This is a genomic window from Bradyrhizobium sp. CCBAU 53415 (assembly GCF_028128735.1).
Taxonomy (GTDB): domain Bacteria; phylum Pseudomonadota; class Alphaproteobacteria; order Rhizobiales; family Xanthobacteraceae; genus Bradyrhizobium.
In genome coordinates this window covers 57,672-143,737 of sequence record NZ_LBJF01000016.1, presented here as the reverse complement: position 1 = coordinate 143,737, position 86,066 = coordinate 57,672, and the positions used below count along the sequence as shown (strand labels likewise).

Below are 86,066 nucleotides of genomic sequence, written 5' to 3'. Positions count from 1 at the left end.
TAATCTCCAGCGTCCCCACTCGTCGCTGAAATACCTAATCCCCGCGGCCTACGCCGCCCACCTCACCGCAACGGACGATCGGCTGCGCAACCCCGACCAGCTCCGCCGATCGTCCGTTGCTCCACCCGCGCCACTTGGCGTACAAAACCCCGAGACTCTAACTGCCGCTGGATGAAAATGCAGTGGCAGGTCAGGTACACCCGGGCGACTTCGTCGGAATCCGCAGACCAAATACCTCGGCCGCCGCTTCCTGAAGCTGGGATTTCCACTGCGTGATCTGGTTCGGGTGCACGTCGAATGCTCAGCCAGCTGGGCCAGCGTCATCTCGCCCTTGATCGCGGCCAGCGCCACCTTGGCTTTGAATGCCGGCGCGTGGTGCCGGCGGGTTCGTCTGCTCATCGTCTCTCTTGATTCGCGGGACAATCTTGCTCGCCGTCAGGCAGAAACTCCACTTATCGCCCTGTCCAGATTTCCGAAGCCGGCTCTGTATGCAGCCGGACGCCGTCGAAACGTCTACCTGACACAGTGGCGCGCGTACTATCGCCATGTCGCAGCGCGCTACGTTGCGGGCGCGATGTCATGGACCGAAGCGCACAATGCACATGGTCTCGTGTTACCGAGACCATGCGCTCAAGATCGAAATGCTCGGACTGGACAAGGCCCGCGACCGGCACGGACATGGCTGGTAATCCGTGCTCGATGCTCGCGCCATTTCTTAGCGTCGAAGAGGCCCGGCGCTTGGCTTGAGGTGTGATCTCTTCAATCAAACTTATAGGAGGCCTGAAAGAACGTACCCCACCGTTCCATGCTGAACCTTGCAAACGCAGGTGGCGCTCCGGCGCAGTCACTGTCGCTACCCTTGCAGATTACCTCGCCACGCTTCTTAGTCCATATTGCCCAATAGCGGCCGCCGACGCCGACGCTGAAGTTCTTGGTGAAGAAGTAGGACAGCACGCCTTCAACCTGGACGCCGCCGCCACCATTGCCCCGCTGTTCAGCGAAGGTGGTCTCGTCGCGCAAAAGATGATTGTCGCGCCCTTTGAAATCGGTCCAGGGCAGGTAGGCGACATCGGTGTTTAAGCGCCAGTGCTCAGAGAGCATGGTTTCGGCGCTTAGGCCGACACGAGGTGCATTCCACTGAGTATTCTGGCTGCCGATGATAGTGTCTGGGCTCGCCGGACAAGTGTAGCGGGGGTTGGCAATCTGCGTGCATCCGATCGTGTCGGAATTCTGTTCGTAGTAGGTCCAGCCGATAAATCCACCGAGCTTGTAGTTGGCGCTGCGCAGGAGATCGTAACCTACGTCTGCGGTAAAATAGGTGAACCTTCCGTTTCGTTGCCTTGATGCGTTGTTGATATAGGAGAGTCCCCGATCGGCGAGCCAATCTTCATTGTTTATGTTTCCCTTGTCAAAGCGCCCAAGGCCGATGTTGCCCTTCAGGAATACTCCCCATGGGCTGTCGACACGGCCAAATAGCTCTCCGGAAAGTCCGTCGAGTCCGTGATAGGTGAGCCTCGATACAAGAATGCTGGGGTCTAGAGGCCAGCCATAGGGCACTGCGCTGTTGTCCCATTGAAAACGTCCGCGGCTGAGCCAGAGCCGCGATCCGCCTTCGAAGGACCAACCCGTGTAAGCAATCGGCGGCGCGCCGGCGGGTGCTTTCGCGTATAGCGGCGCACCGGACCATTGCGCCGTCCACGGGTCGGCGCCAAAATGGTAGTTCAATCCAATCTTTCCGATGTGATAGTTGCTGGACAGGCTGGTTGTGTTCGCCGGAAGAATCGCCAAAGGCGGATCTTGCAGGGTGGCAGGAGTCGCGACACTCGGCCCGCCGAAATGCAGATAGTCGTACTCAGCTGTAACCGACCATGCGGGCGTAAGCGCTTGCTCGACGCCCAGCCCGATGATGCTGCCGATGCGACCGTAGCCGAAATGGGTTTTCTCCTGTGGCAATAGGCCCCACTCGTAGTTATTGACGACGTCACCCTGATTGTTTTGCCAAGCCACGCCTCCCTTGAGATAGGCCAGTGTGCCACCCGACGCGCCAAACGTGTAACCGACACGACCGGTCGCGGTGGCAAAGACGTTCGGACCTGCCTTGCAGCTTGCGCTCACGACAAACCCGGAGGCGGCGAGGCAGGTATTTGTGCCGTCGGAGCCAGCACTGCTGGCCTCGAATTCGACGCCAAAGATCCAGTCGTTCTTCTGCCAATTATAGCCGATCTGGCCACCTGCAAGGAACGCCGGCGTATCGACGATGCCGCCATAGATTGACGGACCGTACGGATTGCTGAAGGAGGTTCGGCCGTACCCGCCGCCGACGTGCCCCCCAATATAACCTCCGGACCAGTTCCACACCGCCGCGGGCAGTTTCACTTTTGGCTCAAGGTCTGCAGCATTGGCTGCACCGGTTGCGACAAGCGCAATTGTCGTGGCTCCCAAAAGACGAACTCCAGATCGCATTCAACACTTCCCTGCATTTTCTCGGTCCACAACCGGGTGCCCTTAAGTTACCGCCGCAGTAAACCTCGGGGCGGACCAGATGCTAACAGCGACACGCGCCGAGTCCGTCCCGAAGATCATCGCACTGCGATTGGTGATGATGCCGCAAAGAGAGCAAGTCGCGTGCCGAAGTAAATTCGCAGGCTTTGCAGGCACTTCGTCGCGGCGTGTATCGTCAAGTTGCTGACATTGTCTCAATACCGACAGCCGCGCGGCCAATGCCCAGCAATACTTGGCTAGCGCGGTGTCATGGGCCGAAGCGCACGATGCGCCGGTCTCGCTTTGGCTACCGGAAGCCTTGCTGCCTCGACAGATGGAAAGACAGTGCGCAAGGGGCTGCGTCGCTTCGAAGATATTTGAGATAGATCTGCGCTCCTGAGCGCTCTAATCGAGAGCGCTCTTCATTTGAAGCCGCTCTAGTCTTCAGACGATATCCTTGCCCCTGCAGGTTGGGATCGAGGCTCTCACGGGTCGCTCGGGCGATCACACGTTCTGGGTCACTCCACAGAGTATCGGCGCTGGCGTGTTTTCGGGGATAGATTGCGGCCCCTCTATACCAGCTCATCGGCTGCATCATTTATTGCGGTGTAGATTTCGTCGAGGTCTGCCGCCGTGACGCAAGACGGGGCAGGACGTAGATCGTATTCCCAAGCGGGCGCAGCAGTAAATTTCGAAAAGCCTCGGACCGATATTGGCGAGATATCCTTCGTCAGCGACTAAGTGCTGTGATTCCAGGTCAACCGCGCGGCCTGTTTGCTGACGCGGAGAACGCTTTGCGCGGCCGTGGTCTCGTAGAACGCGTATCGTTGGGCGAACGCAGCGCCGGTCAGGTCGTGGAGATCCGGCGCCTCCTCCGGCGAGAAAAGCGTCAACGGGCCGTCTTGTTCGACGCGCTGCTGAACAAGTGGGGCACTCAGTTCGCGGTGTTCATGTCGTGGGTCCGCCGGCGGTCGTCGCTGGTGTTCTTGCGCAGGTCGAGCAACTCCTCGATGTCAATGTGCAACGTCTTAAAATAGGCGCATGTCGCAGCAGCGCGTTCGTCAGCGTGGTCTTGCCGGTTGAGGTGCCGCCGGCGACCAGAATGTTCTTGCGGGCGGCGACGGCTTCGCGGAGCACGCCTGGCTGCCCGCCGTCATGATGCCGGCCCCGGCGTAGTCATCCAAAGTGAAGACAGCGACGGCGGGCTTGCGGATCGCAAAGGCCGGCGCCGCAACGATGGGCGGAGGAAGCCCCTCGAACCTCTCCCCCGTCTCGGGAAGCTCGGCCGAGACGGGGGCCTTTCGGCATGCACCTCGGCACCGACGTGGTGTGCGACCAGGCGCACGATCCGTTCGCCATCGGCGGCGGACATCGTGCGGCCGCTATCCTGCAGGCCGCCGGACAGGCGATCGATCCAGAGCCGACCGTCGGGGTTGAGCATCACCTCGACGATCGCGGTCCTCAAGGAAAGTCGCGATTGCCGGACCAAGCGCGGTGCGCAGCATGCGCGCGCCACGCGAGAACGCTTCCGAATGGAGTGAAGTGTCCGCCACGATCGTCCCCCGGAAAGCCAATCGCGGCAAGCGTTTAGCGACGGGAATGGATAGAAAAGCCAGGAAATAGGTTAGTTCAACAAGTATTCAGCCGTCGTAGGGACCGGGCGTAGAGCAGAGGCTCTCGTGATCCAACCGGAACTACCCACGCTGACATCGTTCTCTCGCGGTCGAGGCGCATTGGGTCACGCGGTGCGATTGCTCCCGGGAACGTCGTCCTTCAAGGTTCATCCAGATTTTCACCTTGCCTCTTGCTGGGGTGTTCTTTCGATCAAGATTTCAACATTGCCGCCGGCGCCTGATAGATGCCGCGCCTTGACGAGCAAGGCCTAGATGATGCGCGCAATCTTGTTGGCGAGTGCCACGGATGCCACCATGATCGGTCGTGTTTGTAGGCCGAATCCAGAGCGGGCATTCAAGCCTCGTCAAGCAACTTGATGATCAAGGTCGCACCAACGATCAGCAACGTCAGAAGTCGCCGATTCCCGCCCTTTGATATCGTCCCAAGCCGCTGTGTTTGGATACCGACAACGAAAACCTCGTCCCGCGTAGTGGGCCGATTGTCAGTTCGGCAACAAAATGTCACCAAGTGGACGATACGTAAGTTCAGAAAAAGCGAAAAATCAGCGGTCTTCAATTCGGCACGCCGCTTGCCTTGTTCACGGCGTCGGCACCGATCGCTAGTGAGTCCGTGATGGATGATTTGGCGACATTGAGCAAAGGCACGGAGACTCGCTGTGTCGCGAACTGACGTAGAGCGATTCATCAACGATCTGGGGAACGAGGGTAGTCTGCTTGAACGCGTAAAACCAAGTGCTACCGGCCTTGCATCGATTGTCGCGATCGGAAAGAACCTCGGCTACAGCTTCACACTTGATGAAGCTAAAAGTTGCATCCGAGCTCGACAGAAGTTGACGACTAAACGGCTCGCCGGTGGCACTTTTTATTCGAGTGATACGATCTCGACCGGCGCTGTGCAGGCCGTTGCGGAGGTGGCCACGAGCGGCGCGCAACCCGCGCAAGCGGCCTCTGACCGCGCCACGGCAGTTGAGCCCATTGCAGTTGTTGTGGTTGTTATTGTTGCGGTCGCGGCCGAGATCTGACATGCCTTCGCCATGACCGCATCGGCTGGTTGCTCAAGGAGGCGATGAAGTGCGATGAGAACATGAAGTAAGCTTCGTCAAATGACACACGCTGCCGCCGAGCACTACCGACAGATTTTTGACCGGCGCACTCCGGAGCAACTGCGCACGCTGTCGCACGTCAAGCGCTTCATGGAGCGGTTAGTCGGTGACGTGGAGTTCCGCAGGGCGCTTGCGGAGGCAATCGCCACCCCTCGAGCGGTAACAGAGCGCTACGGCATCAAAGTGGATCCAATGGAGGTGCTGCCGCTCTGGCGCGGTGGCTACCAACAATACCGCTTCAAGCCGGAGTCTGCGCCGTGGCCACTGGCTGTGATGTGGGATGAGTATCTCCGCGAGATGATGCGTCATCGCGACCTCTTGCGCGACGAAGGCGAGATGTCAACGATCAATCCTCGCTTTCATGCTTGGCGCGAGCGGCAAATCCGGCGCTGCAATGACCAATTGGGCGTGTCGGCGGCGTCGCTCACGCACCCCATCATCGCTTTCGAGCTAAGCGAAGGCTGCACCGTCGGTTGTTGGTTCTGTGGCCTCTCGGCCGATCGCTTCAAAGGCTATTACGACTATAGCAAAGAGCATGCGGCGCTTTGGCGGGGCGTGCTTGGTGTCGCGAGCGAAATGTTTGGTTCGGCAGTCCGCACGGGCTTCTGCTACTGGGCCACAGATCCTATGGACAACCCACACTACGACCGCTTTCTGTTCGACTACTATCAGATTACGGGCGCGTTACCGCAAACAACAACGGCAGCCCCACTCAAGGATCAGGCACTCACCGGGCGCGTGCTCGGGCTCTTCAATCTATATCGCACGACGACGAATCGGTTCTCCGTGCTGAGCACGGCACATCTCAACCAGATTCACGCGGCGTTTTCGCCTGAGGAGTTGCTAGGAGTCGAACTCATCCTGCAGGGCAATGAGGCGCTGACGGCAAAGGCCATGGCCGGGCGCGCACGCGAGCGGAAGGAGAAGCTCAAGGGCGCTAACAAGGACGGTGCAATCGCCTTTCTGGAACGCAATCACACGACGATCGCCTGTGTTTCCGGCTTCCTCGTAAATATGCGGCAGGGGCGTTTACTACTGGTGACGCCGGTGCCGGGTAGCGACCGCTGGCCCCTCGGGTACCGCATCCTTGGCGAACGCTTCTTCAGCACGCCCGACGGGTTCCGGGGCGGGCTGCAGAGCATGATCGAACAGCATATGCTCGAGAGCCCAGCCCATGATCTGCCACTCCGCTTCCGCAGGGACCTAAAATACAAGGCAGGGAGCCGGTACTTTCATCTTCGCTCACGCAACATGGAACACCGCGTGCTCGACGACATCGCCCCGATTTCCGTTGGCCGTTTGATCGCGGACGGCAACTGCACAATGTCGGAGCTGGTTATTCAGGTCGCAGCTGACGGAACAACCCTCCTTGGGGTCGCCGACTTGCTCGATCAGTTGTACATGGCCGGGCTGATCGAAGAAGACCTCGACGACCGCTTCATCTGCCAGACCGGTGACTGAACGACGAGCCGCATCGAAGGAGTCAAACACGCGGGCTCCGGCACGGGCGCAGATGGTGCCGATTCGCATTGAGGTACTACTTAGCCTCAAGCAACGGCAGCATCCCACCATCCAGCAGTGCTGAGCGCGGTGACAAGCCGCTCCGCATCCACGGTCCGTGGCTTCGCGGCGTGCACAACCGACATTACCACAGAAGCCCAGCGGGCTTCCGCGCTTGCGGCTTCGAGCGAAGCCCTCATTTGCGTGCGTCAGCGGTGCACGACTGGGACGCACGCTGTTAAGTCAAGAATGGCTTGCCCCGCCCAGTGGTCAATCAAATGGTTCTGCCAGACGACAATGCCGCTGGTTCCGGAGAGGTCGTGGCTTTTCGTGGCGCGCCACTGCAACTTGCACTGGCGGTGATCCCTGGTATCGGACCACGACGCACCTGAAACTTTGATAGGTCCATGTGAATGACGACGTTAATCCGTTCATCGATGATGAAATACAGCGAGTCGCACTCGAGCGTGGCGCCGCTCAATATCAAGAGCGGAGCCGCGTGTAGGCAATTATTCACCGCTCGGCTCCAGCACTCTCTGCTTGTTCATGCCGTCCAGTCGTCGGGCAACGAAGTGACGCGGAAATCGTGGCTCAAAGCGGGCTGCTCACTGGCCGAATTAGCCGACTTCGTGTTCACGGCTCCAGTCAGGAGTCGCGCAGGAGTTCACTTTGCCGTCCGGCGCATGAGACTATGGCAGGGCGAACGCACCTGTGCGCACATCATGAATAACGTGGTATGATTATGAGTATCGATGTGCCAATCGTCCTAGTCAACATGCCTGTGTCGGCAGTCGAAAGGCCGTCGCTGGCGCTTGGTCTGCTGAAATCAGCGCTGACCCAGGCTGGACTGCAATCCACCATAGCATATGCCAACATCTGGTTTTTAGAATACATAGGCATCGCCGACTATGGACCTCTTGAGAATTGCCCTCCAGAGGAGGCACTGGTTGATTGGCTGTTCGCGGGCATTGCATTTCCCGACTTCGAACCCGAACAAAACGCCTTCCTCGACCTCTATTTCGAGCGCAACCCGATACCCGCAGGCAAAGATATGGCTGAGCGTCGCGCGAATTTCCTCAGGCTGCGCTCGCTTATCGGCGGCTTTATCGACTGGACGGCTGACAAGATACTGGAGAAGCGGCCGGCTATGGTCGGGTGCAGCTCGACCTTCACCCAGCATGTCCCCTCGCTCGCGTTGCTGCGCCGGCTGAGCGAGCGCTCACCTGATCTTGTCACCCTCATGGGTGGAGCAAACTGCGAGTCGGTAATGGGGCGGAGCACTCACGCGCGTTTCCCATGGGTCAACTATGTCGTGTCGGGCGAGGCCGACGCACTGATAGGCCCGCTGTGTTGGGACATCCTCAATCGCGGCAGAGACATTCCGCCTGCTGACCTGCCATTTGGCGTTTTCGGTCCGACGCATCGCGAGGCCGGCTATCCCGCGGCGTCGACGCGCGACTTAGTGCCGCGCGCAGTGATCGAGAACATGCGTGACCTGCCGCTGCCCGATTTCTCGGACTATTTTGCGGAGGTCGAGGCATCGCTCTACGCCGATCGCATCCATGCCGGGCTGCCGATGGAGTTCTCTCGCGGCTGCTGGTGGGGAGAGCGCAGTCATTGCATGTTTTGCGGGCTGAACGGCGGATCGATGACCTACCGCCAGAAATCCGCGGGGCAGGCTACAGCGGAGATGATTGAGATGTCGGCGCGCTACGGCTCGTCGCGCATCGAAGCTGTAGACAATATTATGGCCATTGACTACCTTGAAAAGGCGCTGCCTTACCTCACCGCGCTACCCGAGAAGCTCGCGATCTTCTTTGAGGTCAAAGCCAACCTGAGGCGCCACGAAGTGGAGAAGCTGGCTGCTGCCGGCGTCCGCTGGATTCAACCGGGTATTGAGAGCCTGGATACTCGTGTTTTGAAGCTGATGCGCAAAGGAACGACCTCAGCGCACAATGTTCAGCTCTTGAAGTGGTGCCGTCAGTACGGCGTGCGGGTCAGTTGGAGCTTATTGTGGGGCTTTCCCGGCGAGAGTGATGCATGGTATGCGGAAATGGCCTCTTGGTTGCCGTTGCTGCATCATCTGCAGCCGGGACCTGCGGTACGCTTGCGATACCAGCGCTACAGCCCCTATCATTACACAGCCGAGAAACATGGACTGAAGCTGCTCCCGGCCGCCCCCTATCGCTACGTGTATCCGCTGTCGGAGCGCGATCTCTCGGATCAGGTATACTACTTCGAAGACAGCGAAGACGACGATGTCGGCGGCCATTTCACAGCGCGCGACGCCAACCGCCGCCCGGGGCTAAATGCCGTCGCCAAGGGCATCGATGCCTGGCTGAAAGCCTGGTGCGGGCCGACTTTCTCTATGCTGTCGATGCAGGACAACGGCGACGAAATCATAGTCGAGGACACGCGAGCCATAGCAGTCGAGCGCGTACACCGCGTCAGAGGCCTCGAGCGAGAAATTCTTCTGGCCGCGGACGAAGGCTCGCCTGAAGCCCGCCTGCGCGAACGGCCGGGCGTGGCGAATGTAATACAGGGCGAGATTGAGGCGGCGATAGCTGACATGATCGCCCGCAAGCTGATCGTTCGGCTTGATGCGCGGCTGGTTGGACTCGCGTTATGGCATCCATACACGCCAATCCTTCCCCCGACTGCGTTCCCCGGTGGCTATCTCGACCGACGCTCCACGCCAGTGGACCCCCCGCGCGAATAAGGAAAACTGCGGTGTGCACTTCGCAGGGCCACACCCGTCGCCTGTCTCCTTTGCTTGGCGCTCGCGCCAGTCTTGTCGCATTGTTCGCCCGCGTCGTTGAGCACAATCAACGGCGCCGAGCCCCAAGCTCCAACATATATGGTTTGAGATATTTGGCCGAAGCGGCGGCGATAATCGCGCCAACCTAGTGGAGCCGATGAAGTTAATGCGGCGTACGGTGGGATGGTCAACGATCGCCCCAACGACGGGGCCAGCGTCGGCGCGTGCGTTCGCGAGAAATGACCACTCCGGCGGGACGGCCCGCCGCCACTTTGATGCAAGCAGGTGACAATCAGATTTCCGAGTGGTCGTTCCAACATCGTCGAATTCCGCGCCGCGTTCGACAGCTATGCGCTGCGAACTGCATCGCTCGATCCTCGTAGACTACTTCATTGGGCGAAAACGAGAAATCGCAACGAACCTCAAATCTTTGACACAGGTTGCAGCTGCCAAAGCGTCGTGTAGTTTATCGGTCGCTCGAACGTTGCGCCTTTGGCGACATATGGCTTGCCCGCGTCCAGCATCGGCTGGAATCGATCCAACTGCTTCGCCGCGTCCAGATCGACCCATAGACTTACATTTGGGAGCGACGATGTCGTCTCGACTGCACCGATATAAAATGCAGGCAACCCGAGCATCGTTTCGATGCCGGGGCGAAGCACCTTCTCGTCCTCGATCGTCATTTGCCGGATTTCCAAATCTATCCGGCGGACATCGAAGAATAGAGACCCTTACGATTCACTGCATTGGGAATTTCCCTCCCTTAAGCTGTAAAAGGATATGATGAACGGTCCACGATTGCTATGCCGACGCGTAGCTTCAGTGTGGTCGGATTTGGGTCACGGGCTGCCTTCCTGAATGCAGTAGCTCCAGGGCCGCTGTATCCCAGGTAGCTGCCGGATCTTGAACGATCGTGGGGCTCGTGATTGTGCTGCACGCTGCGTAAGACCCTTTCGATCCCGGCGCTATGTCCCCAATGCTAGGCGCTGCCGTACGAGGCGACGTGTGCCCAATGTCCAAGAGCTGCGATCGACACTCTTCCACCCATTTTACCCCCTTTTGCGTAAGCGGTTTAGATGGCTCAAAGCTTTGCGGCTTCTACAGCATGAGAGCATCGATCGTAGACGTCGTCCGCCTGTGCAATCCGTTCGAGAGTTTGTGAGCCATGCATGCGGATTGACAAAATTCATCTTCACCTGTCTGCAGAAGCGTGACGATGGCCGCCTAGGGTCCGGACGCCCCGATGGCTGTGCGCACGTGCATTTTGATCCCGGAGGAGTCGTTTAACATTTTGGTGTAAACCGTTAGACCGTCAGATTTAGTTGCCTGGTCGCCCGAGAAATGGATGGTGGCCAGCGAGCAATTTCGACTATCACCTTTCTTTTTGTTGTTTGCTCCGTCGCCTGCGCTTTGACGCTCTCGGAAACCCGTCTTGCGGAGTTGCACAAAGAGTCCCATTGCAAGCCTTCTCACCCTTGTAGTTGGCCAGCGCTTCGACCAACAGCGACATGATGTGCTGTTTCAGTTCGTCGGGGATAGGCTCAGGACCGCCTAGCGAGTTCAACGCCACCTCGACCAATTCGATTGCGCGATCCTTGTTGCCGCTCTCGTAATAATACTGAGCGACCGCCCCATAGGACAGGTACTTGAAGTTACCGTCCCGTTGCGGAGGATTCAGCGCCAGAATGTGTTCGGATAAGTCTTTGCCCATCGCAAGGCGCTCGGCAGACGGGAAGTGGGAGTTGTCATTCGCCGGATTGAAGAGTTGGCGCAGCGCCCCTTCCATCCACAGCTCATCGTTCTTGTCGATCGCGTCGCGAGCGAATTGCCTCATAACCGGCAAGCCGGTCTGCAAGTTGCGCAGTTTGTGAAGCAACAGATCCGCATGGAGCACGCGGTAGTTGAGCTCGTCCGGCATCACCGCGACGGCCTCTTCGACCGCCGAAACCGCCTTTGCCCAATCCTCCGCCTTCATCGCCGGTGAAAGCTTAGCGAGAATCGGCTCAGTCAACGCCCGCTTGCGCTTCATTTCGCGCATTTCGCGTCGTCCGCTGTCGATCCGCTCTGTATCGGCGGCTTTAGCTTCATCGCTGGTCCGCCAGCTGCCGTTAAGAACTTTCGGCAAGACGTCATCGAGCTGCATCGGAGAACCGATAAAGGCGATGCGGCCGTCACGGTCAACGACGAACGAGGTGGGAATCCCGACAGAAAAGCTGGAGTCCATCCAAAGCTTGCTCATTTCGCCTGTGGAGTCGAACCCGATCCGATAGTTCAAGTTCGAGAACTTGTCGGTCAACCACGCGTCCAACGTTGTTCGGGCCTCGTCCGCCGTTGGAGCTTGTTCGTAAGCTGCGACGCCGAGCAGCTCAAGTCCGCTGTCTTTGTATTTCTCTTGCAGCTGTACTAGATGAGGCATCACTGCCGCACATGGTCCGCACCAAGTTGCCCAAAATTCGACGATGTACACGTTCCCGGGCTGGAAGCTCGTGAGGGGCTCCCCGCGCAGCCAGTTCTCCACCTTGATCGGAGGAACTGGGGACTCCATGCACAGCACCATGTTGCTCTCCAAAACTATTGCCACTCGTTGCGCGACTTTGTGCGCTATCCTGTCTCTCTCAGACACGGAGCACACGGGTTCAACAGAAGGAGAGCATCACTCGTTTTGCGCATCTGGCGTGCGCTCAGCCCTCACCGTGTTTCTGCATCCCAATAGCAACAGGCGTGCCAGATCGGTCAGCACGCATCAAGCGCCTGGCTACGCTTTGAAAACTCCAAGGCGCCCCAAACGCAGCCGGTGTTTTGAACCTGACGGACTGTGCCCCCTGTCGGAACTTGGACACGAATCGCGCGCTTCGCGCCACCAGAAAAGCTAGTTTGTGAGCCACCGAATGGAGCCTGCTGACCCTTTTCCCCGCCAGGCAGGATGAGAGGAGAGCTCAATGCAGATCCGAATCGAAATAACCAAGGCAGAGGACCCGCGACGGGTTCGCGGTCGATGACGGCGGAATCATTCGCGAGGCACTGGAGCGCGAGCCGCGGATCGGTGCGCCTCAAAAACGCCAGTGCTCGCCATTGCGTCAAGCGTTTCCTGCACCACAAACTGGTACTCCGATCAAGTTTGCTGTTCAGCCGCGTGGATCGCGGCAGTTTTCGCGGATGTTCGAACAAGGGTGCCCCCTGAAGCGAGCGGCCCGCTGGTCGTAGACATGCCAGAGAACAACGGTGTGCTGAGCGGTTGGAGGTGGCGTTTGATTCGAAACTGGACCACCGAGAATCAAGAAAATCGTGCTGGGCACGGCAGCCCTCATCGCGCAAGGACGGACTAAGCTAACTTGCTCGAACTTGACTGCGAATGCTTGCAGACCGTTTGGGAAGCGCCCGACCGCCAAGCCCGCTAATGTTCATCAAAGTCCATCTCCGATGCAGGCGACAATGTGTTCGCTATGGTGGTGAAATCTGCTGTCCCGTTTTTCTGAATACGCACAAGCATCTATTCTGCGCCCGGACAGATCAGCGAGGGCGAATAGGTTCGGTTCTTGGGTCAGGACCTCCCTCGTCCGCGAAGCTTTCGAGCGCTGATGGCACGGTCGTTGCTATTGAGATGCAACGATATCTTGTGAAGTCGCGTGCATCAGACTCCCAGGCCAAACCATGCTTTTGTTGGTTTAGACCGATGTGCTCTTTGCAGAGCATCGAGCGGGCGGCAGCTGCCGTACTCGCTTCATAGGGCATTCCATTGATCGGATGGGACGACGATGAGGCAAGCCAGCTGCCGAGCGCGGTATCGAACGCGAGACTGGAAATGAGTGGCCCCCTAGCCATAACGGCGCGACGCCAAACGACCGACGTGGACGCAACGATCGCTGATCTGCGGTCATGCGAACACCCGCACGATATGGAAGCTTGCGATATGCTCTTGCACATTCCCCTGGCGTGCTGTCGCTACGCCTAAGTCACGCTCCTGGACACGCCTCATCGTAGGCTCTGTCGCTTCCGCCGTCAGCGCCGATAGCATCGGACAGACGACGTCCGGTTACGCTTTTCCTGCAGCCTCCAGAATGATTGATGACGTGCTTTCTAGAGCACGCGCACGCCACGTGGAATTTCTGGACGAGATCGAGTGGTGCGGGTGAACAAGATCGGCCAACCGTTCTTGATCAGAGCAAAACCAATCGCTGCCGCCATGTGGCCGGCAATGAGGGGCGGCTCGATCGTGACACACAGAGCCGCACCATTTCGCGGCGTGGTGACGACGCTCAAGCGCAAGATGTGCACAGTGAGTCCGGACACGGCCAAACCCGCCTATCGGAGCGGCTGCACATTCCGTGCTGTCGTTCCCGACACGTCCGGCGCTACCGTGCCTGCTCCATCTTCTCCGTTGCTCTTGTTGAGCGGGGCGGAGGTAGCGTAGTTGGCAAGAGGAATGGCGGCGCGATCGCCATTACTCGTGATGACAGACCGATTGTCAAGCAAGTCGAGCGGATCGTTCACCATGACTGCCAGGTTGTTTCTGGTCGAGCAGCCAAGCGTCGAGTCGAATGAATTGTCGTTCACGGCAGGTCCCACGATCAAAAGCGACGGACAGATCGGAATATGGGCTTCAAAGGTAATCGCCTCGATCCTCACGCCGGAACGGGGCGGTAAATCGACGGGGGAAGCGGACAGGCGGATGTTATAAGGAGCAACGCCCATGGCGCGGGCCTCGTGCGCCACCTGGGCAATGAGCCTGGGTGAGCCCGCGACATCCACATGGAGTGCATCCCGCCGGCCGCCACTGACGTTCGCGATAAAGCTCCGCAGCTGATGCTTTTCGGAGCCACGAAGGCCCTGCAGGAACAAGACACGTTTTTTTTGCTCGATCTGTATTGCTTGTTCAGCCGGCCCGTGATGGATTGAGGCACTATTTGCACAGCCACCCAATGTTGCCCCAATAACGATCAAGTGACACAAATATCGCAAGGTCATTTGACGATCCTCATTCGATGATAAAGCCGGCGCTGCCGGTCAGTCCTGGTGCGCTGGCACGAGGCAAATCGCGGTCTCGCGGCGGCCGGGCCACCGTGTTTGTCAAAATCCGCCCCGCATCTGAGGGCGGTGCGATGCGGTCCGTTGGCGCACTCATCTTGTTCGGGTTCGATCCGGGGCGCACGATGTAGGGCGTGACAATAATGACCAGCTCGGTTTCACGTTTTTGAAATGATGAGGAACGAAAAAGCGCACCCAGAATCGGCACATCGCCGAGCCAGGGAAACTCGCCGATATCAGTGTTGAAGTTGCGCCTGATAAGGCCGCCGATTGCAAAGCTCTGACCGCTGGCGAGTTCGACCACTGTGCTCGCCCGCCGAGTCGAGAGGGCAGGAACCGCCATGCCGTTGATTTTGACTTCGCCTTCGCTCGACAATTCGCTGACTTCGGGCTTCACACGGACATTGATTTGATTGTTGCTGAGCACGGTCGGGACGAATTCCAGGCTCACGCCGAACTGCCGGAATTGGACCGAAACCTGTCGATTATCCTGCATGACCGGAATCGGAAATTCGCCGCCGGCGAGAAAGCTTGCGGCTTCGCCGGACATCGCCGTCAGATTCGGCTCAGCCAGGATTGAGGCGAGGTGCTCGCTCGCGAGAGCGTCCAGAACAGCGCTGAGGTTGGCATTGCCGGCGCTAAACCCGATCCCGATCGTGCCGCCGCCGCCAGCCGCGCCGGATCCGCCCCCTTTGCCGGTGACAAGGAAAGCGCCGTTTGGGCTGGAGGCGGTGAAGTTGATATTGAGGTCCTTTACGGCGCTGCGGGAGACTTCAGCCACCCGTACGCTGAGATTCACCTGCAATGAGCCGGCGACCTGGATCTTGTTGACAACCAGCGCGCCCGCCCCAAGAAACTGCTCAGTGACCTTCCTGGCGGTCTCGACGACATCGGCATTGGGCGCCGTACCGCTAAGGATCGCGCCGCGTGGGGTATAGCTGACTTGAATCGGATAATCGCCGACCTCGGCCTTCAGCGCCGCCCGCAGATCCTCGATCGGTTGGGTAACGATAACACGCAGCTCAGCGAGAGCCTCTCCATTGTCGTTCAGGGCGAACAGGCTCGTCCGTCCGGACTTTTTGCCAAACACGAAAATCGTGGTATTCGACGGCGCCTGATAGTCGGCAATCGCCGGGTCGGCAATAAAAATGCTCGCAGCCGGCCCGGTCAGATGAACTGTCTTGCCCTGTGAGGAGGTAAGGTTGAGCGTGCCGGTGGTGCTGCCTGGCGCCGCACGTGGCGCTTCTCCTTTGCCATCCCGCTTTGTCTGAGCTGTGGCAGCAAGCGGAAATAGCAGAGCGACTGCGCACAGGACGTAGCAGAGGCGGGGAAAAGCGGCATAATGCGAGCCGCTGGCAACCATCGACGGCTCATCAGCGCCGGCGGCATTGTTAACGACGTTCAAGGGAGTGTTGCTTTCAAGTTCGATCGGCTAGGCAGCCGATGCTGCGCCAATGAGTTCAAGGGTGTAACCGACACCGCGCGCGGTCTTGATCCTGAGCGTTGCACCCGCCTGGCTCAAATGCGTGCGTAAGCGATAAATCCCGACTTCCAGCGCATTGGTCGAGACCTCGTCGTCAAATGCATACAAGCTGTCTTCGAGCGATGCGCGGGGCACCGTACGGCCGGCGCGGTTGAGCAGATGTTCAAGAATGCACACTTCGCGGCGCGCAATTCTGAGGATTCGACCACCGACCGAGACTTGTCGCGCGATCGGATCGAAATGCAGATTCCCGAATGTCACGACCGGCGCCGTCATTTGCGTTGACCGTCGCAAAATAGCCCGCATGCGAGCAATGAGTTCGTCGATAGACACGGGCTTGGGCAGAAAATCATCCGCGCCCGCATTGAAAATCGCAATCCGCCGTCTGAGATCATTGAGACTGCTCATCATCACGGCCGGCATTGACCGTCCCTCGCGCCGAAGCTGCTTCAGCCAGTCCAATCCGTCTCCATCGGGCAAATCCGATTCGAGCAGGACCATGTGGTAGTTCGCGCAATCGAGCGCGGCCGCCGCCTCATCCAGCGTGCGTGTCACGTCGACGGCGAAGCCGCAACTTAAGAGCGCTTCCTTCACGTCGCGGGCAAAGTCCGCATGATGATCAACCAGGAGAATTCGCATTTCATCGCCTCTCGTCCATCCACGCCAACACCTGAGCGCGTCACGATTGACCATGGGGCTCGATGGAACTGAGAGGCGGCTGGATTGGTGTGAATTTAAACAGCCCGCAACGAAAGGGCAGAACATGTTGACACACGATCAATATCTGCGGGTCCATTGTCATCGGATGGACTGCGGACGGCTTACGGCGTCGGCGCCGCTCAACGTGCGCCGCATGCCAGCAAGAGATCTGATTTTGTTTAAAAGGCCGAAGGCCGCCCCAGCCCGCTGACGCGTCTGCGGGCCGATCACACCCGTTCCTGCATGCTCTGAGCCGACGCCTGCGGTGCGAATTGCGCCAAGCCGCGCAATCGAAACCAAAGCGCGAGAGACGATCGGATTTGTGGCTGAACAGATGAGCGAAACCGACATTTGGAAACTTCCCAATTGGTCTTGGTCTGCGGTCAGTCTTGCTGGGCTGTTGAGCCTGTCGTGTCGTGAAGTCACGACAATGCAAGTCTTTCCGCATTCGAAGACACATCACGCGAGCATCCGGCCAATGGCTTCACAGACCGAGATGCACGACGAAACGATCAATGCCCCTTTCGGCTGGAAGAACATCCTCTCGTTCGCCAATCGTTCGCACGCAAGGTGTCAACCTTTTGAGGCTCCGTCGCGCCCGAGGTCGCCTCGTCCGCCGCAGCCCAGCGAAAGCTTTGAACGATGCAATCGAGATCCACGGTGTGGTCATCGCGCATGGATCCAGGTAGCTACACCAGCAACATTTCGTCTCACTTGGTGCACGGCACCAGAATGATCGGATCTCGACCTTGGAGCTGGCGTGTGCCCAGCAAAAACCAGATAGCGACCACCAGCGTTCTGCTCGAGCGCCGTATCTTGATTCACTTGCGAGGGGATCGGCGCTGCGTCCTTCGATCTGCACATAGGCGATGTAGGACGTTCGCCCCAAAGAGGAGCAGTCCAGGAGCGTGACGGGGCGGAGCGGCTGAGCATTGTGCTTTTGAGACGTTCGCAATTCTTGCTACCTGTCAGGAAGTGTTCACGCGAGCGGGTTCTGTGTCGCGGGGTTGTCGGAAATCCTACAATCTGACGCTAGGTGAGATTCAAGTGCTTTTGAGCGCTGGGCGTAGCAGTGCCCTCGAACTCGCAAGCATTCTGAAGCGATGACGACACGTCCGAAAGCAGACTATCGACCTGCGCGTAACGCTCGTCCCTTTTGTCAGTGTCATGAGCGCTTCGTCGGTCCAATCAGGGCGTAGCGTGAGCCAAAGCCGATGGCAGTGTGTGAAGGCAGTCGTCTTTGCGAGGCCTTAAGGTGTGACCTCACGGTCGTCCGATCGACCTCATGCGTGCCAATTTAGCAAGGAGACGGTGGCGAGCCGCGTGATGCCTCTATGTGAGCCGCGGGAGCTAACCTCTGGGATACAGACGCCCGAGCGCACGAGCCGATTTGACCGGCAAGGGACTGAACAAGGAATCGGTTGCCAAACGACATTCTTGAATGCTGCCTCCATAGATCACGATCGACTATGGGGCTTTTAGGCAAGGTCGGCAAAATCGATTGTTTTGATGGAACGCATCCAGGTCGCGAATAGGCCATTGTGCGACGGTGCGGCTTGCCGCTGAACGAGGCTCCATTGACTTGATCCTTGATGCGATCGCACCCGAGCTCTTTTGTTTGATCGCGCGGTAGCAGGTCGAGCTGCCGAAGGGATCGATGCTCCGCCTCAGTGGCTCACGTCATCCGAGTTTCCCACCAAATATGTCGGCGGCGATCGGATCGATGCGGGCGAGGCCGCAGCACTCCAGTGAGAGCCGTGGAAGAGCGAACAATGGTGCGAGTGTGTCCTCCTCCACAGCGTCGGATACGTCTTGGGATGTGGGGGCGCCTTCGTCTCTTGCGCAGGTCAGGAATGGGTTGATCTGAACATTATTCGCGGAACCCTTATCGTTGTTCGTGAAGCGGCGCCGCTGAGACGGACCGTTCCTTAGGGTGTCGTCCTGGCTAACATCAAGGAACCTGCGAGAATGGCGCGGTCGCCCGTTGTCTAATTCGAAAAGCGGTGGCAAACGCTCTCGTCAGCATCACTCAATCACCGAGGCAGATGCTTGAGACGGATCGCAAGTCACTGCTCGGCAACTATTCCTTAGTGGCAGCTTTACTTTCAACAGCCCCTGCCTTTTCCAGCTCAACTTCCTTCTGGATGGCGGCCAGGGAATTGCCGATCTTGCTGACAATTCTGGCCAGGTCAGCTTCTGCGACGCCGAGCCGCCTCCTAACGGATCTCACCTGCTGTGCGTCCGCTAGATCGAGCGTCGTGCGGATCGGATGTCTCGGTTTGGAACGCAGCACTATGAAACTCCCACGCCCTCCATCGGGGCCAATGTTCTAGCTCAATCAAAAACGCGTAGAAGGCACAGGCAGAATATGACACCATATCAGGATCTGAAGATCGCGATGCCAGCCGTCAAGGAGGCGAGCGCAATCGCCCCAAAGGCTGCGCTCGTTGAAGAAAGGCCGCTGTTGAGCGGCCAAATGGACGTCCGCTTACCAGCGAAGGTGGTTCCTCCAGCCATAGTGGTGGCCGCGGCCTCTGCTCCAACCGTAGTGATGCCCACGGCCGCCGCGGTGCCCCCACCCGTGGCCGCCGCCATGACCGTGTCCACCTTTGACTTCGATCGCAGTTGAGGCAGACCCGCCAATTGCATCCGGAGTCGCAACAGGCATCGCCGAGACCGACGTCGTACAAGCTATGGCGACAGCGCACGTCAGATGGCTAAGCCCGCAAATCCATTTCATGTAAGTGTGCCTCCGTGTAGGCCATCGCGTCCGTCGCGACCGGCGCTAAGCCAAACAGTCCAATTGGGAAAAGGTTGCAACGCTGTCGCGACGGTGTTGACGCGGGGCTGCTTCAAGGCGGGGCTTGGCGCAGGATGCCAAGTCATCCGCTGCGAAGGAGCGGTTCGAAAACCCTCTTGCTAAGAGCGCCGAGCGACGCATCCACGAGCAATCCGTCGGGCGGGGATTGCACGACGAGACCGTAGAAACTGTCGACACCCGGATTTGTCGCCCTTCTAGGGCTGAAGATACCGTCCTATTACGACTCTAGACTGGTCAGCGCCGCGCTGGACATCGCTCGGATCTCATCGACAACAAACAACGGTTATTAGGATCGTCCCCGCATCCGATCGACGCTGAAGGAGCGCGCCGACCGCATCCGCAGCAAAATCCAAATAGGGCGCATCAAAACGCTGGTCCTCGTTCGTCTCGCCGTAACCCATGACGAAAGTACCGACAGGCTCGTCTACTCGACCGAAAACGGGTCGCGAGTACAAGGATTTTATGCCGTGGGACAAGCAGGTCCTGATGAAAAGATCGCTAAAGCGATTTTCCTTCGCCACGTCATGAATGGTGATGATCTGTTTTTCATTCATGGCTGCCGTACAGCAACCCACGTATGGTGGCCCCATTTGAAGATCCCTTATGGCTTCCTGAAACGTAGGTAGCAGATTGGGGAGAACGGAGCGCTCAAGCTTCGAATGACCCGCGCTCGCGTTGCAAACGCCGGTTCTACATCCGGGGACTAATGCCTCCGCTCGGCCGTCTCGCGGAAGGAAACGTAGCGGCGTGCTGATCGAAGGGGCTACTATTCGAGCTGTGAACCATGTTGGCAGGCAGGCACACCCACCACAGAACGCGACGTCAGCGGCCCGTGAAAGGCACCACGCGTTGCAGGATCAGCGGTCTACGTTGGGGACCCATTCCTCCGCGGTTGCGTCCCAGTAATGGGTGTCGTCGAATTGCTTCCAGATTGGCTGCCTTTTCTTCCTTTCGACGTCCTGCCGGTTGGCCTTTGTGTGGACGACAAGCGCCACAGCCATCATTACCCATTCGCGAAGGCTATGTCGGGGGTTCCATTTGACAGATGCGAGCATTGTGAGTCTCCGTCAAGTAAGAACTGTTGTTCACACTAGCCCCCGCCAAGAACGAAGAAACGTAATCTACTTCGCAGGCAGATCGCGTCTTCAACTTAGGCGCCGGTGATCATGGCGCAGCGAACGCAAGCAAAGCGTCGGCTTGCCCTTCGTGTTCATCCTCAAGGGCAGCGGGGGCCCTGGGTTGGGATTCATGGTAAGGGAGCCGCAGGCGGCTCGAAAAGCCAGGCCACCTTCCATTGCAAAGGAGCAGATCGAGGCCGACAACCCGTTGGCGCGCGGGCGAGCTGCGATTTGCTCGGCAGCGCACCTGCAAGTGTCTTTTCCGTCGCTAGATGGAATGGGCCGGGAATAGAAGCAGAAATGGCCGCAACAATAGGCTCTCTCACCGACGTCGCCGCAATCGTGATCGTTACCACAGATATGACAATTACAAGCAGATGGTTCACAACGCGTTTTGAAAAATGCTTCGTCATGAGTTGAGCCCTCACAACCGAAATGACGTACTTAGGGCAGTTCGCTTCAATTCAGCGCGCCGCAACCAATCTCGTGCTGTCTATCTGTCCTGCCAACTCTATCCTGATCAGCCGATCGTAAATCGGCTTCTAGGCCTTCAGGAGTTTGTCGGACAATCAGAAGCTGGTTCCGCATTTCAGTGAGGCGGGCGCGGCAGTATTCGCGATAAAGCAGGTCGAATATGGCGGGCATGGTTGCCCCCGTCGTTTTGAATATGGCTGTAGAATTTTCGCCACGAGTGTTCGGACGATATTGGCCCGTTGATCGCTCCCCGACCGCCTGTTCGCACCTAAAGCGTGATGGCATTAGGTTCGATAGCCTGAATTTTTGAGGTAGTTGGCGCACTCCTCGGAGGTGAAGGCATCGAGTGCATGGCCGATTGCGGCGCAGACCGCGTCGACGGTTCGTGCGGCAGCTTTGCGGAGCAGGTGCTTGAGCTTGGCAAAGACCTGTTCGATCGGGTTCAGATCGGGCGAGTATTTTGGCAGGAAGAAGAGTTTGGCGCCGACCGAACGGATGAGCTGGCGAACTGCTTTGCTCCTGTGGCTGCCGAGGTTATCCAAGATGACGATGTCGCCGGGGCGAAGGACGGGCAGAAGAACCTTCTCGACGTAGGTGCGAAAGCTCACGCCATCGATCGGCCCCTCGATGAACCATGGCGCATCGATCCGGTCATGGCGCAGGGCCGCCAGGAAGGTCATGGTCTTCCAGCGTCCGTTGGGGACCTTGGCGTGAAGTCTGTGTCCGCGCGGCGCCCATCCCCGCAAGGGCGCCATATCGGTCCTGGTCCAGGTCTCGTCGATGAAGACCAGCCGCTCAGCTTCGACGCGACCTTGATACTTTGTCCACTGGGCTCGCCGCCGCGCCACCTCGGGTCGATCGCGTTCGCCAGCCGCCACGCTTTTTTTTGAAGCTGAGCTTCTCGGCATGCACGAAGTCCCACACCGAGTGGTAGTCGACCTTCAGGCCGCGACCGGCAAGCTCGGCAACGAGACCGCGTATGGTGAAATCGCCGTCCCTGATCCGCTGCGACAGCCAGACCGCATGCTCTCCCGAAACCGCCTTCGGCTTGTGACCGCCCATCTGGCCAGGCTCAACGCTGCCGGTCTCCTCGACCCGCTGCATCCAGCCGATGGCAGTGCTGATCGCCACCCCAAACTGCTTGGCGGCCCGATTGCGCGACATCCCGCCCTCGATCGCGGACACCACACGCTTACGAAGATCCAGAGAATAAGGCTTCCCCATCCATGCTGGCCTCCTATCCAGCCAGCATGGTGAATCAGAAATACACTGATTTGGGAATCCCAAATCGATTCAACCTAACCCCATCCCGCTTTAGCGTTCGAATTGACGATTCGCTGACTTGGTTGTCGGCACAAAAACAACACAGCCAGTGATACTTATATCACCCTTCTGTTTCGGCAATACTTCGTCAAACAACTCAAGATCGCTGCTGCGCGAATAAAAATCCAACTACAGCGTGAAATGACTTACCACTAGCTGCGAGCATGGTTGGATGCAACGCCGACCGAGACGTCGTGCCAAAGCAGAAGCTGCCAACGCTGCCAGTCCCTTAATGGCCGCAGGACGCAATCTGTCAACCACCGGACCGCATCAAGAACGGATCCACGGAGATAGCTAATCGGTCCGCAAGCTGCATTTCAACCCGTGAACGGCTTCTTCATGTGCAAGTAATCCGGATTAAACTCACCAAGCCGTTGGAGCTCGCGCCAGTTCAGAACGATCAACTCGCCCTCGCGGAAATCCATGCTGCCGGATGAACGCAATTGTTGAAGAGAGCGGTTGATCGATGCGATTGCCATGGCAAGCGTCTCTCCAAGCTGGGGCAACGTCAATGGGATCGAGCACCTGTTTCCCTTGTTGAGCTGGGAGAGGCGTGCCCGATAGAATACTTCGCAGAACAAGTGCGCCATTCGGGTCGGCCTTGGTCTCGCGCTGTTGTTCGTGATTGCTTCCCGGAAGATCGCGGCGTCCAGCAGAGTTTCTCTCCAGATGGCGATACCCAGCGAGGGGCGTCGTTCGAACGCACCCAATATTTGTTTGTGCGGTATGAAGGCCACGCGCGCAGGACCAATTGAGCAAAGCGCATGGTCCATTCTTTCGATGAACAATCCCTGTGCATCGGGCAGATCGCCCGACATGTGAAAGGACAAGTATTGTCGACGGCCGCCTTTCAGGAGGTGATAGCGGCCGACCATTCCCGACACCACCAGAACCGCGTGCTTCGGATGGTCTCCCTGACGAATAAAGTCCTCATCGGGCGAGAGCTCTTTGGTCATCAACGAGAAATTGCAGATCTCCGCAATATCGTCACTCCGGAGCCGGGAGTGCTCTTTCAAGTTCCGTATTAGTGTCTCATGGGAAGGGTCCATAGCTTTCCAGATTATCTTCGAGACCCGTATCACCTGGTACGACCGTGCGCTCCTCGCCGGTTAAACTCCAAATGTCTCTCGAAGTTTCAATGGTTGAGCCGTCAACCAGGAGGGTCATCTACGGGGATGAGGTCGCCAGTTGCGCTCCCCCAGCATTAAGACAGGGAGCAGCACCTTGGCCATCAACTCGCTCATTTCCGCGAATATCAACTTGACCCCAGAGCAGCGGCACGTTCTTGAACTCGCCTTCAACCGCACGCTACGCAAGCTTAACCTGGTGGATCGCAACGATCCGATTTGCGAGATAGTCGCCCGCAAAGTCATTGAGATTGAAGCTACCGGCGTTACCAACGCGGTCGCGATCTCCGAGATCGCCTTTAGGCAGCTTCACCCTTCATAATCGGGCCCGCTCTGGGGCACAAGCAGTGATACTCTGGACGTCAGAAGAGTTCCGGTCGGCCCTCAGGAGCCGACATTCGCCTTATGAGTACACGTCCTAACACTACTTTGGCAGATTTTCGCTTTTACCGCGTTTTTTAGGATTCCCGAATCGGTTTTTCAATGATTCATGGGTGGTCGGCTCTCGGAGGGCTGACCATGGCGGAGTGGGAAGACGAACTCGAACGCTGGCTGAAGCCGTTCCTGGATCGGTTGGGTCATAGGACCCGGCGGCGGATGTGTCCATTGTACGTTGCGGGATTGATCGGTCCCGGCGACCGCAAAAGCGTTCAGCCAATGGCGGAGCGCCTTGCCGCGGGCAACTACGATCAGTTGCACCATTTCATTGCCGACGGTGTCTGGGACGCGACTCCGCTGGAATCTGAACTGTTAAATCAGGCCGACCGGCTTGTCGGCGGCATGACGCGGTGCTCGTTATTGACGACACGGCAATGCCGAAGAAGGGCGAACGCTCGGTTGGCGTCGCGCCTCAATATGCGTCCTCTCTTGGCAAAACGGCAAATTGCCAAACGCTGGTGTCGCTGACCCTTGCGCGCGGCGAAGTGCCGGTAATGGTCGCGCTGCGTCTCTTTCTGCCCGAAAGCTGGACGAGCAATGTGTCTCGTTTGAAGCGTGCTCGCGTGCCGATCGAACACCGAACGGCACGATCCAAGCCGGAAATTGCTTTGGCCGAGGTTGACCGAGCGATGGCAGCCAACGTGCGCTTTGGATGCGTGCTGGCGGATGCAGGATACGGGCTTAGCGCACCGTTTCGACAAGGGCTAACAGAACGCGGCCTGGCCTGGGCCGTCGGCATCCCTCGGCATCTCAAGGTGTATCCGGTTGATGTACAGCTCATTTGGCCGATTACCAAAGTCCGCGGGAAGCCACGAAAGCACCACGTACCAGATGTCTTATCGATTGCGGCAGAACAAATGCTGGCCAGCGCCAAATGGAAAACCGTGAGTTGGCGCAGCGGAACAAAAGGTCGTCTGACAGCCCGATTTGCTGCTGTCCGTGTCCGCACCGCCGACGGCCCTCCGCAGCGGATTTGGGATAAAGGTCAGCAGCATCTCCCGGGCGACGAAGCTTGGCTGATTGGCGAGCAACGTGCCTCAGGGGAGAAGAAATACTATCTCGCCAACCTCCCAGCGGCGACGGATCTGCGCACACTGGCCGCCACCATCAAGGCGCGATGGATTTGTGAGCAGGCGCATCAGCAGTTGAAGGAGGAGCTTGGACTTGATCACTTCGAAGGGCGATCATGGCAAGGTCTTCATCGCCACGCCCTGATGACCATGATTGCCTACGCCTTCCTGCAACATCGTCGCCTCGCACACGCGGGGCGGAAAAAAAAGAATCAACGGGCCTCCGCCTCAGCCAACCATGCCCGCCGTACGTCACGCCATCGTCGATCTCATTCTTCGACCGCCGTCTCAGCACTGCCCATATTGCCGGAAACAAATCCCTGAAAAACAGCGGCCCAAATACAATCTGCCAAAGTAGTGCTAACTAAATCGTCAGTCTCCAATCTCCCCCTTGTAAGGATTGTCTTCGCTGGCGATTCGGTAATTCTCCAAATCGCCGCCCAGGAACAAGCGCTCGGTCTCGGCGGTTGGCGTTCTGCCCAGTGAGCACATCAAATCCACGTCCGCATCGATGTTGTCCTGATCCTCCACATTCATTCCAAGGCCAATACTGCTCAGTACGTCGTCGGGCGTCCAGATCGCGGACTTCGGTACGGCGTAGGTGTGCAGCGTGTTCGCATTGTTGGCGATCGCTCTCGCCCAGTGGTCACGCGAAATGGTGAGTTTTGAAGGGTCTTCGACCAATGACACGAATGGAGAAGCCGTCTTACCGCGCATATGCCATCCAGCCTGGCGCGCTCGGTCCAAGGGATATCGCTCCAAAGGATCTCCAATGGAAGAATGATCCCGCGCCGTGTTACGGACATGTGATATTGCACATGTGCTGGCTTCAGCGCGCGGTTTGCAATCGCTGTCCTGGTTCTGCAAACGATGCAGCTTGAGATATGCCGATCCCGCTACATTGTCGAAAATCCGGTCCCGGTCGACACTGTCGTCTCCCGCTGGCGCCCATCGTGCTGATTGCCGTTCGGCCAGTGCTATTTCGTTCTTGAGCGCTTCAAGCGTGGCGCCCGTTAGCGTTGCGGCAAGCTGGGCGCGCGCGCTGACAAATGATGCGGCTGGATAGTGACTGATTTCCGGCACCGCCTCATTCGGCGCACTGGATGACTCAGCAGGATCCGGTGTTTGGTGAACCGAATGCAGGCCATGTAGCTGGTCCTCAAATTCTACTTGGTCGGCCGACAGCCGCACCGGTGAGCCGGCTTGTTCTAACTGGTGCGGCTGCGACAGCGCATCGTGACCGTCAGCTGAGGCCCCTGCGGCATTCCGTGGATCGATGTTCATCCGTTTCCCCTCGCAAAGTAAGTTGTTGGTGTCCCTTTCTATGCAAAGACAGCTTTCGAGAAGCTGACGGGGGCGGAAAGGATGCTGTTTGTTTTAGATGGGGATTGGCGGATCTAATGAGCCGAGCTCAGCCGGACCCAAGCCGCAAGTTGGCGCTGCATTGCGCCATCTAAAAGTGTATTTCGAGGGAGTCTTAAGCTCAGCTGCCTTGACTGCACGGACTTGTTACTGCGACGCAAGGTTCGTGCCAGCCTAAGTCCGGACCTGTCGTTCAGGCGGCAGTATCGGCGCCGTTATAGCTTCTAATGGCTCTGCTCGATGAATCATTTCGCACGATGACGCTCGCGAGGAGGCGGCTTCAGCAAACCTGACCTACGATGTTGTGACGTCGGAATAGCCATCACAGCCACTTGCGTCTGATTGTGACTGATTGTCTTTGTTCGAAGTGCGACGGCGTTTGATGTCTGTAATCCGCCAAGCGGCTTGCGACAACCGGTCTTGTGACGCTGCGCTTACGCGACCTGTGGTTCCTATAGAGGAAGAAGAGCATATGAACTTAACTGGCAGAACCCTGTTGATCCTGTTGTACGTTCTTTCTGCGACAACCGTGAGCACGGTGGCTAGAGCCGATGAGACCTCGCCGAAATACGCCGAGGTGCTCAATGCCCTGCAGACGGGCAAGAACGTGAAACTCATGTTGGATATGAACCGCTGTACCACCACCGAGGGCGGCAAGCCCGGGCCTGCGACCCAGGCCGGGTTGGTCATCAATGCCTTCAGGGTGACCGCCCAGAACGGTATCAGCTTTGCCAATGCGCACCAAACGGTGGATAGCTCTGGACATGCCGTGACCGAATACATTCGTCACAGCCTCAGCCGCGAAGGCAAGCTTACCGTACGGGCCTCGAAGCTTGTCGTCGGGACCACCGAACTCGTGAACCAGGGCGAATTCGTCTGCGAAGTGCCTGATGGTGCCAGATTCATCTGGTAGACGAAAAGCACCCCGGGAATGCGCGTTGGCCTTGATCCTCTAAGGGGGTGGACGACATCGCAAGCCATCACGCGATAGTCTCGATAGTGACGACGGCCAGATCGTTTCTGGCCGTCTTTTCGTCGGGGATGGCCAGGTTGCACAAGCTTGCGTCCAGTTCGCTCGCTGCACCCCTGAGGGGCTGGCGATGCGCATGGGATCGTATAAATGGCCCCGGTATGCTCGTATGGCCAGGAGCCAGGTCCTCACAGTCAATCACAGCGCAGATAGACGTCGACAAGGTATCTTCGCATTTTCATCTGCGCCTCCTGTGAGGACATATTGTTCCAACTCATTCAATCTGCTGGCCGCGATGACTAGGATTGATCCTCAGCCAAGCCAGCGTGTGGGCAACGCGCCTCGTATTTTATAACCAGATTTCCCGGAGCTTGTCGCCTGAAACGGCGTCCCGCCGATGTGGGCCTAACAGGGTGGCCCGGGAGCAGCCATCGCTATCAGAGCCCGGTGGCTCGCTGACTTGCCACACAGTCCCTGACCTACTTTGAGATCCTACACTATGACGCTGCGTACGATTCAATCGCGTTGGAGGCTATATATATGACGAGCTTGGAAGTCCTTGTCTCGTTGCGAACGCCGGTAGCTATAATTTTGAAGGATGTGCTGCGTGACGACATTGGTCGTCGTGTTCCTGCGATAGTCTAGCAACAGCAAGTGGAGTAGCGTTCACTTTCCAGCGGTCTCCGTTTGCAGGCGCAGGCCAGTCCACTCACCGTATTGCAGGCAAGTTACGCTTTCAGGTTTTCCTCGGTGTATCACTGGCGCCGCGGTCCCCCGGCTAATTCACTACCACTTCCATTCCTGACCATGAAGTCTCGTCACCACCTCCTCGAAGTTGACACTCCTTAACGTGCACGCAGAGATCCGGGCAACTGCTCCGTTCTGCGACCTACATAGTCGCCCAGCAAATGCTGGCCGAGCCCTCGAGCATCGCGAATCTCGAGAGTTTCATCGCATTATTAGATGGTTTCCGAGCGCAAGCTTGTCGGCTGCTCTTATTTGCCAAAGTCGGCACGTAAACTGCTGATCAACACTGTCGCGCCGAATGTCTGATGTGTTCTCGAACGCATCAATTCATGGTCGCTCGGTTTCGAGCTCGTCCTGCAAATTGAAGCCGGTGCGATCGTACGCATCGGTGTTATCCGTGAGCCTGATCGGCGTCCAGCCTCTTGAACGAACAGGATAGAGACATCGCGAGAGAAGAGGATGCCAACTGAGGCGAGTAGAATGGAATACTCAACTATTGCGTTTGGATGCGTTCAACCTCTACACATCCTTTCGTGACTGGCCCTCGCGTCGGCGGCGGGAGTCCAGGCGTTCGTGATTGCGAAGAGGCGTTCAAAACGCCTTAGAGAAAGTGGCGGGCATCTTGATGAGCTGTGGAGAACCAATATGAAGGCGCCCGCTTTGAAACAGCTCAGCGTTGGAATCGAGTTGGACGCACCTGGGCGCCACTGGCCATGTGTCGTGGTAGAAAGCCTTCTGCGCCTCGTCCGCTGCGAGAGGGTGTCAAGAGGTTGCCAGGGCGTGTTTGGTGATATCCCTCTCACACCAATGAGCGGCTTATTATTAGCCTCCTCAATATGGCTGTTCGCGGGCATCTAGGGCGGACCTTCGAGAAAGCGCAGACTGGTCGCCGAGACCGCTGGCGAAGGTCCGATTGTCAAGACGTATCGAGCGGCTAAGAGGCCGCTGCATTCGGGGGTGTGATGTCTTCGGTCGACCCTATGCTCCATATCGGCTTAAATCTCCATGGTGCTGGCGGTCACTCTGCCGCGTGGCGCTGGCCGGGCACAAATCCAAGCGCGTTTTTCGATATCGAGCACTACGTCCGGGCTGCGAAGCTTGCGGAGCACGGTCTGCTGGATGCCGTATTTCTCGCCGATACCCCCGCGATAAGTGCCGACATTACGCACCAGCCGCCGCTCAATGGGCTCGAACCTACGCTGGTTCTCGCTGTGATTGCCCGCGAAACGAAGCGGATTGGGCTGATCGCCACCGCATCGACGACCTACAATGAGCCATACAATCTCGCCCGGCGTTTTCAATCGCTCGATGTCATCAGCGGTGGCCGCGCCGCCTGGAACGCGGTCACCACGTCGAGCTCCGCGACGGTGGCGAACTTTGGCGGTCAAGAGCTCGCACGAGCGGATCGCTACAGACGCGCCGAGGACTTTGTTGAAACCGTCCGTGCTCTCTGGCTGAGCTGGGGCGGCGAGATGATCATCGCCGACCAGGCTGCGGGAGTTTACGCAGATCAGAGTCAATTCCGGCTGCTCGACCCTGATATGAATAGTTTTGGCATCCGAGGCCCGCTTACACATCCCGCTTCGCCTCAAGGTCAGCCAGTCATCGTGCAAGCGGGCGGTTCGGATCCCGGATTACGGCTTGGCGCGCGCAGTGCAGATGTCGTGTTTGCGGCAGCCGGGGACTTGACAACTGCGCTGCAGGAGGCCGAGCGCCTGCGTGCTCTCTCTCGTCAATTCGGCCGTCCTGCGGCTCCGCTCATCCTCCCAGGTCTTGTCACCTGCATCGGTGGAACAGAAGAAGAGGCGGCTCGTCGCAAAGGGCAATTGGACGAGTTGCTCGATCTGGAGCGCGCCATCGCCGCTCTTGCACGAAGCATGGGCCTGGAAGTCGAGAAGCTCAGCCTCGAAAGCCCCATCCCTGAAGAGATTTTGCCCCATGCGGATAACGTTCCGTTTTCTGTCGGTCACCATCGCACGATCGAAACTCTGGCGCGTCAAGGCCGGACCGTTCGCGAGATCATCAGCAGCGTTCAAGCTTTTGGCCACCGCTTGCTCGTGGGCGCGCCCGAGCAGATCGCTGATTCGATTGAGGCCTGGTTTCGCGCTGGCGCGGTCGATGGTTTCAACATCATTCCGGACGTGCTGGCCGACGGCACTGCGGCCTTTGTCGACCATGTCGTGCCCCTCCTCCAGAAGCGCGGTCTGTTTCGCACAGAATATCGGGGGGAGACATTGCGCGAGCATTTGGGGATTCCCCTCCACATCGAACCGGCAAAAAGGGCGGGTACGTCGGCGGTCTGACGCTGCATTCTCCCGTCTGCATTCATTGCCCTGGAGCTTGGATATGTCTGTATCGAATACGCAATCATCGAGGCGTTTCACCCGCCAGTCGAACCATCGCGGAAGAAAAGTGGCGGCTAGCCTGTTCGTGCTCCAAAGCCTGGCACAGTTCGCGCCCAGCGGCCATGCCCAAGAGGCGCCGGCCGGCAACGTCAAGCGGGGCGGCGTTATTCGTTACGGGCATTTTCAAGAGCCGGCGTGCCTGTTCGGAGGTTGGGTGCAGCAATGGTATCTGCAACGCCAGTACAGCGATAATCTGGTTGCCCGCAGCGAGGATGGCAAGATTGTGCCATGGCTGGCCGAGTCATGGACAATCTCCGACGACAAAAAAGTATACACGTTCGAGATAAAGCCGAACGTGAAGTTCACGGATGGGACTCCTCTCGATGCGCAGGCCGTCGCTGATAATATCAACGGATGGCTCAGCAACGACCCTGATCTTCGTAATCCGACTGCCGCTCCTTATCTTAGTGATAGCTTCGAATCGGCAAGGGCAATCGCTCCTCTGAGGTTGCAGGTAACCTTGAAAGCGCCGTTCCAACCCTTGCTGAACGTGTTCGCCCAATCCTCACAAGGCATTCTCTCACCATCCGCGCTCAAACGTGGACTTGCCGTGAATTGCGAGAACCCTGTCGGCTCAGGTCCATTCATTGTCGACAAGTGGCGCCATGGACGGGAAGTCACCTTCCGCCGCAATCCCGAGTACAATTCGGCGCCGGCCACCGCGAAACATCAAGGGCCGGCTTACGTTGACGGGATCAGCTGGAAGTTTCTGCCAGATCAGACTGTCCGATACGGCTCGCTGATCACGGGGGAGACCGATGCTATTTACGATGTCCCGGCTATCGCATGGAAGGACGCCAATTCCCGCTTTCCAGTATTGCGGCACCTAACCGGCGGCACCCCTCTGCGCCTGGCGTTGTATACGGCCCGGCCCCCATTTGACGACGTGCTTGTCCGCAAGGCCTTTGCCTATTCTACTGACCGGAAGGCCGCGGTCGACACATCCTTCCTCGGCTCTTTGCCATTTGAAGGCAACGGTGCGCTAAGTCAGAGCTCGCCGGAATACCTGCGTGAGCTCGGGCAGTCCTATGCGTACGATATTCGGAAAGCCAATCAGCTGCTTGATCAGGCGGGTTGGACTGAGCGTAACCCTAACGGCGTTCGTGTCAAGAACGGCAATCCGCTCATCGTGCGCATTTCCTATTCGTACGCTTTTCTGAAGCCCGATGGCGAGCAAGCCTTACAAGTCATTCAGCAGCAGGCAAGGGCGGCCGGTTTTGACGTACGTCTTCAACCCACCAATCCGGCTGATTTCTTCGCCGGAAAAAACCTCGGGCCCAACGATTATGAGATCGTGCTTCTTTATTGGGTTGCACCCGGCGCTGAGATATTCCGAATTTCGTGGAAGCCGGACCAGAAAGGCGAGCCCAATCGCTTCAATCCATCGCGCTTCCAAGATCCGGCACTTTGGGAGCTGATCCAAAAGGCAGAGCAGGATTTCAATAGCGCTGAACGTACGGGCCTCTATCAGCAGGCGGAACGGAAGATCGTGGATGAGGCTCCTGTGATTGGCCTTACGGTGCTGGATGTGACATTGGCCACCACCCCGCGCCTGAAAGACGTGTGGCTGGACCACGGATCAGTGGGCGAGCCCGTCTTCTATGATGCTCATTTCGACGAGAAGAAATGACACCGTGAAGGTCGTATCCCACAATCCGCTTGTTTGGTTCGCGCGCCGTATTTTATCCGGTGTGGCCGTCGTGTGGGCTGCAGCAACGTTTACGTTCCTAGTTCAGTGTTTGATGCCCGGCGATCGCGCGCAGATCGTCATCAATGTGAGGAGTGGCGACGTCGGGCCGGCACCTGCGGCCGAGCTCGCAACCATCAATGCGAAATATGGCTTTGATCAACCGCTCGCCGTTCAATACGGCAGATACATATTGCGAATCCTGCACGGAGATCTTGGTGAATCATACCAGCAGCATCGATCCGTCACGGCGATCATCGCAGAACAGATTGGCCCCACCATTGTTTTGGCGATCGCCGCGCTGCTGATGGCTTGGGTTATTGCGATCTTGACCACCCTGTTGATCGCCGGCAGAGACAACATATGGTCGAAGCTGCTCAGCGGCGCGCAAATCTTCCTGGCAACCGCGCCGCCTTATTGGCTAGCTACAATTCTGCTCGTCGTCTTCGCGGTAAACTTGCGCATTTTTCCAGTTGTCGGAGAAAGCTCGCCGATGGGGCTCGTTCTCCCAACACTTGCTCTGGCTCTCGAACTGTCCGGCTTTTTCGGACAAGTCGTTCTAAACGAGTTCACGCGCGTGCTCGAGCAGCCCTTCGTTACGTCCGCGCGGACCCGAGGTATGAGTGATTTCGGCGTCAGGCTTCACCATGTCCTGCGCCATGCTGCATTGCCCGCCGTAACCTTATCAGGCTGGGCGCTCGGCAAGCTTCTTTCGGGGGCGATTTTGATCGAGATCGTTTTCGCCCGTCAAGGGCTGGGTGGAGTTCTTGTTGCCGCAACGTCCTCGCGAGACGTTCCGATTGTCTCGGGAGCTGTTTTGATCTCTGCGGGCCTATTCGTCACTGTTAGTGTGATTGTCGATCTAACTTATCGGATGCTCGACCCGAGAATTAAGTTGACATGAGCATGCTCGCAGAAGTCACCGTGTCTCGGCCACTCAGAGAACTCCTGGCATTCGTCCGCCATGTTCCCGTCCGAGTTGCTGCCTCGCTTATTATCATTGGTTTGTTTGCCCTCGCGGCCATGATGCCAAAAGTGCTACAGACGCACGACCCGTTTGCTATTGATTTGAGATCGTCGTTGCAGTCGCCTTCGATCGCCCATTGGTTGGGGACAGATCAATTGGGCCGGGATCTTTACTCCCGATTACTCGAGGGGGCAGGCCAATCGCTTGCCATCGGACTTGGCGCGACCGCGCTGAGCATGTCCATTGCACTCGTTCTCGGCGTCGCCGCCGCACTTTCTGGTGGCGTATTCGACAGCATCCTCAGCCGGATTGTCGACGTGCTCTTCGCAATCCCCACGCTGTTGCTCGCCCTTGTGTTCGTGACCGTCTTTGGGCCGTCGGTATTGACTGAAGTCATAGCTGTCGGAATCGGCACAGCGCCAGGCTATGCGCGCATGATCAGGGGCCAGATGCTTTCCATCAAAGGGACAGGATACGTGGAGGCCGCCAAGGCGCTGGGCCATCCATTTCCCCGTATCGTCTGGAGGCATATTCTTCCCAACGCCATGAACCCGCTGACAGCAATGATGACGATCGGCGTGGGTCAGGCCATTATCTGGGCCTCCGGCCTTGCCTTTCTAGGTCTTGGCGTCGCTCCGCCGGCCCCTGAATGGGGCGCGCTGCTCAATGCCGGGCGGAATTATGTGATCTACGCCTGGTGGCTGGAGATCATACCCGGTCTGGCCGTGACGGCATTTGCCCTCAGCGTCACCATCGTCGGGCGCCATATACAGGACCGTCTGGAAGGGAAAAGCTGAATGTCGCAGGTTCGTCCCAAGCCTGTCTCGCAGCAGGCAGACCTCCTCACGGTCGATTCGCTGCGTGTTTCCTTCGGGCGCGACATCGCGGAGAAAGCGGTTGTGCGCAGTGTGTCCTTCTCCCTCCGACCGGGACGGTGCCTTGCGATCGTCGGTGAGTCTGGCTCGGGCAAGAGCGTAACTGCCCGGGCTCTCGTAGGCCTCGCTGGTCGCCACGCCGATGTTCATGCACGCCAGCTGAGCTTCGACGGGACGGACCTGATCGGCCTTAACGATCGTGGCTGGCGGCGCATCCGCGGCAACGAGATTGGCTTTGTATTACAGGATGCACTCGTCTCGCTTGACCCGCTTCGCCGGATCGGCAAAGAGATTGGTGAAGGCTTGCTCCTCCATGGTGCGGTATCCTCACGCGAGGAGCTCGCGCAGCGTGTCATTGCTCTCCTTGAGCTCGTCGGTGTCCCTGAGCCCGAGACCAAAGCCCAGCAACTGCCGCATCAATTATCCGGCGGCCAGCGTCAACGGGCTCTCATCGCTGCAGCACTTGCGCTCGATCCACGCATCCTTATCGCCGACGAGCCGACTACCGCTCTCGACGTGACGGCGCAAGCTCATGTGCTGGCACTGCTCGAGGAGACCAAAACGCGGGGCAAGGCTCTGATCCTGGTCAGTCACGATCTGGCAGTGGTCTCCCGCGTGGCGGATGAGATCCTCGTCATGCATCGAGGCGAGGTTGTCGAGCGCGGCACCGCCGCCCAGATATTTAACGATCCGCGACACCCCTATACTCGTCAGCTGCTGGACGCCGTGCCATCAGGCCGGCCGCGCGGCTCACGACTGTCACCATCGACTGTTGTGCGTTCGCCTAGCCGGCAAACGCAGCCACCCGTGCAATCGCTGCCGAAATCTCGTCCCATCCTGCTCGAAGCGACAAGTCTGGTGAAGCGCTTCAAGGGCCCGGATGGCACTTTACGGGCGGCTGTGGACGGCGTCTCCTTCGAACTGCGATCCGGCGAGACTTTGGGCATCGTCGGTGAATCTGGATCAGGAAAGTCAACGATGGCGCGCATGATCCTGGCGCTCGACGAGCCTGACGAGGGAGACGTTCAGTTTTCAGGCCGGCCTTGGACCACGCTCGCTGAACGCGAACGCCGGGCTCGGCGGCGGTCGATATCGATCATTTACCAGGATCCTCTTGGCTCGTTTGATCCACGTTGGACGGTCGGACGCATCATATCCGACAGCCTTTCGAGCGACGTTGAGACACGGCGCAAGCGGCAGGAGCGCGTTATCGAGCTGCTCGATATGGTCGGACTCTCCCAGGCCTTGCTGGACCGACGGCCGCTCGAACTCTCGGGCGGTCAGCGCCAGCGCGTTGCGATCGCCCGCGCGATCGCACCAAATCCTGCCGTAATCGTCTGCGATGAACCGGTTTCGGCGCTCGACGTCTCGATCCAGGCCCAGGTCTTGGACCTGCTCGGCTATTTGAAGGACCACCTCGGCATAAGTTATCTCTTCATCTCGCATGATCTCAGTGTTGTTCGTCATATCAGCGATCGCGTCATAGTTATGCGCCGGGGGAGAATCGTCGATAGTGGCGCCACTGAAGAGATATTTCGTAATCCACTGTCTGAATATACCAAGAGCCTTATCGCCGCCATGCCGCGTCTTGTGCGCGACCAAGAGATAAGTCAATCAGCTACGATCCTCGAAGAAGGCATCGCATGAATGCCTTCGAATTCGACTTGCTTTATCATAAAATTGTCGATCTCCGATCTCGGGGGCATTCTGGGGGCACCGGATCGACGGCGAATAAGTCCATTTCGTTCGAGGTGACAATCATCTGGTGGACCGAAGGCGGGCTGACGCAGAAGTGGCGCTGCATGTCGGTTTCGGCAAGTGGGCGTCCGAACATGTTCGAGTAGGTATAGGTGAAAGCCAGGTAGTGGCCCTGCTTCTCGGTAAAGCGCGCGCCCTGATTTTGACTCATCGAACCGGACCAAGCGCCCGCCGGCCGGAGGCGCGGGAGGCTGACCGCGCTGCCGGCCGACGGGATAGTCAAGCTCTCTGATCATGACGGCTAATGGGGCGCGACCGTACGCCGCCGGCTTGCCGAGAATGACCTCAGCCGTGGCGCAGGGATATGTGGTGCATTCTCCATGTCGATGGCGAATGCGTCGCCCGCATGAAAGATGTACTTGATCTCTATGCTGAAGCCGCCTGATTCCGAGCGACCGCTGCTCTGCTTCGACGAAACCCCCGTCCAGCTCATCGGCGAGGTGCGTCAACCGATTCCGCCCGAACCGGAAAGGCGCGAGCGCTACAAACCCTCGTATAGCTCGTTCCCTCTTTCTTTATACCGATCACCCGCCTCCATATAATTGAACATTGGTGGCCAGCCAGCTATCGGAGCGTAGCCTCTAGATGGCAACTACCTCCACGATGATCGGTCGGATCGATCTTGATGGAGCAAGCTGCAGCAGCGAATGATTGAACGAAATTTAACCGGATCGACTGCGCTTGGTGCGCCACAGGCGAACGATCGCGATCTAGCTTTGGATTTCGCCAAAGGAGTGCTGATCATTTTGGTGATCGTCGGTCACCTCATCCAGTATATCCTCTACCGAGATGAAGGCTTCTGGGATTTGCCATGCTTCAAATGGATCTACATGTTCCACATGCCTCTCTTTATGGCGATAAGTGGATACCTTGCTTGCCGTGCGCTGTTGCGAAAGTCGTTGGCGCAAGCTGTCGGCGATCGGGCGATGCAGCTCTTGCTGCCCATGCTGTTTTGGTGCGCTCTCCTGGAGACAGCAAAGTTGGCTGTGCTTCCCCGCGCGCCTGACGCATCGGGCGACATTTTGCCATTTCTATCCGATGTCGCCGGCGCGTACTGGTTCATCTGGGCAGCGTTCGTTTGTTTTCTTCTCGTTAAAATTCTTTCGATCTTCGATAATTACTCGCCCTGGATCTTGTTCGTGTCAGTCGTAGTGGTCGCGCTTGCGCCCCTGACATTCTCCATATTTCCTCTTATAAAGTATACTTACCCGTTTTTCTGCCTGGGCTTCTCATTTGCCCAGTCGAGAGACCGCTGGACGAGCATAACACGTCGTTACAAGCTGCTCTTGATCGCGTCTCTCTGCATAGCGGCACTGGTGTGTTTTCTAGCCTGGCAGAAGGAAACGTACGTCTACAACAATCTCGCCCTGGTTCAAGATATGTTGTCGGCGAAGAACGTGCTTCTGATGCTTTTTGGCTCTGCGGCAGCCTCAGCGATCATGATTGAGCTCTTCTTGCAATGCTGGAGATTTGGCCGCTCAAATCGAATGGTCCGCTTTATCGCCATGGAAATTGGACAGAGCACGCTGGTGCTGTACTTGATTCAGGGTACGGTATTTCGCCTCATGGATTCGATACAGTACGCAGAGCACTCGGATCTCACAACCAGGTGGGCCGCGGCGGGAATTCTAGGGGGAGCGATTGTTCTCGTCACGCTGATGCTGCGCCGAACCGTGCGCGACATTCCCTATCTGTCTCAGCTCATTCTAGGAGCTTCACCCCGCGCCCTTCGTCCAGCGGGTCAGCCCGCGCACAAGTAGAGCTTAGCCCAAATCCGGTCAGAAGGCCACTAGGTGTCCTTGGCTCCCTTCTGATGAGGCCGGCTCGTTCCAATGTCAGCACCATTTGGTGAACCGAAGGCGGGCTGACGCGGGAATATTCCTGCATGTCGGTTTCCGCCAGGGGTCTGCGGTGCAGCCGCGTATAAAGGTGGAGGAAGGCGAGGTACTGCCCCTGTTTAGGCGTGAAGGTTTTTGCCGAAGGACTCACGTCGGCCATCCGATTCAGTTGTTCGTGCCTGCCTCTCAGGGAGGTAAGCATGAACGTACGCTATCGGGTCGAACTCAGCCAAGTCGAGCGCGACGAACTCAGGGCGCTGCCCAGCGGCAGCAAGCATGCGTCTCGCAAGCTCAAGCGCGCCCAGATTTTGCTGGCTGCCGATGCGGGGGCAGGCGACGAGGAGATCGCCAGGAGCGTCGGCGCAAGCGGCTCGACCGTGTACCGGACCAAGCGCCGTTTCATGGAGGGCAATCTGGAACGGGCGCCGAGTGCGGAGCCGCGACCCGGGGCGGACCGCAAGCTCACGGGCAAGCAAGAAGCCCTACTGGTGGCAACCGGTCGTTCAGGACAATCTATCGACCCACTCAGCCGGCGCCCTGTATCAGACGTTCCCGCCCGCTGAAGCACGGCGTATCCGGCGGCGGATCGAGTTCCACTACACCCCCCAAGCACGCAAGCTGGCTCAATATGGTCGAGATCGAGATCGGCGTCTTGCGGGGACAGTGCCTCGACGCAGGATCGAGGACCCAAAGCGGCTGCGCCACGAAATCTCCGCCTGGGAACGGCACAGAAACGCAGCACGCGCTCGCATCAAATGGATGTTCACAACAGAAAAGGCTCGCGCTAAAGGGACGCGCCTACCCAATACTGCCAAAGAGTCATAATCTCCGTGCAGAGGTACTAGTCGAGTTTGAACACTCGCTGACCGTGATGTCGGCGATCCGCGCGTGTCGAATTTCAAGGCATCGATTGCGTGCCCGCAAGGACTTCCGGCTCTCGCTATCCTGCAAACGAGCTCGGAATTGTCGCTTTTACGATAACCCTGCGATCATGGTGCGGTCCCCGACAACGAGACCGTGTTTGTCAGGTTCAAAACATTCGGCGTCAATATCGATTTCATGACGCCTATTCAGCCCTTAATTGCGACTGACGCGCCTGGCACGGTCATTGCTATCGAAAAGGAGGTAACGCCGAGTGAGGGCTGAGTGCAGCCTTAGATGAACGATCACTTTTCCGCCGCAAGCCGTGGGTCCATTCTGAAAACGGATGCAAGACTTTGAGGTTTTCGCATTCGGTATGGAGAGCGATGGTGGATTTGCCGATAAGAGCCGACGAGACAAGTTGCAACTTCTGGACATCGGCACTGTCAAACGACCGTTGCGTTGTCCGCGTTGCCGGGCTCGGTGGGCAATCGCAGCGAACGGCAGTGGGGGCCCATGACTAGAATTCGGCTGACGTGCTCAAGTCTGCCGGATGCGCAGGCCACCGACACAATAGGTTGCTTCATCGACGCATCGTGTTGCCATTTCGCCGACGAGTTCGCCACAAATCGCATATCGTACCTCAAAGGCCGAGCAAAAAGAGGTCAATAACAGGCACCCTCGTAATCCGGGCAATACGGAATCGTCGACATGTCGCAAACGATCGGCGCTGATAGCGAGTGCACCGCGAATGACGGAGCAGAGCACGGGTCAGAGTCGAAAAGCAACATTTCATCAGATGGCGAGTTTGTTCGGTACTGGAGCCGAGCTGCCGATCGGCTGCGTGCGGTGGCTGCTGTCGGGAGGCGAACCGAGGAGGCGATCAGAAGGACTGGAATTGGTTTGCAGCTATCCTCCGAGAACTTTAACGGTCACGACCTGTCAGATTTCCCGTTGCGGCGCTGTACCCTCAATCGTGCGCAGCTCTACGGAGCAAAGTTGGATCGGGCAGACCTTTCTGAGGCGAACCTTATCTGTCCAGGGCTAGAGAGGGCAAGTTTCCGCGGGGCCAAGCTCGATTTTGCGTATATGCACGCGATTGCAGCGCAGGTCTGCAATTTCGATGATGCCAGTCTTCGCAGTGTAATTGATGCAACGGGCAGTCTGTTTCACGGTTGCAGCATGAAAAGGACACGCTTTGACAACGCGATGCTCAGCGGGCTTCTCGTTTACCAGTGCGACGCGAGTGATGCTGTATTTGATGGCGCGGAATTACAGGGCTCGACCATCAATGAATGCTTCCTTCCTTCCGCTTCCTTCCGCTTTGCCAAGCTGAGCCAAGTCACGATCACGAAGGCGCATCTGGCGGCTTGCTCGTTCTTCCAGTCAAAGGGGGACTGTTTATCGATCGTGCGTCCCACCTCGGTCGACGGTCTTGCCCTAGAAGGCGCTCATCTTCCGTATCTGAGACTCTCAAAGGTGAGCGGCCGCATTACGGCGAGAGCCCTGAGTGCTCCATTCGCTGATGTTCACCTGTCAAACCTTTCAAGTGCGGAGCTTGAGCAGGCAGACTTGACCGAGGCACGGCTTCTGTCCGTAAGCTTGTCCGACGCGAACCTCGTCGGTGCTGTGTTGAACGGTGCATCTATTCATTCCTGTCAGCTCGATGGAGCGGACCTGTCTCGGGCATCAGGCGAAAGCATTTCGATAACAGAGAGCACAATGCGAGCCGCCAAATTCACGGGCTTTCGTGGTCGCTGTGCCTTCGTGCGCGACTGCGATCTTGAACATGCAGACCTATCCCAGGCTTATCTCTACAGGTCGATGATGACCGGTGACCCCCCGCAATCAATGGCATTGGATCACGCAAATCTCGAAGGATCCAATCTCGTTCAGGCATATCTCGCCGCAGGAATGACCGACAGCAACCTGGAGGCAACGCGCGTCGCATACGTTCGCATGAACCAATCGTCCTTGCGGGACGCGAACCTGAGTGGGATATCGCCGTTCCAGGCCAGCTTCGTAAAGGTCGACTTTTCGGGTGCTAAGATAACCACATTCGAGCCACCGTTTTTTGCCGACCGATGTCCGGGACTGCAGTCCGCTTTGAAGGGTGATCAGCCGCGCGAGCCATCGAGCTATCTGGCTGAATTCTCATCGTTGATCAGAAGTGGCCGAGAAGGGTCAACCTGACTGCTTTGGAAAGCGCAAAATAGAAGGGACTACAATGTCCGTGAGCTTAGAGCAGGTTGGTGCGGTGGTCCGAGCTGTGAGCGGGCGTTAAAGCTCTTTGGGGCTCGTTGGCGTGCGCGGCCAATACGACACCCAGGGCCGACCTTCTGCGATCCGGCCGATCAAACCACTCTTTCGGCGTGCAAAAAAACCGGAGTAAGAAAATGCATCTGGGATGTCTTTCCGCAGGCAAAGCGTTCATCCGGGAGGTAGCGAGAACAGGGCAGACTATTGGGACGGTACACACCCTAGGCGCCCTGCATCTTGGGCATGCAGAACTGATCAGAAGAGCGGCGTCGGAGAATGACGTCGCAATTGTCACAGTCTACCCGAACAAGACCCAGCTTAGACCAGGTGGGAGCTACGAGTTCGATTTGGACGCTGATATTGGACTTGCCCTACGTGCCGGAGCAACTGCCGTGATTTCCTCGAACGACACCGAAATGTTCCCGCCTGGCTATCGAACGTTCGTGTCGCAAGGCGACTATCATTTGCGTTTAGATGGGCCTGAGGCGTACTTGAAGGAAGCCGTTACCGGGGCAATCCGCTGGATTTGTTATGCGCGACCAACTCGCAGCTACTTCGGCCTCAAGGATATCGGCCAGGCGATCTTGGTGAAGCGCGCGGTCGCAGACCTCCTTCTCGATTGCGAGATACGGTTTGTGCCGACCGTGAGATACAAGAATGGAGTGCCCATCTCGTCGCGCTTGCGGCGGTTTACCCGCTCCGAGCTTGATGAGCTGTCGTGTCTCTTCAAGGCACTCAACCATTCGAGGAAAGAGATCGCCCAAGGAGCATCGAGCGTTAAGGATCTTGTCGCCTCGGCTACATCTCAAATAACGTTCCGACAGTTTAAACTCGATTTTGTTCGTATTGTTGGCACTGATAGCTTCGAAGACCTGGAGCAGGTCCGGCTCCCTTTCATAATTGTTGCAGCGGCAACGGCTCATGGTCTCAGGGTCTTCGATAGTATCTACGTTCCGGATCGGGATACACTCCTGAATGGTCCTGCCGATGTCTGGATCGATCTGCCTGAAAAGTCGTAGCCAGACGATTATGCATATCGTGATTTTGACAAGACTAGCCGTTCCGGTCGTGCCTGAACGCAGCGGCTACCTTATGACTGTGCATTAGGCTTTACGCTGCCTCCAGCGCACAGCCATGGTCCAACCAGCGGTGAAGCTCTCACGATCCACTGAGTAGATCGACTTGAAAAGTCAATCCGATCCGTACTGCCGGATATGGTAGGGTCGGCTAGCCGCACTTTGAGATAGTCTGCTCAAGTGGCCCGTCGCAGCCAAATGCCACGGCAGCTCGAAACGGTGGATCGCGACCTTTGGATCCGTAAGCTCTCGAGAGCAACATCTGCGGAAGACGATCATGAAAAGGCGATTGGAAGATTATGGAGCTGACGACGGGTGTGTTATCCCGCTAAGCAAGCTGGATGTAAGCGAGGCCAAGCGCTTTCAGGACGACAGCATATGGGGTTGCTTCGAGCGGTTGCGAAGGGAAGATCCCGTTCACTACTGTCAAGACAGCCCTCATGGTCCATATTGGTCCCTGACGAAGTACCGGGATATCGTAGCGGTAGACACAAACCACAAAGCATTCTCGTCAGCGCAAGGTGTCACTATTGTCGACGTGCCTGACAAGAACTGGACCCAGAGTTTCATCAAGATGGGGCCTCCCCAGCACGCCGAGCAGCGCAATACCGTCAGTCCGATAGTCGGACCGGAAAACCTGACGAAGCTCGAAAGCTTGATCCGCTCTCGCGTCAGGGCGATTCTAGACAGTTTGCCGCGCAATGATGTCTTCAATTGGGTGGACATGGTGTCCATAGAGTTGACGACGCAAATGCTCGCCACGCTGTTCGACTTTCCATTTGAGGATCGGCGACTCCTGACCTATTGGTCAGACGTAGCTGTTGCAGCTCCGAAGGCAGGCCACGCAATCGACAGCTGGGACAAGCGAAGCACAATCTTGTCCGAGTGCCTGGACTATTTCACCGGACTTTGGAACGAGCGCATCAATGCCGAGCCGCGCCTAGACCTGATTTCCTTGATGGCGCACTCGCCCGCCACACGCCATATGGGGCCGAGCGAGTTTCTCGGGAATCTGATTCTGCTGATCGTTGGGGGGAATGACACCACGCGCAACTCGATTACCGGCGGCCTCCTGTTCATGAGTCAGTACCCCTCCGAACTGCGAAAGCTAACCGACAATCCCAAGCTGATCTCGAGCGCCGTGTCCGAGATTATTCGATACCAGACGCCGATCGCACATATGCGCCGCACCGCTGCGATCGATAGCATCGTAGGCGGGAAACAGATCAGGAAGGGCGACAAGGTCGTCATGTGGTACATCTCCGGTAACCGGGACAAAGAGATCATTGAGAACGCCGACAGTTTCGTCATCGACCGCAAGAATGTGCGGCAGCATCTCTCGTTCGGATTCGGCATCCATCGCTGTCTTGGTCGACATCTTGCGCAACTGCAGTTGAGAGTCCTCTGGGAAGAGATTTTGGATGCGGGGCTGGAGGTTAAGGTTGTCGGCGAACCCGAGCGAATTGCGTCCAACTTCGTGCACGGCTATTCCGCTCTCCCCGTGCGGATTGCAGCCTAGGCCCCGATCGCTCCGGTCCGGAAGCCGGCACTCGGTCGGATTCGGCTCGTCCTGAACCATCTTCGCTTCTGCAAGCAGCGAAGATGATTTGATCGACGCGAAACAATCGCTGCATGTCGGGATCTCGTCATCAACCGGGCAGATGTTTGGAGTCCGCGTGAGGAGCGATAGTGTAGCGCGCGGAGGACTTGGAAGCGCCTGGCAGGCTGAAAAGGCAACCGCCACGGTAACTCCGATGCTGCGTCTCCGGGCTGCCTTGGATGGCCGGCACCGTAGAGGCCGATGAATTTGATATTGAAGATTGTAGCAGTGGCAGCGATTTTCCTTGGAGAAGCGCTTTCGATAATCGCCGAGCTGATTGCCTCACGGCGATTTGGGAAGGCCGGCGGTGATCTGGCAATGCTGTTGCCGATGTTTTTCCTGATATCCTTCGGTGGCATGCTCCTCGTTTTCGGATACGCGCTGGGCTACATGCATCTGAAGAATATATGGATCATTGTCGCGATATCGGTGGGAGCTATTCTGGTAGTGGAACCGATACTCACCCTTCTGCTCTTTAGAGACGTGCCGACAGCCGGTTCGTTGATCGGGCTGATGTTCGGCGCGATTGGTACGCTCGCTGCCATCTTTCTATGAAGTTGATCCGACGGCCAGGGTGGGGCTCGGCTTTGGCGAGATGTAGTTTACGTCAATTCTGCTCGGACAGGGCAAAATGTTTGTTCATGATGGTCTTCAGCGTCTCGTCACAATCCGTGTACTGGTGGCTTGGTAAGTTCTTTGGTCGAAGTCTCTTTACCGGAGAGCGGGACGCCTGTTGCGACCGCAGGTCTGCCAATCGACATAGCCTGGCCATTTCTGCTTGACCACAATTCACCGGTAAGAGGCGAGCGCTCTCCTGGCTGCTCTCCAGCGTCTGGGATGACATGGCCCAGTCCACGTGCACAGAGCCACGAGATTGAGGTGGGACGACCTCGCCCCCAAAGGCACGTCGGCCCCGGTGATATCTCAGCTGATCATACTTGGAACCGATGCGGTTACTTCAGCAACATAGGAGCTGCGATGGAAGTGGAACACAAAGGCGACGTGTGCATCCGGATGAACGCTCTTGGTCAGCTAGTCGTCAGCCAAGGTGTCTAGTCAGACAGGCTGCGCATTCTCGACTTGATTGGAGGTTGAACATGGCGGGCATTGGCCAAACTGGCACGTCGCACGTTGAGCCTGGAGAAGCCGATAGCATATGGGGATCGGGCGGGGAGCCTGGGCCAACCTCCGGAGAGGCCAGGCAATCTTTCGATTCCGCGGTGGAGCGGATGCGCTCCGGGTCTCAAGATAGAATGGCGCCGCTCGTTGGCGACCCACCAGCTTCGGATGTGGCAGTCCCAACGAAAGACGAGATCAAGGCAGCCAGGCGACAAATGCGCAGCCTGCTCGAAGCCTTTCATGCTTCTCAAAATGAGGCGGCCCAACCCCTGAACCGGTCGGAAGCGCAGGACGTGATTGATCAAGTCGTCAAGACAGGCTCGGAAGTTCTGGACTATTATGCAAGCCTCCCCCCCGACCTGGCACGCAGGCTTCTTCCCGACGATCAGGCTCGCCGAGTTCGCCAAAAGACTCTTTCTGCGGGGGACCAATGCAACGCCGTGGCCACTTTGATTGCCCATGAGCTGGAGGCGAGCAGAAAGAAAGCGGCAACAGTGCTCGAGCGGCTGCGCGAAGCCAACGCTTCGCCCGCCCAGCTGAGCCGAGCGGTATCGACCGTGGCGCAGCGCTACATGGCCTGCATGGAGTGGTGGGGAAAGAAGGTATTACGCTCGGAACGGATGCGCTCCGTCTGCGCGGCCACCGCCAACTTGCCGGATACCACGCCCGAGATGCTACGCCTGCATACGGGCTGGGCACTTTTTACGAAGTGCATGTATCTGCAATCGCGGGTCGCTCTCGCGCAGCTCCTGATCGAATCGCAGGCGAGCACGTTCGAACCAGACTTGAATGACGCCCTCATCGGTGAGGACGGGCGGGTGCGTCTGCTCGGAACCTTCGTCGAGGATGTTTTTCCAGCATTCCTGTCGACGGTCCAAGCCGTTCTGTACAGCGACGGAGCGGCGCTCGACGCAGAGCACTGCACGGTTCTGGAAGGTGTCATGGAGCGGCTTTCGGAATTTGCGTCAGGAGTGCACGGCATCGTTGCCGGGCTAAGGGATGACGGAATGGGGGCGGACGTTCCATTGGATCTGTTGGACCAGATCGTAGAAGGTGCCTGGGTCACTGCAAACGAAGTCACGCGGCTTTTGGCTGTGCAGCCAAAGACGCCCGCCGTGATTCAACCGCTGGCCAGCTGGATACCGGAAAATGCCGGCGTAGTGGCTGAGGGCCAGGCCGCGCGCAGGAAGGGAAGAGGCAAGCGCGCACCGGGGCCAGGCGAGGGGAGTTCGACGGCCGCGCAGCGCGACCCGCAGCTCGCCAGGCCCGACGCTGCCTCGGCTCCGACAGGTAAGGTCATCGTCCTCTCGGACCTCGGCACCAAAAAGCTTGCGACCGCGGAGGAGGCGGCACGCGCACAGGAATCATCATCAGCGGACGGCCACCTGGAGATGTGGCAGGCTCCGCCATCCAGGAAAGCGCTGAGCGGATTGCTCAATCGATTGGACGAGCTGCTGCAGTTCAATCTGCCGGGGCAGCAAAGCGCCGTCTCGCAAGCGCGCCAGATGAAGCCCGAGGACGCTGACCACGTCGTGGGTCTCGTCGTTAAGCGCCTGCAGACGCAAGCCACCGAGATCGAGGCCTGCGTAGCGGCGCTGGAGGAGCCTCGCCGACGTGGCCTGCTTACGCCTGCGCAGGTGCCCGAAGTGCACGAAAAAATAGTCCGGCTCAAGGCGATGTGGTCCGAGGTGCAGGGACAGGCAAATTATTTGAATGCGCGGAAGGCAGCGATCACGATGGATTGCATGAAAACCTACGCCTTCCCGTCGCAGAATTACCTTGAACATTTGCGGGCGGCCGGGGAATTGGCGCCTGCAGATCCACCGCGCGCTCTGAATGGCGAGCCGGGGACGCTGTTCGAGATCAGGCTTCAGCCCAAGGCGCTGAGCAATGGTAAGATGCCGAGTCCGGTGTGGGTGCACATCCATACCAAGCGGCCGGTACATGCCTGGCAATTGGCAACGCTCGGCGATCGCGAATTCGCCGCTTGCCACGTGAAGTCCGACGAACAGCGGGGGTACAATCAGCACTGGCAGAGCGCTCGAGCCGCCGAGGGGCACGAGAACGTCGTGATCCACCGCGGCAAGCTCGCCCCTGCGTTCTGTAGGTCCTTGTTGAGCGCCGCCGCTGGCGGCTATCCGTGGCACTCTCCTACCGATCCGGAGCACGTGTCGGCGCAGATGGCTCGACTAGGGATCTAGTGGGCTGATTTGTCTTGCGGCAGTGTGCCGCGGTGGCAGCTTTCATGCCTACAGACCTCCTCGGCGGATTGCCTGGGCAGCACCGAGCCCGTCAGGCTCCATCTCGCAAAGCGATGCAGCTTGGGGAACCCTTGGCGGAGCTTGAGCGGCTTGTGGATCGTCCGGATGCACGGGAGCTGAGCATCCCGGGCCGCTTTGACGAATCGAATCGGGTGGTGCACAACACCGCCGCCTGTTTGCTACTCTTGCATAAGGCGACGACGGCCCCAGCATCCCGCCTCCATGGCCCCCGGAAGATGCTGGGGCTTGTCGTTTCTTCGGTGCCTCAAGCCGAGTGACATCGGAGCTGCTTCTCTTCAACTGACAATGGCAGCGAGCGCTGCCGAAACAATTCCAGCATATGGGCGTATGATCAGTCATGTCCTTGCTGTTTTCAGTCACCGACGTTGGGATCGCCGGAACGGTAGGCGATGCTTCCGCAACCCGATAAGCTCGGTCGCGCTGCCATTGAGCGGTTGGTGACAACAATCGGTATCGAGAGCGTGACAACGTTTACGGCTCGATGCCGTGTGTCCCAAGCACCCATTGCATGACCTCGGTTTTGATCTCGCGGGCAATCATTTGAGATCCGAGCGCCCGCTCGACATCGGCATAGCCCGTTAGGCCCCCTTTGGTGAGCCGTTGGTTCAGGCGAGTTTGAAACTCCTCGCCCATCTCATCGGCGAGCCGCTGCTCCATTTCTGCATGGTTTTCGGGGACAATGCGTGTCAGCATCGTCTCCCAAGCTTGCCAACACTTCGCCAGTAGTTCGCAAAGCCGCTACCCTCCTGGTCCCGCACTGTCGCCACGTGCTCGGGGCCTTGCGGTTTGACCTAGAGCTCAGCCGAACAAAGACGCCGTAGTCCTTCTCGGCCACCTAGAACTCGCTTGCCCAGCTCGTCCGAAAGTGCCGCAGGGGCCATTAGGAGCGCACTTCGGGTCTCGAACCGGTGCAATTCACTGCGTCCCAGTCCACAAGCCAAGTCCGGGTACAATACGCGGAAATGCGAGTCCTCTGAGAAATGCGCGGACCACTTTGAGGCGGGGAGAGGGCGACCACAAACGGATTCGCTTGTTCTTCGCGGCTCAATCAAGCCCGCGGAGATGTCCAAACTTATTCATTCCGTAGATAGAACCAATCACGAAAATCAATTTTACCATCGCGGGGTCGTCATATAGGACCGTAGTGGACGGCTGGGCCTATACAAGGGAAGGACTCTCGAATGAAAAAATTGCTGTTGGTAGCTGCGAGCGTCGTCGCGCTTGCAACGGCGGCGGTGCCGACTTTTGTCGCTGAGGTCGCCGCGCAACCGGTCGACGCCAAGGTGCAGGTAGCCGATACATCATATCCTGAATGCGAGGAGGACCCGTTGGAGGGTATCTGCGATCTCTTCTTTTGCTTGACCGACCCCGCGTGCGTGAAGCCCTAACAACGCAAAGCAGACCAAGAAGAGAATGAGGATAGTGGCCTCCTACACCGACCGCTCGTGGAGACAGCGGTCGCGTCCTCTTCGCGCCCTGCAGACGATGCAAGGCGCGCCATTTTCGGTGTTCTCTTAGGTGACAATTCCGCCCGAGCAGGGCCACACATCGAGGTAAGACTATTCAGGCAAGCACTGCTGGCGCAGCTCTTGCCGAATAATTGGCTAACTCGGTTGGGAGAGCACCGGGAAAACAATCAGCGCCAAAGCCGCTGGTGCCAGGCTCATAGTTCAGTCTAAAAAAATACTTGGCCGGGCAATGGGTGTTCGGTTTTACCGCTAACAATGAGAATTGCTGAAGTTGATATCTGAGTGTTCTGTTGAAGCTGGCGCCGTTACCATCGATCTGGCACGCCTTCGTGTGCGGGGCGTACCATGCTGCTCTTCCAGCCGATGGCTCCAACCCATCTTTCGTAATGGGCCCTTCACGCCTTTCGATGTCAACGTCTGAGAACCTCGACAAATGGACCGCGCGCCACGATCTGATGGCGGACTGCGGAAAGAGTACGCGCGCGGGGTGAACGACGCGAAGTCCGGATGACGAGGTGTCCTGCTTGGCGCACGCCTGTAGGCGATAGAGCCGGGACGCCCTTAAGAAGGGGTGCTTACTTGCTCTCTTCACTTACCAGCTAACGCGCCGAGGCAGTTTGGGAGAATCCGGTGAGCAAGGCTCGCGAGTTTATCGAGTTGGCGTAAGCTGTGTCCACGCGGTCGAGCAGTATCGAACGGCTGGCGCATCACAGGATGTGGATGAACTCACCTGGGGCATTGTCGAGCCGGCAAAGGGGCATGGTATTTCGGAAGCTGACTTGCACGCTGTGATATGTCCCGCTACATCGCAGACGGAGTCAAATCAGTGAACAAAGCTGACAGCGAAACCCAGCTATAGCGGACCATTCTTCAGGAGAAAACAAAAAGCTTGAGAGCCAACGAAGTTCAACAGGAAGGGCGCGGTTGGACACGGGCTTCGTGCAAGCGAATGTTTCACACTGTTCCCCATCTCTCAGGCCGATCTACATCAGTGCCAACGGTGTGAGGCGGCCGCGATATAGCTGGAAGCGACCCGTGATTACATCGTCCAGCGCTATCACGGGCTTCACTTGTTCGCAACGCTCTGAAGTTTCGGCGGTGCGGTCTCGGGCATCATAAGCATGGCACAGAGCCCGGCCGCGCTAGCGGCAAGCATGTACCAGGCCGGAGCCAGCGCGTTCCCGGTTACATGGATCAGCCAGGCGACGACGGGTTGAGCGGTGCCCCCGAAGATCGCTATCGCAAAAGCGTAAATCGTCGCGAACGCGCTACCGCGAATGTTCTTGGGCAAACCTTCGGTCATACTCACATAGAAGGCACTATACGGAATCGTTCCGATGAGGGTGAGGGCGCCGAGGCCTCCAAGAAGTGCGAGGGCACTACGGCTCTCTGCGATCCACAAAAACACCGGATAGGTCATCACCAACGCAGTGATCTGCGGCCATATCATGATGTGACGGCGTCCGGCCCGGTCCGCGAGCCAACCGCCCAGCAGTGCAGCAGCAATTCCTACCGTATTGCTGACGAGCGGGGTCGCAAAGGCGAGAGGTGCGGAAACTTGCAGGGTGTTCAGTGCATAGGTGGTCATATATCCCGTGACGTAGGTGATAATCGTGCAGCTGGCCAAGATGACAAATCCCAGGCTCATGATGCGGCGAGCGGCAGGCGATCTCCTTACAGGCTGGTCGACGGGAGGTGGAACTTCGGGGCGGTGCAACGTTTCGGGCAAGGCGCTCCGCAACCAAAGTCCGAAGGGCAGCGTACCGGCGCCGAGCAAAAGCGCGATCCGCCATCCGTACGCATTGAGTGCCTCGCTTGTCATGGTGAGGGAGAGTATTTCCCCAACCAACGCTCCGGCCGTCGCAGCTATCTGTTGGCTCGCAGGCTGAAACGAGACAGCAAAACCGCGGGCTTGCGCCGGGGCCGCTTCCATCAAGTAGGCAGTAGTCGGACCGACTTCACCTCCGAGAGCGAAGCCCTGCAGCAAACGTGCAAAAATGGCCAATGACGGAGCTGCAATCCCTATTGTCTCATACGAAGGGGTCACAGCCAATACAAGTATCGCCGCGCTCATCATGGCAAAGCTGGCGGTCATCGCGGGCCGGCGCCCGACCCGATCCGAGTACGAGCCGAGCACGATGGCCCCGATCGGTCTGGTCACAAAACCCGCGCCAAACGTCGCGAGCGACAGCATAAGGCTGGCGAACGGGTCCGTCGCCGGGAAGAACGCCCGACCGATCTGGATCGCGAAAAAGCTATAGGTCCCGAAGTCGTAGAATTCGAGAATATTGCCGATCGTTGCGCCCAACACCGCGCGGCTTGTCAAGCGTTCCTCAGCCGGAACGAGGGCGGGCTCCAACCTCTCTCGAGTAAATTGCCTGGCCATCCTCGACCTGTCTGGAACGCGATCCCCGGCACGAACATTCGACACTCAGGTCGCGCGCGTTGCAATTCGCTTGCCGGACACGTCTCTACGTTGATGATCGAGCACGGCCACCACTGCCCCAGTCCACCTGTAGCTGAAGCGTGTCACGACGAAGCTCATGATAACGTGTGCAATAAAAATGCCTGCCTCTTCCGGCTCCCATTCAACCCTTGAACTGATCGCGCCCCTTGCCAGCAACGACAATTAAGTGAACCCGCTGCAGTTGTCGGGCGGCCGCAGACATTCCGCTGCTGTGCAGTGGCGAGTTTGCGACAAAATCGGCGGGTGCCGAACAGATGGCGCCAGCTCTGATCTGGCGATCGCCGCCCTGAGGAAGCGATCGGCGGCGATTCCAGCCAGGATATCGTTCGCTCGTCGGTTGGGTCATGGGGCAGCGATGCGCTTAGAGGGCGCGGGCGCCGACGCGAACTCAGGCTTGGCTCGGCGTGCCGGCATAGGAATAAAGCTAACCCGGACGCCAACGAGAACGCCGGGTTCCAGCGTCTAACCCACTCCGTCGTGGCAGGCTCGACAGTGCGGTCTAATGTTCGGAGCAATCGGGGCAGGTGTCGCCGATCGAAGCCTAAACGTCACGCAGCTCGGCGAGAGCCTCCTCGGGCGAGAATCTCTGCGGGATATCGAAGCGGGTTAGATCGAAGGCGCGCTCGCGCTCATATGGATCGGCGCGATCCTGCATCCAGCCGTGGCCTCCTTCAGCAAGCAGATCGCCCACCCACGGAGCGTGCGGATTACGGGCCGTTTCGTGCAGCACGATCGCGTCGCATTGATAGCTTGATCTGCGTTTTGAAGCCCTCGCGAGGCACGCGAACACTGGCACCACTTTTGCTCGCTTCTGGGCGCTGACGGGCAGATCTCAGTTGGAGATTTAGAATGTCTGAGTTGTCGAAGCGGAACGTTCTTGCGCTGCCCTTTGTGGCCATGATTGGGTTATTCCCGGCATCCGCGAAAGCGCCGATCTGGAGTTCGAGTGATCGATACGGCACCTATTCGCTTGATGGCTATTCCTGGAATAACGACGTATATGGCCAACGTGCTGGCCCTCAGACGATCTCTGCACATGCGGTCGATCGATGGAGTGGGTGGTCGAACCATACTGATACCGGCGGCATCAAGAGCTATCCCCACGAGGCGTTCAATGTTGGTAAACGGCTGAGCGCGATCAAGACCTTGACTTCGAGCTTCGATCAGAGCGTCCCGGCTCGCGGCCGTTGGAACTTCGCGTACGACATTTGGGACAGCTCGAATGCCTATGAGATAATGCTCTGGACCAATTACACCGGGAATCCCGATGGAAGTGACGATGTCAAGCCCATTTCTTACAACTACACTTCCACAGGGGGAGCCGCGATTCCAGTCTACACAGGCGTCGACGTGGGAGAGACGACTTGGAATGTGTTTGAAGGCTGGAACAACCACAAGGTCATCTCGTTCCTGCGCACGTCCAAGGCCAACGCAGAGACCGTAGACATCAAGAGTATCCTGCTATGGATAAGGTCGAAAGGGTATTTCGGCGATATAGTCGTCGGCAGCGTCCAATATGGTGTTGAGATAACCTCAGCCCCAGGCGGCCTAAACTTCGACGTCAACCATTGGGCCGTGACCTCGAAGTAACTGCTTTGCGGCCATAGAACCCGAGCGCCGTAGCTCCGCGCTGCATATAGTTCGCCGCTTCGGCAGTGTGACTGACTCGCAATGCCTTTCCCAAGCAGCTTGGTGTTGCGGCCCTTAGCACAAACCCACTGCTGCGGTTCGATCGAGCAGTTCGTGTGTAGGATTGCCTACATTGAGGTCTCGAAAAGGCTCCGAGTGGAGGGAAGGCAACCATATGAGGACGTCAGTCATTACCGCACACCCGCGGCACACTCGCTTCAACCCCGGCGGCCGCGGTGTCCTGCTCGGTGCCTACATGTATGGAGGTGCCAATCCCTTCGGGTTCACCGCGATGACGCCGGCCGAGCAGGTCGCCAGCGCGGTCGAATTCAGTGCCGTGATCGATCCGCAATACAAAAGCCAATTCGAGAAAGGCGTCGCGGTGGTGCGGCATAGTGTGCCGTTCACGCTCGGCTGCGCCGCCGAATGGACCGAGGCCGGAGCCGCGCAGCACTCCCGCAATCTCTGCCTGATCGACGGCCGCATCGCGCTGGCGGGCGAGAACGCCTCGCAACTGGCCTGGTAGGAGCGCGCGATCCTGTCCGCGCTCGACGTCATTACCGGATTGCCCGAACGCGTGGTGAAGATGTGACGATGCGGGCAGGAACAGCTGTCATCGTTGCGCTGGCGTTGCTTTCGGTGACCGCGGCCCTTGGAGAGGACAACGCCGCGGGCAAGCGCGCCTTCTCCGCGGACTGTGGTCTTTCGGCAAGCAGTGAAGCTGTCGCTCGCTGTGTGGACCTGCATACGCGCCGATCGGCGATGGCTAGGGCCGGACGTCCGCCAGGAAGCCTTGCTTGTCAATTTGAAGGTGACGTCGACAGCTTCGTCTTCTCGACAGGCAACTGTGCTCGACGAGATGAAGATCGGCCATTTCTAATTTTGGATTCGTGGCATTTATACCGTTCGCGTGGTCTTAGTATCTAATCCGGCGATTTATGGAAGCGCTTTGGCGGCATCAGTGTGCGCGCGCGTCTTGCTTCCGGCAAAGAGTCGTTCGGTGGATCACCGTTAGGCGTACCGCCGAAGCTGGCAGAGATGATGCTGCGGGTAGGTGAGGATGATCTGCTGATCTCGCTTGACTACAAGAACCGGAGTGACTGCTCCGCGATCGGGGACGGCGATCGCACCAGCAACAAAACTGAGGGCGGCACTTGCCCGGACTGAGCGGATCGTTGAAATTGCTCCGTAAAGGAAAGGGGAGCCTACGGCGGCCTGGGCCTGACCGGGAAGCGATCTCCGAAGGCGTCTTCAAGAACCCGCTGGTCGCGTCTTCCTCCGCGTTGCGCAACAGTCGTATCGGGAATCTGCGTCGCACTGCTTAGTTTTTTCAAGTAGTGGGTCGTGAACTGGACCTTCTGGTAAGGGTTCAGCTTGATGGCGTGCCTCTCTCGCGCGTTCTGCGTTTTGCTTGCCAGTTCCTCCGTCTCGCGAACCATCTGAACTGGCGGCACCTTCGGCAAATTTGTCGATTGCTCGGCCATAGCTTTCTGTGTCTCTGCGTGCCAAGTCAGGGCGCCCGCATCTTGATGCAGCCGAGGGTATTGGCAGCTTCATTTCCCCGCTTGAAAATGAGCGCCTTCTGGGTGTCGCAAAATTTTGAGGCCTTCATCGTCTGTCGCTCCTCCCAGCCGAGAGGATTCGGTGGCGAAAACTCTAGCCAAAAATGGTCCAGTTTGACGGCCTCAGATCCCTTGAATCGCACGTAGCGTCAAGTTGTATCTCAGATGGGTGGGGACGGCCCCCGACCACGCCAAGGCTATCCAACGAGCGACAAGGATTGCGAATGTTTCAACTCTTAGACTCACGCCGCAGGACTTCTGTGATCAGCGAAAAGCAGGGCGGTTTGAACGGCCTCAACGCTCTTCATTAGCGATGGTGGCGGTGTTGGTCACCCGATGCAAGCCCGTTCCCCCTTCGGATGCACCTGGGAGCACCAATACGCCATTGCGCAGGTGGCGGCTTACGAATCGCCGATGCTGATCTCGTTACGAGCGCGGCTGCGGCGTCAGACGCGGTTATGAGCGATCGCCTTTAAGGCGGGATAGCTTCGATCTCACAAGCAGTGAAATCCTTCCCTGACCTCGACGCCAGCGTGCCAAGCGATGCTCTTGTCGACAAGTGGAGCTGGAGCTCTCCACCGATCCAACAAGCGACTAACATTTTGATCAACGAAATGGGAGCCATGATGACCGGCGGATCTATCGTGATTTTGGGCGGCGGGTCGGCACCTCGGACTCGGCAGCAGAGCTTCGTGGCCCTGGCAGACGGCCTGCCATGGCGGCCTATCCTAGCAGCCATTTCGCCGCGAACCGGACCGCGCATGGCTTCCGCGGCGGCATGAGCTATGCCAAGAGGTGAGGCTCCCTTGGCCGCCTCGGTCAGGACGGTTGAACGGGCGAGTAATCATGGCTTTTGAGACACAGCATCCAGTATTCCAGGCGTTGCGCGAGCGTCTATTACTGGGCCATTGGCTACCCGGCACAGCCTTGAAGCCTGCCGACATTGCCGATGAGCTTCGCGTCGGAATTTCACCCGTACGAGAGGCTTTGATACGGCTGACTGAGCGCGATGTGGTGCAAAATGTCGACCACAAGGGGTTCAACGCCAGGCCGATCGACCCACATCAAGCCATCCTGTTCTGCAATATGCTGTCGCAAATGTATGTCGATAGCATCAGCGATTTCACCAAGGCGAAGCTGATTGATGAAGTGACGGCAAGCTTCTGCGGTGAAATCAAGCCCATCTACGCAAGCAATGAGGATCCCGCCAAACTCTTCTTGAAAGCAGGCGAGTGCTATCGGCGCGCATTGCTGGTCAAACAGCATCGCCACATTGCGGATCATGTCGCGGACGTCGTTTATGTCTACCTTTCACGCGCAATGGGAACACGTACGTACTACAGCGATTTGCTCGCCGAAAGCCAAAGCATTAGTGCGTTGATGGTCGAAGGGCAGCACAAAGGCGCAGTCCGTGCCATCCAGGACTTTTTCAGGCGCCGGGTCACGGAAGTCATGCGAGCACAGGCGAGGCTCTCGCGGATGCCGACCACGACAAATCTAGCACGTAGTCATGTGGACTTATCACGCCCCGGCGGTGCGTGATTGCTATGATCGTCGTGTCCGACGCGAGTTGCCGAAGTTCGTCGAAGATTCCGCGCTCGGTCTGCTCGTCCAACCCGGAACTGGCCTCGTCGAGGAGCAACAGCCGGGGGCTTGCGATGAGTGCACGGGCGATCGCAAGGCGCTGCCTCTCGCCGCCGCTTAGCAATTGGCCCCGCTCGCCGACGCGGTAGTCCAAACCGTCCCGCAAGGAGATCACCTTATCAGCCAGATGGACGCATTCTAGGGCGTGGAACACGTCCGCATCGGAAAACGGGCGGCCCAGCAGAACGTTTTCGCGGATACTCAGATTCATCATCATAGGCTCTTGGGGCACGTAACCTACGTGCGCCAAGTAATCTTCCGGATCGATCGTGGCCAGGTCCAGAGAGCCAACGCGTACCAGGCCGCTGTAGCCTTGATGCATTTTTAGCAGGAGTTGTATAAGCGTCGATTTGCCAGCGCCCGACCGTCCGATGATGAAGTTGATGACGCCGGGCTTGAACTCGCCCGTTATCCCAGAGAGAAGCGGCGAGGCGGCTCGCTCATAACCAAACGAAAGCGCGCTGATGGAAATGGTGAGTGAGCCCGATATCGGCATAGTACGCTTGAGCATAGCGGGTCGTGCCGCTGGGGCATGGGCATCAAGCAGCGCCTGCAGCGGCCGGGCCATGCCACGCGCAACGATAATGTCCCGAATTGACATGCCGATAAGCTCGAAGGGCCGGTTCAGTTGAACCAGGATCATGCTCACCATGACGAGCCCACCTATCTCGCCTGACCGGTCATAGAGCCACAGCGAAAGCCCCAAGATCGAGGCATACTGAACGAACAAGAGGGTCGCTTGCAAAGCGCCATAGCGCAACCGGACGCCATAGAACATGAGCCAGGCTCGGCGCGTGGCGGCGGCCTGGCGGTCATACAACTCAGCTATCCAGGGTTGAGCGCGGAACACCCTGATCGAAATGATGTTTTCGATTGCATTTCCTAGAACGTTCGAGCCCTCGTTACTTGAGGCCTGCGCCTCAGCCTGATGCACCTTCGTAACTCTATTGCTCTTCCACGTTATCAACACGAGGACGGCGCCGTAGGCTAGAACGAACAGCGCCACAAACCAATTTTCTGCTCCACCGACGGCAAGGAACGAGAACGCAACATCGGCGAGCCCGCCCATCAGCACCATCAAATAGAGCTGGATGTAGATCTTATTGGACTGGTGCCAACTCTCTACCATTGCCGAAATCTTGCTCGGATTGTTTTGAGCAAACAGCGATCCCTCGGCGCTCACCAGAGCGGCCATGATCTTCTTGCTGGAGAGACTACGAACGTCCTGTTCCAGCCTGTTCGACAGAACCGCCTTGACCTCCTGCAAGCACCGAGCAAGCGCGGCTGTAAGGGCAAACAGCAATAACAAACTGAGCGTAAGAAGCGGCGGGGCGCTGGCCAGCCGGGCGACGGCCCGTGAGAACAAGAGCGGCCCGGCGACTGTGCAGCCAGACGCTGCAATGGTCGCAAGCAAGAAGCCGGCGACAAGAAGGCGGGAAGATTGAAGGCTCGTCTTGATGATGTCCCATTGGAGCGGGGGCAAGAGCGGCTTACCCCAGTTCATGAAGGTCCATCCAATCGGCAACAGCGCAGAGACGAACGAGTACAAACGCTGAGTCGTAAGACAAATTGTCGACAGCAGAACGGAGGAGATCGCGGGAGATCAAGCCTTGCCGATACAATGCACTACGCTCGACACGTGAAACCAAGGCACCATATTCGTACCGCATTAGCATGTCGCGCCCGACACCTTTGCCAACCCGATAGTAGATCACGTCGGGCAAGTGTTCCCGGAAGGCCTCGCGCTCAAGTGCACGATCAATTCCATTTGAATGATGATGTCGGCGAGCCGTGACGAGACCTGCCTTGATGAGCGGCCAAAACACAAACGCCTTTCGCTCTTCTACCGCAATGTCTCGTAGTGCGATGCGATTGAGCTCCGCATTACGCATGCCGAAGAACTGAAACAGTCGCGTCGTCGGCAGGTGGCGTAGGGACCTCGCGCCTGGTACGAGCTCTGCACCGAAATCCGGCCGCACTGACGCGACAGGCGACTGCGGCCGATGCTCACCGAGCATATGCCGGCGTAAGTCCCGGCCGCTCCGACCGGTGATCACCTCGCGAAGAACACGCCAGACAGACGCTCGAGCCTGAATCGCAAGGCCGGCGAGCTCGCGCAATGCCTCTTGTGGCGATCGGGATTCGGCAAGCAGCTCTCTGGCCATCGTCAAGCGGCGCATTCTGAGAAATAGTTGATCGCCTCCATCTCCTGTGAGCACCAGGCGCGATCCTGCGGCCTGCGCAGCCTCGTGAAGTTGAGCCGTTGTGGCGATCGTGGCCGCTAGCTTACAAGGTCGCGGCGTTGGAGCCAGCAATTCTGACGATAGGTGGGTCATCGACGAGCGAGCATTCGTTTCGACATAGGTTGGCGCGCCGCCCACCTGCTCGGCTAGCGCGGCAAAAAAGAAGCGTTCGTCACCATTGACGTCCGTCTCTGAGTAGCTGTTCAGGAGGGAAAGGGGCCTGCCTCGATGGAGGTCGGCCGCAGCCAGCGCCACTACCGACGAATCAAGGCCCCCGGAACATTCAATACTGAAAGCACCGCCATAGCGGCGCGTTTTGTGAGCGACGCTTGCCGAGATCAATTGGCGAAAGCTGGCCACGTCATCCTTGAAAGAAACCGCCGAGGTGTTGAGCCTGGCCACGGCGCCCGCCAGAAAATCGACTTGCCGAAAAGTCCCCCTTGAGACGATGAGCGCCGCGCCACTCAGTAGCTCAAAAATCCCACACAACCCTGTTTCGGGGGTCAACCAGGACGCGTTGCATATCAGGCCAGTCAAATAGCCAAAGTTGATGGCGTGGCGTTGCGCCAAGGCGGCATCTGGCAGCGTCAGTCCTGCCCAGCACTCAATCTCGTCATTTCTGACCTGGTAGAAGATGGATATCTCCGAAAAATGGGGGCGTACGATCGCGATGCCACTTGGCGCGCGAACAATGAAAGCCGCATCGCCAGCGTACCGCTCCTGCAGCAAAGCGACAATCTCCGGCAGAGACGTGCCTTTGAAGTGTGTCGGTTCCAATTCAGTCGGCATGCCGGTCTCGGCGTCAACAATATCGTTGAGCACCGTGATTTCCACGCGGCCGTTTACAATGATGGTGGCAAGCTCCTTGGCTGAATCCAAGAGCCCGTCTACATTGAGTCTCATTTCGCGAATCTCAAGATGACGCTGTAGTCCTCAACAACACGCTTCGCGTCGTTCAAAATGAGGTCGCCAGATTGTAGCCAGGCGTGGGCTCCGAAAGGTGGCTGCTTCACACCCACGAGGAGCTCGAGCGATGCGATGTAGGGATAGAAAAACAGGTAGCCCCCTACGGAATCCTCAAGACAGAGCGGGCGGCGGAACCGAAGATTGCGCAGATGTTGGAATACGCTGGCGTAGTAATGGATTGTTTCGACTCCCATGGACACAGGTGCCGTATCCCGACGCGAGGCACGTAAAAAGTCGAGTTGACGAGCGATGGTCTGGCTGCGAATGAAGCGAGCAGCATGAGCCGCACGCGCATAGTGCCACACCAAATGGAGGGGTGGGAGAAAGGCTGGCGGTGAACTCAGGCAATCGCGCAACTTTGCCGTCGTCTCGGTTAGCCGTTCACGCTCCTCCGGACAAGCCGCAGATGTGCTCGCCATGCTGTAACGATTGGATTGCAGGTCGAGGCTGATCCAACGCCCGTTAGACCACGCATGAAATATGTCGTTCACAGCAGCGATCCCTTGCCCACTGCCTCAAACTGATGGGATGGGCCGAAGCCCATCCCATCAAGACGGTCCGCGTCAATCGGAATCATCCACGTAATAATAATCGCCGGTCGTGTGTTCTGCGCGCCACGAGCCCCCAAAGCCTTTTGTGAGCTCGGTGGCGTCCCCGAGGTCCTGCACCGTGTCATCGATAGCGGTGTCATTGATAGCGGTTGTATTCATCCACTTTCTCCAGAGTGACCGGCATATCGCCAGCGCGCAAAAGCTAGCATCGCGATATAAAATAGGGCTTTTATTTTTTGAGTATGATGTCGAGCGATTCGAAAAATAGTTTGACGTTGCGGATGATGCGGGATTTGGGCGACGAGGCAATTAGGTGGCGCGTTTGCGGCCGGCGGCCGAAGGGACAATGATTCAATTACCTATGATCATACGTACCCCGAGCCTTCCAGGAATAGTCCGAGGGGAAGGTTTCATCGCCAGGTTTCATCAACAGTCGCGTTTCCCAAATTCCAACGGCCGCAAGATCGACGCGGCACTGAAGGCAAAGATCGCGCTGGAAGCGGTGCGGGAGCAGGCGACGGATCTGGTCCAGCGCTATGAGGTTCACCCCGAACCAAATCTATGCCTGGAAGAAGTAACTGCTGGACCAGGCGGCCCAGGCCTTTGGCGCGAATGTCGGGCGGCAGAGCCAGGACGCGCGAACGCGAGATCGAGAAGCTACACGCCAAGATTGGACAACTGACAGTCGAGCGCATTTTTTAGCGCAGAGGTCCAGAAGATGAGCACGCCGGACCGTCGAGGAATGCTCGATCGCGCCGACATGGCGCTGTCGATTCGCCGGGGCATCGCGCGCTCTGGGGTCTACCGGCCAGCACGGCCGGTCAACGACAACGACCTTGCCCTGATGCGGCGAATCGAGAGTTGTTCACCGCCTGGCCATTCCTAGGCTCGCGGCGAATAGCCGCGATGCTGAAGGCTGAGGGGCTTCAGGTCAATCGCAAGCGCGTGCAGGGTTGATGCGCAAGATGGGCATCGCGGCGCTGGGACCAAGGTCGAACACGACGAGGCCGGCACCGGGCCACAAGATCTATCCCTATCGGTTGCGCAACTTGACGATCGACCGGGCCAAACCAGGTATGGGCGGCAGACATCACGTATCCGCCCATCGACCGCGGCTTTCTTTATCTCGTCGCCATCATCGACTGGGCGAGCCGTGCGGTTCTGGCGTGGCGGTTGTCGAACACAATGGACGTCTCGTTCTGCGTGGCGGCTCTGGAAGAGGCGCTGGCAAAGTACGGCACGCCGGAGATTTTCAACACCGGCCAGGGCAGCCAGTTCACCAGTGCGGCCTTCACCGGCGCGTTTGGCGGGCGCAGAGATCAAGATCTCCATGGATGGCCGCGGTCGTTGGATGGATAACGTCTTCATCGAGCGGCTGTGGCGGTCGCTCAAGCATGAGGACATCTGCCGCGAGGCCAAGGCGGGGGTCGCGAGCTGGATCGCCTTCTACAACGATCGTCGCCGTCATCAGGCGTACGGCTATATCGCACGCCGATGGCGGTCTGGCGCGAACGGATGCAGGCCGCGAAGGCTGTGGACATGGTAGACAACGCTGACGCGTTGACGCATGCCCATAGCGGCTACAGCAGAGAGTCTCTGGCAGCGTGATAGAAAGGGATCAGGAGCGGTCAGTTTCCAACTAACAAACCGGTTCAAGCGGTCCCGCTCCGCGGGTCCATTTCATTGCCCCTGTCCGGCACCGGGTTGCTCAAGTGCATATTGATTTATGGGCCCTCCATCAGGAGAGCGTTTGACCTGACACCGAGAAGAACCGCCGATCCTATAGGACCGGCGGCCAAGTCAAGGGAGGAAACGCCCGCTAGGGCGGCGGTAGCGAGACTACCGCAACGTACCGCCAATTTTGGCGGATCTCAAAAAAACAATCGTGCGATAGGCTAGATGATGATCCGCCTACTCATCGAATGGAGTGATGCGAAGAGGGCTACGCATTGCTGGCTTCAAGTAATTCAGTTGAGCCTGCATTAAAAGAAAAAGTTGCGTACGCATCGTACAAATTGAGCTCTTTCGCGCTCTCTTTAAAGCTTCAACAGGTCAGAGCCGTTTTGCACGCGGTGCCGAATTAAGCCGTGAACTGTGCAGCTTGCCATTTCCTTCTATGGATCAGGCTGGCAGGTGTGGGACGAAGTCGCCGATCTCACGCTCCGAAGCTCTCTGCCAATCGCAAGAAGTTCATGAGCAACACGTGACCTTGTTGAGTGAGTACTGATTCCGGGTGGAACTGTAGGCCATAGGTCGGTTGATGCCGATGTGCCAAAGCCATGATCTCGCCTTCGTTTGAACGGGCTGTCACCACGAGATGCTGCGCGTCTGTTTCCTCGAGTTCGACCGCCAGAGAATGATAGCGTCCAACAGAAAGTGGAGACGGCAGTTGCTTGAACAATCCTCGGCCGTTATGCGTTATGTGTGAGGCTCGGCCGTGCATGGGACAACGCGCGCGCGCCACGCGACCGCCGAAAACGCTTCCAATACACTGGTGCCCAAGACAGATGCCAAGAATTGGAACGCGACCCGAGAGTTCGCGGACAACGGCAGTGGATATGCCAGCCTCCGTTGGAGTGCACGGGCCGGGAGAGATCACGATTGCACGCGCCCGGAGCGCGACGAGATCGGTGAAGCTGATCGCGTCATTCCGGACGATTTGCGTCTGTTCACCGAGCTTGCGGAAATAGCGCGCAATATTGAACACGAACGAGTCGTAATTGTCGATGATCAAAATCAAAATACACCAGATAGATCGGCACCAAAGGCATCGAAGAGTCGCTGTGCCTTGGCAAGCGTCTCCTCATACTCGGCTTCAGGATCCGACATCGCCGTTATTCCACCCCCTGCATGAAACACAGCTAGGTCGTCGTCGATCGTCACGGTGCGGATCGCAATGTTCGTGTCCATCTGTCCATTGAAACCAATGAAACCGATCGCCCCGCAATAGACCTCTCGCGCTACTCCCTCGATCTCCGCAATGATCTCCATTGCTCGCACCTTCGGAACGCCGGTAACGGAGCCGCCCGGAAAGCAGGCGCGAAGCAGACCGACGGCGTCTTTATCTGCAGCAAGTGCGCCCCTGACAATCGAGACGAGATGGTGCACTGATGCATAGGATTCCAGGTTGCACAGTGCGGTAACCTCGACCGAATCGTCGGTACAAACGCGTGACAGATCGTTGCGCAGCAGGTCGACAATCATAATGTTCTCGGCACGATCCTTCTCGGACGCAAGAAGGAGTTCGGCACGGCGCCGATCTTCCGCGGAATCGGCGGAACGCGCGAATGTGCCCTTGATCGGGCGCGTTTCGACTTGCCCTCCGTCAAGTTTCAGAAATCGCTCAGGAGAGCTCGATGCGATCGTCAGCTTATCGTAGCGCAAGAGAGCTGCAAACGGTGCCGGGTTCAATGACCGGAGCTGGCAATAAAAGGAGAGCGGATCGAACAGGGGCGAAACCCTGGCGCTGAAGCGTTGCGCGATGTTCGCCTGGAATATATCTCCAGCCAGGATCAAGCCGACGACGCGCTGGACCGCTGCGATGAAGCGTTCACGGCTATAGTTCGAATGCCAAGCGCCCGCCGTGCTGGGGATTATGATCCGCGGCGACTTTGGCCTGGCGAGCAGTGCTGCAAACTCGTCGGCGCGACGACGCGCGCGATCGGCTCGTCGGGTGGGGTCCTGCTCGGGCCATCCGGTCGAGACAATCCAGCATCTATGGTGCCGGTGATCGAAGCTGACCACCACGTCGTAAAAATGCAGGATCGATTGGGGCAACCGGAGACCGAGAATTGACGGCGGCGGAAGCCGCTCTAGTGTTCGGTTCAGATCGTAAGCAAGGAAGCCGGCTGCGCCACCCTGGAATGGGGGGAGATCGGGGCGATGCGCTTCTTTGTATCTCCCAAGAAGGCCGCGGAGGGCCTCCCATGGATCGCCTGCAAGTGCCTCTCCATTCCAACTTGCCTGTCCATCGGCGACCAAATAGGTGCTGAACGGCTCGCAAGTTAGATATGAGTAACGCCCAAGCAGCTCATGCCCTGCCGCGCTATCGAGAAAGGTAAGCTGCGGCCGCTGCGCAAAGCATCGCAGCGCCTTGACAGGCTCAATCCACTTCAACTCGCGGACGTGCATAGGCTATGGGTTACCGACGACCGGCAGGTTGTGAGGCCCGCGCCGCGTGATGCCCTTCCGAAGGAGGGTTGTTTCCGCTCGAGCGCATAAGACCTTGCGGCATCATGAAGCTACTCGCGGCCAGCTGGTCCGCTGCGCCGAGCGACTTGCGTTAGCCCTGTCGTTCCAGCGAAATGCACGTCTGTTGACAGCTCATAGTCAGCGGCAAAACGCAGCTCCCGGAGTGGCCGTACGCATCTGATCGCTTCTCGATACAAATTGTGCGTTTTGTACGCAGCGAGATCCGTCTCGCTCGCAAACTCCCCGTACACCACGACGTCGATGTCATTGCCGAGCTGATCGCTCTTGCGGTTGCGCGCAATCTCGAGCCGGCGCGCATGTGGGATTGAGGTGAGAACCGACAGACCTTCGACGATTTGGTCGATACCGGCGTTATCCCTTGCTGTGAAGAAGACGATGTGACGGATCATGGTGCCTGAAAAAGTGACGCCGCAACTTGGCCGCGTTCTTACCAAGGGACGAGGCTCAACGCAATTCTGAAACGTGCTTGATGTCAGAAGGGAGCGCTCGTGTGACGCTCGGCCTTACAGCAGAGGCGCGCAGAATCCAATTGAGCAAGATTGTGTGAGTTGCTCGGTGCCTAAACAATCTGAATGTGGCGTTGTTCTGGCTCGGCGGCTCGATGAATGCCCGCGCGCAAAACTCGAGAACGCGCAGTACTCTGTTGTGGGTGATACCGTCGATCAATGTTCTCCGGACAAGACGATTCAGCACTATCTCAACGGCCCCATACCAATTGAACTCGGTCACCAATCGTAGATCTTGGTCCGAAACGTACGGTTCTGCATCTATTAGGATACATCGTGCCGCACGTGAATGCCTTCGTCCGATCCGGACAGTATTAGTGCGCCGAAAACAATCTTGACCTGTCACAACGGGTGACACGCAACTCAGGGAAGCGCGATGGTCCGCGCGCGAAACTCTATGGTTCAATCTATCAGTTGGCCATGCGGAGCAGGCCCTTTCAGGCCAGGGGATCGGGAACGAACACCATCGGTCTGTTGCATAAATTGTGCGACCGCTGCTTGGCGTTGAGAGAATAAAAGAATGTTCGTAAGTGCGCTGAGCAGCGTTTGCTCTTCTCGCTGGAAGGTCGGGTGGTACGCCGAACATAGACTGCCGATTGCCAGGCGGGAGGCGGATACTCTCGACTGGCTCACCTTTGTGAACTGATACTGAAAATCGTGGAGGATGAGGTGCGTCCACTGCAGGAGGAGACAGGAGGCCAAGCTCAATGAGCCAGCAGCAGATTGTGGTGACCGCTACCGGCGCCGGCATCGGAAAGACGGTGTTCTGCGCAGGTCTCGTCAATCTCCTCGGTGCGAAGTTTTGGAAGCCCATTCAAGCCGGCCTCGAAGGAGAAACGGACACCGAGCGCGTCGCTCGGCTTGGCAATCTTCCCTCGGATCGCATCGTGCCTGAGCGTTACCGACTGCAAACGGCCGCTTGGCCCTACAGTTCCACGGAGATTGACGAGGTTCGCATCAAAACGGATTCGCTGGACGTGCCGGACACCGGAGGGCAGCCGCTCGTGATCGAGGGTACCGGCGGATTAATGGAGCCGCTGAATTGCGGCTCGGTTTACATTGACCTCTTGGAGAGGTGGCGGCTTCCCGTCGTTCTCTGCGCGAGCACAACTCTGAGTACGGTCAATTATTCACTGCTGTCCATAGAGGTGCTCCGAAGGCGCCAGATCGACATTCTTGGGATCGCTTTCGTTGGCGAAAAGAATTCGGCTGCTATAAGAGCAATTTGCGAGATTGGACGGGTGCGGTGGTTAGGGCGACTGCCCTGGATTGCCCCTTTGTCGGCAGACACGCTGCAAGCTGCGTTCAAGGCCTCCTTCTGGCGCGACGATTTCAACCCATGATGTTAAAGATGAAGTCGCGAAGTCTTAGGCTGGCGCAACAGATGTAGTGAATTCCACGTAGAGGCTACCAACGTCATCGAAAGCGCGTTCGCGACCGTGCGCCACCGGCGCCAAGGAATGTCTGTCGAACAAGACGGCGCTCGCTATGATCTTCAAGCTCGCGGAGGTCGCCGAGAAAAGCTGCTTCGTGTCAATGGCCACAGCCAGTTGCCGAAACTCTCCCGTGTAAATTCGCCGACGGAATAGAAGTCGTCAGACCGCAAACTCAATCCGCTGCCGCCTAGCCTGTTCGGGCAGCAACATTCGGCGATAGCTCTTTAACCCACGATAGGTCGCACCTTGGATCGAACGACAAGTAATCGCAAGTCAGTTCTTCACCCGCTCGTATGTCACGGGCTGTGAAAATTCGGCAATGATCGTCTTGATATGTGTTTGGCTGACTGCTGTGATTCATGAAACGGGCGTTGTCAGCATTGTACTCTACAACACCATCATCAACGTCGATGTCTCTTGGATAGGCATGCTTGTCAAGTAAAGCTTGAAATGTCGGAGGTAAAGTTTCGTACTGTTCAGCCGTCACGGCAATGTCAACGATTGGATTATGAATCCAAACTAATGTACCTTTAGGTAGAAAGGCAGCAGAGAAAAGTCCAATACCTCCAAACCGGTCTGGCTTCAAGATGGTTTCAACAATCAACATTGATATATCTCCAAAGTCACTAACACGCAGCAAGCTAACTGACCTGAGCCCCGCAAATCTTCTGCAAGAATTGGTAGGGTCGTTTCATCGCGCCTCCGTCACAATTTCTGGTCTTCGATCTCTGCATTCACTTCGGCGCTGCTGCAGTGTATCAGGATCTCAGCGAGCTCGATCGCCTTTGCGGCTACCTCATAGAATCCGGACAGTCCGGATAACGGGGCGGTGACCCCCAGCCGCGCACAGCCCCGCAGTGGCCGCGCCACTTCCGCCTGAAGAGCCCGGTGCGATGAAGCTTGCGCTTGATGGGAATAAGATGTCGTCTCAGCGGCAGGCCTGAGAGATGCGCGTCGCTTCCTCAAGAAGTTGGAAGTGAACATTGCCTTCTATGGCGGTTTGGGCGATGTCACCGGAACAGGGGCCAACTCGTCTAGGAGCTTGCGCGATTGCTCGAGTTGCTCCCGCGATCTAGCGAGCATCATGCGCGTAGGATTAGACCCGGCAGTAGCGCGCTGGCGAGCGTCGGTGACCTAGTCACGTGAATCTAAAGTTCGCCACATAATGTCTGCTGAGCTTTGTGACAGAAGCGTTTGACGGAAGCCAATATCTGGTCTGCGGACTTGGTCCATTTGAAGGGCTTCGGGTTCTTGTTGTGCTGCTCGATGAAGCTGCGGATATCGGCCTCGAGCTGTCTGACTGAGGTGTGGACGCCTCGCTGGATTTGCTTCCTGGTGAGTTCAGCGAACCAGCGCTCGACCTGATTGATCCATGACGCGGAAGTCGGCGTGAAGTGGACATGATAGTGCGGCCGGCGAGCGAGCCACGCTTTGATCTTGGGGGTCTTGTGGGTGGCGTAGTTGTCCATGACGATATGGACAGCGAGTCCCTCAGGAATTTGATCGTCGATCTCTTTGAGGAACTTCAAGAACTCAACCGCCCGATGGCGCTTGTAGCATCTGCCAATGACAAACCCAGAAGCGACATCGAGCGCGGCAAACAGCGTGGTTGTACCATGCCGCGCATAGCTGTGCGTGCGACGTTCCGGTACGCCAGGCATCATCGGCAAGATCGGCTGCTCGCGATCGAGGGCCTGAATCTGGCTTTTCTCATCGATGCTGAGGACAAGGGCTCGGTTTGGTGGGGATAGGTAAAGGCCGACGATATCGCGGACCTTGTCGACGAACAGCGGATCGCTCGACAGCTTGAATGTCTGGCTGCGGTGCGGCTGCAAGCCGAACGCCGCCCACATTCGGCGGATCGTGGTGTGGGAAAAGCCAGTTTCCGCAGCCATCGAGCGGATCGACCAGTGCGTCGCGTCGGCCGGCGCCGTACGCAGCGTGCGCTCGATCACAGCGGCAACCTGATCGTCGTTGATGGTGCGAGGGCGGCCAGGGCGGGCCTCGTCAAGCAGGCCATCACAGCGATCCTTCAAAAATCGGCGGCGCCACTTGCCAACGGTGTGTTCGTGGAGGCCGAGTTCGGCGGCCACAGACTTGCTTGGCAAGCCATCCGCACACCGCAGGATCGCGCGGCATCTCTCCGATAGCGACCGCGCAACACGATGACGACGAACCTGCCTCTCCAAGTACGTCCGCTCCTGCGGACTCAGCACCAATGGTGCAATCGGCCGGCCTTTCCCAGCTGCATTCGCCACAAGCGCTCTCCTCTCTCGAGATTCGAGCTATCAACTAATGCGACGAACTTGCGTTCCGGATGACTAGTTAGCAAAGGCTTCCAAATCCTTGCGTGCGGGACAATTTCACGGCCTATCCATAGCCGATATCGGCGACGCGTGACCGATCCACCGCTGGTCGGGCGGGTCGTAGAGCTGCTGGTGATCGCCCGTCGCTTCCGATGCAACGCTGTCCTGTGCGAACGCCAGATCTTTCACTGAGCGTTTCGCCGACGGCAATATTGGCGCGACCCACGGCGCGGCTGGACTCTATCAGCATCTCGCATCTCGGTCTGGTGCTTAGCGGTCGACGGGTAGGGGCTTCGCCAAACGGCTGATGCTGCCGGTAAGCAAGGACACGCTTCTGCGTGCCGGGGCCGCGTTATCGCGCGCGTAGGCCTTGCGCCCCGTCTCGATCTTCTCGCGAGTCGCTCCATAAATCATGTCGTTGTAGTCGGCGGTGATCTCCTCATGCAGGCGCTCAGGTGGCGAAGCCGCTATCGGCTCAGGAAGCAAATCGTCGAGCCGATCTTCGGACAGATCAAGCAGGCGCGCAGGTCTACACTCGAGGGTGATGGATGAGCCGAACGTCATTGGGCCCTCCGGGCCCCAGGAGGGCGGTGTAGAGCTCTCCGCGAATGTCGTATTGCTTCACCGGCTGCGCCGCGTCCGGCAAGAGGCCCCAGCGGCCGAGCTTCGAGCGCATCGTGTCCGAGGCGGGCTGGGTGCCGTGCGAAAAATTCTCGGGAACGGCGAATGACGCAGCATAAACCTCGCGGGCCGCCGGGGACGTCCTCTCCGCCCTGGAGGACGCCGGAGCGGCTTGCTCCATCGAACGTCCAAGCAGCGCTGGTGAGGCTCGATTCGCTGGCTGCGCGCTGGGCTGCGGAACGTGTTCCAGTCGAGATCCGAGAGGAATGGCAGGGCCTGGCGCATTGAGCGGGGTGCTTGGCCTCATCGCCGCCGCGGGCACGAACAGCGCCGTGCAGCGGTCATTGTGAACGATAAAGCTGTTGGGTCGGCTGTCCTGGCTCGGTGGGATGCTGCTACCGTCAAGTGCAGCCGACGCGTGCTGGTGGCCCTGCCGGAAGTTGAAGGGACGAACGACCGTTCCTAAATTCAGAGTCTGCTGATGGCGTGCGGTTGGTTCGAGAGACGATGATGGGCCGGCGTCTTGCACCATCGCCCACAGCTGATCCTGATCGTAACCTTCCTCAGGAAGGACCAATGGCGAACCGACCGCTGGCCTGAAAGGCGACGGTGCCCCGGCGCTTTCCATCAGCACACGAGCCATTGAATTGCCCGGCTCGCTCAGCTGGCGCTCAATGGCATCCAGTTCCGCATGGCTTAGCGTCCTCTGTCTCTTCGCAGGCCTCAACTGCCCGCTGTAATCCTCACCTATGAGGAGCGCGTGACTTGAAAGCGGGTCGCTCCCGGTCAGTTCGTTCGGAGCCGGCTGGTAGCCGCCGCTCCAGTTGAAGTGACGAACGGCTTCTCCGTGGTCCGGTGCTTGGTGATGGCGTGCGGTTGGGTTGAGAGACGATGCTAGGACGGCTTCGCCGATCATCCCTCGCAGCGGATCCTGATCGTGACCTTCCGCAGTCAGCTCGTTCGGCCAACTCAAAGCCTCCCTCGTGCTGTGCTGCGCAGCGACGTGCCCGACGCCTCTGGTGACTGCGTCTTCAGGATGAGGACCGCTGGGCCTATGGTGCCCAAGTTCCAACGCCTCGCTGAGTCTACGGTCTTCGTCAGACAGATGAGGATAGTCGTGATCTGGAGAAACAGGAACCCCTGCGACGGCAGTGGTGTCAAGCTGCGGCACTTCATCCAAGTACGGCTCAAACTCCGCTTGCTGCTGTTGCGGTTGTGGCACTGCGGCGTTGTAAGCAGCGAAATCGCGGTCGAATGGGTTGATGCTGTTAAATGGGTCCATGTCCCCTCCTGGTTTGAGTCGGTGCGCAATCCTGAGCAGATAGTGTCGCTCTCTGGTTCTCCCTCTATTAGGATCAGCTGTCGACAAGCTGACGCGCTTAGAGACTTAGGTGGGCCAAATGGGCCAGCCCGACTGCCACCTTCACCCGAGGGACGCGCCAAGGAGGCGGGATTGCACTTTCGGAAATACTGGCTGGCAAGTCGGAGCCGGCACGAACTATTTTGTGGAGTAGCATCGTGGGGCCTACAAATCGTCCCAAAACAAAGTGTGTACTGGGCAGGGAAATGTTCTGGACGACGCCTTGATGGTGCCCGAACCGAGGCGGACCTCTTCGTTGAAGGTATGCCTTGCCGAGAAACTCTGGCCGCGGAGGGAGAATCGGATCCATTGGTACGTGTCGCGGTGAGGCGCATTGCCTCACTAAAAGTGTTACCGGACAACTTCGCTGTCGCGCCTGGGGCGGAGCTGCCGAATCAGTTCGGTCGCGGCTATGCAGGGAAGATCAGCATGCGCGCAAAGCGCAAGATCACATCAGGGCTGGCCGAGCGTATCGGGCGGGCCGGCGGCTCGAGAAGGGACGGATCCTGGACGAGCTTTGCGCCGTCACGGGATGGCATCGCAAGCACGCGATCCGAGCACAGTCAGTGGACGGGCGCTGGGATCGGCAGTGCCGCTGCGGCGAGGCCGGACTTACGGTGCTTCCATTCGGGTTGCACTGATTTGTGCCATGGGACGCCTATGACTCGCTCTGCAGTAAGCGGCTCGTCGCAACGATCCCGTCTTGCTCCCGACACTTGAACGGCACGGCAGATTGGAAGCTTCGCCGATGAGCGGTCGCTGGTTTTCAAGGTGAGCGCGGCGACGATCGACCGCCTGCAAAAAATCGCAGCCGGAGGACGCCGCCGGCGGGCGGGCTTTTCCAGTGCCGTAGGGCGGCACGTCCCGGCGCGCACATTCTATGACTGGGGATCACCTCCGCGGGGTACTGCGAAGCGGATCTGCTTGCGCACGGCGGCATGTTCGTATCCGGCGCGTTCATTCAGACGCTAACAATGGTGGATATCGCAACGGGGTGGCTCGAATGCTTTGCGCTCGTCGCGCGTGAAGCAGCTCTTGTGGTCGAGGCCTCGAGCGCGCAGAACTATCTCCCTGACCCGTTCGCGGGGTCGACAAGGACAGCGCCTTCATGAGCGAGACGCTCGTATCGTGGCGCCGCTCTAACCATGTTGAAGTCACTCGTTGCAGGGCCAACAAGAAGAACGATAAGGCATTCGTTGAACAAAAGAACGCAGCTATTGTTCGCCGCCTGGTGAGCCACGGGCGGTTTGAAGGCATTGATGTACCGCTCGCTCATTAGCTCACCTGTTTGCGGCGGCACGGCTGCGCATTAATTTCTTCCAGCCCTCGTTTAAGCTGAAGGAGAAGCACCGCGAAGGTGCCAAGGTGATCATTCCTTCCGTACGAAACAGCATTGGTCCACCCGAGTCTCACTGAGGCATTTAAACATAGACTGCGGGAGATTTACCGCACGCTTGATCGGTGGCATTGCTGGCGCAGATGCGGGATGCTCAAAATGAGCTGGGCAAGCGCGTTGATCAGCGGGCTGAAAAGCCAGCGATGACTATCGCGCCGGTGCAAAGCGACTTGGCAGCCTTTGCCCGAGAGCTCGACAATGATCGGAAAGATGGTGAGCAGCGGGGCATTCATCGGCGCCGCTATGTGCGGCGCAAGCCTGTGCCACGAGGGCCATCGATGCTCAACACCTACACTCCCAAGGAATGGCTCGCCGCGGCTCCGCCCTTGTCCGCGGTCGATCTTCTCTCCCGGCTGGAAGCGCATGCGGCTGGTCGGTTCAGCGGCCATCCGCGGCGTACGGTGCAGCGATTGGTGAAGAACTCGCGTTAAAGGCCGCTCGACAACTCATCAGCAGCACCGAAATCACACTATCGGTTCAAGCTTCGTGTCTTAGTATCTAATCCCGACAAGTTCTTTCGCCGAATCACCGCAAGCCGCTCGCTCGCTACGGCGCTCTTGAGGGCGCGCTTCGCGAGCGGCTTGCTCGGACTCGCGGCGGCTGATTCAGGAGACACTAGGGTGCGCTCGGTAACATTGTCATCTGAGGCAGTATGAGGGGGCAGTTTTCCACGGCGCGCGACAGATTGGAAACGAGAGGGGAGATTGTGTGGCTCATTGTAGGTTGTCGACGCGGTCGCCATCAGCCCAATCCGCTCCGTTTCGCGCGCAATCACCGTACGTTCGAGCCCATTTGAGCGGCGGCTGGTACGTAATGTCGGAACTTATCGCGGGGGTATCGGCCAGGAATAGGGCTCCAGCAGACCGTGCTCCGCAGGTGGTGATAGGCAGCAGTTGGAGCGCCGGAGGATGATGCGAATGCATGGCCGCCACAGGACGTGAGCCCGTGCCCCGTCAGGTCGATAGCCAAGCCAAGCGAAAGCGATCGTGCTTCGTTCCAAACGTTGAAGGCGTGCTCAGTCGCAGCGGCCTTGAAGGACGCTGCGATGACGCCGTGAATAGCGTGAAGGTGCTCACGAACAGCGGGAGCTGAAAACACCATGCGTCCCTCGAAGAATCCGTCCGTATCTAATGTGGCGTGCCGGCCCGAGTATCCAATAAACTGGTCGTCGATTTTCATCCCATCCGGGGTGATATCGGGCGGGAAGGCGAGCTCACTGTCTTGAATCAGAACACGCGAACGCTCCGCGAGTAGACGGCAGAACGACGGGCCAAATCAAGGGGGCGCTGTTCCTTCCGACGACCTGATCGCCAATAACGGCGGCTACTGGGCTAATTCTTGCAGCTCTTTTTGGTGATCTCAGCAGCGCCAGGTAGGTAGCAGATGACGATGCCCGTTGTTGTCGCCTTCCAAGACTTCGACGGATGCTTGCGAATACGTGATTCTCCAGACCCGCCGAGTGACCGGGGCAATCTCGGGTCCCTCGGCCTGCACGGGTTTTCGTGGAGTGCAACGGGGGCGGCTCGGGGCAAAGGTGCCCGTAATCATTGGCACCGACCCAATATAAGCCCGAGCGAATGCTCGATGGCACGAAATATCATATCGTGGTCGATGGTCTCACAATGGTCCCCCGCGGTCCCGGCTTCCGAGAGGGACGTGTTTCACCGAACCCGACCGTGATGCGGGTCTTCCCCGTCGGGTCTATCGGCGGCACCAGACCTGATTTGGATCTTACCCAATGTTACCCAACGCTGGTTTGAAAACCGCCTCGAGGCGGAAAAATGACGGATTAGCATCCCTGCACCGCGGCCCTGCAAGAGGAGGGCGCGTGGGTCTACGGGCCAAAGAGCCTAGAGGAGGGAATGATGACAAGGAAGCTCGCCGCTTCTCGCGGTTATTGGACGAGTTTTACCCGAAACGTTCTCATCTGCGCCACGCTTTTGGCTGGAACGGCCGTGGTATTCACCCAGGCTAAGGCGGACGACATCAACTGGCGCCAGTTTGAAGGCGCCTCGATCGTCTGGGCCTATGACATTCATCCCTATGCCGACGCGGTCGCAGCCCAGTTGCCGGAGTTCGAGAAGCTCACGGGCATCAAGGTGACGCCCGAGCTTTATCCGGACGATGCCTATTGGAATAAGTTGACAATCCAGCTCAGTACCAAGTCACCGAGTTGGGACGTCGTAGGGACGGGCATTCAACCAGCTTGGGATCTTGCGCCAGGTCAATTGCTTGAGCCGCTCGACAGTTATCTGAACGATCCGAAACTCACGGCGGCGGGCTACGACTACCAGGATTTCTTCCCTGCACTTCGGGATGCCCTGACCTGGAAGGTCAAAGAAGGGCAGATCGAGCCGGGAAGCGGACAGATCTGGGCTATTGCGCATGGCTTTGAGAACATCCAGCTGTTCTACCGCAAGGACATCCTCGACAAGTATGGCGTTAAAATCCCAACGACTCCGCCGGAGATGTCCGCGGCCTGCGAAAAACTGAAGGCCGCGGACCCCGCGATCACACCTCTGGGCGTGCGCGGCGTGCGATTTTGGAGCAGCATCCACACGGCTGCGATCTCGATTGCCAGGTCTTATGGGGTGCATGATTTCGTCCTCAAGGATGGCAAGGCGGACACTGGCCTCGACTCGCCGGAGTCGATCGCGTTCCACAAGGACTATGTGGACATGATCAAGAAGTGCGCGGCTCCGTCCTTCGCCAACGACAATTGGTACCAGGTGGTCGATGGCATCAGTTCGGGACGAACGGCGATGGCGATCGATTCCAATATGTTCGGTTTTTGGAATGACGTGGCCGGCAAGCCCGGTTCGGGGAAGATCGCATTCGCGCCTCCGCTGCGCGCTCCAAACAGCAAGAATTTTGAATCCAACATCTGGATCTGGTCTCTTGCGATGAATGCCGCGTCAAAGAAGAAGGGGGCAGCCTGGCTGTTCATCCAATGGGCAACGTCAAAGCAGGCCGGACTGAACGGCGCCGTGGCTGGCAAGCTCGTTAACTCTCCGCGGGCCTCTACCTGGAGTGACAAGGCCTGGCTCGAATATGCGGCAAGGCCGGAGTTCAACAACTTCGTGGACACGTTCAAGACCGTACAGGACAGGGCGAAACTCGCATTTACAGCTCGTGTCGGCTTTGCTGAAGCAATGAACGCTTGGGCCGTCGCTATGCAAAAAATGGTCAATGGAGCTGACGTGAAGGCCACGCTGGCCGACCTCGCCTCCGAGATCCGCTCGTCGATGTGAAACGCACCTGGCGGCGGGCATCATCGCCGCCCCCTGCATTGTAAAGATGAGGCGAGATGGACATTCCCGCATCCCACGGCAGCGTGACGCTGCAGTCTTCGACCGGTCAACTTGCCTCGCTAAAAGACGAGTCGGTCAGGAGCGCACAGGATTCTCGCCTTGATTGGTGGAGCATTGCCGCAATCGCCCCTGCTGTCATCGTACTTCTTGGCTTTCTTTTCCTGTTTTTCTATGGCGTCTTTCAGTCGGTGACCGATCTCAAGCTCGGTCGGCCTTTAGTCCACTTCATCGGCCTCAACAACTACGCGGCATTGATCAAGACAGGAGATTTTTGGAACAGCGTTCGTGCCACTCTTGTTTACGCCGGATCGGCGGTGCTTGCGGAAGCTGTATTCGGTCTGGCGCTTGCCAAGCTGTTCGCAACTGACGTCTTCCTTGCGCGTGTGATGCGGCCCGTCATTCTCTTGCCGCTCGTCCTGCCTCCGATGAGCGTTGCGCTCATGTGGACGACAATGATGGACCCGCAAAACGGGATTATGAACTACCTGCTCTCCCTTGCGGGCATAAGCCGATTTGCATGGATTTCAGATCCAAACACCGCGATGTTCTCGCTCGTCCTTATTGACGTCTGGACCTATACGCCATTCTTCGCGCTAATCATCTTCGCCGGTCTCCAGGGCATCAATGAAGAGATCAAGGAGGCCGCGCGTGTGAATGGCGCGAAGACGTGGGCAACCTTCCTGCACATCGAGTTTCCGCTGATTGCGCCATACATTCTGATCGCCGCAGTGTTTCGGCTGATCGAATCCCTCAATCAGTTCGACATCATTTTCGGGACAACGCAAGGTGGGCCTGGGAATAGCACCTCCGTACTTTCGGTGCGAGCTTACATTACCGCGTTCCAGAACCTCGCGTTTGGCCGTGGTGCCGCACTGATGGTCGTCAATTGGATGATCGTGTTGATCGGAACCTTTGCCCTGGTGAAGCTATGGCGATTCGTTCGGCAGCGCGTAAGCTGAGGATGCAACCATGCGATTGAAGCGCTCGACCTCTACCAATTTGCTTCTGAACCTGCTCGTCGGCATTTGCGCATTGATCCTGATCTTTCCACTCGTCTGGATCGCGATGACGTCGCTGAAGCAGCAGGCTGAAGTGATGACCTGGCCGCCAACCTTCCTGTTCGTGCCGACGCTGGAGAATTTCCGTGTCCTGTTTGATGTCACCCAAGCCGGGGCGACCAGCTATGGCACCATCAAAGTCAACTTCTTAACGCCGATCACGAACAGCGTCGTCATTGCGCTAGGCTCAGTAATCATCTCTCTGCTCATTGGGGTACCGGCCGGCTACGTCCTAGCCAGGCGAGACATACCCTTCAAGGAAGACATTGCCTTCTTCATTTTGGGCTTCCGCTTTGCCCCGGTCCTCTTGGTCGTCATCCCGCTCTTCAGCGTCTTTCAGACGATCGGATTGTATGACACCTATATCGGGATGATCTGGGTCTACCAAGTCGTTACATTGCCAATGATTGTTTGGCTGAGCCGCTCCTACATCGAAGACATTCCAAAAGACATAGAAGAGGCAGCCGCCATGGATGGGGCCAAACCGGTCCGTGTCGTGGTGCACATCGTGCTGCCGCTTTTGAAGCCGGGCCTCATCGGCGCCTCGTTGCTCATCTTTCTACTCGCTTGGCACAACTTCGCCTTAGGTCTGATGCTCAGTTCGACCAAGGCGCCGGTAACGGTCGCTCTTCTCAAGCTTCTCAATCCAGGCGTGCAGTTCTACCCGGTCATGGCCGCAGGGCTGGTTGTGACGATGATCATTCCCGTCATTCTGATCGTGATCGGTCAGCGTCATCTTGAACGCGGCCTAACCTTCGGTGCCGTAAAATGAGCGTCAGGCCATTGATGTTCTTCGGAACGACGAATCTCGATCTGTGCTTCAATATCGAGCGGCTTCCAACGCCGGGTGAAAGCCTGATGGGTACGGTGACCCGTCACCCTGGAGGAAAGGGCGCGAACCAAGCCGTTGCTGCCGCCCGACTCGGCCTGAAACCACACTTCTACACGCATCTCGGTGATGATGATGCCGGTCAGTTGCTTTTAAAATCGCTTACGGAAGCTGGCGTTTGCACTGACGCAATCACGGTCTGTGCAGGCGAAGTCTCGGGCTTGGCCTTGGTTATGGTCGCTGACGACGGCTCCAACATGATCGTCATAGACCCAGGCGCCAATTCGAAGGTGGCGCCGGACATGATCGAGAGCGCAACCAAATTCATAGAGCACGATGCAATCGTCGTCGCCGAAATGGGTATGCCGATCCCTGCGCTCAATCGACTCTTCGAGATGAAGCGTAAAAAAGGCTTCGAGCTTATTTTCAACCCGGCTCCGGTAAGGCCAGGTCTTCCATCGGCTGCGTGGAGAAGCGTTGATTTCGTCACGCCGAACCAGACGGAAGCTTTCGAGCTAACAGGCATCGAGGTATGCGACTTCGATAGCGCCGCGCGTGCGGCGGGGAAGCTGCTTGATCTCGGGCCCGCTGCCGCGCTGATCACGCTCGGGGCGCAGGGAGCTTATTATGCTGATGCTACGCGCTCCTTTGCTCTGCGGGCGTTTCCGGTCAAGGTCGTCGATACCACGGCCGCAGGAGATGCTTTCAATGGGGCATTCGCAGCATCGCTCGCTCAGCAGCTGCCTCTAAAGGAAGCAGTCAGGAAGGCGCTAGCGGTTGCAGCCTTATGTGTGACACGGCGCGGTGCTCAAAGCTCTATGCCGACAGCCCAGGCAGTTGACGAGTTTCTACAGTCCCAAACGATCTTGGAGTTGGAATGACCGAACAGTTCTCAGTTTCAGGCCGAACGGTGCTCGTCACCGGGGCAGGCGGCGGTATCGGCTCTGCCATTGCTAATGCGTTTCGCCAGGGAGGCGCGAACGTCGTTGCCACCGATGCCAATCTTGAGAACCTCAGAGACACTCTGCCAAGACTGCCCTATGGCAACGGTATAGTGCCCATGGCTATGGATGTCGCGCGCGAGGAGGACGTCGGCAGGGTCCTCGAAGAGATCGACGAACACTTTGGCCGGCTCGACGTGCTGATCAATAATGCAGGCATAAAATCTGCCCAGCCGTTGCTTAGCGGCAGCGCTGATAAAATTGAACGTACGATCCAGATCAACTCCATCGCTGTCCTGCGCTGTTCAAAACTGGTCGTCGAGCGTTTCATGAAAAGCAAGGGCGGACGTATCGTCAATGTCGGCTCCTCGCTGTCCTCGCAGGGTGCAGTTTTCAACTATCAGGCCGGCGGAGGCGACTATTGTCTTTCGAAGGCAATCGTTCACGACGTGACCAAGCTACTTGCCTATGAATGCGCGCCCCTCGACATCAACGTGAACGCGATCGCGCCTGGCATCATTGATACTCCCATGCACGGTCGCCCGCGGGAGGAGACTGAAGCGCGCCATGGTGGCCGGATTCCGTTGGGACGGGTTGGAGTGCCTGAGGATATCGCAGGGCTAGCCGTCTTCCTCGCGAGTCCTGCGGCTTCCTACATGACAGGGCAGATCGTTCACGTGAACGGCGGGATGCTGATGAATGGCTAGCCCAAACTCTCACCTCAACTGGCCCTCAGTCGCTGGGATCATTTCGGACCTCGATGGCGTCCTCTATCGTGGAGATGCCGCAATTGTGGATGCCATAGAAGCGTTTGCGCGATGGCAGGTGGTCGGACTTCCGTTCTGCTTCGTGACAAATAATTCGACCCTCACGCCGGAGGACGTCGTCCGCAAATTGGAAGCGTTTGGCCTTGCAATCGCGCCGAACGAAGTGGTTACCAGCGCGATTGCGGCCGCAGAACTCGCACGCGCGAAGTACCCGGACGCAAGCCGCGTATATGTCATCGGCGCGCCCTCGCTTGCGAATGCGGTCGCCACGGTGGGTCTGGACGTTACTGACCAAGAGCCGGAGATCGTCATGATGGGGCTCGATCGCGGCATCACGCATGAGAAAATGCGGATTGCCGTTGAGGCGATCTTGAACGGAGCCGCCTTCATCGGCACCAACCCTGATCTTCTCTTGCCGACCGCCGATGGCTTCGAACCGGGAGCAGGAGCAACAATTTCGGCTGTGGCTGCTGCCACCCAGGTCAAACCCCTGATCGTTGGTAAGCCCGAGCCGCACATGATCAAAACGGCGCTTTCCCGCCTAGGGACGGAGCGCAGCGCCACACTGATGATCGGTGACCAGATTGCGACGGATATTCAGGCCGGTAAGCGAGCTGGCCTTCCAACCGTGCTGGTCACGACCGGCGTTCCGCCCCGAGAGAATCCTGCCCTGGCGCGACCAGATTTCATCGTATCGAGCCTGGCAGAGATTGAGATCCCGATCTTGGCTGGAAGCCCGCGACAGAGGAGAGCGTGATGGCCGATGTTCGTCTGGAAGGCGTCAGCAAGGTCTATGGGACTATCCAGATCCTGCGGAATATCAACCTGACAATCTACCACGGCGAATTCGTCGTCTTCGTCGGGCCATCCGGGTCGGGTAAGTCGACGCTGCTGCGCATGATCGGAGGGCTGGAGCGAATTAGCGGTGGGCGGCTGCGGATCGACAACGAGGTCGTCAACGATGTTGACGCGGCTGATCGTAACCTTGGCATGGTGTTTCAGAGCTACGCTCTCTATCCCCATATGACTGTCCGCGAGAATCTCGCCTTTCCTCTACGCATGGCGAAAGTTAGCAAAGCCGAGATTGATACCAGGGTTGCGCAGACTGCGTCACTGTTGCAAATGGATCATCTCTTGGATCGTAAGCCTCGACAACTCTCCGGCGGGCAGCGGCAGCGCGTGGCAATCGGGCGTGCCATTGTGCGTGAACCCAACGTATTTTTGTTCGACGAGCCGTTGTCCAACCTGGATGCCGAATTGCGCGTCCAAATGCGGGTTCAGATTGCCAAGCTTCACAAGCAGTTTGGCAACACGATGATTTATGTGACGCACGACCAAATCGAAGCGATGACGATGGCTGACAAGATCGTCGTGCTCAAGGACGGCGGTATCGAGCAGGTGGGTAGCCCACATGATCTCTACCACAATCCGGCGTCACGGTTTGTCGCGGGATTCATTGGCTCGCCCAAAATGAACTTCCTAGGCGGCGAGGTCGAAGCAGCGCATGAGTCGGGCATGGACGTTAGACTGGACGCGGGTACGGTGGTCTGCGTCCCCGTGGAGCCGGACAAATCGCTCGTCGGTAAGCCGATCACGCTTGGGATTCGGCCCGATGATTTCTTCCCATCGGCCGCAGAGAAGGATATCGCGATCGATGTCGATCTCGATTTCTTCGAGCATCTTGGCAGCGTCACCTACGTCTACGGCAGCGCCGGAAAGGAGGCAGTCGTCGCAAAAGCGTCAAAGCCCGAGCCGCTCAAAAGCTCCGGCAAAGTTCGTCTTGCGGCTTCCCCGGCGGACTGCCATCTGTTCATGACGAACGGAAAAGCCCTGCGACGGTTGCATACGCCCGCAAATTGGAGCTAATTTTAGTTAGTGCCGCGTCAGGAGCGAACGCGGTCTATAGACACGGACGGATGAGGTGAAGGGAGGCGGTATCAGGCAGTTCTTCCGGAACTCCCGTTCGTTTGTGCTGGGGGCGGGGATCGGATCGGGCATGGCTGCGAGAGCGGCCGAACGAGCGGGGGCAGATTTCGTGCTTGCACTCAATGCCGGCCGATTTCGCGCGATGGGTGGTTCTTCACCCGCCTCAATTCTTCCAATCCGCAATAGCAATGAATTCGTGGCGGGCTTCGGTCGGACCGAGATCCTTCCCAGCACGAAATTGCCGGTATTTTTCGGCGCTTGTACCTTTGATCCGCAGCTCGATATTGATCGCTGGCTCGATCGGATCAGCAGATGGGGTTTTTCGGGGGTCACTAACTTCCCTTCCGTCATCCATATTGATGACTACAGGAGGTCGTTGCTTGAGAAATGCGGCCTAGGTTACGGCCGCGAAATAGAGCTGCTGGTGAAGGCGGCAAAACGTGGCCTGATGACGATCGCCTATACCCGAACCCAATCCGAAGCAAGGCGCATGGTTGAAGCTGGTACTCAGGCCATTTGCATCAACTTCAATCTCAATCGTGGCGTTGAAAGCGCATCCGACCCATCGATTAGCCTGTCGGAGCTTGCCGCGCGCACGAGCGCAGTCGCGCGCGTGGCTCAATCCGTCGACCGAAACGTGATCTGCCTACTTGGCGGCGGGCCGATAACGAAGCCTGACGAACTCTTGGATATCTGCGGCGAAACGGGTGTCAAGGGCTTCATCGGGGGCTCCTCGCTCGATCGCGTCCCGCTGGAGATGTCTGTCCTTGAGGTCACCTCGGGATTCAAGACTCTTCACTTGCTGCGGGAGAAGGTTGATCTCCTTGAGCGCCAACTCCAGTTGAGCGGCTTCAGGCACGGCATCATCGCACAGTCCTCAATCATGAAACGCGTTCTTGAGACTGCAAAGCGCCTGGCTTCCCATCCCAGTCCTGTGCTCGTTTGGGGCGAGACCGGCTCGGGCAAGCGAAGGATAGCTAGCCTGGTCCATGCCTTCAGCGACCGCAAGCAGGCGAAGGCGGCGCTGTTTCAATGCCGGCCCGGCTTGCCCATCGATACGGTCGGTGCGCTTTTCGGGGCCGAGCGCGATCAGAGTAGGAGGCGCCAACTGTCGCTGCTGGAAAGTGCAAACGATACGACCGTATTGCTGCTGCATCTCGATCAGCTTTCGCGTGATGGGCAGGAACGGCTTGCCGATTACCTCGAGACCGGTAGTTTCGCGCCCTTGAACGGCGCATCGATCGTGCGCTCCAGTGCTCGAATCATCGCAACTGCCACGGTTGCTCGCGGGGCGGGCCTTCAAACGGTGCTATGTCCCCGGCTGCTCGGCTTGTTTTCGGGGCTCGACATCAAAGTACCTGCCCTGCCAGACCGACTGGAGGACCTCCCTCAACTGGTTCAGCATTTCACGGTCGAGGCAAAGGGGGACTCGAATGCCCAAACGCTCGTGATCGAAAACTCTGCATTTTTGGCGCTCGCTGGCCATGATTGGCCCGGCAATTTAAGGGAATTGCGCCAAATTGTGAACCAGCTGGCGACGCTTCCAGATGCGCATATCAGCGCGGGCATCCTGAGGCCGCTGTTGAACGCGTCCGCGCCAACTAAGCCGAAAAATACATTCTCCGAGCGGGAGTGGATCATCGAAGGCTTGAAACGAAACAGACTTCATCGCGGAAAGACAGCAAGTTCTCTGGGGCTTTCAAGAAAAACCCTCTACAACAAAATCAAGAAGCTGCGGATCTTGGAGTAGCAGTCCCGCTGTTCACTATGCTCCGCCAGCCGTTTCGAAGCGGCTCCATCCAAAAGCGTGAACATTGGTAGTGACGACCGGGTGCGCCAAGGCTCAGCATACGATTTCACGTTCGCTAAGCCGATTGCTGCCGTGGAGCTGCGCTGATCTCGGCTGAACCACGGTCGGCGCCATTGCTGGGTTGCGGAGCTTTCGTCCACAGCATCCCGTCACACCATACGTGCTCCACGCGGCCCCACTTGCAGGCGGCTGCGAGATGCGGGAAGAACCCACGTCCATGGTGATTTGCGCTCGTATTGCAAAGCAGCGGAATTCCCGTGAGCGCTTCGTATTCGACGAGAAGCTCGGCGACTTTGTGTTGAGAGGTCCTGCAGATCGTCTGGAGTCGCGCAGATCCGTCGAGATGTACAACAGCGGGGATTTTGTCCCGCCATTCAGCGCGAGTCTGATGATCGAAAAGCATATAAGGATCCGGCGTTCCCGGACTGAAAATAGCCGGCGCGCGATCTTCCAGGCAGATCGGCGCCACTGGCCGGAAGTGTTCGCGATGCTTGATGTCATTGAGATAATCCTTCATTCCCGGCGATGTTGCGGCTGCGAGAATGCTTCTGCTACCCAATGACCGAGGTCCAAGCTCGGCGCGGCCGGCAAGAAAAATCACAGGCTTGTCGCTGGCGAGAATAGTGGCGAGTTCATGCATACCACACGGCGCAGCATCCCATTCGGGGGGCACATCGCTACGTTGCAGCGCCGGTCCACTGTATACTGACCATTGCAACGGCGCGAAACCTCCGTCCGCTACCATTGCGCAACAAGCTGCACCGATTGCAGAGCCGCTGTCATTAGGAAACGGCGGCACCCAGACAGCATCGAACAGGCCTGCCGCCCGTAGTGCACTATTCCATTTGATATTGAGACCGCAGCCGCCCGCTATGCACAAGTTGCGCGCAGCAAAACCCGAGTGCCGCTGCAAAGCACTCGCCATTTCCCGCACGAGCAGACGCTCGAGGAAGCAATGAAACGATGCGAGCACGTCTTCGGGCGCCTTGGCCTTCAACCGCCGCGCACTAGCATCGAAGAAGCCGTGAACGGTCGCAAGCTCAGACTCCATGCTCTTGACGTCGGTACGGTAACTCGCACGCTTCGTGTCAGCGGCAAAGCACTTCTCGTAGAGCTCCTGAAAGACCGTAACGATGTTTTCATTGACAGAGCCGAGGCCGATATAGGCCATCAGCTTGCCGGCGACACCCAGGTCGAGCTTGCCGGCACCTCCCGGATCCTGCGTGCCGGGATCACCCAGGTCCCAATTGGCGCGGTTCGCTCGCTTATACGGCCCGAAGTGAAGACCCGCAGCGGCATAGACGTGCCCAACCACCGGGAACAGACACTCGATAAACCGGGTCCCCCCGCGTTCTACATGATAGAGTCGTGGAAAGGTGCCGCCATCCCACACGAGGCAGAAAGCTGGCTGTCCAGCTCTGGCAAACGGGCTGGTGCAGTATGCGGCGGCCACGTGGCTGGCGACGTGCGGATAGCTCTTATACGGAAAATCCCTGCCATCGAGCCTAAGGCCAAACCCGTCGCATGAGGTGAGAAGGCCCTCGGCATGGCGCTCAACATAGGACGCGCCTTTGAGCGTGATAGGCGCCGTTCCGCTGAGGACCTGGTACTGAGACTCTACTTGCCCCACCCAACCGTCGACGACGAACTGATCAATTTCCTGCACATCTAGACCGTGTTCCGCCAAAGCCATGGCGATTGCATCGAGATTGTCGATCGTTTGATAGCGCGGATTGTTGTTCCGCTTCTCCTGCTCGATGCAAAAGATGAGCCGCCCGTCCTCGATCAGCGCGATCGCTCCGTCATGCGTCAGCTTGATACCGCAGATGCGCATAATGCCTCCACTTTAATGCCAGCAATTCGATGAGTTAAAGATCAAGTTTGGACTCCGAGAGCATGCGAGTAGCAATCGTCGTGGCCCGATTCATCTTCACGCCGCTCGCGCTAGACCGCGATCACCATTCGACTCATTTCGCATGTCCATGACCCATTTCGTCATCAGCGCGATCCGGTTACGCGATGTCGTACCAAGCGTGGTGCATGATTTGCGCCGATGCAGAGGATCCTATGGGCCTGCCCGGACGAGTTTCGCTTTCGCGACCGATCAGTGCGCCAGGATTGAGGTCGCCGTTCTGCGCTATATTGCGACCTCTGAAGGGGCCGAATTGCTCGCGGAGAGAGGATAATGTGTAGCATGCGCGTCGACGCTCTGTTCGCTTTATCAGTTCCGAGGACATTCGCTTGCTTTGTCCGATCGGTGCGTTCTTTTGCAACATTTCCTATTCTCGTGTGGCTCTTCATGAGTGGGATCCCTTCGTAGTTTCAAAGAGCGTGCCAACAGCCAGTGTTGCTTTCCTTTCCTTATTCCCATCCGGGGCGTGTCGCGTAGAGAACGGGATGTCCTGACACCGACAGTGGCGTTGCAGATGCTCCGTCTTGCTTTGATGACGCATCGCAATTTTTGTCAGCGCGCGAAGCCGCTTTACTTAATGCGATGGAGAGCCGTGGATTTGAGACCGGCCGTTTGCGGCCTCTCCGGCCAATCGGCTTCCGCGTTTTGGCGCCAAGCAGCGTGATTAATGAGGGCGATGACGAGTCAGGACACCCGCGCTTGCGTGGGATTTCCGATCGGCGCTGAGGAGCGCGACGCTACCCAGATTGTGCTAAGAAGCGGCAGCTGCTCGGGGATACGTTGATGCGTCGCACGGAGCTGCGCGCCGAGTAGTTCGAACGCCGGGAATACCTCAGGGCCAGACCCGTCTTCATCGACGCATGATGGCGGTCGGTTGCGACTGTGCTGCGATACCTCGCTTTCAGTCGATTTGATCGAGCTGAGCCTCTCTGCGCTGGCGTCCACGCGGCGCGAGCCGACTGCAATTCCCTTTCGCCGCGTTCGCCTGAAACAATCGTACCCAGACTAAAAATGGCACATCGACTATGAGATCTGGCCACCGCATGCAACGATTGAGTTAGAAGTCTGGCTTCGCCCGGCCAATTGGCTCACCGACGAACTCCAGCATACCGGGCGGCACGCAGTTGCATCGCGGTGCGCCTTTGTGCACTCTTCCTGATCGAGAGTATCCTTGCGCGCTCGTCATACATGGTGATGCCCAAGGTGCTTTTTGCCCTAAAGCCGCATTGTAGCTCAATGCTATCATGTGCCCATTGTTTCCGACAACGCTCGCGATATTGTCAGCCTTTACTCCTCCCGCTAAACCGGTACATTCGTCTCAGCACGTGTGAGAAATCTTGAGTTCAGGCGCTTTATTGCGAGCAGCCGGTCTTGCCGTTTACCGGAACGTGCGTTCCGGCAATCAACTTCTCAGATCGGGATTCATAGTGAACGACGACTGCTCGATGAGGGACATCCGCGAGTTCCTGAGCCTCTGGCAGCGAATCTTCAACAGGCATTCGCCGGATCGCCTGGTTTCGTTGTACACAGATGATGCCATGCTGCAGGGTACATCGAGTGCTAAGCTCTACATTGGGGCCAAAGAAATAGGCACTTACTTTCGTGGCGGCGCGACCGTGAAAATGGAAGTTTGGCACTCTGTCACGTTGGCGCACAACGTTGCCCTGGTCGTGGGAAGCTATGTCTTTTCACAGGTATCGAAAGGCCATCAGAAATCGACGCCGGCGCGGTTCACCTTCGTACTACGCCGTCAGGAGGGCACGTGGAAGATCGTGCATCATCACTCATCTGTCAGCCCAGATTGAAAGCCGAACCAAGCGACGCGGTATTGCAGAGTTTTGGACTGGAGCAACAAGCTCAAGCGCCTCTCAGGAGTCTACCCAGAGGTAGGATCGGTAAAGTTTCCGCTTGCGCTCAAGAACTTTCACGAACCTCTCACGTTGGAGGCGTTCCTCTTTAAAGCGACAGGCGGCTATACAAGTTCTTCGGCTCTTCATTTTCGCTGTGTGATCTGACGGTCAGCACGGAGCGGACGGAGCCTACCTGCCGCCTATTGCTCTTCTTTTTGATTGATGCGTTCACGTCGGCAGCGGCAAAGGACGGCACTAACTGCTTCGGCCGAGCCAGTTATGGCGCCGCATCTACGATCCGATGTGGCATTTCCACTTGGCCCATTAGCCCCAATGCGCAAACAAGCGCTCTAGATGGCATGCGTGCGAAAGCTTCTGCTTTGCTTCGCCACTTTCTTGGCAAAATTACCCAAATTTACCCACTGTAAGCAACT

Annotated in this window: 64 protein-coding genes and 9 pseudogenes; 42 read left to right on the top strand and 31 right to left on the bottom strand. The window is 57.9% G+C overall.

The window, feature by feature from the left end; all coding sequences use genetic code 11:
• Positions 1 to 175 (top strand): annotated as a pseudogene (locus tag XH87_RS09750) (IS3 family transposase); the annotation flags it as partial.
• A 51-nt stretch (positions 176 to 226) separates the two neighbouring features.
• Here the strand turns inward: XH87_RS09750 and XH87_RS09745 are convergent.
• The 4 genes and pseudogenes from XH87_RS09745 to XH87_RS09730 form a co-directional block, all read right to left on the bottom strand.
• Positions 227 to 399, bottom strand: a pseudogene (locus XH87_RS09745) (transposase); the annotation flags it as partial.
• Between the two features lie 360 nt (positions 400 to 759).
• A complete protein-coding gene (locus XH87_RS09740) occupies positions 760 to 2,463 on the bottom strand; it encodes an outer membrane beta-barrel protein (protein ID WP_271587102.1) in 1,704 nt (567 codons plus the stop codon).
• A gap of 788 nt (positions 2,464 to 3,251) precedes the next feature.
• A pseudogene (locus XH87_RS09735) lies at positions 3,252 to 3,541 on the bottom strand (ribonucleoside-diphosphate reductase subunit alpha); the annotation flags it as partial.
• A pseudogene (locus tag XH87_RS09730) lies at positions 3,529 to 3,986 on the bottom strand (P-type conjugative transfer ATPase TrbB); the annotation flags it as partial. The pseudogenes XH87_RS09735 and XH87_RS09730, both read right to left, overlap by 13 nt.
• A 785-nt stretch (positions 3,987 to 4,771) precedes the next feature.
• Between XH87_RS09730 and XH87_RS09725 the strand changes: the two are divergent.
• The 3 genes from XH87_RS09725 (at position 4,772) to XH87_RS09715 (ending at position 9,437) form a co-directional block, all read left to right on the top strand.
• The gene (locus tag XH87_RS09725) at positions 4,772 to 5,137 is read left to right on the top strand and encodes a Nif11-like leader peptide family natural product precursor (RefSeq protein ID WP_271587101.1); all 366 of its coding nucleotides are present in this window, start codon (positions 4,772 to 4,774) and stop codon (positions 5,135 to 5,137) included.
• An 81-nt stretch (positions 5,138 to 5,218) separates the two neighbouring features.
• Complete coding sequence (locus XH87_RS09720) at positions 5,219 to 6,679, top strand: radical SAM family RiPP maturation amino acid epimerase (protein ID WP_271587100.1); 1,461 nt, start codon at positions 5,219 to 5,221, stop codon at positions 6,677 to 6,679.
• Positions 6,680 to 7,454: 775 nt separating this feature from the next.
• Positions 7,455 to 9,437 (top strand): RiPP maturation radical SAM C-methyltransferase, encoded by a 1,983-nt coding sequence (locus XH87_RS09715; protein WP_333909175.1) that lies wholly within the window; start codon positions 7,455 to 7,457, stop codon positions 9,435 to 9,437.
• A 461-nt stretch (positions 9,438 to 9,898) separates the two neighbouring features.
• Here the strand turns inward: XH87_RS09715 and XH87_RS09710 are convergent, their stop codons facing one another.
• The 6 genes from XH87_RS09710 to XH87_RS09685 form a co-directional block, all read right to left on the bottom strand.
• Positions 9,899 to 10,159 carry a hypothetical protein gene (locus XH87_RS09710; RefSeq protein WP_271587098.1) on the bottom strand — a complete coding sequence of 87 codons (261 nt, stop codon included), beginning with the start codon at positions 10,157 to 10,159 and terminating at the stop codon, positions 9,899 to 9,901.
• Between the two features lie 689 nt (positions 10,160 to 10,848).
• Positions 10,849 to 12,033: a TlpA disulfide reductase family protein gene (locus XH87_RS09705; RefSeq protein WP_271587097.1), complete on the bottom strand. Its 1,185-nt coding sequence runs from the start codon at positions 12,031 to 12,033 to the stop codon at positions 10,849 to 10,851.
• A 1,745-nt stretch (positions 12,034 to 13,778) separates the two neighbouring features.
• Positions 13,779 to 14,441 (bottom strand): CpaD family pilus assembly lipoprotein, encoded by a 663-nt coding sequence (locus XH87_RS09700; RefSeq protein ID WP_271587096.1) that lies wholly within the window; start codon positions 14,439 to 14,441, stop codon positions 13,779 to 13,781.
• A gap of 10 nt (positions 14,442 to 14,451) precedes the next feature.
• Complete coding sequence (locus XH87_RS09695) at positions 14,452 to 15,906, bottom strand: type II and III secretion system protein family protein (protein WP_271587095.1); 1,455 nt, start codon at positions 15,904 to 15,906, stop codon at positions 14,452 to 14,454.
• A 27-nt stretch (positions 15,907 to 15,933) separates the two neighbouring features.
• Entirely contained in the window at positions 15,934 to 16,623 is a 690-nt protein-coding gene (locus XH87_RS09690; protein ID WP_271587094.1) for a response regulator, read from the bottom strand.
• Positions 16,624 to 18,763: 2,140 nt separating this feature from the next.
• Positions 18,764 to 18,976, bottom strand: a complete 213-nt coding sequence (locus XH87_RS09685) for a DUF3606 domain-containing protein (RefSeq protein WP_271587093.1) — start codon at positions 18,974 to 18,976, stop codon at positions 18,764 to 18,766.
• Positions 18,977 to 19,051: 75 nt separating this feature from the next.
• Here XH87_RS09685 and XH87_RS09680 point away from each other — a divergent pair, with 75 nt between their 5' ends.
• Positions 19,052 to 19,312, top strand: a complete 261-nt coding sequence (locus tag XH87_RS09680) for a hypothetical protein (RefSeq protein ID WP_271587092.1) — start codon at positions 19,052 to 19,054, stop codon at positions 19,310 to 19,312.
• A 455-nt stretch (positions 19,313 to 19,767) separates the two neighbouring features.
• Here XH87_RS09680 and XH87_RS09675 read toward each other — a convergent pair whose 3' ends face one another.
• The 3 genes from XH87_RS09675 to XH87_RS09665 form a co-directional block, all read right to left on the bottom strand.
• Positions 19,768 to 20,058 carry a hypothetical protein gene (locus XH87_RS09675; protein ID WP_271587091.1) on the bottom strand — a complete coding sequence of 97 codons (291 nt, stop codon included), beginning with the start codon at positions 20,056 to 20,058 and terminating at the stop codon, positions 19,768 to 19,770.
• Between the two features lie 1,322 nt (positions 20,059 to 21,380).
• Positions 21,381 to 22,320, bottom strand: a protein-coding gene (locus XH87_RS09670) for an IS630 family transposase (RefSeq protein ID WP_442868252.1) whose coding sequence is annotated in 2 segments (ribosomal slippage) — positions 21,381 to 21,983 and positions 21,985 to 22,320 — 939 coding nt in all. Because the reading frame shifts where the segments join, the coding sequence is not laid out codon by codon here.
• Positions 22,321 to 22,736: 416 nt separating this feature from the next.
• Positions 22,737 to 23,468 carry a Crp/Fnr family transcriptional regulator gene (locus XH87_RS09665; RefSeq protein ID WP_271587089.1) on the bottom strand — a complete coding sequence of 244 codons (732 nt, stop codon included), beginning with the start codon at positions 23,466 to 23,468 and terminating at the stop codon, positions 22,737 to 22,739.
• A gap of 175 nt (positions 23,469 to 23,643) precedes the next feature.
• Here XH87_RS09665 and XH87_RS09660 point away from each other — a divergent pair, with 175 nt between their 5' ends.
• Both XH87_RS09660 and XH87_RS09655 read left to right on the top strand, forming a co-directional pair.
• Positions 23,644 to 23,868, top strand: a complete 225-nt coding sequence (locus XH87_RS09660) for a hypothetical protein (RefSeq protein WP_271587088.1) — start codon at positions 23,644 to 23,646, stop codon at positions 23,866 to 23,868.
• 161 nt (positions 23,869 to 24,029) lie between these two features.
• Positions 24,030 to 25,378, top strand: a pseudogene (locus tag XH87_RS09655) (IS701 family transposase).
• A gap of 48 nt (positions 25,379 to 25,426) precedes the next feature.
• Here XH87_RS09655 and XH87_RS09650 read toward each other — a convergent pair.
• Positions 25,427 to 26,338, bottom strand: a complete 912-nt coding sequence (locus XH87_RS09650) for a hypothetical protein (RefSeq protein ID WP_271587087.1) — start codon at positions 26,336 to 26,338, stop codon at positions 25,427 to 25,429.
• Positions 26,339 to 26,888: 550 nt separating this feature from the next.
• Between XH87_RS09650 and XH87_RS09645 the strand changes: the two genes are divergently transcribed.
• From XH87_RS09645 to nolL, 9 genes and pseudogenes are all read left to right on the top strand, one after another.
• A complete protein-coding gene (locus XH87_RS09645; protein ID WP_271587086.1) occupies positions 26,889 to 27,329 on the top strand; it encodes a VirK family protein in 441 nt (146 codons plus the stop codon).
• Positions 27,330 to 29,095: 1,766 nt separating this feature from the next.
• Positions 29,096 to 30,436: an NtaA/DmoA family FMN-dependent monooxygenase gene (locus tag XH87_RS09640; RefSeq protein ID WP_271587085.1), complete on the top strand. Its 1,341-nt coding sequence runs from the start codon at positions 29,096 to 29,098 to the stop codon at positions 30,434 to 30,436.
• 43 nt (positions 30,437 to 30,479) lie between these two features.
• Positions 30,480 to 32,168, top strand: coding sequence for an ABC transporter substrate-binding protein (locus tag XH87_RS09635; RefSeq protein ID WP_271587084.1), 1,689 nt, complete (start codon positions 30,480 to 30,482; stop codon positions 32,166 to 32,168).
• Positions 32,169 to 32,172: 4 nt separating this feature from the next.
• A complete protein-coding gene (locus tag XH87_RS09630; protein ID WP_271587083.1) occupies positions 32,173 to 33,129 on the top strand; it encodes an ABC transporter permease in 957 nt (318 codons plus the stop codon).
• Positions 33,126 to 33,989 (top strand): ABC transporter permease, encoded by an 864-nt coding sequence (locus XH87_RS09625; RefSeq protein WP_271587082.1) that lies wholly within the window; start codon positions 33,126 to 33,128, stop codon positions 33,987 to 33,989. The genes XH87_RS09630 and XH87_RS09625 overlap by 4 nt, the downstream gene beginning before the upstream one ends.
• On the top strand, positions 33,990 to 35,714 hold the full coding sequence (locus XH87_RS09620) for a dipeptide ABC transporter ATP-binding protein (protein ID WP_271587081.1): 1,725 nt from the start codon (positions 33,990 to 33,992) through the stop codon (positions 35,712 to 35,714).
• Positions 35,711 to 35,911, top strand: coding sequence for a hypothetical protein (locus XH87_RS09615; protein WP_271587105.1), 201 nt, complete (start codon positions 35,711 to 35,713; stop codon positions 35,909 to 35,911). Before XH87_RS09620 ends, XH87_RS09615 begins: the two co-directional genes overlap by 4 nt.
• An 81-nt stretch (positions 35,912 to 35,992) precedes the next feature.
• A pseudogene (locus XH87_RS09610) lies at positions 35,993 to 36,322 on the top strand (IS630 family transposase); the annotation flags it as partial.
• A 150-nt stretch (positions 36,323 to 36,472) separates the two neighbouring features.
• Positions 36,473 to 37,585 (top strand): nodulation factor fucose acetyltransferase NolL, encoded by a 1,113-nt coding sequence (gene nolL, locus XH87_RS09605; RefSeq protein WP_271587080.1) that lies wholly within the window; start codon positions 36,473 to 36,475, stop codon positions 37,583 to 37,585.
• Here the strand turns inward: nolL and XH87_RS09600 are convergent.
• Positions 37,527 to 37,823 carry a LexA family protein gene (locus XH87_RS09600; protein ID WP_271587079.1) on the bottom strand — a complete coding sequence of 99 codons (297 nt, stop codon included), beginning with the start codon at positions 37,821 to 37,823 and terminating at the stop codon, positions 37,527 to 37,529. The two genes, nolL and XH87_RS09600, sit on opposite strands and share 59 nt — an antisense overlap.
• A 40-nt stretch (positions 37,824 to 37,863) precedes the next feature.
• Between XH87_RS09600 and XH87_RS09595 the strand changes: the two are divergent.
• The 6 genes and pseudogenes from XH87_RS09595 (at position 37,864) to XH87_RS09570 (ending at position 46,779) form a co-directional block, all read left to right on the top strand.
• Positions 37,864 to 38,488 (top strand): annotated as a pseudogene (locus XH87_RS09595) (transposase).
• A 747-nt stretch (positions 38,489 to 39,235) separates the two neighbouring features.
• The gene (locus tag XH87_RS09590; protein WP_271587078.1) at positions 39,236 to 40,717 is read left to right on the top strand and encodes a pentapeptide repeat-containing protein; all 1,482 of its coding nucleotides are present in this window, start codon (positions 39,236 to 39,238) and stop codon (positions 40,715 to 40,717) included.
• Between the two features lie 203 nt (positions 40,718 to 40,920).
• Positions 40,921 to 41,802, top strand: a complete 882-nt coding sequence (locus XH87_RS09585) for a pantoate--beta-alanine ligase (protein ID WP_271587077.1) — start codon at positions 40,921 to 40,923, stop codon at positions 41,800 to 41,802.
• 334 nt (positions 41,803 to 42,136) lie between these two features.
• On the top strand, positions 42,137 to 43,378 hold the full coding sequence (locus XH87_RS09580) for a cytochrome P450 (RefSeq protein ID WP_271587076.1): 1,242 nt from the start codon (positions 42,137 to 42,139) through the stop codon (positions 43,376 to 43,378).
• Between the two features lie 282 nt (positions 43,379 to 43,660).
• Positions 43,661 to 44,014, top strand: coding sequence for a hypothetical protein (locus tag XH87_RS09575; RefSeq protein WP_271587075.1), 354 nt, complete (start codon positions 43,661 to 43,663; stop codon positions 44,012 to 44,014).
• Between the two features lie 542 nt (positions 44,015 to 44,556).
• On the top strand, positions 44,557 to 46,779 hold the full coding sequence (locus XH87_RS09570; RefSeq protein ID WP_271587074.1) for a hypothetical protein: 2,223 nt from the start codon (positions 44,557 to 44,559) through the stop codon (positions 46,777 to 46,779).
• 552 nt (positions 46,780 to 47,331) lie between these two features.
• Here XH87_RS09570 and XH87_RS09565 read toward each other — a convergent pair.
• A complete protein-coding gene (locus tag XH87_RS09565; RefSeq protein ID WP_271587073.1) occupies positions 47,332 to 47,553 on the bottom strand; it encodes a hypothetical protein in 222 nt (73 codons plus the stop codon).
• A 488-nt stretch (positions 47,554 to 48,041) separates the two neighbouring features.
• Here XH87_RS09565 and XH87_RS09560 point away from each other — a divergent pair, with 488 nt between their 5' ends.
• Positions 48,042 to 48,248: a hypothetical protein gene (locus tag XH87_RS09560; protein ID WP_271587072.1), complete on the top strand. Its 207-nt coding sequence runs from the start codon at positions 48,042 to 48,044 to the stop codon at positions 48,246 to 48,248.
• Positions 48,249 to 49,395: 1,147 nt separating this feature from the next.
• Here the strand turns inward: XH87_RS09560 and XH87_RS09555 are convergent.
• Together XH87_RS09555 and XH87_RS09550 are read right to left on the bottom strand one after the other, a co-directional pair.
• Positions 49,396 to 50,715, bottom strand: coding sequence for an MFS transporter (locus XH87_RS09555; RefSeq protein WP_271587071.1), 1,320 nt, complete (start codon positions 50,713 to 50,715; stop codon positions 49,396 to 49,398).
• A gap of 622 nt (positions 50,716 to 51,337) precedes the next feature.
• Positions 51,338 to 51,526: a hypothetical protein gene (locus XH87_RS09550; RefSeq protein WP_333909174.1), complete on the bottom strand. Its 189-nt coding sequence runs from the start codon at positions 51,524 to 51,526 to the stop codon at positions 51,338 to 51,340.
• Positions 51,527 to 51,645: 119 nt separating this feature from the next.
• Here XH87_RS09550 and XH87_RS09545 point away from each other — a divergent pair, with 119 nt between their 5' ends.
• Positions 51,646 to 52,386 carry a glycosyl hydrolase gene (locus tag XH87_RS09545; protein ID WP_271587070.1) on the top strand — a complete coding sequence of 247 codons (741 nt, stop codon included), beginning with the start codon at positions 51,646 to 51,648 and terminating at the stop codon, positions 52,384 to 52,386.
• A gap of 214 nt (positions 52,387 to 52,600) precedes the next feature.
• Complete coding sequence (locus XH87_RS09540; RefSeq protein WP_271587069.1) at positions 52,601 to 52,951, top strand: hypothetical protein; 351 nt, start codon at positions 52,601 to 52,603, stop codon at positions 52,949 to 52,951.
• Between the two features lie 679 nt (positions 52,952 to 53,630).
• Here XH87_RS09540 and XH87_RS09535 read toward each other — a convergent pair.
• A complete protein-coding gene (locus XH87_RS09535) occupies positions 53,631 to 53,909 on the bottom strand; it encodes a hypothetical protein (protein WP_271587068.1) in 279 nt (92 codons plus the stop codon).
• Positions 53,910 to 54,833: 924 nt separating this feature from the next.
• On the opposite strand from XH87_RS09535, the gene XH87_RS09530 reads away from it, so the two are divergent.
• On the top strand, positions 54,834 to 55,529 hold the full coding sequence (locus tag XH87_RS09530) for a GntR family transcriptional regulator (RefSeq protein WP_271587067.1): 696 nt from the start codon (positions 54,834 to 54,836) through the stop codon (positions 55,527 to 55,529).
• On the opposite strand, the gene XH87_RS09525 is transcribed toward XH87_RS09530, so the two are convergent.
• From XH87_RS09525 to XH87_RS09510, 4 genes are all read right to left on the bottom strand, one after another.
• On the bottom strand, positions 55,438 to 57,135 hold the full coding sequence (locus tag XH87_RS09525; RefSeq protein WP_271587066.1) for an ATP-binding cassette domain-containing protein: 1,698 nt from the start codon (positions 57,133 to 57,135) through the stop codon (positions 55,438 to 55,440). The two genes, XH87_RS09530 and XH87_RS09525, sit on opposite strands and share 92 nt — an antisense overlap.
• Positions 57,122 to 58,753, bottom strand: a complete 1,632-nt coding sequence (locus XH87_RS09520) for an asparagine synthase-related protein (protein WP_271587065.1) — start codon at positions 58,751 to 58,753, stop codon at positions 57,122 to 57,124. Before XH87_RS09520 ends, XH87_RS09525 begins: the two co-directional genes overlap by 14 nt.
• Before the next feature lie 20 nt (positions 58,754 to 58,773).
• Entirely contained in the window at positions 58,774 to 59,331 is a 558-nt protein-coding gene (locus XH87_RS09515; protein ID WP_271587064.1) for a lasso peptide biosynthesis B2 protein, read from the bottom strand.
• A 72-nt stretch (positions 59,332 to 59,403) separates the two neighbouring features.
• Positions 59,404 to 59,550, bottom strand: coding sequence for a hypothetical protein (locus XH87_RS09510; protein ID WP_271587063.1), 147 nt, complete (start codon positions 59,548 to 59,550; stop codon positions 59,404 to 59,406).
• A gap of 702 nt (positions 59,551 to 60,252) precedes the next feature.
• On the opposite strand from XH87_RS09510, the gene XH87_RS36730 reads away from it, so the two are divergent.
• Together XH87_RS36730 and XH87_RS36725 are read left to right on the top strand one after the other, a co-directional pair.
• Positions 60,253 to 60,348: an IS3 family transposase gene (locus tag XH87_RS36730; protein WP_442868251.1), complete on the top strand. Its 96-nt coding sequence runs from the start codon at positions 60,253 to 60,255 to the stop codon at positions 60,346 to 60,348.
• Positions 60,315 to 60,871: pseudogene (locus XH87_RS36725) on the top strand (IS3 family transposase); the annotation flags it as partial. The gene XH87_RS36730 and the pseudogene XH87_RS36725, both read left to right, overlap by 34 nt.
• 675 nt (positions 60,872 to 61,546) lie before the next feature.
• Here XH87_RS36725 and XH87_RS09500 read toward each other — a convergent pair.
• From XH87_RS09500 to XH87_RS09490, 3 genes are all read right to left on the bottom strand, one after another.
• A complete protein-coding gene (locus tag XH87_RS09500; protein ID WP_271587061.1) occupies positions 61,547 to 62,131 on the bottom strand; it encodes an anthranilate synthase component II in 585 nt (194 codons plus the stop codon).
• Complete coding sequence (gene pabB / locus XH87_RS09495; protein WP_271587060.1) at positions 62,128 to 63,522, bottom strand: aminodeoxychorismate synthase component I; 1,395 nt, start codon at positions 63,520 to 63,522, stop codon at positions 62,128 to 62,130. Before pabB ends, XH87_RS09500 begins: the two co-directional genes overlap by 4 nt.
• Before the next feature lie 110 nt (positions 63,523 to 63,632).
• Positions 63,633 to 63,992 (bottom strand): Dabb family protein, encoded by a 360-nt coding sequence (locus XH87_RS09490; RefSeq protein ID WP_271587059.1) that lies wholly within the window; start codon positions 63,990 to 63,992, stop codon positions 63,633 to 63,635.
• Positions 63,993 to 64,816: 824 nt separating this feature from the next.
• On the opposite strand from XH87_RS09490, the gene XH87_RS09485 reads away from it, so the two are divergent.
• Positions 64,817 to 65,452 (top strand): dethiobiotin synthase, encoded by a 636-nt coding sequence (locus XH87_RS09485; RefSeq protein ID WP_271587058.1) that lies wholly within the window; start codon positions 64,817 to 64,819, stop codon positions 65,450 to 65,452.
• Between the two features lie 54 nt (positions 65,453 to 65,506).
• Positions 65,507 to 65,736: pseudogene (locus tag XH87_RS36720) on the top strand (IS256 family transposase); the annotation flags it as partial.
• On the opposite strand, the gene XH87_RS09480 reads toward XH87_RS36720, so the two are convergent.
• Both XH87_RS09480 and XH87_RS09475 read right to left on the bottom strand, forming a co-directional pair.
• Positions 65,733 to 66,152: an SET domain-containing protein gene (locus XH87_RS09480; RefSeq protein ID WP_271587057.1), complete on the bottom strand. Its 420-nt coding sequence runs from the start codon at positions 66,150 to 66,152 to the stop codon at positions 65,733 to 65,735. The pseudogene XH87_RS36720 and the gene XH87_RS09480 sit on opposite strands and share 4 nt — an antisense overlap.
• Positions 66,153 to 66,693: 541 nt before the next feature.
• A complete protein-coding gene (locus XH87_RS09475) occupies positions 66,694 to 67,803 on the bottom strand; it encodes an IS630 family transposase (protein WP_271587056.1) in 1,110 nt (369 codons plus the stop codon).
• A gap of 138 nt (positions 67,804 to 67,941) precedes the next feature.
• Here XH87_RS09475 and XH87_RS36715 point away from each other — a divergent pair, with 138 nt between their 5' ends.
• Positions 67,942 to 68,043, top strand: a complete 102-nt coding sequence (locus tag XH87_RS36715) for a hypothetical protein (protein ID WP_442868250.1) — start codon at positions 67,942 to 67,944, stop codon at positions 68,041 to 68,043.
• Positions 68,044 to 68,121: 78 nt separating this feature from the next.
• Here the strand turns inward: XH87_RS36715 and XH87_RS09470 are convergent, their stop codons facing one another.
• Entirely contained in the window at positions 68,122 to 68,415 is a 294-nt protein-coding gene (locus XH87_RS09470) for a hypothetical protein (protein WP_271587104.1), read from the bottom strand.
• Entirely contained in the window at positions 68,381 to 69,754 is a 1,374-nt protein-coding gene (locus XH87_RS09465; RefSeq protein WP_271587055.1) for a hypothetical protein, read from the bottom strand. The genes XH87_RS09470 and XH87_RS09465 overlap by 35 nt, the downstream gene beginning before the upstream one ends.
• A gap of 1,186 nt (positions 69,755 to 70,940) precedes the next feature.
• On the opposite strand from XH87_RS09465, the gene XH87_RS09460 reads away from it, so the two are divergent.
• The 10 genes from XH87_RS09460 to XH87_RS09415 all read left to right on the top strand — a co-directional run bounded on the left by XH87_RS09460 (position 70,941) and on the right by XH87_RS09415 (position 81,810).
• Positions 70,941 to 71,111, top strand: a complete 171-nt coding sequence (locus XH87_RS09460) for a hypothetical protein (protein ID WP_271587054.1) — start codon at positions 70,941 to 70,943, stop codon at positions 71,109 to 71,111.
• 188 nt (positions 71,112 to 71,299) lie between these two features.
• Positions 71,300 to 71,659, top strand: coding sequence for a hypothetical protein (locus XH87_RS09455; protein ID WP_271587053.1), 360 nt, complete (start codon positions 71,300 to 71,302; stop codon positions 71,657 to 71,659).
• A 1,434-nt stretch (positions 71,660 to 73,093) separates the two neighbouring features.
• Positions 73,094 to 74,479: an extracellular solute-binding protein gene (locus XH87_RS09450; protein ID WP_271587052.1), complete on the top strand. Its 1,386-nt coding sequence runs from the start codon at positions 73,094 to 73,096 to the stop codon at positions 74,477 to 74,479.
• 56 nt (positions 74,480 to 74,535) lie between these two features.
• Positions 74,536 to 75,498 carry a carbohydrate ABC transporter permease gene (locus XH87_RS09445; protein ID WP_271587051.1) on the top strand — a complete coding sequence of 321 codons (963 nt, stop codon included), beginning with the start codon at positions 74,536 to 74,538 and terminating at the stop codon, positions 75,496 to 75,498.
• A gap of 10 nt (positions 75,499 to 75,508) precedes the next feature.
• Positions 75,509 to 76,369, top strand: a complete 861-nt coding sequence (locus tag XH87_RS09440) for a carbohydrate ABC transporter permease (protein WP_271587050.1) — start codon at positions 75,509 to 75,511, stop codon at positions 76,367 to 76,369.
• Positions 76,366 to 77,307: a ribokinase gene (locus XH87_RS09435; protein ID WP_271587049.1), complete on the top strand. Its 942-nt coding sequence runs from the start codon at positions 76,366 to 76,368 to the stop codon at positions 77,305 to 77,307. The genes XH87_RS09440 and XH87_RS09435 overlap by 4 nt, the downstream gene beginning before the upstream one ends.
• On the top strand, positions 77,304 to 78,074 hold the full coding sequence (locus XH87_RS09430; protein ID WP_271587048.1) for an SDR family NAD(P)-dependent oxidoreductase: 771 nt from the start codon (positions 77,304 to 77,306) through the stop codon (positions 78,072 to 78,074). The genes XH87_RS09435 and XH87_RS09430 overlap by 4 nt, the downstream gene beginning before the upstream one ends.
• Complete coding sequence (locus tag XH87_RS09425) at positions 78,067 to 78,891, top strand: HAD-IIA family hydrolase (protein ID WP_271587047.1); 825 nt, start codon at positions 78,067 to 78,069, stop codon at positions 78,889 to 78,891. Before XH87_RS09430 ends, XH87_RS09425 begins: the two co-directional genes overlap by 8 nt.
• Complete coding sequence (locus tag XH87_RS09420) at positions 78,891 to 80,000, top strand: ABC transporter ATP-binding protein (protein WP_271587046.1); 1,110 nt, start codon at positions 78,891 to 78,893, stop codon at positions 79,998 to 80,000. The genes XH87_RS09425 and XH87_RS09420 overlap by 1 nt, the downstream gene beginning before the upstream one ends.
• 55 nt (positions 80,001 to 80,055) lie before the next feature.
• Positions 80,056 to 81,810: a phosphoenolpyruvate hydrolase family protein gene (locus XH87_RS09415; protein WP_271587045.1), complete on the top strand. Its 1,755-nt coding sequence runs from the start codon at positions 80,056 to 80,058 to the stop codon at positions 81,808 to 81,810.
• A gap of 115 nt (positions 81,811 to 81,925) precedes the next feature.
• On the opposite strand, the gene nodU is transcribed toward XH87_RS09415, so the two are convergent.
• Positions 81,926 to 83,704: a nodulation protein NodU gene (nodU, locus tag XH87_RS09410; protein WP_271587044.1), complete on the bottom strand. Its 1,779-nt coding sequence runs from the start codon at positions 83,702 to 83,704 to the stop codon at positions 81,926 to 81,928.
• A gap of 1,505 nt (positions 83,705 to 85,209) precedes the next feature.
• Between nodU and XH87_RS09405 the strand changes: the two genes are divergently transcribed.
• Positions 85,210 to 85,587, top strand: coding sequence for a nuclear transport factor 2 family protein (locus XH87_RS09405; protein ID WP_271587043.1), 378 nt, complete (start codon positions 85,210 to 85,212; stop codon positions 85,585 to 85,587).
• Positions 85,588 to 86,066 lie beyond the last annotated feature (479 nt).

Coding starts and splice junctions, on each gene's coding strand:
- XH87_RS09740 (WP_271587102.1), bottom strand. CDS start 2,463: ATGCGATCTGGAGTTCGTCTTTTGGGAGCCACGACAATTGCGCTTGTC.
- XH87_RS09720 (WP_271587100.1), top strand. CDS start 5,219: ATGACACACGCTGCCGCCGAGCACTACCGACAGATTTTTGACCGGCGC.
- XH87_RS09715 (WP_333909175.1), top strand. CDS start 7,455: ATGATTATGAGTATCGATGTGCCAATCGTCCTAGTCAACATGCCTGTG.
- XH87_RS09710 (WP_271587098.1), bottom strand. CDS start 10,159: ATGACGATCGAGGACGAGAAGGTGCTTCGCCCCGGCATCGAAACGATG.
- XH87_RS09705 (WP_271587097.1), bottom strand. CDS start 12,033: ATGGTGCTGTGCATGGAGTCCCCAGTTCCTCCGATCAAGGTGGAGAAC.
- XH87_RS09700 (WP_271587096.1), bottom strand. CDS start 14,441: ATGACCTTGCGATATTTGTGTCACTTGATCGTTATTGGGGCAACATTG.
- XH87_RS09690 (WP_271587094.1), bottom strand. CDS start 16,623: ATGCGAATTCTCCTGGTTGATCATCATGCGGACTTTGCCCGCGACGTG.
- XH87_RS09680 (WP_271587092.1), top strand. CDS start 19,052: ATGACACCATATCAGGATCTGAAGATCGCGATGCCAGCCGTCAAGGAG.
- XH87_RS09675 (WP_271587091.1), bottom strand. CDS start 20,058: ATGAATGAAAAACAGATCATCACCATTCATGACGTGGCGAAGGAAAAT.
- XH87_RS09665 (WP_271587089.1), bottom strand. CDS start 23,468: ATGGACCCTTCCCATGAGACACTAATACGGAACTTGAAAGAGCACTCC.
- XH87_RS09650 (WP_271587087.1), bottom strand. CDS start 26,338: ATGAACATCGATCCACGGAATGCCGCAGGGGCCTCAGCTGACGGTCAC.
- XH87_RS09645 (WP_271587086.1), top strand. CDS start 26,889: ATGAACTTAACTGGCAGAACCCTGTTGATCCTGTTGTACGTTCTTTCT.
- XH87_RS09640 (WP_271587085.1), top strand. CDS start 29,096: ATGTCTTCGGTCGACCCTATGCTCCATATCGGCTTAAATCTCCATGGT.
- XH87_RS09635 (WP_271587084.1), top strand. CDS start 30,480: ATGTCTGTATCGAATACGCAATCATCGAGGCGTTTCACCCGCCAGTCG.
- XH87_RS09625 (WP_271587082.1), top strand. CDS start 33,126: ATGAGCATGCTCGCAGAAGTCACCGTGTCTCGGCCACTCAGAGAACTC.
- XH87_RS09620 (WP_271587081.1), top strand. CDS start 33,990: ATGTCGCAGGTTCGTCCCAAGCCTGTCTCGCAGCAGGCAGACCTCCTC.
- XH87_RS09615 (WP_271587105.1), top strand. CDS start 35,711: ATGAATGCCTTCGAATTCGACTTGCTTTATCATAAAATTGTCGATCTC.
- nolL (WP_271587080.1), top strand. CDS start 36,473: ATGATTGAACGAAATTTAACCGGATCGACTGCGCTTGGTGCGCCACAG.
- XH87_RS09600 (WP_271587079.1), bottom strand. CDS start 37,823: ATGGCCGACGTGAGTCCTTCGGCAAAAACCTTCACGCCTAAACAGGGG.
- XH87_RS09590 (WP_271587078.1), top strand. CDS start 39,236: ATGTCGCAAACGATCGGCGCTGATAGCGAGTGCACCGCGAATGACGGA.
- XH87_RS09585 (WP_271587077.1), top strand. CDS start 40,921: ATGCATCTGGGATGTCTTTCCGCAGGCAAAGCGTTCATCCGGGAGGTA.
- XH87_RS09580 (WP_271587076.1), top strand. CDS start 42,137: ATGAAAAGGCGATTGGAAGATTATGGAGCTGACGACGGGTGTGTTATC.
- XH87_RS09575 (WP_271587075.1), top strand. CDS start 43,661: ATGAATTTGATATTGAAGATTGTAGCAGTGGCAGCGATTTTCCTTGGA.
- XH87_RS09570 (WP_271587074.1), top strand. CDS start 44,557: ATGGCGGGCATTGGCCAAACTGGCACGTCGCACGTTGAGCCTGGAGAA.
- XH87_RS09565 (WP_271587073.1), bottom strand. CDS start 47,553: ATGCTGACACGCATTGTCCCCGAAAACCATGCAGAAATGGAGCAGCGG.
- XH87_RS09560 (WP_271587072.1), top strand. CDS start 48,042: ATGAAAAAATTGCTGTTGGTAGCTGCGAGCGTCGTCGCGCTTGCAACG.
- XH87_RS09555 (WP_271587071.1), bottom strand. CDS start 50,715: ATGGCCAGGCAATTTACTCGAGAGAGGTTGGAGCCCGCCCTCGTTCCG.
- XH87_RS09545 (WP_271587070.1), top strand. CDS start 51,646: ATGTCTGAGTTGTCGAAGCGGAACGTTCTTGCGCTGCCCTTTGTGGCC.
- XH87_RS09540 (WP_271587069.1), top strand. CDS start 52,601: ATGAGGACGTCAGTCATTACCGCACACCCGCGGCACACTCGCTTCAAC.
- XH87_RS09535 (WP_271587068.1), bottom strand. CDS start 53,909: ATGGCCGAGCAATCGACAAATTTGCCGAAGGTGCCGCCAGTTCAGATG.
- XH87_RS09530 (WP_271587067.1), top strand. CDS start 54,834: ATGGCTTTTGAGACACAGCATCCAGTATTCCAGGCGTTGCGCGAGCGT.
- XH87_RS09525 (WP_271587066.1), bottom strand. CDS start 57,135: ATGAACTGGGGTAAGCCGCTCTTGCCCCCGCTCCAATGGGACATCATC.
- XH87_RS09510 (WP_271587063.1), bottom strand. CDS start 59,550: ATGAATACAACCGCTATCAATGACACCGCTATCGATGACACGGTGCAG.
- pabB (WP_271587060.1), bottom strand. CDS start 63,522: ATGCACGTCCGCGAGTTGAAGTGGATTGAGCCTGTCAAGGCGCTGCGA.
- XH87_RS09490 (WP_271587059.1), bottom strand. CDS start 63,992: ATGATCCGTCACATCGTCTTCTTCACAGCAAGGGATAACGCCGGTATC.
- XH87_RS09485 (WP_271587058.1), top strand. CDS start 64,817: ATGAGCCAGCAGCAGATTGTGGTGACCGCTACCGGCGCCGGCATCGGA.
- XH87_RS09480 (WP_271587057.1), bottom strand. CDS start 66,152: ATGTTGATTGTTGAAACCATCTTGAAGCCAGACCGGTTTGGAGGTATT.
- XH87_RS09470 (WP_271587104.1), bottom strand. CDS start 68,415: ATGACGTTCGGCTCATCCATCACCCTCGAGTGTAGACCTGCGCGCCTG.
- XH87_RS09465 (WP_271587055.1), bottom strand. CDS start 69,754: ATGGACCCATTTAACAGCATCAACCCATTCGACCGCGATTTCGCTGCT.
- XH87_RS09460 (WP_271587054.1), top strand. CDS start 70,941: ATGAGCGAGACGCTCGTATCGTGGCGCCGCTCTAACCATGTTGAAGTC.
- XH87_RS09450 (WP_271587052.1), top strand. CDS start 73,094: ATGACAAGGAAGCTCGCCGCTTCTCGCGGTTATTGGACGAGTTTTACC.
- XH87_RS09445 (WP_271587051.1), top strand. CDS start 74,536: ATGGACATTCCCGCATCCCACGGCAGCGTGACGCTGCAGTCTTCGACC.
- XH87_RS09440 (WP_271587050.1), top strand. CDS start 75,509: ATGCGATTGAAGCGCTCGACCTCTACCAATTTGCTTCTGAACCTGCTC.
- XH87_RS09435 (WP_271587049.1), top strand. CDS start 76,366: ATGAGCGTCAGGCCATTGATGTTCTTCGGAACGACGAATCTCGATCTG.
- XH87_RS09430 (WP_271587048.1), top strand. CDS start 77,304: ATGACCGAACAGTTCTCAGTTTCAGGCCGAACGGTGCTCGTCACCGGG.
- XH87_RS09425 (WP_271587047.1), top strand. CDS start 78,067: ATGGCTAGCCCAAACTCTCACCTCAACTGGCCCTCAGTCGCTGGGATC.
- XH87_RS09420 (WP_271587046.1), top strand. CDS start 78,891: ATGGCCGATGTTCGTCTGGAAGGCGTCAGCAAGGTCTATGGGACTATC.
- nodU (WP_271587044.1), bottom strand. CDS start 83,704: ATGCGCATCTGCGGTATCAAGCTGACGCATGACGGAGCGATCGCGCTG.